We start from the raw sequence: 91,066 nt of genomic DNA, 5'->3' as shown, positions 1-91,066 counted from the left end.
CGCGGCCGAGCTTGGGAATGGTGCCCAGGGTCTCGCCGGTGGCCGGGTTGTCCACGCTGACGGTGGCGCCGCTGTCGGCGTCGATCCAGGCACCGTCGACATAGGCTTGCTGGCGAAACAGGGAAGCATCTTTGAGCTGCATTAGGGGCTCCTTGGCAAGGGACGAGCGGGCGGCACGGGGCCGCCGACGGCATCAGTAGGCAGCGCGGTAGATCTGCTCGATGTCGCTCACGCTGAGCTTGCGCGGGTTGTTGCGCATCAGGCGATCGATCTTGCTGGCCTCTTCGGCCATGGCCGGAATGGCCTCTTCCGGCACCGCGAAGTCGCGCATTCCCTTGGGGATCTCCACGGCGGCGCAAAGGGCGCGCATGGCCGCCACCGCCACCTCCGCAGCCTCCCGGTCGGACAGGCCGGTCACCGTCTCGCCCATGGCCTCGGCGATGTCGCGGAAGCGCTCCAGGCAAGCCAGCTTGTTCCAGGCCATTACGTGGGGCAGCAGCAGCGCATTGCTCACCCCATGGGCGATGTTGAAACGTCCGCCCAGGGGATAGGCCAGGGCATGCACGGCGGCGACCCCGGCATTGCCGAAGGCCATGCCGGCCATCAGGCTGGCGTTGGCCATGTCTTCACGAGCCTGCAGGTGGTCGGGATTGGCATAGGCCTTGGGCAGGGCCTGGCTGATCAGGCGGATCGCGCCGAGGGCCAGGGCATCGGTGATCGCCGAGGCGTTCAGCGACAGATAGGCCTCGATGGCATGCACCAGAGCGTCGACGCCACTGGCCGCCGTTACCCCGCGCGGGCAGGTCAGGGTCATCAGCGGACTGACCAGGGCCACATCGGGCAGCAGGAAATCCGAGGCTATGCCTTTCTTGAGGTGGGCCTGCTTGTCGGACAGCACCGCGACGTTGGTCACCTCGGAGCCGGTCCCGGCGGTGGTGGGAATGGCGATCAGCGGCGGACCCTTGCGCTTGACCTGATCGGTGCCGAACAGCGTTTCGAGCGGGCCGTCATGGTTGACGTAAGCGGCAACGCTCTTGGCGATGTCGATGGCGCTACCGCCGCCGACCCCGATCAGGCCGTCGTAGCCGCCCTCGCGATAGACCTGGGTGCAGTCCTCGGCGATGGCGATCTCCGGTTCGGGCTGGACCCGGTCGTAGACCCCGTAGCCACGGCCCTCCAGGCGCTGGATCACATGCTCGACCGTGCCCGAGCGCAACAGAACGGCATCGGTGACGATCAGCGGATGGTGGATGTTCAGGCGGCTCAATTCGAGCGGCAGACGGTCCAGTGCCTCGGTGCCGGTCAGCAACCGGCCGGCGATACGGAAGGCGGAAAGGGACATGGGATACCTGCTTGTTCTTGTGGGTGGTCTCCCGGTCATAGCCAAAGCCGTGCCACTACTGCGCAAGCCGCGCCAGCCCTGGCCAGGCGGGTGCCAGAGCGGATCGCCACCCGTAGTTGGCGAATCGTTTCCCAATCGCCACGACCGGCTTTGATCGGAAAGCTAATCGCGCTCCCAGCGCTTCATCTTCTGCACCACCGTCGCCTGGCTGATACCCAGGGCCTTGGCCGCCAGCCGAGTGGTCTTGAAGCGTTGCAGGGCCTGGCCGATGGCCTGGCGCTCGGTGCGTTCGAGCAGGCGGCGCAGGCTGAGTGGATTGGTGTCGTCCTGCAGCGGGGCCTGGCATTCGCTGGGTAGGTCGAGGCTGCCGATCTGCTCGCCCACGCAGAGGGCGACCAGCCGCTCCACCACGTTGATCAACTCGCGGATGTTGCCCGGCCAGGCGTACTGTTCGAGCAGCTCCAGGGCCTCCAGGCTCCAGTGCAATTGCCGGCCATGGCGCTGGTTGAAATGTGCCAGGTAATGCTCCAGCAGCGGACGGATCTCATCGCGCCGCTCGCGCAGGGGCGGAATGCAAAGCGGTACCACGTTGAGGCGGTAGAAGAGATCGGCGCGGAATTGGCCCGCCGCGACCATGCGCTGGAGATCCCGGTGCGTGGCGCTGATGATCCGCACATCGACCTCCTTGAGTTCGAGACCGCCCACCGGGATGAAGCGGCCTTCCTCCAGCACCTTGAGCAGCTTGACCTGCAAGGCCAGCGGCAGGTCGCCGATCTCGTCGAGGAACAGCGTGCCGTGGTTCGCCAGCTCCAGCAGGCCGCGCTTACCCTTGCTCGAAGCGCCGGTGAAGGCCCCCGGCGCATAGCCGAACAGCTCGGCCTCGACCAGGGGCTCCGGCAGGGCGCCGCAATTGAGCGACAGGAAGGGCTCGGCGGCGCGGCTGCTCTGGTTGTGGATGAACTGGGCCACCAGGGTCTTGCCCACCCCCGTCTCGCCCTGCAGCAATACCCGCACATCGCGCCCAGCGACCCGATAGGCCAGGTCGAACAGCTCATCGGTGGCCACGCCGGCGTTCAGCAGCGAGGAGGGTAGCTGGCGCGCATGGAGTTGCGCCGTGCTGTGGCGCAGCTGCTTGAGTTGCTGCAGTTCATCTCGCTCATGCTTCATGCGCAGCAACTCGGTCATGTCGCGCACGGTGCTGATGACATAGCGGATCTCGCCGCTGGCGGCAAAGATCGGCGAGGCACTGACCAGCAATTGCTTGCCGTTGACCAGGCGCTGCATCAGGGAGAAGGGCTGCCCCTCCGCGATCACCTTGAGCGAGGCCGAGCGCGAGATCACCCCCTCACGCACCAGATCCTGCATCCAGCGCCCGACCAGTTGGCTGCCGTCCAATCCGGTGAGGCGTTCGTAGGCCCGGTTGACCTTGAGGGTGCGACCCTCGTGGTCGGTGATGTAGACGCCATCATGCAGGGCGTCCAGCAGTTCGGCGAAGCCTGGATCGTTGAAATCCATACAGCGCTCCTCGTTTGGCCAAGGCCTGCCCAGCAGGGCGAAAGGCTCAGGCGCCGGCTTGCGGCAAGGCCTTGTTGCCTTCTTCCCGTACCCAGAACAGCGTCGCCCCGGCCACCGCGGCGGGCATGAACAAGGCGTTCAGGCCGGGTACCAGCAGCGCCAGGTAGGTCACCCCGCCAAAGCCCAGGCAGCGCAGGCGGCGGGTGCGCAGCCAGGCGAGCATGGCGCGGAAATCCAGCTTGTGGTTGTCGGCGGGGAAGTCGATGTACTGCACCGCCATCATCCAGACGCCGAACAGGATCCACAGCGGCGCGGCGACCAGGTTGAGGCCGGGGATGAAGGTCAGCACCAATAGGCCCAGGGCGCGCGGCAAGTAGTAGCCCAGCTTGCGCAGTTCGCGCTGCAGGGTGCGCGGCACCATGGTGACCAGTTCGGTGAGATTGAACGGCGGGAAGTCGTCCTGGCCGCGCACCATGACCTCGACCTTTTCCGCCAGAAAGCCGTTGAAGGGCGCCGCCACCAGGTTGGCCAGCATCGTGAAGGTAAAGAAGATGATCGCCAGCAGCAGGAGCACGAACAGCGGCCAGAGCAGCCATTCGACGAAGCTCGCCCAGGTCGGCAGGCTCGGCATCAGCTGCTCCAGCCAACCCTCGAAGCCGCGCACGGCAAAGGTGAGAATGGCGGCGTAGAGCAGCAGGTTGATGGTCAGCGGGATGACCACGAAGCGGCGCATGCCGGGGCGGGTCACCAGGCGCAGCCCTTCGGCGAAGTAGGCGGAGCCGGACAGCGGAGCGACAGCCATGAAGATTCCTGACAGGTGGCGGGAAGGCACAGCTTACCTCAGGGCTCTCTGGCCGAAGCGGTCGACATAGGCGCGCCCTATGGTCTGGATTTAGAATGGTCGCTTCTGTGGAGGGGCGGCACCCGGTACGCTGAGCCCCATCCCTGGACCCGGTGTCCGCCTATCGGCGCCGGTCGCGCCGTCGCCAGGAGCGACCGGCGCTTGCGGAACGGTTCCGCACGCACACCGGCCGGCATGCCCACAGGGCGCGCCGGCCACTCTACTCTTAGGTCTGCCGGAGACCCCGGCAGGGAGAATGTCATGTCTGAAGTCAGCAACTCGCGCCATTCGCGCCTCATCATCCTCGGATCCGGTCCGGCCGGTTACACGGCCGCGGTCTATGCCGCCCGTGCCAACCTCAAGCCGCTCTTGATCACCGGCATGCAGATGGGCGGCCAGCTGACCACCACCACCGAGGTCGACAACTGGCCGGGCGATCCCCACGACCTGACCGGTCCGGCGCTGATGGAGCGGATGCGCGAGCACGCCGAGCGCTTCGAGACCGAGATCGTCTTCGATCACATCAATGCTGTGGACTTTGGCGGCAAGCCCTACACCCTCAAGGGTGACAGCGCTACCTACACCTGCGACGCCCTGATCATCGCCACCGGCGCCAGCGCCCGCTACCTGGGCCTGGCCAGCGAAGAGGCCTTCATGGGCAAGGGCGTGTCCGCCTGCGCCACCTGCGACGGCTTCTTCTATCGCAACCGCGAGGTGGCGGTGGTCGGCGGCGGCAACACCGCGGTCGAGGAAGCCCTGTACCTCGCCAACATCGCCAGCAAGGTGACCCTGATCCACCGTCGCGAGACCTTCCGCGCCGAGAAGATCCTGCAGGACAAGCTGCGCGCCCGGGTCGCCGAAGGCAAGATGGCGCTCAAGCTCAACGCCAGCGTCGACGAGGTGCTGGGTGACAACATGGGCGTCACCGGCGTGCGCATCAAGAACAACGACGGCAGCAGCGAAGAGCTGCAGGTGGCCGGTCTGTTCGTCGCCATCGGCCATACCCCCAACACCGGGTTGTTCGAAGGCCAGCTGGAGACCCACGACGGCTACCTGGTGGTGAAGGGCGGTCGCGAGGCCAATGCCACCGCCACCAACGTGCCGGGTGTGTTCGCCGCCGGCGACGTGGCCGACCACACCTACCGCCAGGCCATCACCTCGGCCGGCGCCGGCTGCATGGCGGCGCTGGACGCCGAGCGCTACCTGGACGGCCTGGGCGATCTGCAGGTCCTCTAAGGCCTGATCGACGCCTGACAACGAAAAACCCCGGCACTGGCCGGGGTTTTTCGTTTTCGGAGGCTTCCAGCGTACGGCAAGAGCTGGCTTGGCTGCCTTGGCGACCCTTCTGGAAAGGCAAAGAGCCCCGGCCGATTGGTCGGGGCTCTTTTCTTGGTGGTTCCCTCACCCCGGCCCTCTCCCAGGGGGAGAGGGGGAAAGCAGGTGAAACCTTAGCGACCGTACACCGGCAGGCGGGCGCAGACGGCCTTGACCTTTTCACGGACGGCGTCGATCACCGCTTCGTCGCCCATGTTGCCGAGGATGTCGCAGATCCAGCCGGCCAGTTCGCGGCACTCGGCTTCCTGGAAGCCACGGGTGGTGACGGCCGGGGTACCGATGCGCAGGCCGGAGGTGACGAAGGGCGAGCGCGGATCGTTCGGCACCGAGTTCTTGTTCACGGTGATGAAGGCGCGACCCAGGGCGGCGTCCGCGTCCTTGCCGGTGATTTCCTGCTTGATCAGGCTGAGCAGGAACAGGTGGTTGTCGGTGCCGCCGGAAACGACGTCGAAGCCACGCTCGATGAACACGCCGGCCATGGCCTGGGCGTTCTTGATCACCTGCTGCTGGTAGGTCTTGAACTCGGGCTGCAGGGCTTCCTTGAAGCACACGGCCTTGCCGGCGATGACGTGCATCAGCGGGCCGCCCTGGGCACCGGGGAAGACCGCCGAGTTGAGCTTCTTCTCGATGGCTTCGTTGGCCTTGGCCAGGATCAGGCCGCCACGCGGACCGCGCAGGGTCTTGTGGGTGGTGCTGGTGACCACGTCGGCGAAGGGCACCGGATTCGGGTAGACACCCGCGGCGACCAAGCCGGCGAAATGGGCCATGTCGACGAACAGGTAGGCACCCACGGCATCGGCGATGGCGCGGAAGCGGGCGAAGTCCAGCACCTGGGAGTAGGCGGAGTAGCCGGCGACGATGACCTTGGGCTTGTGCTCCTGGGCCAGGCGCTCGACCTCGGCGTAGTCGATCAGGCCCTGCTCGTCGATGCCGTACTGGACGGCGTTGTACAGCTTGCCGGAAGAGGACACGGTGGCGCCGTGGGTCAGGTGGCCGCCGTGAGCCAGGCTCATGCCGAGGATGGTGTCACCGGCTTCGATCAGCGCCAGGTACACGGCCGAGTTGGCCTGGGAGCCGGAGTGCGGCTGGACATTGGCGTAGTCGGCGCCGAACAGCTGCTTGGCGCGGTCGATGGCCAGTTGCTCGACCACGTCGACGTATTCGCAGCCGCCATAGTAGCGCTTGTGGGGATAGCCTTCGGCGTACTTGTTGGTCAGCACGCTGCCCTGGGCTTCCATGACCGCCGGGCTGGTGTAGTTTTCCGAAGCGATCAGCTCGATGTGATCTTCCTGACGCTGGGCTTCCTGCTGCATGGCGGCATACAGGTCGGCGTCGAAGCGGGCGAGGGTGGTTTCACGGCTGAACATGGCGGCAGGGTCCCCTGAGGCATGGCGAAGAGCGAGCCCGATCGGGCTCGTGAGGGGTAGTATTCTACCCCATCGCGGGAACTCTGAGGTATGAGCGCCGGTCATGCGGTGGCGCCATCGGTCTCATGTCAGGACCGGAAACAGCCCCTGGTGCTCCAGCCGTTCGCGCAGCAGATCCGGCGGCAGCGGACGGTCGAAGAGGAAGCCCTGCACCTCGTCGCAGCCATGGGTGCGCAGGAATTCCAGTTGCGCCGGTTCCTCGACGCCCTCGGCGATCACCGAGAGATTGAGGCTGTGGGCCATGGCGATGATGGCCCGGGCGATCTGCGCATCCTGCTCGCCGTGGGGCAGGCCGTCGACGAAGCTGCGGTCGATCTTGAGGATGTCGATGGGGAACTGCTTGAGGTAGTTGAGCGAGGAATAGCCGGTGCCGAAGTCATCCACCGCGATGCACAGGCCCAGGCTCTTGAGTTCGCCGAGCAGTTGCAGGGCCTCGCCGACGTCGCGCATCAGGATGCTCTCGGTCAGTTCCAGCTCCAGGCAGGCCGGCGCCAGGCCGGTCTCGGCGAGGATCGCGGCGATGCGCTGGCCGAGCTGGCCGTCGCTGAACTGCCGCGCGGAGAGATTCACCGAGACCTTGGGAATGCGCACCCTGGCCGCGTGCCATTCGCGCATCTGCCGGCAGGCCTCGCGAATCACCCAGTCCCCGACCTGGACCACCAGGCCGATCTCTTCCAGCACCGGGATGAATTCCGCCGGCGAGACGTGGCCGCGCACCGGATGCTCCCAGCGCAACAGGGCCTCGACCCCGGTCAGGCGCCGGTTGTCGCAGCGGTACTGCGGCTGGTAGTGCAGGCGGAATTCGCCCTGCAGCAGGGCGTGCCGCAGATCGGCTTCCAGTTCCAGGCGTTCCAGGGCGCGGGCGTTCATCTCGGCCTGGTAGAACTGGAAGTTGTTCTTGCCCATCTCCTTGGCGTGGTACATGGCGGTGTCGGCGTTCTTCATCAGCTGGCTGAGCTCATGGCCGTCCTGCGGCGAGAGGGCGATGCCGATGCTGGCGGAGACGAAGAATTCGCGGCCTTCGAGCACGAATGCCTCGGACAGCTGGGTAAGGATCTGCTCGCCGACGCGGATCGCCTGGGCCAGGGCGACCTCGCGGGTTTCCAGGCCGGACAGCAGCAGGGTGAATTCGTCGCCGCCCATGCGCGCCACGCTGTCCTCGGTGCCGACGCAGGCGGTCAGGCGCATGGCCACCTCCTTGAGCAGACGGTCGCCGGCGGCGTGGCCGAGGCTGTCGTTGATCGGCTTGAAGCGGTCGAGGTCGAGGAACATCAGCACCACCCAGCTGCCGTTGTGGCGACTCTGCTGCAGGGCATTGTGCAGGCGGTCCTGGAACAGGGTGCGGTTGGGCAGCAGGGTCAGGGCGTCGTAGTAGGCCAGGCGATGGATGCGTCTTTCGCTGGCCTTGCGCTCGCTGATGTCGACGAAGAAGCAGACATAGCTCATCAGGTCGCCGTCGTCGTCGCGGATGGCGGTGATGCCGACCCAGGAGGGATAGGGCTCGTTGTCGTGCCGGCGCTGCCAGAGTTCGCCTTCCCAGCTCTCCTCGGTGCGCAGCTGCTGCATCACATGCTGCAGCTGGTTGGCTTCCTGCTTGTCGGCGCAGAGCATCATCGGTTGCTGGTCGAACACCTCTTCGGGGCTGAAGCCGGTGATGCGGGTGAAGGTCCGGTTGACCCGCACGATGTAGCCCGCCGGGTCGGTGACCAGAATGGCGCCGGCCGAGTGGTCGAACACCGTGGCCGCCATGCGCATGTCCTTGTCCGTGCGGCGTTGGGCGGAGATGTCGCGGCATATACCGAGCAGGCCGGCGAAGCGCTCGTGGTCGTCCCACAGCGGCTTGAGGCGCAGCTCGATCTGCAGGGTATGCCCCTGGGCGTGCAGACAGTCCAGCACCAGGGGCGCGAAGTGCTCGCGGCGCAACTCGGCCAGGGCGCGCGGATCGTCGAGGCTGCGCAGCAGCCGTTGCAGGGTGCGCCGGACCTCCTGTAGCTGGCGCGAATGTACCACCAGCTCGGCCAGGGGGCGCTGCTGCAACTCGGCGAGCGGATAGCCGAGCAACTCCTCGACCGAGGGGCTGAGGTAGTTGAGCACCAGCTGGGCATCGGTGGTGAAGATGACGTCGCTGATGCTTTCCGCCAGTTGCCGATAGCGATTCTCGCTGTCACGCAGCCGTTCGCTGGCCCGCACCATGTCGGTGACATCCAGGGCCAGGCCGACCACGCTCGCCGCGCTGCCGTCCGCCGCGCTGGTGAGGCGCTGTTCGCGTACATCGAACCAGCGCCAGCCGCCGTTGCGATGCTGCCAGCGCAGGAGGCTGTTGCTGGGCTGGTTGGACAGCGTCGGCCGCATGCTCAGCACCCGGGCATGTAGTTCGACATCGTCCGGGTGCAGGCGCGCCTGGCCGAGGCTGGCGAAGGCCTCCGGCGGATAGCCCAGCTTGAGCGCCAGGGAATGACTCTCGTAGGTCAGCTCGCCGCTGGCCACGTCGTAGGTGTAGAGGGTGTCGGGGATGGCGCTGATCAGGTTGGACCAGAAGCTGTCGCGCTCGAGCAGGCGCAATTCGCCGAGCTTGCGCTGGGTGATGTCGGTGAGGCTCAGCAGGGTGGCATCGAGGTGCTGGGGATCGCTCGGCAGGTGCATGCTTAGCCACAGGTGGCGGTCACCCTCGGCGGTGCTGATGCAGGTCTCGAGCTCCAGCACCTGCTGGCCGGAGAGCAGGCCGGCCAGCAGACGATAGCGCTTGCCGCCGAGCTGCACGCGGGAGTCGCCCACCAATCGCTCCCAGGCCTGGTCGAGGTGACTGATACCGAGCATTTCCAGGGCGCGCTGGTTGATCTCGGTGATGCGCACCTGGCGACCCAAGGTGTCCAGCACATCGGGCTGGCGGGCGAACAACTCCGCCAGCTGCTCGGGGCGCTCCAGCCCAAGGTCGCGCATCCGGGGCCAGATGGCGCTCAGATCGACCACGCAGATGCCGGTGTGCACCCCGTTGAAGATGCTTTCGTAGCGCTGCCGAGTGGTCTGGATGGTCTCCAGGTTGCGCTGCTGCTCGGTAACGTCGCGCAGCACCCAGACGTAGCCGTCCTGGGTCTGGGTGCGGTCGCGCAGGACGCGCGCGCTGGGCTGGCTGTCCGCCAGGGCATGGCAGCTGACCGCGAAGCGGCGGGGCTGGCCTTCCACCGTCAGGGCGACCAGGGCGCCGCTGTCCCGCTCGGCGGGCGTCAGGGCCACTACCTCGGGCAACAGACTGGCGAGGAAGAACTGCTGGGCGTCATCGGCGGCGATGCCCAGCAGGCGGGCGGCGGTAGCGTTGACATGGACCAGGCGACCGTCGGCCTGGGTCATGCATACAGCTTCCTCGATGCCGTTGAGGGCGATGCCGGCCAGGCGCAGGCCGCGTCGCGAGGCAAGGGTCAGGGCGCGCAGGCCGCGTTCTTCGCGCAGCAGCAGGTAGAGCAGGATGACCGCCACCAGGCCGGACAGGCTGAACAGCGCCAGGCGGCCGAAGGAGGCTCCCAGCAGGGTGGTGCCCATGTCTTCGGTGGGATGGCTGCCCACCACCTGCCAATCGCTGTAGGCCAGCGCCTGGCGTACTTCATCGCTGCTGTCCGCCGCCGGGATCGCCCCGCCGCGAAACAGCAGGGTGCCCTGGGCGCGATCTTCCAGGCGCCAGTCGAGGCCCGACGGCACCCGGGTGGGTCGCCATAGGGGTTCGAGCAGGGGGGCGCTGGTCAGCACCCACCAGCCGTCCTGCAATTGCGGATCGCCGGCCAGCAGCACATAGAGGGGGGCGGCAGTGGCCTGGGCGTGGTAGCCGTAGCGGAAGTCGGCCTGACCGGCGCGCTCAATCAGCTGCTGGATGAAGGCGGCGTCCGGCGAGTCACCCAGGCGTGCAGCGCGCAGGGTGGCGTTGGCCGGCAGCCAGCGCACCTGCTGCAGGCCGGGAAAGAAGTCCTTGAGGCTGAGCAGCAGATTGGGGGCCAGCGGCAGGGTGGGGTCCAGCGACCAGCGCAGGGTGGTGCGTACCGCCTGGGCCTTGAGCGCCAGGCCGAATTCGACGGTGTTGGCCAGTTGTCGGGTCAGACCATCCAGCTGTTCGCGCCGCAGGGCCTCGCGCTCGGCCACGCTGGCGAAGGCCTGCCAGAACATCAGGGCCAGCATGGCCACTAGCGAAAGGACGAGCAGGCCGCGGGTGAGGCGTCGCGAGGCGGGGGCGAGCGGCTCTTCCGGCAGCGTGGAGGGCGGGCTGTTCACGACGGACTGCGTTCCTGCAGAGGCGATGGCCATTCGGCTGCGCCCGATTCCGCGGGGCAGGGATGGCCTATGATAAAGCGGCAGACGATCTCTCCGCCGGTTTTTTCCAGGTGCTTACCGCGTGCGCTTTCGTCGCCCGGGGTTTCGACAGCGTTCGCTGCTGACGCCATACTGTGTCCCCTGTTTTTCATTCCGGTCCCAAGGTCCCACCATGGCTCAATACGTCTACACCATGCATCGGGTCGGCAAGGTCGTGCCGCCCAAGCGTGAAATCCTCAAGAACATCTCCCTGTCGTTCTTTCCCGGCGCCAAGATCGGCGTGCTCGGTCTGAACGGTGCGGGTAAATCGACGCTGCTGCGTATCATGGCCGGCGTCGATACCGAGATCGAAGGTGAAGCGCGTCCGATGCCCGGTATCAATGTGGGTTATCTGCCGCAGGAACCGAAACTTGATCCCGAGCAGACGGTTCGTGAAGTGGTCGAGGAAGCGGTCGGCCAGATCAAGCAGGCCCAGGCTCGCCTGGACGAGGTCTATGCCGCCTACGCCGAGCCGGATGCCGACTTCGACGCCCTGGCCGCCGAGCAGGCCAAGCTGGAAGCCATCCTCCAGGCCGCCGACGGCCACAATCTGGACCGCCAGCTGGAAGTCGCCGCCGATGCCCTGCGCCTGCCGGCCTGGGACGCCAAGGTCGGCGTGCTCTCCGGTGGCGAGAAGCGCCGCGTGGCGCTGTGCCGCCTGCTGCTGTCGGCCCCCGACATGCTGCTGTTGGACGAACCCACCAACCACCTGGACGCCGACTCGGTGGCCTGGCTGGAGCACTTCCTCCACGATTTCCCTGGCACTGTGGTGGCCATCACCCACGACCGCTACTTCCTCGACAACGTCGCCGGCTGGATCCTGGAACTGGACCGTGGCCAGGGCATCCCCTTCGAGGGCAACTACTCCGGCTGGCTGGAATCCAAGGCCGCGCGCCTGACCCAGGAAGCCAAGCAGGAAGCCGCCCACGCCAAGGCCATGAAGGCCGAACTGGAATGGGTGCGCTCCGGTGCCAAGGCCCGCCAGTCCAAGTCCAAGGCCCGTCTGCAGCGCTTCGAGGAAATGCAGTCCCAGGAATTCCAGAAGCGCAGCGAGACCAACGAGATCTACATCCCCGCCGGCCAGCGCCTGGGCGACAAGGTCATCGAGTTCAAGAACGTCAGCAAGGGCTACGGCGATCGCCTGCTGATCGACGACCTGAGCTTCGTGGTGCCCAAGGGCGCCATCGTCGGCGTCATCGGCGGCAACGGCGCGGGCAAGTCGACCCTGTTCCGCATGATCATGGGCAAGGAGCAGCCGGACTCGGGCAGCATCGAGATCGGCGATACCGTGCAACTGGCCAGCGTCGACCAGAGCCGCGAGAACCTGTCCGACACCAAGACCGTCTGGGAGCAGGTCTCCGACGGCTCCGACGTGATCAAGATCGGCAACTACGAGGTGCCCTCGCGCAGCTACGTGGGTCGCTTCAACTTCAAGGGCGCCGACCAGCAGAAGTTCGTCAAGGACCTCTCCGGCGGTGAGCGCGGTCGTCTGCACCTGGCGCTGACCCTCAAGCAAGGCGGCAACGTGCTGCTGCTGGACGAACCCTCCAACGACCTGGACGTGGAAACCCTGCGCGCCCTGGAAGACGCCCTGCTGGACTTCCCCGGCGCGGCCATCGTGATCTCCCACGATCGCTGGTTCCTCGACCGCATCGCCACCCACATCCTCTCCTACGAGGATGACTCCAACGTGGTCTTCTTCGAAGGCAACTACACCGAGTACGAAGCCGATCGCAAGAAGCGCCTGGGCGAGGCCGCGGCCCAGCCCAAGCGGGTCAAGTACAAGAAGCTGGCCTAAGCGCCAAGCGAAACGCCGGCCGGGAAACCTGCCGGCGTTTTCTTTTGTCTCACGCTATATACTTGATGCTATAACGCCCTGGCGGATCGGCTCCGCTGCCCCAAGGATCAGGCCGGGACACCCAGGATCACATGAGACGCCTTGAACACTGCCGTGGCGGCCACGCCCGGAGCCAGCTGCAGTTCCTGCACCGCGTCGCGGGTGACCATGGCCACCACGCGGCTGCCACCGGGCAGCGCGATGACGACCTCGGCATTGACCGCGCCATCGCTGACGCGCTCGACCGTGCCGGCCAGGCAATTGCGCGCCGACAGGCGCAGCCCGCTAGCGGCGCTCATCACCATCACCCAGGGTGCCTTGACCAGGGCCACGGCCGGCTTGCCCGGCGCCAGGTCCAGGCTCTTCACGCTGTCGAGGGTGACCACGGCCACCAGCTCGGTACCGCCGGTCAGGGCCAGGGTCACCTCTGCATTCACCGCGCCTTCGCGGACCTGGCTGACGATTCCCTGGAAAACATTGCGGGCACTGACCTTCATGGACTTTCGCTCCTTTGCGTGGGAGAAGAGGCAAGGGGCGCCACTCTAGGTCGGAGCGCGGTAGTCATACAACCCGAGCGCCGGGAGCATCCGGCATGAGCGCCTCGCCCTTCATTGCCCATCTGTCCCTGGAAAGCAGCATCGGCGCCGAGCTGACCCAGACCCGTATCCGCCTCTTGGAGGCCATCGCCGCCACCGGCTCCATCAGCCAGGCGGCCAAGCGGGTGCCGCTGTCCTACAAGGCGGCCTGGGATGCGGTGGACCAGATCAACAATCTCTCCGCCCAGCCCCTGGTCGCCCGCAGCACGGGCGGCAGCGGCGGCGGCGGCACCCGGCTGACCGACTATGGCCAGCGGGTGGTGGCCTTCTACCGAGCGCTGGAACAGCACTACCAGACCACCCTGGACCAGGTGGCAGCCGGACTGGACGAGGCCAGTCGCACCGAGGTGGCCGATTTCCGCCAGTTGCTGCTCAACCTCAACTGGCGCAGCAGCGCCCGCAACCAGTTTTCCGGCGTGGTCGAGACGCTCGAACAGGGCGATGTGGAAAGCGCCGTGGTGCTACGCCTGGACGATGCCACCACCCTTACCGCCCTGGTCACCCGCGAGAGCGCCGAGCAATTGCGCCTGGCGCCAGGCCGCGCCGTGGTGGCCCTGGTCAAGGCCTCGGCGGTGCTGATCGGCACCGATCCGGGGCTGCGCCTGTCGGCGCAGAATCTGTTGTGGGGAGAGGTCGAGCGCGTCCATGAGGGACCGATCAACCACGAGGTGGTGCTGGCGCTGCCGGCCGGCCGCCGCGTCACCGCCACCCTGACCGCCAATAGCAGTCGCCAGCTGGGACTCGTCCCGGGTCTGGCCGCCTGTGCCTGTTTCAGCGCCGCCAGCGTCCTGCTGATGAGCGCGTCCTGACCATCCCAAGGAGCCAGATCCGATGATCTCCAGCCGTTCCCGCCTGTTGCTTTCCCTGCTCACCGCGGGCCTGGCCACCCCGGCCCTGGCCGACGAGGTCCAGGTGGCCGTGGCCGCCAACTTCAGCGCGCCGCTCAAGGCCATCGGCGAGCGCTTCGCCCAGGACACCGGCCATCAGCTGGTGATTTCCAGCGGCGCCACCGGCCAGCTCTATGGCCAGATCAGGAATGGCGCGCCCTTCGCGGTCTTTCTTTCCGCCGACGACAGCACCCCGGCCAAGCTGGAAAGCGAGGGCGCGGCGGTCAAGGGCTCGCGCTTCACCTATGCCATCGGCACCCTGGCGCTCTGGTCGCCCAAGCCCGGCTATGTGGACGGCGACGGCGCGGTGCTCAAGCAGAACGCCTTCACCCACCTGGCCGTGGCCAATCCCAAGACCGCGCCCTATGGCCTGGCCGCCAGCCAGGTGTTGGCCAAACTGGGCCTGACCGAGGCGGTCGCGGCCAAGCGGGTGGAAGGCCAGAACATTACCCAGACCTACCAGTTCGTCGCCACCGGCAATGCCGAGCTGGGCTTCGTCGCCCTGTCGCAGATCTACGGGGACGGCAAGCTCAAGGAAGGCTCGGCCTGGATCGTGCCGGCCGACCTCTATGCGCCGATCCGCCAGGACGCCGTATTGCTGGACAAGGGTCAGGATCAGCCGGCGGCCAAGGCGCTGCTGGCCTATCTCAAGGGACCCCAGGCGGCCGCGGTGCTCAAGGCCTACGGCTACCGGCAGTGACGCCATGAGCCTGAGCGCGGCGGACTGGGCGGCGATCCGCCTGACTCTGGAATTGGCCAGCGTGACCACCTTGCTGCTCTTGGTGCTGGGTACGCCTCTCGCCTGGTGGCTGGCGCGCACCCGCTCCCGGCTCAAGGGGCCGGTCGGCGCCCTGGTGGCCCTGCCGCTGGTGCTGCCGCCCACGGTGATCGGCTTCTACCTGCTGCTGGCCATGGGGCCGGAGGGCTGGGTGGGGCAATTGACCGAGGCGCTGGGGCTGGGGCGGCTGCCCTTCACCTTCGCCGGGCTGGTGGTGGGTTCGCTGTGCTATTCGCTGCCCTTCGTGGTGCAGCCGCTGCAGAACGCCTTCGAAGCCATCGGTCCGCGCCCGCTGGAAGCGGCGGCTACCCTCAGGGCCGGCCCCCTGGATACCTTCTTCCACGTGGTGTTGCCGCTGGCGCGGCCGGGCTTCGTCACCGCCGCCATCCTCGGCTTCGCCCATACCGTAGGCGAATTCGGCGTGGTGCTGATGATCGGCGGCAACATTCCCGGGCGCACCCAGGTGGTCTCCACCCAGATCTTCAATCATGTGGAAGCCATGGAATATCCCCAGGCGCACCTACTGGCCGGCGGCATGCTGGCCTTCTCCTTCGTGATCCTGCTGCTGCTCTATGGGCGCCGTGGGCGGTCGGCCTGGACATGAGTCTCGTCGCGCGCTTCGAATTGCGGCATGCCGACTTCGTGCTGGACGTGGACCTCGCCCTGCCCGGCAGGGGCGTCACCGCGCTATTCGGTCCCTCGGGCTCGGGCAAGACCAGTTGCCTGAGGTGCGTTGCCGGACTCGAGCCCGCCGCCCGTGGCCGCCTGGTGGTGGCGGAAGAGACCTGGCAGGACAGCGACCGCGGCCTGTTCCTGCCGCCGCACCGACGCGCCCTGGGCTACGTCTTCCAGGACGCCAATCTGTTCGAGCACCTGGACGTGCGCCGCAACCTGCTGTTCGGCTGGAAGCGGGTGGCGCCCGCCGCGCGTCGACTGGAACTGGAGCAGGTGGTCGAGTTGCTGGGCATCGAAGGACTGCTCGCCCGGATGCCGGCGCGCCTGTCCGGCGGCGAACGCCAGCGGGTCGGCATCGCCCGCGCGCTGCTGACCAGTCCACGGCTGCTGCTGATGGACGAACCCCTGGCGGCGCTGGACGCCGAGCGCAAGGCAGAGATCCTGCCCTATCTGGAGCGCCTGACCGGGGAGCTGGCGCTGCCGATCCTCTATGTCAGCCATGCCCCGGACGAGGTGGCGCGGCTGGCCGATCACCTGGTGCTGCTGGAGCGGGGCCGGGTGCTGGCCAGTGGACCGACCACCGAGGTGCTGGCGCGCCTCGACCTGCCCATCGCCCTGGCCGACGACGCCGGGGTGGTGCTGGCAGGGCGGGTGCTCGGCCATGACTCGGACTACGGGCTGCTCAGCCTGGGCCTGGCCGGCGACCAGCGCGTGCTGCTGGCCCATGCCCCGCTGCCGCCCGGCCAGGCGTTGCGCATCAAGGTGCTGGCGCGGGATGTCAGCCTCAGCCTGGAACGCCAGCACAGCAGCATCCTCAATGTGCTGCCGGCCACCGTCGCCGAGATCGCCCCGACCCGTTCGCCGGCCCAGGTGCTCTTGCGCCTGGACTTGGGTGGCACGGCGCTGCTGGCGCGGATCACCCGCTATTCGCTGGAGCGGCTGGCGTTGCGGCCGGGCAGTCGGGTCTGGGCGCAGCTCAAGTCGGTGGCGGTGCTGGCGTAATACGCTACGCGCGCCTCAATAGCATTTACCTAAGGGCGATTTGCCCATGAACCATCTTGCTCAAGCTAGCCATCCTCTGAGCTGCACAGCAGCAGAACTGTCGACTAGGTAGCGCGATTTGTTGCACATTCCCGAGCACTGGTTTTATTCGAACTTCTCAATCGACAGGTAGCTGAATAATCGATTCAAGAGCACTTCTCATCCTAGAGTCGACCACCAAAGGTTCCTGCTCCAACCAAAGACCTTTGTCCACGAGATCATGCACCAGCTTTGGCGCATGACGGAGATCCAGCCCAGCAGGCCATGGCTTTTTCAACTTCCTAGGCTCCACGCACTCGGCCCAGAAGGATGGAACGAACCAGCACAGATCTGACCGAAGCTCTCGTAGTTTCAGGAAGATTCGCACGCCGTTTGGGTCGAGATCGCCAAAGTGAACGACAGGAACCTCGGGCTGCACCTGAGCGAGTAGATACACAACAGTGGCTATGTCCCAGCCGGGGACATGAGCCAAAAGCCATCCGTCCAGCATCGGCAGGTCACGCCAAGCGCCAGAGTTTTCCACCAGCAAGACCGCTCGCAAGGGACCTTCCAAAGTGAGGCCATCCAGGAAGGCCCGTTCCGGGATTGGTGCTTCACCAAGAAAACGGGCAAGCTTCCAAAGATCCAAGACACCCTGCTCGGTCTGTGCCACTAATCCACGCGGTGGTCGCAAGCGTAACAATCCGTCGTGGGTCGCTTCGGTGCCGGCAAGCGCAGCTTGTCGGCGCGGCGTGAGCACCGCTTTGGAGTGGGGCGCGGTTAGCGCGGCTGCAGTCCGGCGATTGAGACGTCCTGGCAGCGCCGGAAGCCGCCCTGCGCGGCGCGCATCTTCCAAGCGAGTCCAACCATCAGGCGTGGGGGAAAACCCGCCCGCTGTAAGTGCCGCCAGCGCTTCCTGCCAGTCCGGCCATACCCGCTCAAGCAGCGCAACGAGTTCAGTGCGGCGAGCCTCTACCAAGGCAATCTGATCACGCCGGCCGGTCGAGCGGATCCAGGATAGCTCTGCCAGAGTGTCATACGCTTTCACCTGTGAGGCGCGGCGCTTGAGCGTCCCCTGCACCAGCAACTCGAGCAGAGCGATGCGCTGCTGCGGCGTCTGCCACATTAGCCTACGCTCCTAGTGCGACGACCGAACACCAGAACTTCCTCGCGCCCCTCGGGCGTCACCTGGCGCACCAAGCGATAAGTCGTATTGCCTTCGGCACGTGCCACTTCGGGGGCCGCGATCATCAACTGCAGATCCAGTGTCTGGCACAAATCGAACAGGACACCGAGATTGTCCGGCGACAGACGGTTGGCTTCGTCCAGGAACAGGAAACGCAGCGAACCGTGAGCGCGCTTACCGCGCAGCAAGGTTGCATCGCGTTCCCACTCGGTGAGAACCACCATCATCAACGCAGCACCGACACCGATCGCCTCGCCGGTCGACAAACGTGTCGGGTTGGCGACTTCCCACTCGGTGCCGGACTTGCGACGGATCTCCACCTGCAGATGCACGTATTCCCGATAATCGAGCAGGCGCTGCCCTGCTGAGCGCCCACCGCCGTAGCGACGAAAGATTTCGTCGAGCGCCTCCTCGATCGGCATGTCCGCCTGGAACAGTAACTCCTGGGCCGCACCTTCACGCAGGGCGCGCAGGATCTGCTCCATACGCTCGACAGTCTGCATGCGCACACGGATGCCCTGAATGCTGCCGAAACTGACCTTTTCTAGATTCTTGGTCAAGCGAGTGACTTGGCCGCGCGCTTTGCGAATCTGTACGTCAATGCCGCGTGCTACATCTTCGCTAGCTCCACGCAGGTCGCTTTCCTGCCGGGCGAGACGCTCTTCGAGATCAGACAGTTGGTCGCGCAGCCGGATGAGCGCTTCTCGCGGGTCATCGACCTCGGCCACCTGTGCCGGCAGGCGGCGGCGCAGCCAGTCGCGCACAGCCAGCCAAAGCGTCAGGATGGCATCAGCGAAGGCGGTATCGGAGGTGTCGCGCAGCTGTTGCAGTTCGGTCAGCAAGATCTCCCCGCCGCGCGCACTACTCAGGCGCTCCAGTAGGACACCCCGGCGTATTTTGGCTTCCTGGACAAAATTAATGTGGCCACGGATGTCGGCAAACTTTTCAGGAGTTCTGGTCAGCAACTCACCTACCAGACTATCGCGCATCGCCCAGTCAAGTAGGTCGTCCCAGCGCTTACGTGCAGGCTCGGCCTCACGGCGTTCGATAGCGAGTTTGTCGTCGGCAAACTGCAGATCCTGTTGGGCGTTTTGTACGCCATGTTCCTGGTTGCCTTTGGCCGTCAGCAACACATCACGCCGCGTCCCATGGGTACGCAGTTCTTGTTCCAACCGCATCACCTCGGCACCAGCCGCCAACAGGGCATCCTCGGTGGGAGCGGATATGCCGAGGGAATTGAAATGTTCAGCGGCGGATTCATGTTCCTGTCTTGCATTGTCATACTGGCTTTGCGCTGCAAGAAAGCGCTTGCTCGCCTCGTCATACCGGGCTTCCGCCTGGGTGACCTTGTTTTCGCTATCTTGTAGTAGCGTTTCGGCTTCGCTCAGTTGCTCTTGCAGCGCCGGAACCAGTTCCTGCGAGTCTTCGAGCCGACCTGGAGCTTCCTCCCAAGCCAAGGCTTCGGCGTTTTCGCACAGATATTCGAGTGCTTCGATCCCGGCATCGAGTTGCTGGCGCCGCGTCTCCAAAGCATTGGCGTGAAGCGTCAGGTTTTCTATATCCGTGTCCGACAACGGAAGCTGGCGCAAGTCACCAAGCCCATTCTCCACACGAAGGACATCTGCCTGGTTGGCGGCGATCCAGCTCCTGGCCTCGTCTGCTTGCGATGCTTTTTCGCTGAGTACTTGCACGCGCTCGCCATGATCGGGAGGATCGAGAAGCATCGCCTCGGCCAGCAACAAACGCAGTCTGCCAATACGCGGCCGCAGTGCCTGTGCCGCCGTAGCATTGCGATCAGCCGTTTCGCGCTGCTCCTCGATCTGTTCATCGACCAAGGTGATCGCCTGCTGCACCTCAGCGATGGCGCCCGCAGGATCGCCCGCCAGCCAGACCTCCAGCCCGGCAAGTAGAGCATCGCCATCGGCCTGCAGTCGCTCCAGCGTGCGCCTTGCACTCCTCATCGTATGCAGTTCGAGGGCTTTCTCTTCGGCCTGGGCCTGCAGGTCAGCCGCCCTTTTCTCGCGCGCCCGCCGCCCTATGCGCGGCTTGGTGGGAATACGGGATAAGCGGAGAGCGATACCGTCTTGGATAACAAGATCGCCTTCGCTGGCATTCGTGGTACCAGAGGCTTCTGCCAAGCGGTAGAGGTCGGCATCACGCGATACCAGTAGTACATCAGCTAGTTCCTCTGGCCGGTCCACAGCCGTACGAGCTGCTGCTGTGAGATCGTCGACGACTAGTGCCTGCACCAAGGCCCCAAGCCGGGCTTCCAGCACCGCAGCCTCCTCTATCGCCACTTCTTCGTAACTACCAGCCAGTAGTTCAGCACCGAGCCTGTCCTTGAGCTGCAACAACGCCGGCGAAAACGGGCCTCCGGCCGCCAGTAAATCGCGCGCCTCGCGGATCAGCCGCTCCTGCGATTGCTGTGCCTGCTGTTCGGCCCGGCCGGCCTCGGCGTACTGTTTGCCTAAGCAAGCACGGGCTTCATCCAAGCTGCCCCGATCCTCTACTCGTGTACCGAGGTGTTCGGACAAGCGCATAGCGCATTCCGTTAGCTTCCGCCATTGCGGCTCTCGTGCCAGCAACTGTTGATATTGTTGCTGGAGCTCCTCGCGCCGACGCCGTAGCTCGGCAAGTTCGTCATTAGCCGTCCTTTGCGCCTGCTCGTGTACGGATCGTTCGGCTTCAGTATTGGTGAGCAAAGCGTTGACGACTTGCGTGGCGGGTGCCTCAGTCAAAACCACACCCAACTCGCTCGCCTGTGCGCGTACCCGAGCCTGCCGAATCTGCAACTGTTGTGCTTCGGCCAGTTCACGTTCAATGCTGTGAATCTGATCAGCAAGTACGCTCAGTTGCCGGTGAAGACGCAACGCTTCAGTAGCCGCATCGTACGCAGCGATGATTTCGACATCCTGCCCTGCGAGCCGCCGGACAGCCGCCATTAGCTGCGCATACCGCTCACGATGCTCCAGCGCATCGGACAGGCGTGTCCTGGCTTCGCGACGCTCCTGGTCGATGGAGTCGAGGGTGTTACGTGCCAATGCGAGGTGATCGACGAACTGCGCCGGGAGCAAGGGGGCAACCTGCAACGTCACCTCGGCTTCCCGCAGTCGTCGGGTTACTTGGCGATAGGCAGCGGCCCGGCGATGCAATTCCTCTATTCCCCGCTGTAGGTCGGCGAGCCCCTCAGCGGCACGTTTGTAATCCTCCTGGACACGCTTGAGTTCCTCGCGGCTGCGGATTCGCAACGTTTCAGCCTCGCTTCGCAGCCTGCCCGCTTCCTGTGCTTCGGGCTCGGTCTCCGCGAGACGGATAACACTCTGTTGCAGGGTGCACAATGCCGCCAAGGCATCCTTCAGCTTGGAGTGCCAATTGCGTGCGGATTCGAGCACTGGCTCCAGTTCGACCTTGCGAGCATCGAGCTCATCCAACTCGGTCAGAGTCGCGTCGAGTGCTTCACGCGCAATTTCCTGCGCATGGAAAGCCCGATCACGCGAGCTCTGAGCCTCGCTCACCCGGCGTGCCAGCTCGTCGGCACGTTCGCGAGTAGCGAGAAAGGCCGCGCCGAACATGGCCTGGCCGGCTTCGTAGATACTGCCGATTTCTTGCTCCAGACGGCGCGACTCTTGCACTTCTACCCGGGTCCGCCGACAGGCATCCAGGTTTGATCGCATCCTCTGCAAGGTATCAGCGAGGCCACTTTGCTCCCTGAGTAGGAACGAGCGTAGCTCCGAAGTGAGTACCCTTGATATGCCGCCGGTCATGCTGGTACGCAACATATCGTTAAACTTATTGCGGTCCTCGTCGGTACCAAGGCGCAGTGGCATGACTCCCTGGTCGAATAGCGCGGCGAAGTACTCCCGGGCGGAGGGATAAAATTGTAATCGCCCACCGAGCCGAGCCGCGTTGTCGCGCAACTCCTGCAACTCCGGCACAGACTCGACGCCTCCCTGTGCAACTAGCAGCAGATCTTGCAAGCGGATCGCAGGGTCGAGGCCCCAGACAATAAATGGTGTAGGCTCCACAGAGGGTTCACCTTTGCGTTCCAGATGCACCCCAGCCAGCAGCCTCTGTGCACCTGCAAGGGCAAAATCTACCACCACGTAGGAAGGGCGTCCGGGATCACCTAGACGTCCCCAAATACCCTTGTCGCCCCCAGTCGCTCCAGTCTCGCCGAGATTGGTGAAGCGCAGGCGGGACATATCGGGCAACAGAGCGACATAGGCGGCAATCATCACCGTGGTCTTGCCGGCACCGTTGCTGCCTTCCAGCGCAGTGACATGCCGATCGAGTAGATAACGCTCGTAGAAGACGCCTTTCCAATTGACTAGGGCTAAAGCATCGGCACGTGTTCGGCTCATGGCGACATCTCCTCCCCCTCTGCGTCGCCGCTATCGTCATCCATGTCGTTAGCATCACCCAGTAATACTTCTCCACGCGCAACCAGCCGCTCTAGGGCGTCGCTGGGGTCTGCGAGCCCCCGAACCGGCTCGGCAAAGCGCATGAGTGCCGGACGCAGGCGTAATCTGTCCGCATCAACCACATCGATGAAACCCAGCTCAGCTAACTTACGCAGCGCCTCGTCCGCTTTCCCTCGCACAGTTTCAGCGGCAATGCGTTCGTCATACTTGCGTCTACGCGGACTTAGCGTACGCACCAGCACATTGGTGCCCAGTAATCCGGACAGCCGCTGCAATAGCGCTTCACGTGTCGCCATGCCGCCATGCTGCAAAGTCGCGGGATCAAGATACATCAGCGCCAGCACCTGCCCGACAAGCATTTCGCCGACAGATAGCTGACGGCGCCCCAGCCGCTCACCGCTGGGCAGCAAATAGAAATAGCCATCGCTCTGCTGGATCAGCTCACAACCGAAACGCCGATAAAAAGGTTCGAGCAGCGCCTGTGCCTCCACCAGGTAATCATAGAGGCTGCCATCATCTCGACCGATATGGCGTCCACGTCGCAACGTCAGATCCACCTCGGGGAATCTCTCGTCGACAATCACCTCTTCCAGAGAATCGAATACGACATCGCTCACTCCACTTTCCTCCGGCCCTGGACAGTCCAATCCTCGACTTTGAGCTGTTCGCCCACTTCTAGCCATAGCCGCTCGCGGCTTGAGCGCAATCGGGCTAGTCTTGCAGCTGCGTCAGCGACCCGACCCGCAGCCACGTATTGGCTATCGTCGCTCAAGGTGGCGAGTACCTGCACCGTTAGCCCCGCCAAGGTATCTACGCCCTCGTCGAGCGCCCGACTCACCATCACTTCGATATCTGCCAGCGCATTTTCAGCTTCCACCCAGGCTGGTTCGGCCTCACGATCAGTCTTTGGCCTGGCCACCACCGGACGCTCGACACGTGCTTCAAGTGGACGTAGCAGGCAGATAGAGCCTGCATGCGCAGCTAGTAGATGGAAAGGCCTGTTTTCCCACTCCGCAATCTGATCGCGCAAGCGCTGGCTCAGTGCCCGATCAGGATCCAGTCTGACCACGTCGCGCAAGTAACGGTGTACATACTGGTAGTATTCGGACCATGCCTTTTGGCGTGCACCGCCCCAGGCTCCGATCCGGTCTACATGTTCGATGACCCGCTGTGCGGCTCCCTCGGCTTCGACATTTTCTGCTGAAACGGCCAGCGCCTGGATGTCCTGGAGCAACGCAACGAAATGGTGTGTGTCTCGCAGCAGGATTTCATTCAGCTCGCGCAATGTGTGGGTCGTTGCGTCGAGCAGGCTCTGGCATCGATCGATTGCGCTGAACCAGTCGTTCGATAGCAGGCTAGCGATTTCCGCCTGGATTTCCTCCTGCTGGGCATCAAGCCCCCGCTGCCGACGTTCGATACCCGCCACCATGTCACCGACCGTGATCCTCAGGGGGGCGACCACGCCCTGACGCCAATCCTCATCGTTCTGGGCCTTCCTGGCTGTCGCCAGGATGTCGGCGAGTTGAGCGCGCAAGGTGCCGGTCAATAAGCTGAGGCTTTCCCGAGTCAGGGCCTCATCCGCCAGAAAGTATTCGATTACCGCAGCGGCAAGCCGCGTCAGCGCATACTCGCCCGCCCGCACGATGCCGGCGCCATCAACTCTGGCCAGCATGCGCTGCTCTCGTAATCGTTGAATGGCATGGGTTGCGCGCTTGCGTGGATTTTCGGCGGCGGGTTCAACCACATCACAGACTTGTTCGAACAGATCGATCAGCATGTCCTCTTCGAACGACGCAAGTCCCGCCTTGTCTGCTCTTAGGTACAGGCCTGCGAGAAAGCAAACGTCCGCTGTTTTGAGGTCAAGATTGACCTGGTCTCGAACTAGCGAGGCAATAAGGCGATTGGGGTCAGCTGCCATCATATGTGCTAATCAGACCTCTTTCTGCGCATTAATATGTTTGCAAATACATCTTTTGCATTTGGCCAGTAGTTCGCTCTTATCAGTCTTTCAGGGATAGTCCAAATGGTGAGGTCCTGTCAATGAGATCATTGCCTGGCAGTGCTTCTAGGGTCATAAGACGAAATGGCTACATCTCAGATGAAGTTGCTTTACTCCAAGTAAGCGCTTAGTAGTCTACTCGCGCTCTTTGCACTGATGAGATAACTTATCAGGACTTGGTTGATGTATCGTTATACTTTAATCGCTCAACCAGAAAATCCACCAGCACCCTGACCGCCGCCGGTAGTTGGCGATCCGGTGGGTAGAGCAGCCAGGCGGTGCCCTGGTAGGGGCCGAGGTATTGCCAGTCGGGCAGCACCCGCCGCAGGCTGCCGTCGGCCAGACCGGCGTCGGCGGCGAAGGCCGGCAGGCAGGCGATGCCAAGGTCGGCGAGGGTGGCTTCCAGGCGCACGCCGCTGTGGTTGCAGGCCAGGCGACCGCGCACCGTCACGCTTTCCACCCGATCACCGCGGCGCAGTTGCCAACGCTGGTCGCCCGGGGTTTCGCCGAGGTAGAGGCAATCGTGCTCGGCCAGCGCCTGGGGCTGCTGCGGCATGCCGCGGCGCTCAAGATAGGCCGGGCTGGCGCAGAGCACGAAGTCCATCTCGCGCAATGGCCGGGCGACGAAGCCGGCGGGTGGCTGCTCGGTGATGCGCACCAGCAGATCCTGGTCGTCGGCGATGGGGTCCAGCGGACGGTCGTCCAGGCGCAGTTGCAGATCCACCTCGGGATAGCGCTGGAAGAAGTCCGGCAGCAGCGGCGCGATCAGCCGATAGCCGACCGCCTTGGGCACCGCCAGCCGCACCTGGCCGCGGGGCTCCTCGCGATGCTGCAGACCGCTGTCCAGCGCCGCGCCGGCGGCGGCCAGCAGCTGGCGGCAGTGGCCGAGCACCTCGCGGCCGGCCTCGCTCAGGCGCAGCTGACGGGTGGTGCGCTGCAACAGGCGCACGCCCAGCTCCCGCTCCAGCCGCGCCACCTGGCGACTGACCGCCGAAGGCGTGGCATCCAGCAGGCGGGCGGCGGCGGTAAAGCTGCCGGTCTCCACCACCTTGGCGAAGGCGACCAGGCAGGGCAGCAGGGGGAGGGCGCGCACGAGATCCATGCCAAATCCGCGGGAAGCAATGGGGCTGGAAAGACTGGCATTGCTTCCCTGGCGGAACAAGAGCTATGCGCGCGGACGAGCTTATCGCGCCTAACGCGGGACGGGCACACTGGCGGCCTGATCCAGGGAGAAGCCGTCATGTCGCCACGCCCCACCTTTGGTCTCGCCGAAGGCCTGCTGCTCGCCACCGCCCTGGTCTGGGGGACCAGCTACGCCGTGGTCAAGGACGCCGTGGTGCTCTATCCGGTGCTCGGCTACCTGGCGCTGCGCTTCTGTCTCACCGCGGCGCTGCTGCTGCCCACCCTGAGGGGCGAAGGCCGGCGGGCCTGGCGACCCGGAGTGCCGACCGGTCTGCTGCTATTGGCGATCTTTCTCGCCGAGACCTATGGCGTGGCCCTGACCAGCGCCAGCAACGCCGCCTTTCTCATCAGCCTGTGCGTGGCCCTGACGCCCTTCGCCGAATGGTGGCTACTCGGCCAGCGCCCTGAGCCCCGCGCCCTGGGCGCCGCGGCTCTGGCGGTGGCGGGCGCCGGGCTGCTGACCCATGGCGTGACCCTGAGCTTCAACCTGGGCGACGGCCTGATCCTGCTGGCGGCGCTGTTGCGCGCGGTCAATGTCTGTGTGGTGCGCCGGCGTCTGCAGCGGGCCAGTGCCCCGGTGCCGGCCCTGGCGCTGACCGCGGTGCAGACCGGGGTCGTCGGCCTGGCCTGTCTGCTGCTGTTCGCCCTCGGCCCGGGCCTGGCGCCGCTGCCCGTACAGCCAGGCTTCTGGCTGGCCACCGGCTACCTGGTGCTGTTCTGCACCCTGGGCGCCTTTCTTGCCCAGAACTTTGCCCTGGGCCGCACCAGTGCCACCCGCGTCGCCCTGCTGATGGGCGCCGAGCCGCTGTTCGGCGCGCTGTTCGCCAGCGTCTGGCTGGACGAACGCCTGGGCCTCTGGGGCTGGCTGGGCGGCCTGCTGATCGTCATCGCCTCGCTGTGGGGGACGTTGCCGCGGCGCGCGCCAGACCATTCGGCCCCGGCTATTCGAACACGATCCGCGGAAAGTAGAAGCTGACCACCCAGTTGGGCACGTCGACGATCTCGCTGATGCGCAGATCGCCGCAGACCGAGCAGAGCAGATAGGCCTGTTCCGCCGGCAGGTTGCGGGTCTGCCCGAGCCAGTCGATGGCGCCGCTGACGGCCATGCGCGCCGCGGCCAGCAGGTCCGGTCCGATCCCGGTGAAGACCTCGTAGCCGGCGCCGTCGAGGTGTCGGGTGACCGGCCCCGGGGTGCTGAAGCGCGGCATGGCCAGCGGTTGCCCCTTGATCAGCTCGAAGGTGGCGGTAACCGCCATGGCGCTCTCGATGGCGGTGCCGCAGACCTCGCCATCGCCCTGGGCGGCATGGGTGTCACCAATGGAAAACAGCGCTCCGGCGACCTCCACCGGCAGGTAGAGGCTGGTGCCGGCGGCCAGGTCGCGGATATCCAGATTGCCGCCCACCCGCCGCGGTGGCACCACCGAGTGCAGGCCTGGCGCGGCGGGGGCCACCCCCAGGGTGCCGGCGAAGGGCTTGAGCGGGACCCGCGCCAGCTCGCCGAAGGCCGCCGGCGTCTGACCGCTGCGGTCGTACTGCCAGAGTTGCAGCACCGGGTCGAGAAACTGGTCGGCGAGCAGGCCGAAGCCGGGGATGTTGGCGGTCCAGCCAAAGCCGCTGGGGGCGAAGCTGTCCAGCGTCACCTTGAGCACGTCGCCCGGTTCGGCACCATCGATCCACAGCGGACCGCAGACCGGATTGACCCGCTCGAAGGGCAGGGTGGCGATGTCGGCGGCGCTGGAGTGGCGGTGGAAGTGGCCGTCCGCCGCGTCGCGGCAGGCAAAGCTGACCGTCTCGCCCGGCGCAACTTCCAGCGCCGGGGGGAGGCTGTGATCCCAGCCGCAATGGCAGTGCTGGCTGTGCAGGGTCTTGATCATCTGAAGCCTCCACGACGGGTCTGTGCCTAATGGACGGCGTCGTTGGCCTTGAATTCCGTGGTCCGGCCGCTGAGCTTGAGGAACGCCAGCACGGCCAGGCCCAGCACCATCCAGCAGCTGCCGCCGACCTTGGCGTAGACGTCGGCGTTGAACAGCACATAGGCGAGGATGATGAAGCCGATCAGCGGGACCAGCGCATGGAGCAGTGGGCGACCGGCGCCGCGGTGATGCCAGGCCACTGCCACATGCAGGAGCAGGAAGGCAGTCAGCGCACCGAAGTTGCACATGGAGGCGAGCAGATTGATCTGGCCGACGAAGAACAGCCCCAGCACCAGGCTCAGGGCCGCCACCAGCAGGATGGCGCGCTGCGGCACCCGGGTCGCGGGATGGATCTGCCGCAGGAATTGCGGCAGCTGGCGATCACGCGCCATGGCGAACAGCAGGCGCGAGGTGGCAGCCTGGGCCACCAGGGCATTGGCGATGGCGGCACCGATGGCCACCGCCAGAGCGATCACCACCTGCAGCCAGGGGCCGGCGATCAGCCGACCGATCTCGTAGAAGGCGTTGTTGGAGGCGTCAGCGTCGGGATACTGGATCAGGTTGGGTTGCAGCAGCGCGGCCAGCCAGGTCTGCACCATGAACAGCGCCGCCACCAGGGTCAGGGCCAGCAGGGTGGCGCGGCCCACCACGCGGCTGCCGCCACGGGTTTCTTCGGAGAGGGTGGAGATGGCGTCGAAGCCGAGAAAGGACAGCACCGCCACCGACAGGGCGCTGAAGATCAGCGGCAGGGAGAATTCCTGGGGGTTGTACAGCGGCTTCAGGCTCCACTCGGCGCCATTCACGCCGCGGCTGATGGCCAGGGACGCCAGCACCACGAACACCAGCAGCACCGCCAACTGGCCGTAGAGGAACAGCCGGTTGGCGCGGGCGGTGGTCTCGATGCCGCGCAGGTTGACCAGGGTGTTGAGGCCGACGAAGAAAACGATCCACAGCGGCTGGGGAAGCGCCGGGATGACGTTGGCCATGGCGTTGGCGCCGATCACATAGAGCAGGGTGGGCACCAGCAGGTAGTCGAGCAGGATGGCCCAGCCGGCGAGAAAGCCCAGCGCCGGGTGCAGGCCGCGACCGACGTAGGCGTAGACCGAACCGGCCACCGGAAAGGCGCGCGACATCTGCTGGTAGCTGACCGCGGTGAACAGCATGGCGACGAAGCCGATCAGGTAGGTGAGGGGCACCATGCCATGGCTGGCATCGAACACTCCGCCAAAGATGGAAAAGGGCGCGATGGGCACCATGAACACCAGGCCGTAGATGAGCAGGTCCTTCAGCCCGAGCTGGCGCCTGAGTTCCTGGGTGTAGCCGAAGCGAGCGAGGTCGGCGGCGTCGCCGGACGGAGCGTGCTGAGTCATTGGGGGCATCCTCGAAGGGGCGGGGTAGGCTCGACTCTAGGCCAGCGGCCAGACAGGCCCCATCCGTAAAAGTGCTAGGTTTGCAGCGGCGCTCGGGCGACTGGCAGAGGCTTTGCTTTCTTTCCCTCATCGCGACCCCCAGGGAGTTCCAAGATGCATGCCGATCTGCTCACCGTCAGCGGCCGCCTCGCCGGCCTGGCCAGCCTCGATGCCTGCCTGGACGCCGTGCAGGACACCGCCGATGGCTTTGGCTGCAAGGCGCTGATCTACGACTACGCGCCGGTGCCCCTGAGCCACGACGGGGTGCTCATCACCCCCTCGGTGTTCAAGGTACGCAACGCCCCGGCGGACATGCAGGCCTTCTGGTGCGAGCGCGGCTACTACCAGATCGATCCGGTGCAGCAGTGCGCCAGCCGGCGCGCCACGCCCTTCGTCTGGTCGTTTCGCAGCGAAACCCGCAGCGCCCTGCGCGAGTACCTGGGTGACAGCCATAGGCCGGTCACCTGCTATGTGCGCGACAGCGGCCTCGCCACCGGGGTGACGGTGCCGCTGCACCTGCCCGGCGGCGCCTTCGCCACCCTCACCGGCATCCTCGATGCCGACGCCCAGGACGCCGAGGCTACCGGCGAAGCCTGCCTGGGCGCCTTCCTGGTATTGGCCCATGCCTTCCAGGCCCGCGCCGACGAACTGCTCGCCCCGGCCGAGCGCCGTTGTGGCCAGGTCCGCCTGACGCCGCGCGAGCGCGAATGCCTGCAGTATTCGGCCAAGGGCCTGACCGCCAAGCGCATCGCCGCAACCCTCAATCGATCCACCGCCACGGTCAACCTGCACCTCAACTCCGCGGCCCGCAAACTGGGGGCGCGCAACCGGGTCGAGGCGGTGGTGCGGGGGCTGCACTATCGGCTGGTGGAGCTCTGAGCGACTTGGCCGGATCCGTGGGCTGTTCGACCTTGTGACACCCGCGCTACGGCCCGACACTGGGGCCTCATCTGCCCAGGAGAGTCCCCATGAGCGCCGCCCGTCCTCCCGTCCCGCCCTTCACCCTCGAATCCGCCCGGCAAAAGGTCCGCGCCGCCGAAGACGGCTGGAACAGCCGCGATCCGGCCAAGGTGGCGCTGGCCTATACCGCCGACAGCCGCTGGCGCAATCGCAGCGATTTCCTCCAGGGCCGCGCCGCCATCGAGGCCTTTCTCACCCGCAAGTGGCAGCGCGAGCACGAGTACCGGCTGATCAAGGAACTCTGGGCCCATGACGGCGCGCGTATCGCCGTGCGCTTCGCCTACGAATGGCGGGACGAAGACGGCCAGTGGTACCGCGCCTACGGCAACGAGAACTGGCACTTCGACGACCAGGGCCTGATGGCCGAGCGTCACGCCAGCATCAACGACCTGCCGATCAGCGAGGCCGAACGGCTGTTTCGCTGGCCCCAGGGGCGGCGGCCGGACGATCATCCGGGGTTGAGCGAGCTGGGGTTGTAAGACTTGGATAGGGCGTAGCCTGGACTGGGGCGCTGCCTCGTCCACCGGGTGCGGCTTTAGGTCTCGGTGGAAAACGCGACGGATGACCCACTGCGAAGGCTGGCCATCCGCGACAGCAGGCCGGATCTAGTCGGGACGCTGCTCCGAATTGCGCCGCAACCGCCCCACCAGCCTGAGCACCAGCACGAAGAACACCGGCACGAAGACCAGCGCCAGGGTGGCGCTGAGCATGCCGCCGATCACCCCGGTGCCCACCGCCTGCTGGCTCGCCGAGCTGGCCCCGGTGGCCAGGGCCAGGGGCACCACGCCGAGGATGAAGGCCAGCGAGGTCATGACGATGGGTCGCAGGCGCAGCCGTGCGGCGCGGCAGGTGGCCTGGTACAGGTCCATGCCTTCGTCGTGCAGGCGCTTGGCGAATTCGATGAGCAGGATGGCGTTCTTCGCCGTGAGGCCGATCACCGTGATCAGGCCGACCTTGAAGAAGACGTCGTTGGGCATCCCCCTCAGGGTCACCGCCAGCACCGCGCCGAGCACGCCCAGGGGCACCACCAGCAACACCGCGGTGGGAATCGACCAGCTCTCGTAGAGCGCCGCCAGGCAGAGGAACACCACCAGCAGCGACAGCCCCAGCAGCAGGGGCGCCTGGCCGGCGGAGAGGCGTTCCTGCAGCGACAGCGCCGTCCACTCCAGGGCGAAGCCGCGCGGCAACTCGCCGGCCAGGCGTTCCAGTTCGGCCATGGCCTCGCCGGTGGTGTGACCGGGCAGCGGTTCGCCGGCCAGGCTGATGGCCGGGTAGCCGTTGTAGCGCGACAGCTGCGCCGGGCCCTGGGTCCAGTCGGCGCTGACGAAGGCGGACAGCGGCACCATGCGCCCACGCTCGTTGCGTACTTCCAGGCGCAGCAGGTCGTCCACCTGGCTGCGGGTGCCCAGGTCGGCCTGCACGATCACCTGCTGCATCCGCCCGCGATTGGGGAAGTCGTTGACGTAGCTGGAGCCGAGAGCTGTGCCCAGGGTCTCGCCGAGGGCGCTGAAGCCTACCCCCAGCGCGGCGGCCTGGCGGCGATCCACCACCAGCTGCACCTGGGCGCTGTCGGCCAGGGCGGTCTCCCGCACGTAGGCGATGATCGGATTGCCCGCCAGCCTGGCCTGCAGTTCATCGCGTGCCGCCTTGAGCGCCGCCTGGCCGCGATTGGACCTGTCCTGCAGGCGCACCTCGAAGCCGCTGGAGGTGCCCAGGCCTTCCACCGGCGGCGGTAGCACGGCGAAGCCCTGGGCCTCGCTTTCGCCCGCCAGGGCGGCGTTGGCGCGCTCGGCGATGGCCGCGGCGGAGTCGGCCGGGCCACGGGCGGACCAGTCCTTGAGGGTGGTGAAGGCGAGGGCGGCGTTCTGGCCGCTGCCGGAAAAGCTGAAGCCGAGCAGCACGAGGTCGTTGGCCACCCCGGGTTCGGCGGCGTAGTGGCGCTCCAGCCGCTCGAGCACCTTGAGGGTGCGCTCCTGGGTGGCGCCCGGTGGCAGCTGGATGTCGGTGATCAGATAGCCCTGGTCCTCGGTGGGCAGAAAGGCGCCGGGCAGGCGGCCATAGAGCGCCACCAGGGCCGTCAGCAGGACGGCGAACAGCAGAAGATTGGGCAGCAGCCGGCGGATGGCGCGGGCCACCCAGCCCTCGAAGCCGCCGGTCAGGCGCTCGAAGCCCCGGTTGAAGGCGCCAAAGAAGCCGCCGCGGGCATGGGTGCCCTGGGCAATCGGCTGGAGCAGGGTGGCGCACAGCGCCGGGGTCAGGCTCAGGGCGAGAAAGGCGGAAAGCAGGATGGCCACCGCCATGGACGCCGAGAATTGGCGATAGATGACGCCCACCGACCCGCTCATGAAGGCCATGGGCACGAAGACCGCGGTCAGCACCAGGGTGATGCCGACGATGGCGCCGGCGATCTCGCCCATGGCCTTGCGCGTGGCGGCGCGCGGATCGAGTCCCTCGCTGGCCATCAATCGCTCGACGTTCTCCACCACCACGATGGCGTCGTCCACCAGGATGCCGATGGCCAGCACCATGCCGAACAGGGTCAGCACATTGATCGAATAGCCCAGCGCCAGGAGCACGGCGCAGGTGCCCAGCAGCGCCACCGGCACCACCAGGGTCGGGATCAGGGTGTAGCGCAGATTCTGCAGGAACAGGTACATCACCGCGAACACCAGCGCCATGGCCTCCAGCAGGGTGTGGAGGACCTGGGTGATGGAGATCTCGACGAAGGGCGCCGTGTCGTAGGGGATGTCGTATTTCATCCCCGGCGGAAAGTACCGGGACAACTCGGTCAGCTTGGCGCGCACCGCCCGGGCGGTGGCCAGGGCATTGGCGGTGGGCGCCAGCTGCACCCCGACCGCCACCGAGGGCTTGCCGTCCAGGCGGGTGCCGAAATTGTAGCTCTGGCTGCCCACCTCGACCCGGGCGACATCGCCCAGGGTCACGCTGGAGCCATCGACCCCGGCGCGCAGCAGGATGCCGGCGAATTCCGCCGGGTCGCTCAACTGGCCCTTGATCAGCACTGGCGCGGTCAGCTCCTGGCCCGCGGGCGCGGGCAACTCGCCGAGACTGCCGGCCGCCACCTGAACGTTCTGCTCGGCAATGGCGCGGGTCACATCGGCCGGGGTCAGGCCGACCGCCACCAGGCGACTGGGGTCGAGCCAGACGCGCAGGGCGTGTTCGGCGCCGAACAGCTGGGCCTTGCCCACCCCGTCCAGGCGGCGCAGTTCGTTGACCACGTTGCGCGCCAGATAGTCGCTCAGGGCTGTGGTGTCGAGGCGCGCGTCGGTGGCGGTAAGGGTGACGAACAGCAGGTAGCCAGCGGAGGTTTCCTCGATCTGGATGCCCTGCTGGGTGACCGCCCGCGGCAGGCGCGGCTCCACCACCTTGAGGCGATTCTGGATGTCCACCTTGGCCAGCTCCGGATCGGTGCCGGGCTGGAAGGTCACGGTCAGGGTGGCGCTGCCCTGGCTGCTGCTGGACGAGAAGTAGAGCAGGTGATTGACGCCATTGAGTTCCTGCTCGACCAGGCTGACCACGCTCTCGTCCAGGGTCTGCGGCGAGGCGCCCGGGTAACTCAGGGTCAACTCGATCTGCGGCGGCGCCACGTTGGGATACTGGGCCACCGGCAACTGCGGCAGGGCCAGCAGGCCGGCGAGCAGGATGAACAACGCCACCACCCAGGCGAACACCGGGCGGTCGATGAAGAAATTGGCCATCAGCGCGCCTCCGCCGGAGCGGCCTGGGGTTCCTGAGGTTCCACCAGCAGGCCCGGCTGCGCCTGTTGCAGGCCCGAAAGCAGGACCCGCTCACCGGCGGCCAGGCCGGCCTCCACCACCCAGCGACCGTCCACCACCGGTCCCAGGCGCACCTCGCGCAGGGCGAGCCGGTCTTCGGCGTCCACCACCCAGACCTGGGCCTGGCCGCCGGCGCTGCGCTGCACCGCCCGTTGCGCCACGCTCAGACCCTGGTCGAGCCGTGCCTGCTCCAGGCGCACCCGCACGAAGCTGCCCGGCAGCAGCTCGCGCCGTGGATTGGGAAACTGGCTGCGCAGGGTGATCTGGCCGGTGCTGGCGTCCACCGCCAGATCGGCGAATAGCAGGCGGCCGCTCTCCGGGTAGGGGCTGCCGTCTTCCTGCAGCAGGGTGACCCGCGCCTGGTCCGGCGCCACCTGCTGCAGCCGGCCGTCGCTGAGGGCATCGCGCAGCGCCTTGAGCTGGCGGGTCGACTGGGTGACGTCGGCATGGATGGGGTCCAGCTGCTGGATGATCGCCAACGGCGTGGCATCGCCCTGGCCGACCAGGGCGCCTTCGCTGACCAGAGCCTTGCCGATGCGCCCGGCGATGGGCGCGGTGACCGTGGCATAGCCCAGATTCAGCCGCGCCCGCTTGAGCGCCGCCTGGGCGGCCGCCACCTCGGCCTGCGCCTGCAGACTGGCACCCTGGGCATCGTCCTGCGCCTGACGACTGATCGCCTCGCTCTCCACCAGTGCCGCATAGCGCTCCGCCAGGCGGCGGGCCTGGAAGGCGCTGGCCTCGGCCTTGCGCAGGGCGGCCGCGGCGCTGTCCACCTCGGCCTGCAGCGGCGCCGGATCGATACGGAACAGCACCGCGCCGGCCTTGACCTCGCTACCCTCGTGAAACACCCGCTGCAGCACGATGCCGGCGACCCGCGCCCGTACCTCGGCGGTCCGCGGCGCCACCAGGCGGCCACTGAGTTCGCTGGCGATGGCCAGGGGCGAGGGGTGCAGCGTCTCCACCTGCACCCTGGGCGCGGGCGGGGTGGCGGCTTCCAGGGCCGGACGGTCGCAGGCGGCGAGCAGCAGGCAGAGCAGCGCGAGGCTGCCGAGGGCAGGGCGGGGCAGGGACATCGGGGCTTCCTCCAGGAGAGCGCCATGGTAGGCGTCCCGCTCGGGCCTCCCTGTAAACGTCTGTAGGTCTCTTGTGAAAGAGTGTTAAGCCCCGCGCCCGCCTGCCCGGGGCTCGGCTATGCTCGGCACTTTCCGCCATGAAGGCCTGCCGTGATCCCCTTGCTCATCGTCGAAGACGACACCGCCCTGGCCGAGCTCATCGCCACCTACCTGGGCCGTCAGGGCTATGCCGTGACGGTGATCGGTCGCGGCGACGAAGCCCTGGCCGCGGTGCAGCGCCTGCGCCCGCACCTGGTGGTGCTCGACGTCATGCTGCCGGGGCTGGACGGCCTGCAGGTCTGCCGTCAGCTGCGCGCCGCCCAGCCAGGCCTGCCGATCCTGATGCTCACCGCCCTGGACGACAGCCACGACCAGGTGCTGGGCCTGGAGATCGGCGCCGACGACTACGTCAGCAAGCCCTGCGAACCGCGGGTGCTGCTGGCACGTATCCGCACCCTGCTGCGCCGCTGCCAGCTGGGTGAGGCGCCCGCCGATGACCGCCTGACGATCGGCCAGCTGCGGCTGCTGCCGGGTGAACGCCAGGTCTGGTGGCGCGACCAGCTGGTGGAGCTGTCGTCCACCGAATTCAACCTGCTGGCGATCCTCATGCGCCATGCCGGCGAGGTGCTCAGCCGCGACCAGTTGATCCAGCAACTGCGCGGCATCGAATTCAACGGCGTCGACCGCTCGGTGGACGTGGCCATCTCCAAGCTGCGCCGGCGCTTCGAAGAGCACCCCGGCGACGCCCGGCGGATCAAGACCGTCTGGGGCAAGGGCTATCTCCTTTCCCGGGCCGAGTGGGAATAGATGCTCAAGATCCTCGTCCGCCTCTACCTCATCCTGCTAGTGACCTATGGCGCCGCCAGCTACCTGGTGCCCGAGGCGCTGCTGCAGGTGTTCTACGAGCGCTACAGTCGCTACACCCTCGAACAACTGCACGGCCCGCTCAGCCTGGTGCAGCGCACCTTCAACCAGGCGCCGCCGGCGCGCTGGCCAGCCCTGCAGGATGAGTTGGCCGCGGAGCTGGCGCCCATCAGCCTGCGTCTGGTCCCGCTTGAGGATCCAGCCCTCACTCCGGAGGAGCGCGCCGATCTGGCCGCCGGCCAGCGGCGGGTACGCCTGGGCGACTATGGCGAACCCAGCGCGGCCCTGGTGCCGCTGCCGACGGATCAGGTGCTCTGGGTCGGCATCCCCGAGGCGCCCACCGACATCGCCCTGACCTACTGGGCCATGAACGCCCTGATCGGCGCGGCCCTGTTGGTCTGTCTCTATGTCTGGCTGCGACCGCACTGGCGCGACCTGGAGCGGCTGCGGCGTACCGCGGCGCGCCTGGGCAAGGGTCATCTGGGCGAGCGCACGGCCATCTCGCCGCGCTCGGACATCGGCGAGGTGGCGCGGGCCTTCGATGACATGGCCCAGGAGTTGGAGGCGCTGATCGTCCAGCAGCGCGACCTGCTCAACGCCGTCTCCCACGAATTGCGCACGCCGCTGTCACGCCTGGAATTCGGCCTGGCGCTGTTGCAGGCCGATCCGCTGCCCGCCGAGACCCACCGCCAGCTGGAACAACTGGTGCGCCACGTCCGCGAACTGGATGCCCTGGTCGACGAATTGCTGTCCTTCGCCCGCCTGCAGAGCAGCCAGCAGCCGCCCGAACGCCTGAGCCTGGAACTCGAAGCCTTTCTCGACAGCGTGCTGGCCGACTTCGCCGAAGAGCAGGAGCGGCGCGGCGTCGTGGTGCACCTGGATCTGACGCAGGCGCCCAGGCGGGTCGAACTGGCGCCACGCCTCACCGCGCGCGCCCTGCAGAATCTCGTCGGCAATGCCCTGCGTTATTGCCAGCGTGAGGTCTGGGTAGCGGTCCGAGGCGACGGCGAAGCCTTGCTGATCGCCGTCGAGGATGACGGCGAGGGCATTCCCGCGGCGGAGCGCGAGCGGGTCTTCGAACCCTTCTATCGCCTGGATCGCAGTCGCGACCGCGCCACCGGCGGTTTCGGCCTTGGCCTGGCCATCAGCCGGCGCGCGGTGGAAAACCAGGGCGGCCGGCTGGACCTGAGCGCCGGTGCCCAGGGCGGCGCTCGATTCGAGATCCGCCTGCCATTGCCGCCGCGCCCGGGGCTCGCCTGAGACCGGAACGGCCCCTACACTTGGCGCCCCCGCCCGTTTCGGAATCGTCATGGCAGAGCCCTTCGACCGCCACCAGCTGCAACCCCTGCTTGACCGTATCGCCGCCGCCGCGCCGCGCCATTTCGGCGAAGGCGAGGTGGCCGACTACATCCCGGCCCTGGCCGAGGTGGCGCCTGATCAGTTCGGCATCGCCGTCTGCGACGTCAACGGCCAGGTCTGGCGCGCCGGGGCGGCCGACACGGCCTTTTCCATCCAGTCCATCTCCAAGGTGCTCAACCTGGTGATCGCCATGCAGCGCCTGGACGAGGCGGACATCTGGACCCGCGTCGGCCGCGAGCCTTCCGGCCATGCCTTCAACTCCATGGCCCAGCTGGAGGAAGAGAAGGGCGTGCCGCGCAACCCCTTCATCAACGCCGGCGCCGTGCAGGTCTGCGAATTGCTGGTGTCACGCATCATGTCGATCCACTGGATGATGCGCGAACAGGCGCGGCGCCTGGCCGGCAATCCGGCGCTCAACTTCGACGACCGCGTGGCCCGCTCGGAGATGGACCACAAGGCGCGCAACGCCGCCCTGGCCTATCTGATGAAGGCCTATGGCAATCTGCACAGCGAGGTCGATGACGTCCTCGACGTCTATTTCCATGGCTGCGCCCTGGCCATGAGCTGCGTCGACGTGGCTCGCGCCTTCGCCTTCCTCGCCAACGGCGGCATCAATCCCCAGGACGGCCAGGTCGTGGTGACGCCCCAGCAGACCCGCCAGCTCAATGCGCTGCTGCTGACCTGTGGTCTCTACGATGCGGCGGGCGACTTCGCCTGGCGCGTCGGCCTGCCGGGCAAGAGCGGGGTAGGGGGCGGCATCGTCGCCATCGTCCCGGGGCAGATGAGCATCTGCGTCTGGTCGCCCCGGCTGGACAGCTACGGCAACTCGGTGGCCGGCCTGCGCGCCCTGGAGACCCTGGTGGAAGGGCTGGGCGTGGCGCCGCTGGGCTAAGAAGCTATTCACGATCTGCTGCGCGTCGGCCAAACGGCGTTGAAAAACCCTGGAAGGCCAGCCCCGCCGGAATGCTCATTTACGCCGAGTAAACTCGAGCGCGAGCCCGGTCCGCTTCCTCAGGTCTTTTCGCGGGGCCGCCTAGGCCTTGTTTGGCTCTAGCTCGCGAGATCGTGAACAGCTTCTAATAGGCCATGGACAGGCTGAGGGTTACCTGGGGCACCACGCCGTCGGTCTCGCCCTCCGGACCGCTCAAGTCGCGCAGGGCGCCGTCGCGATAGAGCGCCAGGGCTTCGGCGCGAGCGCTCCAGCGCGTCTCGCCCCAGCGAAAGGGCTGCTCCAGCGCCAGCCCGGTGCGGGCATAGAGCCGATCACCGGAGTCCGGTCCATAGAAGCCGTTCCAGCCCACCCCCAGGGCACTGGGGAAACTCAGGCGCAAGCCACTGGCCGAGAGGTCCAGTCCGGGTTCCAGGCTGCCCTGGGTGTAGAGACCGCTATCGCCCTGGGTGCGGGTGGTCACCGCCAGACCCGGGCGCCAGGCGCCCAGGCCCGACTCGGCCTGGTAGGCCAGGGTCAGGCTGGCCTCTTGCGTGGTGGCGGCGACGTCGTTGGGGCTACTCTTGACCGTGTAGACGAAGCCGACCCTCAGGCCCTCGGCCGGCGACACCACCAGGCCCAACAGGTTGTTGCTCTCGTACCAGCGCCGCGGGCTGACCTGTTCATCACTGGAGGGGCTGTGCAGGCCGTTGCTGCTGCTGAACACCAGCCAGGCATCGGCACTGCCGTCGCTTCCCTGGTGCAGATCCAGGGCGAAGCCCGCCTGCAGGTGCAGCGGGATGCGGTCGAGGCTGGCCGCGTCGTCATCGTAGTTGCCGCGGGAAAAGTCGCCGTTGCGCACGTCCATGCCCAATTGCGGATGGAAGCGCCCGGAGTTTTCGCTGACCTCCACGCTGCCCAGGGCGGCGTCTTCGCTTTCGATGGAGGGCACGCTACGCGGCGCGGCGGTGGCCGTCAGGGCCAGACCGCCTGCCAGCAGGCAGATGCAACGCAGGGGCGATGGGGATGGCATGGCGGGCGACTCCAGGGCGCGGGGCGCTCCGGGCACGGCGCCATTGCGTATCCGACCGGGCCGTCGCAGAGCGGGTTCCCGGCCCTAGAGCACCGGCGAAAACACCCGCGCCACCCGCATGGCCACCCGCCGCCAGCGGCGCAGGGCGGCGTTGTCCTCGGGGGTGAGTTCGCGGGAGCGACTGAAGTCCTGCTCCAGCATCTTGCGCACCTCCCAGGCGAAGGGGACGTCCATCACCATCACCATGACCTCGAAGTTGAGGCGGAAGGAGCGGTTGTCCAGGTTGGCGCTGCCCACCGCGGCCACGTCCTCGTCGATCAGCACCACCTTCTGGTGCAGGAAGCCCGGGCCGTAGCGGAACACCCGTACCCCGGCATGCACCGCTTCGAAGGCATAGAGATAGGAGGCGGCATAGACCACCTTGTGGTCCGGTCGCGAGGGCAGCAGGATGCGCACGTCGACCCCGCGCAGGGCGGCCAGGCGCAGAGCCGCCGAAACGGCTTCGTCGGGAATGAAGTAGGGCGTGGTGATCCAGACGCGGTGGCGCGCCGAGTGGATGGCCTCGACAAAGAACAGCGAGCAGGTCTCCTGATCGTCCGCCGGCCCGCTGGGCACCACCTGGCAGAGCACGCCGCCCTCTTCGTAGCGCTCCGGCAGCAGCAGGGTGGGCAGCTTTCTGGTCACCCAGTACCAGTCCTGGGCAAAGGTTTCCTGCAGGGTGGCCAGGGCCGGACCGCGCAATTCCAGGTGGGTGTCGCGCCAGGGCGCCAGGGGCGGCTTGAGGCCCATGTATTCGTCGCCGACGTTGAGCCCGCCGGTAAAGCCCACCTCGCCATCGACGATGACGATCTTGCGGTGGTTGCGGAAGTTGACCTGGAACCTGTTGATCAGCCCGCGCCTGTTGCTGAAGCCCTTCACCTCGCAACCGGCCTCGCGCAGCTTTTCCACATAGGCGCGCGGCAGGGCATGGCTGCCGATGGCATCGTACAGCAGAAAGACCTGGACCCCGGCGCGGGCGCGGTCCAGCAGGGTGTTCTGCAGGGCCAGGCCGAGGGCGTCGTCGTGGATGATGAAGAATTGCACCAGCACCACCTTCTGCGCCCCGCGGATGGCCGCGAGGATGGCGGCGAAGGTCTCCTCGCCGTTGATCAGCAGCCGCACCTGGTTGTTGGCCACGCAGGGGGTGCCGGTGAGGGCGGTCATGGCCTTGAGCTTGCGATTGGCCGCGCTGCACTGCTGGGCGGCCATGGCCTCGGCGATCCAGGGCCGCCAGTCCAGTTCGGCGGCCTGGCGCGCCATCTCCTCGTCGGCCTGGCGCCGCGCCTTCACGTAGCTGTCGAAGCGCCGCCGGCCGAATACCAGATAGGGAATCAGGCTGAGGAGGGGCATGAACACCAGCGCCATGGCCCAGGCCATGGCGCCCTGGGCGGTACGCACCGTGATGATGGCGTGGATCGCCGCGCTGATGCCGATCAGTTCGAGGACCAGGGCGATGTAGTGGAGATCGAGGGGCAGGGAAGGCACGCGGGCAGCTCTCGCTCCTGGGTGGATGTCAGAGGGGTTGGACCGCCCTGAGCACCACGAATTTCGGTGTGGCCGCGATCTGCTCGACGCGCCTGAACAGCCGCTTGAGCTTGACGTGATAACCCAGGTGGCGATTACCCACCAGCCAGAGTTCGCCCTGCGCGGTCAGTGCCGCCTGCGCCTGCTGGAACATGCGCCAGGCGAGGAAGTCGCCCACTACCTGCTGCTGGTGAAAGGGCGGGTTGCACAGGATCAGCTCCAGCGACCGCGGCGGCTGGTCGGCCAGGCCGTCGGCCGCGCGGATCGCTACCGGTCGCTCGCCGAAGGCCGCGCTCCAGTTCTCCCGCGCTGACTGCACCGCCATATAGGACTCGTCCACCAGGGTGAATTGCGCCTCCGGATTGGCCAGGGCGCAGGCCAGCGCCAGCACGCCGTTGCCGCAGCCGAGATCGGCCACCCGTGCGCTCCCCAGTCCCCGGGGCAGGTGCGGCAGGAAGGCACGGGTGCCGATGTCCAGGCCCTCGCGGCAGAAGACGTTGGCATGGTTGATCAGGGTCAGCGGCGGTGCATCCAGGCGATAGCGACTCGGGTAGGGCGAGGTCACCGCCGGCCGTGCCTCGGGCGTGGCGAACAGCAGCCGCGCCTTCTTTACCGCCAGCGAAGCCTGCACCGGTCCGATATGCCGCTCCAGCAGGTCGCCGGCGGCGCGGGGCAGGTGCTTGAGCATGCCGGCGGCGATCACCCGGGCGCCCGGCGCCAACTGGCCGTGCAGGCGGATCAGCTGCTCTTCCAGCAACGCCAGGGTCTTGGGCACCCGCACCAGCACCAGATCGAAGGGACCGCTGGTCGCCTCGCTGGCCGGGACGAAGGTCACCGCCTCGGCGGCGAGGCCGTTGCGCGCCAGGTTGGCCGCCAGCGCCAGGGCCGCCAGGTGCGAGTCGCCACTGGAGGTCACCCGGGCATGAGTGGCGAGACTGGCGGCCAGGGCGCCAAAGCCGTCGTTGAGCACCAGCACCCGGGCGGATGGCGCCAGGCCATCCTCGGCGACCTGCTGCAGCAGGTATTCGTCGGCAGCGTCGAAGGCCTGCAGGGGATCGTCGCGGCGCGGGGGCTGACGGTCGAGTTCGAGGGTGGCGAAGGGCGAGACGAGAGAAGGCATGGTTTCTGTCGGTGTTTATCGGCGGCTCAGTGCGGGACAATGGCGCAAAGAACCTGCTTACGATCTGCTGCGCGTCGGCCAAACGGCGTTGAAAATAGCCTGGGTCGCCAGCCCGGTCGGAATGCTCATTTACCACTCGTAAACGCGAGCGCGAGACCGGTCCGCTTCCTCAGCCATTTTCGCGGGGCCGCCTAGGCCTTGTTTGGCTCTAGCTCGCGAGATCGTAAACAGGCTCTAAGCAATCGGGAAAAAGAGGCCAGTATGACCGCCACCGAAGACAAGTTCACCCGCGAGACGATCACCGCCGTCTGGCCCTGGAGCGACAACCTCTTCAGCCTGAGGACCACCCGCGATCCGCGCTATCGCTTTCGCGCCGGCCAGTTCGCCCGGCTGGGCGTGCGCAAGGCCGATGGCGACATCGTCTGGCGGGCCTACTCCATGGTCTCGGCGCCCCACGACGACTTCCTCGAATTCTTTTCCATCGTGGTGCCGGGTGGCGCCTTCACCAGCGAACTGAGCCGCCTACGCGAGGGCGACGAACTGCTGGTGGAAAAGCAGCCCTATGGCTATCTCACCCTGGAGCGCTTCGGCGGCGGTCGCGATCTCTGGCTGCTGGCCACCGGCACCGGCCTCGCGCCCTTCCTGTCGATGCTGCAGGAGCCCGATACCTGGGAGCGCTTCGAGCGCATCGTGCTGGTCTACAGCGTGCGCGAAGCCCGCGATCTGGCCTATCAGGAGGTCATCCGCGGTTACGGCGAGGTGGAGCACCTCGAAGGTCTCACCGACCGCCTGGTCTATGTTCCCGTGGTTACCCGCGAGGATCACCCCGGCGCCCTGCGTGGCCGCATCACCACCCTGATCGAGAACGGCGAGCTGGAACGTGCCGCCGGCGTCGAACTCTCGCCCGAGCACTCGCGCATCCTCATCTGCGGCAATCCGGAGATGGTCGACGACACCCGCCAGCTGCTCAAGACCCGCGATCTACAGCTGGCCCTGAGTCGCCGACCCGGGCAGGTGGCGGTGGAAAACTACTGGTAACAGGGGCCACCACCGGCGTCTTTACGTTTTCTTCACAATTGGAAAAGGTTGGGCCTTTAGCTTTGGCCCCACCTTGCTCTAGGATCGGAATTTCCAAGGCTACTTTCCGAGTCCCGATGAGCAGTGACAGATCCGAGCCGCCCCCGGCCCCCAGGCCAGGTGCGGCTGACACCCCCTACCGTCTTTCTTCCTCCGCGGCCGTTCGGCCCTCTATCGCGGAGGCATCCCGCTAATGGAATGGATCGCCGATCCCACCGCCTGGTTGGGACTCCTCACCCTGATCGTCCTGGAAATCGTCCTGGGCATCGACAACCTGGTGTTCATCGCCATCCTCGCCGACAAGCTGCCGCCCGCGCAGCGTGACAAGGCACGGGTGATCGGCCTGTCGCTGGCGCTGATCATGCGTCTGGGCCTCTTGGCCAGCATCTCCTGGATGGTGACCCTCACCGAGCCGCTGTTCGAGGTCTTCGGCAAGGCCTTCTCCGGCCGTGACCTCATCATGCTGTTCGGCGGTATCTTCCTGCTGTTCAAGGCCACCACCGAGTTGCACGAACGCATCGAGGGCCACACCCACAAGACCGGTGGCAATCGCGCCTACGCGGCCTTCTGGCCGGTGGTCGCGCAGATCGTGGTGCTTGACGCCGTGTTCTCGCTGGACGCCGTCATCACCGCCGTGGGCATGGTCGAGCACCTGAGCGTGATGATGATCGCCGTGATCATCTCCATCGGTCTGATGCTGGTGGCGAGCAAGCCGTTGACCGCCTTCGTCAACGCCCACCCCACGGTGATCATGCTGTGCCTGGGCTTCCTGATGATGATCGGTCTGAGCCTGACCGCCGAAGGCCTGGGCTTCCACATTCCCAAGGGCTACCTCTATGCCGCCATCGGCTTCTCGATCCTCATCGAGCTGGCCAACCAGGTGGTGCGCTGGAAGCGCAAGCGCCAGTTGCACGAGCGGCTCGGCATGCGCGAGCGGACCTCCCAGGCCGTGCTGCGGCTGCTGGGCGGTCGCCTGCGCGAAGACGAGGTGGACGAGGACATCGCCGAGCTGATGGAAGGCGAGAAGGGCGAAGGCCCGGTCTTCGATCGCCGCGAGCGCCTGATGATCAGCGGCGTGCTGCAACTGGGCGAGCGCCCGGTGCGCACGGTGATGACCGCCCGCGCCGACGTCGACATCCTCGATGCCGACGCCGCCCCGGAACGGCTGCGCGAGCAATTGCTGGCCTCGGCCCACTCGCGCCTGCCGCTGGTGGTCAACGGCAACATCGACGAACCCCTGGGCTATGTGCACAAGAAGGAGCTGTTCGCCGACATCCTGCAAGGCCAGTCGCCGGATCTGCGTGCCCGGGTGCGCACCCCCATCCACCTGCCGGCCCAGGCCACGGTACTGGGCGCTCTGGAACAGCTGCGCGCCGCCTCGACCCACGTGGCCTTCGTGGTCAATGAATTCGGTGGTTTCGAAGGCCTGTTGACCCTGACCGACATCCTCGAGGCCATCGCCGGCGAATTGCCGGATGCCAGCGAGGAGAGCCTGCCGGAACTGGAAAAGGTGGAGAACGGCTATCGCGCCAGCGGCGGCCTGAACCTGCATCCCCTGGCCCAGCGCACCGGTTTCCAGATCGCCGAAAACGAGGACTACCAGACCCTCGGCGGCCTGGTGGTGGACCTGCTGGGACGCCTGCCGGTGGCCGGTGATCGCCTGGAATACCAGGGCTGGCAGCTGACCGTGGAATCGGTCAAGGATCGGCGGATCGGCTGGATCCGCCTGGAGCGACCCGCCTCCTAGCGAGGCGGGCGTTCTGTAAGCCTGTTCAAAGGCTGCGAGCTAGAGTCAAACAAGGCCTAGGCGGCCCCGCGAAAATGGCTGAGGAAGCGGACCGGTCTCGCGCTCGTGTTTACGAATGGTAAATGAGCATTCCGACCGGGCTGGCGACCCAGGCCATTTTCAACGCAGGTTGGGGCCGACGCGCAGCCGCCTTTGAAAGGCTTACAGCGGGTTGACCGGCGGTTCCTGCTTCACCACAGGGGCCGCGGTCGCCTGGCTGTTCTGTTCCTTCAGCAGGTCGCGGATCTCGGTCAGCAGTACCTGGTCCTTGGTCGGACCGGCCGGGGCGGCATCCTGGTGCAGGCGCAGGCGGTTGAGCACCTTGATCGCCATGAAGATGGCGAAGGCGATGATCACGAAGTCGAAGATGGTCTGCAGGAATTTGCCGTAGGACATGACCACGGCCGGCTGGTCACCCACGGCGGCCCGCAGGGTGATCGCCAGTTGCGAGAAATCCACGCCCCCCAGCAACAGACCCAGCGGCGGCGTGATGATGTCGGCCACGAAGGACGACACGATCTTGCCGAAAGCCGCGCCCAGGATGATGCCGACCGCCAGGTCGACCACGTTGCCTCTCATGGCGAATTTCTTGAACTCGGCAATGATGCTCATGCTGCACTCCTTTGGATGGTTTCGAAGAGACGATAGACGATTGTGCCCGCTTCGCTCGGATTTGGAACCTTGCTAAGGGTCTCCAGGTTCCCCGGAGGCGGCAAATCGGCGCGCGATCGGCAACTGGTCGCGGCTGTCGCACTTTGTCGAAGAGGCCGGGTCCACCCTTGTACGCCGAGGGCTGCAACCCTCGCGCATTCCACTTCTCGTCCCCAAGGAGCCCCTGATGGTTGCCAAACACGACCTGCACAAAGACTTTCCCGAGTACGCCGAGCAGCTGGACAGCCGTCCCCAGACCGATGCGGCCTTCGCCAAGCTGCTGGAAGACTACGCCAAGCTCGACCAACAGATCCTCGATCTGGAAGAAGTGGAAGAATCCAGTGGCGACGAAGAACTGGGTCGCCTGCGCCGCGAGCGTGTCCTGCTCAAGGACAAGATCGCTCAGCAGCTGAAATACCCGTCCTAGCCGTACCGGGCTCGACCGGCAGCGTCGAGCCCTACTTGGTGCGATTGGCAAGAGCCGCTGGCGTTGCCATCATGGCCTCCCAGGAGAGGAGCCGATGACCGACGAAGTGGCGATGTACCAGCAGTGGCACCTGTGGATCACCGAGGCGGCCGTGGAAGCCCAGCGCCGTCGCGTGCAGTTCGAATTTGCCGAATACAGCCGGTTGCTGGCCGACCTGCACCTGCTCGAACAGCAGCGCTGGCAACAGGCGTTGCCTGTCTGGTTGCGTGGCGAGGCGGAAATGGTCTCGACGCTCAAGCACTAGCGCCTGATCGGCGAAACTCTTCGGCAGAGCCTGATGACAGAGCGATGAACGACCAGCGGTGCCCGGCGGTCAATGGGTTACCCCAGGCTACTTTCGCGGGGTGAGCGAGGTTTATCCGGCCTACCTGGCCCTCTCAATGAGGATGTCCCTATGAAGCGTACCGCCCTGATCGCCCTGATGATGTTTGCCGCCGCCCCCGTATTCGCCAAGGATCTGTGCGCGGTCCAGCTGCAGAAGCTGGACGATGCCAGCAAGATGAAGACCAATATGATCGGCCCGGGCAGTTCCCAGGCCAAGCAGATCGCCGAATTCCGCAAGAACGCCATGGATGCCCAAAAAGCCGGTGATGAGAAGAAGTGCATCGCTCAGGCCAACCAGGCTCTGACCATGCTGCGTCAGCCGGGTGGCGAGGGCAACTAAGCCCCAGGCCCGCAGTTCGAGAAAAGGCGCGCTCCCTCGCGGAGTGCGCCTTTCACTGTCTATGCATCCAGTCGTGATATGCTGGGCGTCTTCCCTTCTCGACTGGAGAATTCCGCCATGGCCAAGGCCAAGCGTCTCTACGGCTGCACCGAATGCGGCGCCACCTTTCCCAAGTGGGCGGGCCAGTGCGGCGAGTGCGGCGCCTGGAACACCCTGGTGGAAACCGTCGTCGAGACCTCAGCCGTGCCCTCCGGTCGTGCCGGCTGGGCCGGACAGCAGGCGACCATCAAGACCTTGGCCGAGGTCAGCGTCGAGGAAACGCCACGTTTCACCACCGACTCCACCGAGCTCGACCGGGTCCTGGGTGGTGGTCTGGTGGACGGCTCCGTGGTGCTGATCGGCGGCGATCCCGGCATCGGCAAGTCCACCATCCTGCTGCAGACCCTCTGCCACCTGGCCGCGCGCATGCCGGCGCTCTATGTCACCGGTGAGGAATCCCAGCAGCAGGTGGCCATGCGCGCCCGCCGCCTGGGCCTGCCGGAAGACAAGCTCAAGGTCATGACCGAGACCTGCATCGAGTCCATCGTCGCCACCGCCCGCCAGGAAAAGCCGCGGGTCATGGTGATCGACTCCATTCAGACCATCTTCACCGAGCAGCTGCAGTCCGCGCCCGGCGGCGTGGCCCAGGTACGCGAGAGCGCGGCCTTGCTGGTGAGATTCGCCAAGCAGACCGGCACCGCCATCTTCCTGGTCGGCCACGTCACCAAGGAAGGCGCCCTGGCCGGACCGCGGGTGCTGGAGCACATGGTCGACACCGTGCTCTATTTCGAGGGCGAGTCCGACGGCCGCCTGCGCATGCTGCGAGCGGTGAAGAACCGCTTCGGCGCGGTCAACGAACTGGGCGTGTTCGGCATGACCGACAAGGGCCTCAAGGAGGTCTCCAACCCCTCGGCGATCTTTCTCAATCGCGCCCAGGAGGCGGTGGCCGGCAGCGTGGTGATGGCGACCTGGGAAGGCTCGCGGCCCATGCTGGTGGAGGTGCAGGCACTGGTGGACACCAGTCACCTGGCCAATCCGCGGCGGGTCACCGTGGGCCTGGACCAGAATCGCCTGGCCATGCTGCTGGCGGTGCTGCACCGCCATGGCAGCATTCCCACCTACGATCAGGACGTCTTCATCAACGTGGTCGGCGGGGTCAAGGTGCTGGAGACCGCGGTGGACCTGGCGCTGATGTCGGCGGTGATCTCCAGCCTGAGGGACCGCGCCCTGCCGCACGACCTGCTGGTGTTCGGCGAGATCGGCCTGTCCGGCGAGATCCGCCCGGTGCCCAGTGGTCAGGAACGGCTCAAGGAGGCGGCCAAGCACGGCTTCAAGCGGGCCATCGTGCCCAAGGGCAATGCTCCAAAGGACCCGCCACCCGGCTTGCAGGTGGTCGCGGTGACGCGTCTGGAGCAGGCGCTGGATGCCCTGTTCGAATAGCCCTGGGCGGCTTTTGTAATATTTTTTAAAACTCTCGGCGGGCCAGGGTGGTCTATCGGGCGCTTCCATGACCCTGGATACCCGCCATGCCTCGTCTGCTCCCGCTTTCCCTGTTCCTTGCCGGCCTTGCCACCAGTGCCCTGGTTCAGGCCGCCGATCCCAGCAGCTCCGCCCCGGCCAGCCTGGAGGTGGATCAGCTGGAGTGGCAGCACGCCGACGAAGGCAGCGTCTTCAACTGGGATCTGGAAGGCTGGGCTCTGGGCGGCGGCGCCAATCGCCTGGATTTCCGCAGCCAGGGCGAGCGCAGCAACGGCCACACCGAGCAGGCCGAGGTGCAGGCGCTCTGGGGGCACGTCCTGGCCAAGGGCTGGGGCAGCGTGGCCGGCATCCGCCAGGATTTCAAACCCGGCTCGCCGCAGACCTGGGCCGCCCTGGGCATCCAGGAACACGATCCCGAGGATCTCGACATCGAGATCACCGCCTTCTTCGGCGAAAACAGCCAGACCGCCCTACGCCTGGAAGCCGAATACGACTGGGCCCTGACTCAGCGGCTGATCCTCCAGCCCCATACCGAACTCAATTTCTACGGCCGCAACGACGAGTCCCGCGGCCAGGGCGCCGGTTTCGCCGAAAGCGAAGCCGGGCTGCGCCTGAGATACCAGGTGACCCCGGAGGTTGCGCCCTATGTCGGGGTGTCCTGGAACGCCACCCACGGCAACACCGCCGCCATGGCGCGGGAAGAGGGCGAAGACACCCACGATGCGCGGTTGGTGGTAGGTCTGCATCTGGAATTCTAGGCCCCGTTGGGCTTCGCTGCGCTCAACCCAACCTACAGGGCTACCGGTGCCGTAGGTTGGGTTGAGACGGCTCCACCGTCGAAGCCCAACAGCTAGGTCTGCACCTCGCGACGTTGGGCTTCGCTGCGCTTAACCCAACCTACAAGGCTACCGTTGCCCTAGGTTGGGTTGAGACGGCGTTATCGTCGAAGCCCAACAGCCAGGTCTGCACCTCGCGACGTTGGGCTTCGCTGCGCTCAACCCAACCTACAAGGCTACCGGTGCCGTAGGTTGGGTTGAGACGGCTCCACCGTCGAAGCCCAACAGCCAGGGCTGAATCTCGCAACGTTGGGCTTAGCTGCGCTCAACCCAACCTACAGGGCTACCAATGCCGTAGGTTGGGTTGAGACGGCTCCATCGTCGAAGCCCAACAACCCGGGCCGAACTCGCGCACCCCTGGGCTTCGCTACGCTCAACCCAACTCGCAAACACCTCGCTCAGGGCGTACCCAGCGCCGCTAGTTCGCGTTCCAGCAGGGTTTCGTCACCCAGGTTCAGTTCCACCAGGCGGCGCAGGTGGCTGATGGAATCCAGATCGATCTGGCGACAGGCGAAGGCCAGCTGCTCGGGGGTTTCCCGCACCAGCTCCACGTCCATGCTCACCTGGGCCTCATCGTTCAGCAGGATGCGCAGCTGATAGGCCGCGCTCGGCTGGGCCGACCACTCGGCAGGCCGCGCCAGCAGCACGCCCTTGAGGGAGATGTCGTCCACGGGCGCTGCCCACTGGCGCTCACCCTGGTGCAACTGCGCAGGGGCATCGAAGGTGAAGCGGGTAAAGCGGCGACGCTCGTTGGTGTCGTTCATGGAAAGGCTTCCTGAGGTTTCCTGATCACTGTAGACGACCGTGGCCGTCCCGTATCGACTGCGCCTGGAAGGGTAGCCGGCGGCGGCCAGTGGGGCCAGGACGAGAGGGCTCATTGGTCGCCAGGGGGCGAGCAGCGGCCCAATTCGTCAGACGTTGGACGTGCCTTCCGGGCGCCAGCCGTACGCGCGCGCATGGCGGACCAGATCGGCCGGCTTCTGGATGTCCAGCTTGCGGCGGATGCTCAGGCGGTGGGTCTCCACCGTGCGCACGCTGAGTCCCAGCTGCTGGGCCATGGTCTTGTTGTTGAGGCCCTGAGCCATCAGCAGCAGCACCTGGCGCTCCCGGGGGGTGAGGTCGCCGTCACTGGCACCCCCCTCGACCAGGCGGGCGGCGATGGCGCTGCTGTAGAAGCGTCCGCCGACCGCCAGGGCTTCCACCGCGGCGATGATCTCCTCGGACGGCGCGTCCTTGAGCACATAGCCGGCCGCGCCGACCCGCAGTGAGGTGCTTACGTATTCGCGATTGTCGTACATGCTCAGGATCAGCACCCGGGCGCGCGGGGCGCGTTCGGCGATCAGGGCGGTCAGCTCCAGGCCGTTGATGTCCTTGAGGCCGATGTCCACCAGCAGGATGTCCGGATCGAGCCGCGCCAGCAGGTCGAGGGCTTCCGCGCCACTGCCGGCCTCGCCGACCACGACGAAGCGCTCGATGGTGCCCAGCAGCGCCCGCACCCCGGCGCGGACCAGGGCATGGTCGTCGACCAGGAGGATACGGATGGGCGTCATGTCGGGCTTTCCTCGTCGGCCGGGAGGTCCGAGCGTAGCAGAACCACGTCCAGGGTCGTGCCGCCGGGTCCGGACTGGATGGCGCAGCGACCGCCGAACAGCTCCACCCGCTCGCGGATGTTGCGCAGGCCGATGCCACCGCTGAGGCGCTCCACCTGGCCGGTATCGAAGCCGCGTCCGTCGTCGTGCACGGTCAGGCAGATCCAGCGCCCGCGCCGCTGCAGGTCGATGACGACCTTGCGCGCCGCCGCGTGGCGCTCGATGTTGGTCAGGGCTTCCTGAACGATGCGGAACAGGGCGACGTCCATGTCGCCGCCGGCGGTGCTGTCGTCCAGGGTCTGCCGATAGTCCACGTCCAGGCCGCTGCGCTGGCGGAATTCCTCCACCAGCTGGCCGAGCGCCGCGGGCAGGCCGAGGGTATCCAGCAGCGAAGGGTGCAGGTCGTGGGAGATGCGGCGGATCTCGCCGATGGCGGCGGCCAGGCGCTGGGTGCCCTCACGCAGGGTCTCGCCGGCGCTGGACTTGCCCGCGCCGAGTTCGCGGCTGGCCAGTTCGAACTGGAACTTGATGGACACCAGCAACTGGCTGATGCCGTCGTGCAACTCGCGGGACAGTCGCGATCTTTCCTCTTCCTGGGAGGTGATGAGTCTCTGGGTCAGCTGCTTGAGCTTGCGATCGGCCAGGCGGTGCTCGCTGACGTTGAGCGTCAGGCCGCCGGCGAACACCAGCAGCACTGCCACCAGGGCCACCCCCGCGCTGGCCAGCAGGGTGGTGCGGATGCCGGCGGCCACGTCGTGGCGCACCTGGGCGAGGGCGGCGTCCACATCGTCCAGATAGAGGCCGGTGCCCAGTACCCAGCCCCAGCGCTGCAGCTGGGTCACGTAGGCGAGCTTTTCCGCCATCTGGCCGCTGGAGGGCTTCTGCCAGCCATAGCGCTGGAAGCCGTCGCCCTGGCTGGCACTGCGCAGCAGCGCCTGGATCACCAGCAGGCCGTTGCCGTCGGCGAGTTGCCAGAGATCCTGGCCGACCAGTTCGGGCTGGCGCGGATGCATGAGGTTGCGGCCATGCTGGTCGTAGACGAAGAAGTAGCCGTCGCTGCCGAAATTCAGGCTGGCCAGCAGCGCCAGTACCCTGGCCTTGGTTTCCTCGTCGTCGCGACCGCTGCCGTACAGCGGCTGGATGGCACTGACGCCCATCTCCACATAGTTGCGCAACTCGGTCTTCTTGCTGCCGAGGATGCTGTGTTCGAGCAGCCGTGCCTGCTGCTCGCCCAGGCGCTGGCTCTGTTCCAGGACCACCAGGCAGACCGCGGCCACCGCCAGCAGCAGCGGCAGGAGTCCGAGGGCGACCATCTTGTATTTGAGCTGCATCGGCACCTGTCCGGGCGGGCGGCTACGTAGAACTACGTAGCGGGCCTTGGGTAGTTCTGCGAATTTCGCTGTCGCGTCCAGCCGCCGATAGTAATATGGCTCCGCTGTGGGCTCTCACAATAACAAGTATCGCCGCGGCCACCGGTGCGCGGCAGGAGAACAAGCATGACCCGAATGGCCAGCCATCTTGCCTGGTTCGCCGTTGCCGTACTGGGCGCCTTCGCGCTGGGTACCGTGGCGCTGAGTCGAGGCGAAGCGATCAACGCCCTCTGGATCGTGGTCGCCGCCGTGGCGATCTACCTCGTTGCCTACCGTTACTACAGCCTGTTCATCGCCACCAAGGTGATGGGCCTGGACGCCAAGAGAGCTACGCCCGCCGTGCTCAACAACGACGGCCTGGACTACGTCCCCACCAACAAGCACATCCTCTTCGGTCACCACTTCGCCGCCATCGCCGGCGCCGGTCCGCTGGTAGGCCCGGTGCTCGCCGCCCAGATGGGCTATCTGCCCGGCACCCTCTGGCTGATCGCCGGGGTGGTCTTCGCCGGCGCGGTGCAGGACTTCATGATCCTGTTCCTCTCCACTCGCCGCAACGGCCGCTCCCTGGGCGACATGGTGCGCGAGGAAATGGGGCGCATCCCCGGTACCATCGCCCTGTTCGGCTGCTTCCTGATCATGATCATCATCCTCGCGGTGCTGGCGCTGATCGTGGTCAAGGCCCTGGCCGAGAGTCCCTGGGGCATGTTCACGGTGATCGCCACCCTGCCGATCGCCATGTTCATGGGCGTCTACATGAGATACATCCGCCCCGGGCGCATCGGCGAGATCTCGCTGATCGGCGTGGTGCTGCTGCTGGCCTCCATCTGGGTGGGTGGCCTGGTCGCCGCCGATCCGGTCTGGGGTCCGGCCTTCACCTTCACCGGCGTGCAGATCACCTGGATGTTGATCGGCTACGGCTTCGTCGCCGCCGTGCTGCCGGTCTGGCTGGTGCTGGCCCCGCGTGACTACCTGTCCACCTTCCTCAAGATCGGCACCATCATCGCCCTGGCCATCGGCATCCTGGTGACCATGCCGATGCTGAAGATGCCGGCCCTGACCCAGTTCGTCGACGGCACCGGTCCGGTGTGGAAGGGCACCCTGTTCCCCTTCCTGTTCATCACCATCGCCTGTGGCGCGGTGTCCGGCTTCCATGCCCTGATCAGCTCGGGCACCACGCCCAAGCTGATCGCCAAGGAAACCCATGCCCGCTACATCGGCTACGGCGCCATGCTGATGGAGTCCTTTGTCGCCATCATGGCCATGGTCGCCGCCTCGGTGATCGAGCCGGGTGTCTACTTCGCCATGAACAGCCCGGCCGCCGTGGTCGGCGCCGACGTGGTGTCGGTGGCCGCCAAGATCAGCACCTGGGGCTTCGTGGTGACGCCCGAGATGCTGCAGGCCACCGCCACCGAGATCGGCGAGCACACCATCCTGGCCCGTGCCGGTGGTGCGCCGACCCTGGCGGTGGGCATCGCCCAGATCATGCACAATGTGCTGCCGGGCGAGAACACCATGGCCTTCTGGTACCACTTCGCCATCCTGTTCGAGGCGCTGTTCATCCTGACCGCGGTGGACGCCGGCACCCGCGCCGGACGCTTCATGCTGCAGGACCTGCTGGGCAGCTTCGTACCGGCGCTGAAGCGCACCGACTCCTGGACCGCCAACGTCATCGGCACCGCCGGTTGCGTCGCCCTCTGGGGCTGGCTGCTGTACCAGGGCGTGGTCGATCCGCTGGGCGGCATCAACACCCTCTGGCCGCTGTTCGGCATCTCCAACCAGATGCTTGCCGGTATCGCCCTGATGCTGGGCTCGGTGGTGCTGATCAAGATGAAGCGTCAGCGCTATGTCTGGGTCACCCTGGTGCCGGCCGTCTGGCTGCTGATCTGTACCACCACCGCCAGCCTGATCAAGCTGTTCGATTCCAATCCGGCGGTCGGCTTCCTGGCCCTGGCCAAGAAGTACAGCACCGCCATGGCCCAGGGCCAGGTGATCGCCCCGGCCAAGAGCATGGAGCAGATGCAGCACATCGTCTTCAACGCCTACACCAACGCCACCCTCTCGGTGCTGTTCCTGGTGGTGGTGATGAGCATCCTGTTCTTTTCCATCAAGGTCGGTCGCGCCGCCCTGGCCAAGCCCGAGCGCAGCGATCGCGAGACCCCGTTCCAGCCGGCCACGGGCGTTTAAAGGAGAATCCCTATGTTCAATGACCTGGGTCGCATGGGTAAGTACCTGGGGCAGGCCGCCAAGATGCTGGTGGGCATGCCCGACTACGACACCTACGTCGAGCACATGCGCGGCAAGCATCCGGACCAGCCGGTGATGAGCTACGAAGCCTTCTTCCGTGAGCGCCAGGAGGCGCGTTACGGGGGTGGCAAGTCCGGCGCCATCCGCTGCTGCTGACCCAGGGTCTCCTCCAGGCCGGGCTCCACGCCCGGCCTCTTTCTGTCTGGAGTTGTCATGCACGAACCCATCCCCGTCACCGTCCTCACCGGCTTTCTCGGCGCCGGCAAGACCACCCTGCTTAGGCACATCCTGCAGGCCGAGCACGGCCTCAAGATCGCCGTGATCGAAAACGAATTCAGCGCCCTCGACGTCGATGGCGAATTGCTGGAAGACGCGGGCGCCGTACAACTGATGAAGGTCGCCAACGGCTGCGTTTGCTGCACTGGCAGCAAGGACCTGGCCTATGCCCTGACCGTGCTGCTGGAGCGGCTGGACAGTGGCGAGCTGGATTTCGAGCGCCTGGTGGTGGAATGCACCGGTCTCGCCGATCCCGGTCCGGTGGCCCAGACCTTCTTTACCGACGACCTCTTGCGCGAGCGCTATCTGCTCGACGGGGTGCTGACCCTGGTGGACGCCGTCCACGCCAGCGAGCAACTGAGCGATCCGCTGCTGCAGGCGCAGATCGGTTTCGCCGATCGCCTGCTGCTGACCAAGCTCGACCTGGCCGAGCCGGCCGCCGTCGAGGCGCTGGAGAATCGCCTGCAGCGCATCAACCGCCGTGCGCCCATCCGCCATGTCGATCACGGCCGCATCGAGCTGGCCGAATTGCTGGACATCCGCGGTTTCAACCTGCACGACGAAGACCTGGCGCCGCCCACGCTGTTTCGCCCGCTGCGCCCGGTGTCGGAAGCCGTCAGTCTCACCGAGCGCATCCAGTCCATCGCCATCCGCGAGTCGCGCCCCTACGATCAGGACAAGATCGGCAAGGTCATGGAGATGCTGCTCGACACCCTCGGCTGCGACCTGCTGCGCTACAAGGGGCTGCTCAACATCGCCGGCGAGGAGCGCCGCCTGCTGTTCCAGGGCGTGCAGCAGATCTATGCCGCCGACTGGGAGCGTGACTGGCTGGCCGACGAGGAACGCGAGAGTCGCGTGGTGCTGATCGGCATGGACCTGCCGGAAGAACGCATCCGCGCCGCCTTCGAGCGGGCGGTGGCGCGCGCCTGAGGCGGGCTGGATCGTTAGCAACAGAATCAGGACGGATAGCGCCGCGGGGCGCAGAATCCCAGGGCGCCTTCGATACGGGCTTCAGCGATCCGGGCGTCCGGCCATGCCTGAGCGCGGTGTCGGCGCCAGTGGGGTGGCGTAGCGCCACCGGACCAAATATCCCTTACCGAGGACGCTCTGCATGCTCCTGCTATGGCAAGCCCTGGCCACCGGTGGCCTGATCCTGCTGGGCGCCTTGCTGATCGATCACCTGTTGCCGTACCGGGAGACGCGCGCGCGCCGCTGGGCGCGGCGCATCGCCCTGGTCGTCATGGGCGGTCTGGCCGGCATCGCCGGGCGGCTGTTGGTGGGCTGGCCCTAGGCGTCGCCGTCCGCGGCAGGCGCCTTGGGCGCGGCGCGGCTGGCCAGCCGTTCCAGGGCCGCCTTGAGCTTGGGGTCGCGGATGCCGGCGGCCACGTCGCGCAGGCTGTCGGCACCCACCTGGCTGACCTGGCGCACCGGTCGGACCCGGGTGGCGACGCCGGGACTCGGCTGCATCTTGAATTGCAGGCGCATCAAGCCGGCGAATTCCGGCGCCTGCTGCAGCAGTCTGAGCAGGCGGCGCTGCTGATAGCGCAGCCGCGTCGCCCAGTGGGCATCGTTGACCACCAGCAGCAGGGTGCCCTCGCGCCAGCTGGCCACCCGGCAGTGGGGGCGGGCAGCGGGTTGCAGCTGTTCTTCCAGCAACTGTTGCAGCCGCCCCAGTCGCTCGGCTTCGCGAAACAGCGACTTGAGCGGTTTGGCCTGGCGCAGCAGGGCAGCGGGAGCGACGGCGGAGAGAGGGCGAAAGGCCATGCGCAGGACTCGCGATGGGCGAAGAGAAGACGCCGATGGTAACAGATCGCTCTGGCGTCCTGGCGGCTGGGGGCCCGTCGTTCTTTCCTCATCGGCATTTCCGAGTAGAATGCCCGATTACCATCGCGGGACACCGCGGGTCTAAGAGCCTGTTCATAATCTCGCGAGCTAGAGCCAAACAAGGCGAAAAGGCCTGAGGAAGCGGAGTTTACGAAAGGTAAATGAGCATTCCGAAGGTCTTTTCAACGCAGTTTGGCCGACGCGCAGCAGATTATGAACAGGCTCTAAAGTCCGTGCTTAGGCGTTAGGCCAGGCTCTGCAGAGGCCTTGCCGCCCGTTTCGCTCCCCTCATTCCAGCGGAAGAATTCCAGTCGATATGTTTGCGCCTTTGTTGAAGAAATTCTTTGGAAGCAAGAACGAACGAGATGTCAAACGCCTAGGCAAGGTCGTGGTGGCCACCAATGCGTTGGAATCCCAGATTGCCTCCTTGAGCGACGAGCAACTGCGCGCCAAGACCGAGGAATTCAAGCAGCGCGTGGCCAAGGGCGAGTCCCTCGATGCCCTGATGCCGGAAGCCTTCGCCGTGGTCCGCGAGGCCGGCAAGCGCGTCATGGGCATGCGCCACTTCGACGTCCAGCTGATCGGTGGCGCGGCGCTGCACGAAGGCAAGATCGCCGAGATGCGCACCGGTGAGGGCAAGACCCTGGTGGGTACCCTGCCGGTCTACCTCAATGCGCTGTCCGGCAAGGGCGTCCACGTGGTCACAGTGAACGACTACCTGGCCCGCCGCGACGCCAACTGGATGCGGCCGCTGTACGAATTCCTCGGCCTGTCGGTCGGCATCATCCTGCCGTTCCAGCCGCCGGAAGAGAAACGCGCCGCCTACGCCTCGGACATCACCTACGGCACCAACAACGAATTCGGCTTCGACTACCTGCGCGACAACATGGCCTTCAGCATGGCCGAGAAGTACCAGCGCGAGCTGAACTTCGCGGTGGTCGACGAGGTGGACTCCATCCTCATCGACGAAGCCCGGACCCCGCTGATCATCTCCGGCCAGGCCGAAGACAGCTCCGAGCTCTATCAGAAGATCAACCAGCTGATCCCGCGTCTGCAGCAGCACATCGAGGAAGAGGAAGGCAATCCGACCCAGGTCGGCCACTACACCATCGATGAAAAGACCCGCCAGGTGGAGATCACCGAGCTGGGTCACCAGTACATCGAGGAGATGCTCACCGAGGCCGGGCTGCTGGCCGAGGGCGAGAGCCTCTACTCCGCGCACAACCTGGGCCTGCTGACCCACGTGTTCGCCGGTCTGCGCGCCCACACCCTGTTCCATCGCAACGTCGAGTACATCGTCCAGCAGGACCAGGTGCTGCTGATCGACGAGCACACCGGCCGGACCATGCCGGGTCGCCGCCTCTCCGAAGGCCTGCACCAGGCCATCGAGGCCAAGGAAGGACTGCCGATCCAGCCCGAGAGCCAGACCCTGGCCTCGACCACCTTCCAGAACTACTTCCGCCTCTACAACAAGCTCGGTGGCATGACCGGCACCGCCGACACCGAGGCCTTCGAATTCCGCCAGATCTACAACCTCGACGTGCTGGTCATCCCGACCCACCGCGAGATCGCCCGTAAGGACTTCAACGACCTGGTCTACCTGACCCAGGCCGAGAAGTACCAGGCCATCATCGAGGACGTGAAGCAGTGCCAGGCCGATGGCCGCCCGGTGCTGGTGGGTACCGCCTCCATCGAGAGCTCCGAGTACGTCGACCAGCTGCTGACCCAGGCCGGCATCGAGCACAAGGTGCTCAACGCCAAGTACCACGAACGCGAAGCCGAGATCATCGCCCAGGCCGGGCGTCCGGGCGCCGTGACCATCGCCACCAACATGGCCGGTCGCGGTACCGACATCCTGCTCGGCGGCAACTGGGAAGTGGAAGTCGCGGCCCTGGAGAATCCCTCCGAGGAGCAGATCGCCGCGATCAAGGCCGCCTGGCAGGCGCGCCACAAGCAGGTCATCGACGCCGGCGGCCTGCACGTGATCGCCTCCGAGCGTCACGAATCCCGCCGCATCGACAACCAGCTGCGCGGCCGTGCCGGGCGCCAGGGCGACCCGGGTTCCAGCCGCTTCTACCTGTCGCTGGAAGACAGCCTGATGCGCATCTTCGCCTCCGACCGGGTCAAGAACTTCATGAAGGCCCTGGGCATGCAGGGCGGCGAGGCCATCGAGCACCGCATGGTCACCAACGCCATCGAAAAGGCGCAGCGCAAGGTCGAAGGCCGCAACTTCGACATCCGCAAGCAGCTGCTGGAATACGATGACGTGGCCAACGAGCAGCGCAAGGTGATCTATCACATGCGCGACACCCTGCTGGCCAACGAAGACGTCGGCGACACCATCAAGGGCTTCCGCGAGGAAACCCTGACCCAGGTGATCAACGAGCACATCCCGCCGCAATCGCTGCCCGAGCAGTGGGACATCCCCGGCCTGGAAGCCGAGCTCTACAGCGTCTTCGGCCTGCAGCTGCCTATTGGCCAGTGGCTGGACGAAGATGACAAGCTGTACGAGGACACCCTGCGGGTGAAGATCCTCGAGCAGCTCGAAGCCGCCTACATGGAAAAGGAGGACCTCGCCGGGCGCGAGGCCCTGCGCAACTTCGAGAAGCAGATGCTGCTGCGGGTGGTCGACGACCTCTGGAAGGACCACCTCACCACCATGGACCACCTGCGGCACGGTATCCATCTGCGCGGCTACGCCCAGAAGAACCCCAAGCAGGAATACAAGCGCGAGTCCTTTACCCTGTTCCAGGAGCTGCTGGACAGCATCAAGCGCGACACCATCCGCGTCCTGTCCCATGTCCAGGTGCGTCGCGAGGATCCGGCCGAGGAAGAGGAGCGCATGCGCCGCGAGGCCGAGGCCATGGCCGAGCGCATGCAGTTCCAGCACGCCGAGGCGCCGTCGCTGGTCGATCCCGAGGTGCTCGAGGACGAGCAGGGCGAAGACACCGTGGTGCCCTTGCAGCCCCAGCGCAATGACCAGAAGATCGGTCGCAACGAGCCGTGCCCCTGTGGTTCCGGCAAGAAGTACAAGCAGTGCCACGGCAAGCTCGATTGAAGGCCTGCCCAGGCAGTCGAGGCGACGGCAACCGGTCGGCATAGCCGCCGACAGGTTGTAAACTCCACTCGCTAGGCTGTCTGCGCCCCTTGCCCCGGCTGGGCGAGGCGGGCGCTGGAAGGCTGCTTTCCACGCCGCGACCGGTTTTCCGCTCGCGGCGTTTCCTTTTCTTTCACTGGAGTTTTCCCATGGCTGTCGGTCTCGGTCCGCTCTCCACGCTGCACCCGGTTCCCGGTTTCGAACTCGGTATCGCCTCTGCCGGCATCAAGCGCCCCGGGCGCAAGGATGTGGTGGTGATGCGCTGTGCCGAAGGCTCCAGCGTGGCCGGGGTCTTTACCCTGAACGCCTTCTGCGCGGCCCCGGTGATCATTGCCCGTCAGCGCTTCGCCGGCCCCGTGCGTTACCTGTTGACCAACACCGGCAATGCCAACGCCGGCACCGGACAGCCCGGCCTGGCCGCGGCCGAGCGCACCACCAAGACCCTGGCGACCCTGGCCAGCGTCGGCGAAGAGGCGGTACTGCCGTTCTCCACCGGCGTGATCGGCGAACCGCTGCCGGTGGAAAAGATCGAAGCCGCGCTGCCGGCCGCCCTGGCCGATCTGGCCGAGGACAACTGGGCCGCCGCCGCCACCGGCATCATGACCACCGATACCCTGCCCAAGGGCGCCAGCCGCCAGTTCCAGGTGGACGGCACCACCGTCACCGTGACCGGCATCAGCAAGGGCGCCGGCATGATCAAGCCGAACATGGCGACCATGCTCGGCTACGTGGCCACCGACGCCAAGGTCGCGCGCGGTCTCTTGCAGGATCTGCTGGCCGACGCCGCCAATCGCTCCTTCAACCGCATCACCATCGACGGCGACACCTCCACCAACGACTGCTGCATGCTGGTGGCCACCGGTCAGGCGGCCATGGCGGAGATCACCCAGCCCAACGGCGCGGCCTTCGAGCAGCTGCGCGAGGCGGTGTTCGCGGTGTTCGCCGAACTGGCCCAGGCCATCGTGCGTGACGGCGAGGGTGCCACCAAGTTCGTCACCGTGCAGGTCAATGGCGGTGGCAATGCCCAGGAATGCCTGGACGTCGGCTACGCCGTGGCCCATTCGCCGCTGATCAAGACCGCGCTGTTCGCCTCCGATCCCAACTGGGGACGCATCCTCGCCGCCGTCGGCCGGGCCGGCGTGCCCCAGCTGGACGTCAGCCTGATCGACGTCTTCCTGGGTGGCGTGCAGATCTGCCAGCAGGGCGGTCGCGCGGCCACCTATACGGAAGAGCAGGGCGCGCGGGTCATGGCCCAGGCCGAGATCGAGATCCGCATCGAGCTGGGTCGCGGCAGCCACAGCGAGACCATCTGGACCACCGACCTCTCCCACGACTATGTGAAGATCAACGCCGAGTACCGTACCTGACGGCTACCCGACGCCTTGGCGTCCGCTCCGGCGGGCGCCTGCGGCGGTCCTCGCGGGCCGCATCGTTTCGAGGAATCCCCGCATGTCCCAGCTGCAACTCGTGATCGGCAACAAGAATTTCTCCTCCTGGTCGTTGCGGGCCTGGCTGGCCATGGAGCTCAGCGGCGCCGCCTTTGAAGAGGTGTCGATCCCGCTCTATGCGCCCAACAGCCGCGCCTTGCTCAAGGCCCAGTCGCCCACCGGCAAGGTGCCGGTGCTCAAGCTGGCCGAGGGCACCATCTGGGATTCCCTGGCCATCGTCGAATACCTCGCCGAGGCCTATCCCGACGCCGGGCTGTGGCCCGCCGAGACCCTGGCCCGCGCCCATGCCCGGGCGCTGTGCGCCGAGATGCACAGCGGCTTCCTGGCCCTGCGCCGCGAACTGCCCATGGATCTGCGTCGTCGCCAGCGGTTGAAGTCGACCACCGCCGAGGCGGTGGAAGACATCCAGCGCATCCAGCGCCTGTGGCGCGAATGCCGCGAACGCTATGGCCAGCAGGGTCCCTATCTGTTCGGCACCCCGACCATCGCCGATGCCTTCTATGCCCCGGTAGCCAGTCGCTTCCGCAGCTACGGGGTGGAACTGTCGGCCGAGGCGGCCGCCTATGTCGAAACCATCTACGCCTGGCCGGCCTTCCAGCGCTGGCTGGCGGAGGCCGAAACCGAGGAGCAGAGCGCATGACTCGTCTGCATGTCGTCGCCGCGGTGATCCGCGACCCCCAGGGCCGGATCCTCATCGCCCAGCGCCCGGCGCACAAGCACCAGGGCGGCCTCTGGGAATTCCCGGGAGGCAAGGTCGAGGCCGGGGAGGCCCCGGCCGTGGCCCTCGCCCGCGAACTGGCCGAGGAACTGGGTATCCAGGTCACAGGGGCGCGGCCGCTGCTGCAGGTGCGCCACGACTATCCCGACCAGGCGGTGCTGCTGGATGTCTGGCAGGTGGACGCCTTCACCGGTGACGCCCATGGCGCCGAAGGCCAGCCCTTGGCCTGGGTCGCGCCTCGCGAACTGGCCGACTACGACTTCCCCGCGGCCAACCGGCCCATCGTCCAGGCGGCGCGGCTGCCCGAGCGCTACCTCATCACCCCCGGCGAGCTGACCACCGCGGAATTGCTCAACGGCCTGCACCGGGCGCTGGACAGCGGCATCCGCCTGGTCCAGCTGCGCACGCCGGACAACTTCGATCCCCAGTACCGCGACCTGGCCGGCGACGTCCAGGGCCTCTGTACCGGCCGCGCCCAGTTGATGCTCAAGGGGCCGCTGGAATGGCTGGGGGATTTTCCCGCGGCTGGCTGGCACCTGACCGCCGAGCAGCTGCGCCGCTATGCGCCCAATGGCCGACCCTTCCCGGCGCAACGCCTGCTGGCGGCCTCCTGCCATGACGCCGAGGAGCTGGCCCTGGCTCAGCAGATGGGGGTGGACTTCGTCACCCTGTCGCCGGTGATGCCCACCGCGAGCCATCCCGGCGCTCCGACCCTGGGCTGGGTCAAGGCCCAGCAACTGCTGACCGACTGCAACCTGCCGGCCTATCTGTTGGGCGGACTGGGCGAGGACGACCTCACCAGCGCCTGGCAGGCCGGCGCCCAGGGCGTGGCGGCGATCCGGGCGTTTTGGCCTGGGGGCGTTTGAGACAAATGGTGTAATCCAATCGCGGCCATGCCGGTGCGCCGTAGCGACCGCTCCTACAGGCGCACCGAACACCTGTAGGAGCGGCCGCATCGGCGGACCGCCATGGCCGCGATATCGGCACAAAAAAAGCCCGCCAATCGGCGGGCTTTTTCATCGGCGGGAAAATTACAGCCGCGGATAGTCGATGTAGCCCACCGGGCCCTTGCTGTAGAAGGTGTCCGGGTGCGGCTCGTTCAGCGCGGCGTCCTGTTCCAGGCGTTGCGGCAGGTCCGGGTTGGCGATGAAGGGCACGCCAAAGGCCACGGCATCGGCCTTGCCTTCGTCCAGCCAGGTATTGGCCTTGGCCTTGTCGAATTTCTCGTTGGCGATGTAGACGCCGCCAAAGGCCGCCTTGAGGTCCGGGCCGAGGCTGTCGCTGCCGGCCGCTTCGCGGATGCAGATGAAGGCGACCTGGCGCTGGCCGAGCTCCCGGGCGACATGGCCAAAGGTGGCGGTGGGATCGTTGTCGCCCATGGTGTGCATATCGCCACGGGTGGACAGGTGCACGCCGACGCGATCGGCGCCCCAGACGTCGATGCAGGCATCGGTCACTTCCAGCAGCAGCCGGGCGCGATTCTCGATGGAGCCGCCGTAGTTGTCGGTGCGCTGGTTGGTGTCGCTCTGCAGGAACTGGTCGAGCAGATAGCCATTGGCCCCGTGGACCTCGACGCCATCGAAGCCGGCGCGCTTGGCGTTCTCGGCGCCATGGCGATAGGCGGCGACGATGCCGGGGATCTCGGCGGTTTCCAGCGCCCGCGGGGTGACATAGTCACGCTTGGGACGCAGCAGGCTGACGTGGCCCTGGGCAGCGATGGCACTCGGCGCCACCGGCAGTTCGCCGTCGAGGTAGCTGGGGTCGGAGATGCGGCCCACGTGCCAGAGTTGCAGCACGATGCGGCCACCGGCCTTGTGCACGGCGGTGGTGACGCGCTGCCAGCCGGCCACCTGCTCGTCGGACCAGATGCCGGGGGTGTCGGGATAGCCCACGCCCATGGGGTCCACCGAAGTGGCCTCGGTGATGATCAGGCCGGCGGATGCGCGTTGCACGTAGTACTCGACCATCAGGTCGCCCGGGACCCGGCCCGGTTCGGCGCGGCAGCGGGTGAGGGGCGCCATGATGACGCGGTTGGGCAGTTCCAGGGCGCCGATCTTGATCGGGTCGAACAGCTGAGTCATGGCTAGCTCTCTTGATTAGCTGGCGGTCGCCAGGCCGCTCTTGCGGGCCTGGCTGGCGGTCAGCAGGGTGGCGATAAGGGCCAGCAGGGCGAGCCCGCTGGCGGCGAGGGGTACCGCGGTAAGACCCAGGCCGTGGTCGATCACCAGGCCGCCGACCCAGGCGCCAAGGGCGTTGCCCACGTTGAAGGCGCCGATGTTGAGGGTCGAGACCAGATTCGGCGCGTCCTTGCCGAAGGTGACCACGTTGATCTGCAGGGCCGGCACGGCGGCGAAGGCGGCCGCGGCCCAGAGGAAGAGGGTGATCTCGGCGGGCAGGAAGGCCTGGCCGGTCCAGCGCAGGGCGGCGGAGGTCAGCGCCAGGGCGACGAAGATGCCCACCAGGCTGGTGGCCAGGCGCCAGTCGGCCAGGCGACCGCCGATGAAGTTGCCCAGGGTCAGGCCCAGGCCGATCAGCAGCAGGGTACCGGTGACGCCCCGTGGCGAGACGCCGGTGACTTCCTGCAGCAGCGGCGCCACATAGGTGAAGAGGGCGAACATGGAGGCGGCGAAGAACACCGTCATCGACAGCGCCAGCCAGAAGCCCAGGCCGCGCAGGGCGAGCAATTCCCGGCGCAGGTCGGCGCGCGGCTGGTTGCGGTCGGCCGGCAGCACCCGCCAGAGACCGATCAGGGCGACCACGCCGATCGCCACCACCGCCCAGAAGGTCGAGCGCCAGCCGGCGGCCTGGCCGAGGGCGGTACCCAGGGGCACGCCCAGCACATTGGCCAGGGTCAGACCGGTGAACATCAGGGCCACCGCCGAGGCGCGGCGATTCTCCGGGACCAGGCTCGCCGCCACGACCGCGCCGATACCGAAGAAGGCGCCATGGCAGAGGGCAGTAACCACCCGCGCCAGCATCAGCATGTTGTAGCCACTGGCCACGGCGCAGAGCAGGTTGCCGACGATGAAGATGCCCATCAGGGCGAGGAGGGCACGCTTGCGCGGCCAGTGGGCCGTGGCCAGCGCCATGAAGGGCGCGCCGACGGCCACGCCCAGGGCATAGCCGGTGACCAGCCAGCCGGCGCTGGGAATGGACACGCCGAGATCGGCGGCGACGTTGGGCAGCAGCCCCATGATGACGAATTCGGTGGTGCCGATGGCGAAAGCGCTCAGCGCCAGCACGATGAGAGAAGCGGGCATCAGGATTCCTTGCAGACTAGAGTTCGCGGGCGAGACGTTGCAGAAAGGCCTGGATGGCGGCCTCGTCGCGTTGGTAGAACACCCATTGGCCGATGCGCCGCGTGGTGACCAGGCCAGCCCGGGTCAACACCGCCAGGTGCGCCGAGACCGTGGACTGCGAGAGTCCGGCCCGGGCTTCGATCTGTCCGGCGCAGACGCCCGTATCCAGATCGTGTTCCTGGTACGGGAAATACTGCCGGGGATCGCGCAGCCAGCCGAGGATTTGGCGGCGCAGGGGATTGGCCAGGGCTTTGAGGATCTCGTCCATCACGGTCGCATCGTCATATTGGGTTGTAACGAACCTTAGATCGCGAAAAATCGATATGCAAGCTATCTATCTTCGATTCTGCCTATCGCGGACTTAGAGGCTCACTATCGCGATAAGTGTCCGCGAGCGCCGCCTCGTTCAGTTGCGATTCAGATCACGCGGCTAGAATTGCCGGGTGCGGCCCCATTCGCCGCAATGGATTTCCAAGGAGCAAAGACATGGCGCTGCCCACCCGTATCCTTCTCGCCAGCCTGGCCCTGGCCACCCTGGCCGGATGCGCATCCCCCAATCCCTACGAAAACCAGGGTCAGGCCAGCGGTGGCACCTCCAAGACCGCCAAGTATGGCGGCCTGGGTGCCCTGGCCGGTGCCGTCGCCGGTGCGGCCATCGATCACAACCACCGCGGCAAGGGTGCGCTGATCGGCGCCGCCGCCGTGGGTGCGGCCGCCGCCGGTTACGGCTATTACGCCGATCGCCAGGAAGCCGAGTTGCGTCGGCAGATGGAAAACACCGGCGTCGAGGTGCAGCGCCAGGGCGATGACATTAAGCTGATCATGCCTGGCAACATCACCTTCGCCACCGATTCGGCCGATATCGCCAACAGCTTCTACAAGCCGCTGAACGACCTGGCCAATTCCTTCAAGCAATTCGATCAGAACAGCATCGAGATCGTCGGCTACACCGACAGCACCGGCAGCCGTGCCCACAACATCGAACTGTCCCAGCGCCGCGCCCAGAACGTCGCCGGCTACCTGACCGCCCAGGGCGTGCCCGCGGCGCGACTGAGCACCCGGGGCGCCGGTCCCGATGCCCCCATCGCCAGCAACGCCACCGCCGATGGCCGCGCGCAGAATCGCCGCGTCGAGGTCAATCTACGCCCCCTGCCCGGAGCCACCGGCACCCCCACCCAGTAGCGACCGCTCGTCGCCTGTGACCGGCAGTTTCCGCGCCTTCGTGTAGCCAAGCGGAAACTGCTTTTTCATTTTGCGCTCTGATAGACGTCGCGAAGGGTCCCGCCTGCCAATCGGCAGGGGGCAGACCCCTGTCCGGCTGCTACGCTAGTAGGGTTGAGAGCGACGCGTCGCATAACGGTCACGACGGGAAGAGGTAGCCAGCCGCGCATGGCTGCTGCACGGCGGCAGAGGCCGCGGGGAGAAGAGGCTTGATGGAGTGCCCGTTGCCGCAGACAGAGCAAGGTCCGGTGTTGCTGGTGGTCGACGACCGCCTGGAGAACCTGCTCGCCATGCAGGCGGTACTGGAGGTCGGAAACTGGCGGGTGATCACGGCCGCTTCGGGTGAGCGTGCCCTGCAATACCTGCTGGACGAAACCGTGGATCTGGTGCTGCTCGACGTCCAGATGCCGATCATGGACGGCTTCGAGGTGGCGCGCATCATGCGCAGCAACCTGCGCACCCGCTTCACCCCGATCATCTTCGTCTCCGCCGAAGCCCACTCCTACGAATCGGTCCTGCGGGGCTATGCCACCGGCGCGGTCGACTACCTGCTCAAGCCGGTCGATCCCAATATCCTCAGGCACAAGGTGCGCTCGCTGCTCGATCACGAGCGCAATCGCCGCGAATTGCTGCAGGCCACCCAGCAGCTGGAACTGGCCAAGTCCTTCAGCGATTCGCTGCTCGACAATGCCGCCGAAGGCATCCTCACCGTCAATGAACAGGGCCGGGTGACCTTCGCCAACGCCGCCATCGCCCGCATGCTGAGATGCAGCGTCAGCGACCTGGTGCACGCCAATTTCCTCGACTTCCTCGAAGGCGGCAGCGGTCTCGACGACTGGCAGACCTCGCCCTTCATGGAGCACTACGACCGCCGCGAGACCTATCGCCTGCACGATGCCCGCCTGCGCACCAATCGTGGCGACAGCCTGCCGGTGGCGCTGTCCTGCGCGCCGCTGCCGCGCATGCAGCGGGCCATGGTCATCATCGCCCTAGACATGTCGCGCATGCGCGAGCTGCAGGACCAGCTGGAATCCCAGGCCGTCACCGATGCCCTGACCGGTCTGCTCAATCGCCGTGGCTTCAACCAGACGCTGGAAGCGGCGCTGGCGCGCAGCGGCCGCAACGGCAAGCGCATGGCGGTGCTCTACATCGATCTCGACGGCTTCAAGCGCATCAACGATTCCCTCGGTCACGAGGCCGGGGATCGGGTGCTGTGCATCGTCGCCGAGCAGCTCAAGAGCTGCATGCGACCCTACGACATCCTGGCGCGCATGGGCGGTGACGAATTCACCGCGCTGCTCGACTCCCTGGAGCATCCCGAGGATGCCGCCCGCGTGGCCGAGAAGCTGCTGGAGCTGCTGGCCACGGTGCATCGCATCGACGGCATGGAAGTCAGCCTCGGCGCCAGCATCGGCATCGCCAGCTATCCCGACTGCGGCCATACCGTGGACGGCCTGCTGAGATCCGCCGACATCGCCATGTACGAGGCCAAGCGCGGCGGGCGCCAGCAATACCGCTTCTTCTCGCCGGACATGAACGGCCGCGCCCGTTCCCGGCTGATGCTCGAAGAGAGCGTGCGCAACGCCATCGACAACAAGGACTTCGTGCTTGCCTACCAACCGCAGGTCTATCTGCGCGACGGCCGCCTGCGCGGCTTCGAGGCGCTGCTGCGCTGGGAGCACACGGTGGCCGGCAAGGTTTCGCCGAGCGTCTTCATCCCGCTGCTGGAAGAGACCCGGCTGATTAACCGCATCGGCGACTGGATCTTCCGCGAAGGCGCGACCAAGCTGCAGTCCCTGCAGGAGATCTATGGCGACGAATTGCTGCTGAGCATCAACCTCAGTCCGGTGCAGTTCGGCATGCCGCAACTGGCGGAAAGCCTGCGCCAGATCATCGAGACCCATGGGCTGCGACCCGAGCAGCTGGAAATCGAGGTGACCGAGTCGGCGCTGATGCACGACATCGACTACACCCGCGCACAGCTGTCGCAACTGCGCGCCCTCGGCGTGCGCATCGCGGTGGACGACTTCGGCACCGGCTATTCCTCGCTGGCCTATCTGCGCCATTTCGAACTCGACACCCTCAAGATCGACCAGCTGTTCATCGCCAACATGCTGGATTCCTCCCGCGACGCCGCCATCGTCAGCACCATCCTCGAACTGGGCCGCAACCTGGATCTGGAGGTCATCGCCGAAGGGGTGGAGACCCTGGAACAGCGCGACTGGCTGATCGAGCACGGCTGCGAGATCATGCAGGGCTTTCTGGTCTCCCGGCCGCTGAGCGCCGAGGTGACCGGTCGCTTTCCCCAGCAGGTGGACTGGACCGCTCGGCGCCCCGAGCCCACGCTCTAGGCGAGCTGACGGCCTGCTTCAGGGGCAGGCCCCTCCGTCCATCGGCACAGGCCGCCGATCGGGCGCCGCGCCAGAGCCGGTGGTGCTCCCCTGGCCAGCGCCTGGCCAGCCAAACCACGCCTGCCACTGAACGAACCCCCGTCCGCGCCTTCTTATGCAATGGCCACAGGCACGGAGTAGGAAGCATGCGGGGCGCCGTCTTTCCATGGCGGGAAAACAACAGGTTCGAATTGCTGGTGGACGGCGGTCGGTTCTTTCCGGCCATGCTCGAATCCATCGCGGGCGCCAGTCGCCGGATCGATGTCGAACTCTATCTGGTGGAAGCTGGCAGTTGCTCCGAGCAGTTGCTCGTGGCCCTGACCGAGGCGGCCCGGCGCGGCGTCGCGGTGCGTTGCCTGTTCGATGGCTTCGGCACCCTGCGCATGGATGCCGGCTTGCGCCGCCAGCTGGAAGAGGCGGGCGCCGAGCTGCGCATCTTCAATCCCGTGCGCTTCGGCCACGGGCTGCATAACCTGCACCGCGACCATCGCAAGATCTTCATCATCGACGGCGAAGAGGCCTTCGTCGGTGGCAGCGGCGCGACCGATGACTTCTGGGATCCGGCCAAGAGCGACTGCAACTGGCACGAGGTGATGGTACGCATCCAGGGGCCGCTGGTGGAGGACTGGCTGGCGCTGTTCGAGCGCCAATGGGAAGCGGTGGGTCGCCGCCGCGCCTGGAAGCCACGTCCGCGGCGGGGTCGTGAGCGGCCGCCACCGCCACCCGCCGCCCAGGAAGGGCAGGGCCGGGTCGCCTACGCCGATGCCCGCCAGCACCGCGACATCCTGCAGGCGCTGATCCGCGCCTTGGTGGGCGGCCGCGAGCGCATCTGGTTCGCCACCCCCTATTTTCTGCCGACCTGGCGCGTGCGCTGGGCCTTGCGGCGGGCCGCGCGTCGCGGCGCCGACGTGCGGCTGCTGCTTACCGGTCGGCACACCGACAATCCGCCGGTGCGTTTCGCTGGGCAGCGCTACTACCGCAGCCTGTTGCGCGCCGGTGTGCGCATCTACGAATACCAGCCGAGATTCATCCACGCCAAGATGGTCCTGGTGGACAACTGGGTCAGCGTCGGCTCCTGCAATTTCGATCACTGGAATCTGAGGTTCAACCTGGAGGCCAATGTCGAGGCGGTGGATCGCGGCCTGAGTCAGGCGGTGGCGGCCAGCTTCGTCAAGGATTTCGCCCAGAGTCGCGAGATCACCCAGGAATTCTGGCGCAGTCGGCCCTGGTGGCGGCGCGCGCGCGAGTGGCTCTGGGGTTCGCTGGATCGCCTGGTGATCGGTGTACTGGGGCGCGGTTAGCAGCCCCGGGTGTCAGGTGCGGGTAACATAACCGATCCGGCGCTGTAGGCCGGACCCATCGTCCCGCGGACGAGGCCAGACGAGTAACGCCTTAGTGCAGACTTTAGATAAACACCGCTTCATCGGTCTGGAGTGGCTCAGGTTCCTGATGGGTTTCTATGTGGTCGTCTACCACACCATCCATTTCTATCCCGAGCGCAAGACCATCCCCTTGCTGGACGAGATCACCAGCATGGGCTTCTTCGCCACCAGTACCTTCTTCGTGCTCTCCGGCTTTCTGCTCGCCCACGTCTATTGCGGCCGCGGCAGCCTGCGCGAGCCGGCGCGCAGCTTCTGGGTCAAGCGTTTCGCCAACCTCTATCCGATCCACATCTTCGCCCTGCTGCTGGCGATGGCGGTGGTGACCTGGATCGGCAGTCTGGGGATTCCACCGGGCGCCGCCACGGCAAGCATCCGCTTCGTCGTGTTCGACACCAACGAGCCCCTGGCGCGGACCAATCCCGAGTTGTTCCAGCACTTCATGAGCAACGCGGAGCTGGCCTTCAACGCCGTGCTGCAACTGTTCATGCTGCAGGCCTGGAATCCCTACTACCTGACCTTCAACGCGCCGCTCTGGTCGATCTCGGCGCTGTTCTTCTTCTACCTGACCTTTCCCAAGCTGGCCCCGCGGCTGATGACCAGCGAGCGTCCCTGGCAGCTGTTGCTGCTGGTCTGGGTGCTCTATCTGATCCCGCCGCTGCTGGTGATCCTGCACCAGAACTACGGCATGCCCTTTACCGGCCTGCTGCAGCGAGTGCCGCTGTTCCGGCTGCCGGAATTTCTCGCCGGCATCCTGCTCTACGCCATCTTCTGCCGCCAGCACGCGCGGGGCTGGATACCCTCGGAGCGGCAGCGGTTGCTGCTGGCGAGCTACCTGATCCTGAGTTTCGCCCTGGGCACGGCGCTGTTCACCCACGGGCCCAAGTTCTGGTACTTCCTGTTCCACAACGGTCTGTTCCTGCCGTCGCAGCTGATCCTGGTCTATCTGGCCGCGCTGGCGCAGGAGCCGGCCAGCGAACGCATCCGCCACTGGTCGCCACGCCTAGGCGGCGCGTCGCTGTCAATGTTCGCCCTGCACGTGCCCCTGTCGGGGATCTACATGACCCTGGAACAGCTGATCGGCGGCAATCTCAAGGCCTGCCTGAGTGGCGATCGCGAGGTCTGCATCGCCGCCGCCGGGGCCTATACCAATTCCATCGAGTGGTACTGGCTGTTCCTGCTGGCAGTGGTGGTGCTTTGCGTGCTGTTCCAGGAGCGGCTGGTGGTGCCGACCCGCAAGCGCATCCTCGCGGTGCTGCTGCCGCGGCTGGCGCCGCCGCAGCAGCCACCCCAGGCTAGCGGCGGAAGCCTGCGGCCATGACGAAGAAACGGGCGTTCAGGGCCGCCAGCGGCTCGCGCAGCTGCTCTAGCTGATCGGCCGCACCGAATACCTCGAAGCGCTCGAGGGTGGCGATGGCCTGGGCCTGCTCCAGCAGATCGCCGACGTTGTCCAGGTGCGCCAGCAGCGCCTGGGCATCGCGATAGCCTTCGCGGCAACGTGCCGTGGTGCCGTCATAGCAGAAGCCGTAGTAGAGGCAGCCGGGTTCGTTGCGGGTGCGCTCCAGCATGGCCTCGCCCAGGCGCTTGAAGGCTTCGAGCTGATCGGGCTGGACGGCGAAGACGGGGGCCAGGCTGCAGACGGAATCGCTGGGAAGAGTGGGCATGGGGGCTCCGGGGTCGGGGATGGTCTCCATGCGACCCCTGCCGCTCGGCAAGGCTCCCGCCGGCTGACGGACGTGCGCCCAAAGAAAAAGCCCAGCACGGGGCTGGGCTTTTCCGTCGCGACGGGCGCTTAGATCTCGACGGCTAGGCTGTCGGCGATCTTCTTCTGCCACACCTGCGGACCGGTGATGTGCACCGACTCGCCACGGGTGTCCACGGCCACGGTCACCGGCATGTCCTTGACCTCGAACTCATAGATGGCTTCCATCCCCAGTTCCGGGAAGGCCAGCACCTGAGCGCCCTTGATGGCCTGGGCCACCAAGTAGGCGGCGCCGCCGACGGCCATCAGGTAGACGGCCTTGTGGTCCTTGATCGCCTCGATGGCGATGGGGCCGCGCTCGGACTTGCCGATCATGCCCAGCAGACCGGTCTGGTCGAGGATCTGGCGGGTGAACTTGTCCATGCGAGTCGCCGTGGTGGGACCGGCCGGGCCGACCACCTCGTCGCCCACCGGATCGACCGGGCCGACGTAGTAGATGAAGCGGCCCTTGAGGTCCACCGGCAGCGGCTCGCCCTTGTTGAGCATGTCGACCATGCGCTTGTGGGCGGCATCGCGACCGGTGAGCATCTTGCCGTTGAGCAGCACGGTCTCGCCCGGCTGCCAGCTCTGCACCTCTTCCGGGGTCAGGGTGTCCAGGTTGACCCGCCGGGCACTCGGACCGGCTTCCCAGACGATTTTTGGATAGGCGTCCAGCGGCGGGGCTTCCAGGCTGGCGGGGCCGGAGCCGTCGAGCACGAAGTGGGCGTGACGGGTGGCGGCGCAGTTGGGGATCATGCACACCGGCAGGGAGGCGGCGTGGGTCGGGTAGTCCTTGATCTTGACGTCCAGTACCGTGGTCAGGCCGCCCAGGCCCTGGGCACCGATGCCCAGTTGGTTGACCTTGTCGAAGATCTCCAGGCGCAGCTCTTCCAGGCGATTCTGCGGACCGCGGGCCTTCAGCTCATGGATGTCGATCTCGTCCATCAGCGATTCCTTGGCCAGCACCGCGGCCTTCTCGGCGGTCCCGCCGATGCCGATGCCCAGCATGCCCGGCGGGCACCAGCCGGCGCCCATGGTCGGCACGGTCTTGAGCACCCAGTCGACGATGGAGTCGGACGGGTTGAGCATGGCCATCTTCGACTTGTTCTCGGAGCCGCCGCCCTTGGCCGCGACGTCGATCTCCACGGTGTTGCCGGGGACGATCTGGTAGTGGATCACCGCCGGGGTGTTGTCCTTGGTGTTCTTGCGGGCACCGGCCGGGTCGGCCAGGATCGAGGCGCGCAGGACGTTTTCCGGCAGGTTGTAGGCGCGACGCACGCCTTCGTTGATCATCTCGTCCAGGCTCAGGGTGGCGCCGTCCCAGCGCACGTCCATGCCGACCTTGGCGAAGACGGTGACGATGCCGGTGTCCTGGCAGATCGGCCGGTGGCCGGTGGCGCACATCCGCGAGTTGATCAGGATCTGGGCGATGGAATCGCGCGCGGCGGCGGATTCTTCGCGCAGATAGGCCTCGTGCATGGCCTGGATGAAATCGACGGGGTGGTAATAGGAGATGAACTGCAGGGCGTCGGCAACGCTCTGGATCAGGTCATCCTGCTTGATCACGGTCATGTACGCGCTCCTCTTGGCGGTTTCTTGCGTCTCGGCCACAGCGGTGGCGAGACGGGCGCGCAATTCGGGTCGCACGGACCGGGCCGCGAAGGAGCCCGATCGGAGGGGTGGCCTGACACACTGAGAGAGGCCCACCCGGCCAGGGCGGCCGACCCGAGAGCGGCGCGGCAGTATAGCCTTTAAGCGCCCGGACGGCACGCCACCTGGGTCGACGGTGGGCGATCAGCGCCTAGCGGCGATCCAGCGCCGCCGGATTGACCAGGTCGGTCGGATGCTCACCGGTGAGGGCTGCGATCAGGTTGTTCACTGCGCGTTCGGCCATGGCGTAGCGGGTCTCATGGGTGGCCGAGCCAATGTGCGGCAAGGTGACCACGTTGGGCAGTTCGAACAGCGGCGAGGCCTCCAGCGGCTCGCGGGTATAGACGTCCAGACCGGCGCCGCGGATCTGGCCCTGGCGCAGCGCCTCGATCAGCGCCGGCTCGTCGATGACCGGGCCGCGCGCCAGGTTGATCAGGATGGCGCTGGACTTCATCAGCCCCAGTTCACGGGCGCCGATGAGGCCTTCGGTGGCGGCCGACAGGGGCACCACCAGGCAAACGAAGTCGGCCTCCTTGAGCAAGTCGTCCAGCTCGCGGCGCTGGGCACCCATCTGCTCTTCCAGCTCGGGCTTGGCGCTGTTGGCGGTATAGAGGATCGGCATGTCGAAGCCGAAGTGGCCACGCTTGGCGATGGCCGCGCCGATGCGACCGGCGCCGACGATGCCCAGCGTACGGCCATGGATGTCGGTGCCGAAGTGTTCTTCGCCGATACCCTTGCGCCAGTGTCCGGCCTTGACGAAGGCGTCCAGCTCCGGCACCCGCCGGGCGGCGCTGACCAGCAGGGTGAAGCCGAGGTCGGCGGTGGTATCGGTGAGCACGTCCGGGGTATTGGTGAGCAGGATGCCGCGTTCGGTGAGGTAGTCCACGTCATAGCTGTCGTAGCCGACCGAGACGCTGGCGATGGCTTCCAGGGTCGTGGCCATTTCCAGCTCCTTCTCGCCCAGCTTGCGACTGGCGCCGATCAGGCTCTGGGCCTTGGCTGCGGAAGCGGCGAGCAGGTCGATGTTGGCACTGGCGGGAATCACCTCGACGGAGAAATGTTCGCGCAAACGTTCCACCAGCGTTTCGGGCAGGCGGTTGAAGACCACTACGTGCTTCTTGCTCATCGATACCTCGGCGTGCGGAAAAGGATTAGGCCAGACCGGCCGCGGCGAAGCGCGGCCGCTCGGGATGTTGCCTGAGCAGCGGCTCGAGTCCCTCGCGGGTTGGCTCCTGGTTGAAGTCCAGACCGAGGGCCTCGCGGTGGATGCCGGTGGCCGCCAGCCAGAGACAGTCGATGCCCGCCGCCACCGCGCCGGGTACATCGGTCACCAGCGAGTCGCCCACGAACAGCAGGCGCTTGGCGCCACGCTCGGCCAGGGCGCCTGCCGCGCAATGGAAGGCATAGGGATCGGGCTTGCCATACCAGGTGACCGCCCCTCCCAGGGCGGCGAAGCGATCGGCCAGCTTGCCGGCTGCATAGAAGGGTAGACCCCCGGATACCACGTTGCGATCCGGATTGGCGCAGAGAAAAGGCTTGTCCAGCGCCGTGGCCAGGGGCGCGAAGCGCGCCTCCAGTTCGTCTTCCGGAAAGCTGCCGACGCCCAGGATGATGGCTGCCTGCGCGATGTCCTCGACGAAGCGCGCGCGGATTTCCGCGGGCCAGCCGACCTGGCCGGTGCCAGGACCGGAGAGGTAGATTCCGCCCTCGCTGAAGGTCGGGTCCTGCTGAAAGGCATCGATGGCCAGCTGACCCGAGGTGGTGATGCCGGCGAAGAGCTCGCGCGGCACGCCCAGCTTGCCCAGTTCTTCGACCATGCCGTCCGCATCGCGCGAGGCATTGCTGAGGAACCACACCGGCTTGCCTTCGGCGGCGCGGCGCTCCAGCCAGGCGCGAGCGCCGGGAAAGGTTTCGTAGCCGTCGATCAGCACGCCCCAGAGGTCGAGGATGAAGCCGTCGTAGGCGGCCAGGGCCTCGTCCAGTTGATCGAGGCGGAGCAGGGTGGGAGCGGTCATGCGGCGGATCCGATGGCGAAAGGGGAAACGACAAGCCTAACCGGTTTTGCCGAGCGGCTGCCGAAAACGCAGACACCGGCCGGAGCCGGTGTCTGTTCATTGCCGTACAGCGAGGCTTAGCGGGTCGACGCCTTGCCTGCCTTGGCGACTTCCAGGGCCTGGGTGTCGACGCGGCCGTAGATGTCTTCGAAGCGGACGATGTCGTCCTCGCCCAGGTAGCCACCGGACTGCACTTCGATCAGCTCCAGCGGTACCTTGCCGGGGTTGGCCAGGCGGTGCACGGAGGTCATCGGGAGGTAGGTGGACTGGTTTTCGGTCAGCAGGAAGACCTTGTCGTCACAGGTGACCTCAGCGGTACCCGAGACCACGATCCAGTGCTCGGCACGGTGGTGGTGCATCTGCAGCGACAGCTGGGCGCCCGGCTTGACGGTGATGCGCTTGACCTGGAAACGCTGGCCCATGTCGATGGAGTCGTAGGAACCCCAGGGACGGAAGACTTCCTGGTGGGCCTTGACCTCGTTGCGGTTCTGCTTCTCGAGGGTGTTGACCAGCTTCTTGACGTCCTGGACCTTGTCCTTGTGGGCGATCATGACGGCGTCCTTGGTTTCCACCACGACCACGTCGTCCAGACCGACCAGGGTCACCAGCTTGCCGTTGCCGTGCACCAGGCAGTTGCGGCTGTCATGCAGGACGACGTCGCCCTTGATGACATTGCCGTTGTTGTCCTTGGCATGCACGTCCCACAGCGCGGACCAGGAACCGACGTCGTTCCAGCCGGCGGTCATGGGCACCACGCAGGCGCGGGTGGTCTTTTCCATCACGGCGTAGTCGATGGAATTGTCCGGGCAGACGGCGAAGGTGGCGGCATCGATGCTGATGTTGATGCCGTCGATGCTGCTGCGCTCCAGCGCCAGCAGGCAGGTGTCATAGATGTCGGTGTCGTGCTTCTTCAGCTCTTCCAGGAAACGGCTGGCGCGGAACAGGAAGATGCCGCTGTTCCAGCAGTAGTCGCCGGAGGCCACGTATTCGGTGGCGGTGACGGCATCGGGCTTCTCGACGAAGCGCTCGACGCGGGAAACGCCCTGGGGCAGACCGTCGTTGGAACCGGTCTTGATGTAGCCGTAGCCGGTCTCGGGCGCGGTGGCCGGGATACCGAACAGCACCATCTCGCCACGTTCGGCGGCGGCGGCGGCCTGTTGCAGGGCGGCCTTGAATTCGGCTTCGTCCTCGATCACGTGATCGGCGGGCAGCACCAGCATCAGGTCGTCCTTGCCGTCAGCGACCAGCTGCATGGCGGCGATGGCCACGGCCGGCGCGGTATTGCGACCGAAGGGCTCCATGATCAGCGCCTGCGGCTTGCACTCGACGGCCTTGAGCTGCTCTTCCACCAGGTAACGGTGTTCGGCGTTGCAGACGATGATGGGGCAATCGATGCTGCCCTCGCAGCCCAGGCGATTGATGGTCTCCTGGAACATGGTCTGTTCGCTGGTCAGTGCCAGGAACTGCTTGGGGTAGAGCTTGCGCGAGAGGGGCCAGAGTCGCGAGCCGCTACCACCGGACAGGATGACGGGAATCATGGGCGTTACTCCTTCAGCGTCTGCTGATTTGTGGCCGCTGTCCCTGAGGTCGGGACGAAGCGTCCATGCTTCGAAAGATCAACCGGCCGACAGGTCGACCGGTACAAATTGAACGTGCGGACTGATTGCCTTTGGCCAGCATGACCCGGGGCAAGGACCAGACAAAGACAGAATCAAACGAAAGTGGTTCTCAGCGAATTTTCCTTTTTCCGGAAAGGCAGCGGTTTTGAGATGTCCGGCAACTTTTCGCGCCTGAAACGTCTCCGCTACGGGGCTGAAACCTTTTTTATTGGAGGGAGATGACAGTCTTTCACGGATGGCAGGCGTCGAATGTGACCCCCTAGCCAGTTCGATGGCCCGATGTGCGGGCAATTGTGCCATCCGTCGATTCACTCGGCTAATCCGGCGCTGCATCGCGCAGGAACACCAGCGTATCGGCCGAGGAGCGCTCGCTCGAATAGCGATAACCCTGGTCGTCGAAGTCGCGCAGGTCGTCCACCGCGGTGACGCGCTGCTTGATCACGTGACGCGCCATCAGGCCGCGGGCCTTCTTGGCGTAAAAGCTGATGATCTTGTAGTCGCCATTCTTGAGATCGCGAAACTCCACGTCCACGACCCGGGCCTGCAGGCGCGCGCGGCGTACCGCGCTGAAATACTCGTTCGAGGCCAGATTCAGCAGGACATCGTCACCCTGGGCCGCAAGATCCGCCTTGAGCCAGTCGCTGATCCGCTCGCCCCAAAAGGCGTAGAGGTCCTTGCCCCGGGCATTGGCGAAGCGGGTGCCCATCTCCAGGCGATAGGGTTGCATCAGGTCCAGCGGCCGCAACAGGCCATAGAGTCCGGAAAGCATGCGCAGGTGGCGCTGGGCGAAGTCGAAATCCTCTTCCTGGAAGTCTTCGGCGGCCAGGCCGGTGTAGACGTCGCCCTTGAAGGCCAGCAGCGCCTGCTTGGCATTCTCCGGCGTGAAGTCCGGGGTCCAGCTGCCGAAGCGGGCGACATTGAGGGTGGCGATCTTGTCGGACACCCCCATGAGCGCGGCGACCTCCGCCGGCGCGAGCTGCCGGAGTCCGTCGATCAGCTCACGGGAGTGCTGCAGGTATTGCGGCAGGGTATGGCGGGACGTGCTCGGCGGCGTGCTGTAGTCCAGCGTCTTGGCGGGTGAAATCACCATCAGCATCGGCTTGGCTCCTCTTGGCGAGGCGCCATTCTAGAAGCCTCCGCCGCTGGGCTCCAGTGGCCCTTGCCGATGGGATCGATAGGTATTGACCACGCTCCCGGGGCGAGGTTGCCAGGCCAGGCGGCGGGAAATACCGGTCCGCGAAAAAAACCGGGTACCGCCAAAAAAAGCCTTTGTGCCTCAGGCCTTTTGCGTTATTACCGAAGTGTCCGTCGCATCTCTCGGGTCCCGTGCCCTCATGTTGGCCGGTCCGTGAACCCGTTGCTGGAGCGACGGCACCTTTCGCAGCGGAGCGTCGTCTGGCGCTCCGTCGACAGGCTTGCGAGTCAAGCGTTTCTACGAGGTGACCGAGTATGGATGATCACGGACGTTCCCGCCCCACCCAGCCCACCCTCTATGTGCTCGACACCAACGTACTGATCCACGACCCCAACGCGCTGCTCAATTTCGAGGAGCACCACGTCGCCATTCCCATGACGGTCCTGGAGGAACTCGACAAGCTCAAGACCGGCAAGCACAACGTCGCCGCCGAATGCCGGCAGGCGATCCGCCTGATCGACAGCGTCCTCGCCGAATCCTCGCCCGAGGACGTCGAGCGGGGCGTACCCATCCCCCGCGGCAAGGGCGAGGCCAAGGGGCGGCTGTCCATCCTCATGGGGCGTCGCGCCGGGCCCATGGCCTGTCTGCCCGACGACATCAACGACAACCGCATCATCAACCAGCTCGTCGAATTGCGTACCCAGCATCCCCAGGAGCGGGTCGTGCTGGTGACCAAGGACATCAACATGCGCCTCAAGGCGCGGGGCTGCGGCATTGCCGCCGAGGACTACCAGACCGACCAGTTGCTCGACGACGTCTCCCTGCTGTCCCAGGGTTACCACAATCTGCCAGGGTCCTTCTGGGACAACGTGAGCAAGGTGGAGAGCCGGCAGGAGCTGGGCCGGGTCTGGCACCGGGTACAGCTGTCGGCCGAGATGCCGCCCTTCAACGTCAACGACTTCGTGCTCGACGAGCAGGGCTTCGTTGGCTGGGTCAAGGCGGTGCGCGATGGCGAGGTCATCCTGCTCGACATGCACCAGGAACCGCTGATGCACCAGGAAGCCTGGGGTCTTAAGCCACGCGACATCTATCAGGCGCTGGCGCTGTTCGCCCTGCTGGAGCCGGATATCCATCTGGTCAACCTGACCGGCGCGGCGGGTTCCGGCAAGACCATCCTGGCGCTGGCCGCGGCGATCGAACAGACCATGGTCACCAAGAGATACCGGCGGATCATCGCCACCCGCAGCGTCCAGGGTCTGGACGAGGACATCGGCTTCCTGCCTGGGACCGAAGCCGAGAAGATGGAGCCCTGGCTGGGCGCCATCACCGACAACCTCGAAGCCCTGCACATGGATGACCACAACCCCCACGGCAGCGTGGACTACATCCTCAGCAAGGTACCGCTGCAGTTCAAGTCGCTGAACTACATCCGCGGCCGCAGTTTCCAGCAGAGTCTGATCCTCATCGACGAATGCCAGAACCTCACCCCGCACCAGATGAAGACCATCATCACCCGTGCCGGCAGCGGCTCCAAGGTGATCTGCCTGGGTAACCTGGCGCAGATCGACACCCCCTACCTCTCGGCCACCAGCTCGGGCCTCACCTATCTCTCCGAGCGCTTCAAGGGCTTCAACCACGGGGTGCACATCACCCTGCAGGGCGTGCCCCGTTCCGTCCTCGCCGAATACGCCGAGGCCCATCTGTAAGTAATAGGGCTTGTCTGAAAAGTAGCCGAGCGAAGGTCAGGCAAGGCAAAAATCCGTGAGGAAGCGGAGTTTACGAATGGTAAATGAGCATTCCGAGCGAATTTCTAACGCAGCATGACCGAGCGCAGGCACTTTTTCGACACAGCCCGCGATCCCCGTCCGGCCACGGGCGGGGATCAAATCCCTAGCCGCGGGTCTACAATGGCAGGTCTTTTCCAGGAGTCATGCCGTGCTGACCCATCTCGATTCCCAAGGCCGTGCCAACATGGTCGATGTCACCGACAAGCAGGTGACCTTCCGTGAGGCCACCGCCGAAGCCCGGGTGCGCATGCGTCCGGAAACCCTCGATCTGATCCAGAGCGGCGGCCACCCCAAGGGCGATGTCTTCGCCGTGGCCCGTATCGCCGGCATCCAGGCGGCCAAGAAGACCGCCGACCTCATCCCGCTTTGCCATCCGCTGATGCTGACCGGCGTCAAGGTCCAGCTGGCTGCCGAGGCGCCCGATGCGGTGCGGATCACCGCCACCTGCAAGCTGTCCGGCCAGACCGGGGTGGAAATGGAAGCCCTGACCGCCGCCAGCGTCGCGGCCCTGACCCTTTACGACATGTGCAAGGCGGTCGATCGGGGCATGACCATCGAGGCGGTGCGACTGCTGGAAAAGAGTGGCGGCAAGAGCGGTCACTTCCGCGCCGAGGAGCAACCGGCATGATCCGCGTGCAATTCTTCGCCCGCTATCGCGAAATGCTGGGCCGCGCCGAGGACAGCCTGGTCTGGACGCCTGAGCTGGCCACCGTTGGCGATCTGCGCGAGCACCTGGTCCAGCGCGGCGGAAGCTGGGCCGAGACCTTGGGTGAGCAGGGGCTGATGTGTGCGCGCAACGAAGAACTCTGTGGCCTGGCCGAGCCACTGCGCGATGGCGACGAGGTCGCCTTCTTTCCCACCGTGACCGGAGGTTAGCCATGGCCATTCGTGTGCAGGCCGCGCCCTTCAATCCCGGCCAGGAGCTCAATGCCCTGCATGCCGCCAACACCGGTATCGGTGCCGTGGTGGGTTTCGTGGGGTACGTGCGGGATTTCAATGACGGGCGCGACGTCGGCGGCCTGTTCCTCGAACACTTTCCCAGCATGACCGAAAAGGCCCTGGCGCGCATCGTCGAAGAGGCGAAGCAGCGCTGGCCGCTGCTCGGGGTCGATATCCTGCATCGCGTCGGTCGCCTGGAACCGGGCGAGCCCATCGTCTTCGTCGGCACCGCCAGCGCCCATCGCCAGGCCGCCTTCGACGCCTGCAATTTCGTGATGGACTATCTCAAGACCCGCGCACCCTTCTGGAAGAAGGAAGATACGGCTGAAGGCCCGCGCTGGGTGGAAGGCCGCGCCAGCGATCAGGATGCCGCGGGGCGTTGGGCGAAAGAATGATGGGGTAGGGTGGAAAACCGCGTTAGCGTTTTCCACCTGCTGCCTCAAGGCTGGCGGTGGATGAGGCTACGCCGTCATCCACCCTACGACTACGACCTATATCTGGCCGTGATCAAGCAGCACTCTATTAACGCTGCCGCGGCACCGACTTGAGTAACTCGGCCGGAGGCATTTCGCAGGAGATCTTGCGACCCAGCAAGGTCTCGATAGGTGGCAGGGCGAAGGCGTCGTCCTCGCCGGCGAAGCTGATCGAGGTGCCGCTGGCGCCAGCCCGACCGGTACGGCCGATGCGGTGCACGTAGTCGTCCGGATCTTCCGGCAGGGTGAAGTTGATCACGTGGCTGATGCCGTCGACGTGAATGCCGCGACCGGCCACGTCGGTGGCCACCAGCACGCGGATCTTGCCGGCGCGGAAGCCTTCCAGGGTCTTGATGCGCTTGTGCTGGGGCACGTCGCCGGACATCTGGGCGGCGCTGATGCCGTCCTTGGTCAGGCGTTCCTCGATGCGGCGCACCTCGTCACGCCGGTTGGCGAACACCATCACCCGCTCCCAGTTGTTCTGGGCCACCAGGTTGTAGAGCAGCTTGTATTTGTCGCTGGAAGAGACCGCATAGACGTGCTGCTCGACGGTGTCGCTGGCCACGTTTTCCGGCTCGATTTCGACGATGGCCGGATCGGTGGTCCACTGCCGCGCCAGGTTCATCACGTCGTCGGTGAAGGTGGCGGAGAACAGCAGGGTCTGGCGTTCGCTCTTGGGCGGCGTCTGGCGGATGATCTGGCGAACCTGGGGAATGAAGCCCATGTCCAGCATGCGATCGGCCTCGTCCAGCACCATCACCTCGACCATGTCCAGGTGCACCTCGCCGCGCTGGTTGAAGTCCAGCAGGCGGCCCGGGGTGGCGACCAGGATGTCGCAATAGCGCGCTTCGAGCTGCTTGAGCTGCTTGTCGAAGTCCATGCCGCCGACAAAGCTCATGACGTTGAGACCGGTGTACTTGGCCAGGTCCAGGGCGTCGTTGGCGATCTGCACCACCAGTTCACGGGTCGGCGCGATGATCAGTGCCCGCGGTTCGCCCATGTACCTTTCCTTGGGCGGTGGGGTGGTCAGCAACTGGGTGATCGTCGAGATCAGGAAGGCAGCGGTCTTGCCGGTACCGGTCTGGGCGCGACCGATGGCGTCCTTGCCCTTGAGGGTGAAGCCCAGCACCTGCGCCTGGATCGGCGTGCAGTAGGGAAAGCCGAGGTCATGGATGCCGTGCATCAGCCGCGGATCCAGCTTGAAGTCATGGAAGCGGGTCTTGCCTTCCTGCGGCTCGACCACGAAGTCTTCCAGTTTCCAGGTGTCGACCGGCTTGGGCTTGCGCGGGCTGCGTTCGCGACGCGGCTTGGCGGCTCTTTCCGCCTGGGCGCGCGGCTCCTGTTTTTCGGCCTGGACGCGCGGCTCCTGGCTACGGGATTCGCCTGGGTTGCGCGGTTTGCGCGGCGCACGCTCGGCCTGGGGCTCGGGCGCCAGGGGTGCAGGAGAGGAGGGGGCTGCAGGAGCGACGCTGGGGGTAGCTTGGGGCGCAGGGGAGGGAGTCGGCTGAGCGACCTCCTGATCCTTGCCCAGAAATTTTTTGAGTGCCTTGAGCACGGAGGGTCTCGATCATCGAAAGCGGAATGAGACCGCAGTGTAAAGCAACCTACGTGCCCGGCAACAACTACCTGCCGAACGCAAGCGCAATCCGCTCAGCCGCTGATCCGATTGCGCCCGGCATCCTTGGCCTGGTAGAGCGACTTGTCCGCACGCCCTACCAGTTCGTCCAGGGAGTCGGCCTTGCGCATCTGGGCCAGGCCGATGGATACGGTCACCCCCGGCAGCTTGCCGCAGGGCGAATAGAAGTCCTTGATCTCCGCCAGGCTCTGGCGCAGGCGCTCGGCGATGGCGATGGCTTCGTCGCGGTCGATTTCCGGCAGCAGGATGACGAACTCCTCGCCGCCATAGCGCGCCATGCTGTCCTTGGGTCTCAACTGGTCGCGCAGGGTGTTGGCCACCAGGCACAGGGCATAGTCGCCCGCCAGGTGACCATGGGTGTCGTTGTAGCGCTTGAAGTGATCCACATCCAGCATCAGCAGGCTCAAGGGCTGCCGATTGAAGGCGCAACGGGTGCTCTCGCGCTCGAACAGCTGTTCGAGCCGCCGACGATTGAAGAGGCCGGTCAGGGTGTCGACGTTGGCATTGCGTTCGGTATCGACGATGAGCTGGTTGCCACGGCGCATCCGCTCGCAGAGGATGCCGAGCAGGTTGTGCATGGCCTTGGAAGAGCGCTCGATCAGCTCCAGCACCAGATCGCGGTGCAGGCAGAGCACCTGGGTGTCGGCTTCGGCAATGACGTGGGCGCTGGGCCGCTCGCTGTCCATGAAGCTGATCTCGCCCGAGCATTCGCCCGGACCCAGCAGATAGATGGGCGGATTTTCCGGCGAACCCAGGTGGACCCGCAGGCGGCCTTCCAGGATGAGATACATGTACTGGTTGAGCATGGCGGGCGAGAGCAGGCACTCGCCGGCGACCAGGCTGCGCGTGGCCGAGCGGGCGATCAGGGCTTCCAGCAGATAGGTCTCCACGCCCTTGAACAGGCGCAGGTCCTTCAGGGAATCGACCGGGACTTCGGCCAACCAGACCGACAAGGGGGCAGCCATCAAAGGATCACCCCTGGGACTGAAAGGAAAACTCGGGCCATAGCTGCTCCATGCACATCACGACCTTCAGGCACCCACACTGGACCGGATGGGTACCTCAAAGTTCGTTCGCTTTGCCCTTTCCAAGCCTCCCTTCGCGTCCAGATTCTGCAAATTGTCGACCGGTTTCCAAAAACGAAGCGGCCCGGCCATTCGCCCTTTATTTTCCGCCGAGACGTGCCAGCAGCCAGCCCTGGATGTCCTGGATCTCCGCGGGGATGACCTCGTGGCGCATGGGGTAGCTGTGCCAGAGCGCTTCCACGCCCGCGGCCACCAGCGCCTCGTAGGCGGCTCGCCCGAGGGCCAGAGGTACCACGTCGTCCTGCTCGCCGTGCAGGCACAGCACCGGGGTGGCCCCACCCCGATTGACCTGGGCGTCCTCGAAGCTGGGCGCATAGGTCGACAGCGCCATGACGCCGCCCAGGGTCGGGCAGGCGGTGTTGTAGGCGGTGTGCAGGACCACGGCGCCGCCCTGGGAAAAGCCGGCCAGCACGATGCGTTCGGCCGCAATGCCCTGGGCCTGCTGAGCGTCGATCAGCGCCCGGACCGTGGCGGCCGAGGCGTCCAGCTGGGCGCGGTCGATGGCCCGGGCCGGATTCATGGCCAGGATGTCGTACCAGGACGGCATGGCCCAGCCGCCATTGATGGTGACCGCCTGGGTGGGCGCCTGGGGCAGGACGAATCGGGTCGACGTCAGGCTGCGCTGCAACAATTCGGCAACGGGTTCGAAGTCATGCTGGGTTGCACCCAGGCCATGCAACCAAATGACGCAGCTATCGGCGGTTCCGCTGGGCGATTCCAGCACAAGAGGCGAGTTTTCCAAGGCTTTGCTCCAGTTTGGTGCCACTAAAAATGGGTGTGGTAACAGATGGTGCACAAAATGCGTGTCGCATTTTCGTAATTCTGTTGTCCGGCTTTTTGCTCGAAGTCACGCGATTGCCGGGTTTGAGCGAAGTGAGCAGCTGTCGCATTCACTGGTCCGCAAATTGCCTCATCTAGGCTGCGACCAGGTAGTGCACTAACAGGTAACACTGACTCACTGCTTCGTCACGCCTTCCAGTGCGTCTCCTCCATCCCTTGATCGAGGACGCCCAGGGATCGGGTGGGCGGGTTCCACGGCAATCAGGCGAGAGACATCGTGCTGCCGTGCGACTGGAAACGTAATTCATAAACAAAGTGGAGCTTATCGATGAAGATGGTGAAGTCTACCCTGGCAATTCTGACCACCGCCGCTGCTCTGGGCCTGTCCGGCATGGCTCACGCGGGCGCTACCCTGGATGCGGTGAAGAACAAAGGTTTCGTGCAATGCGGCGTCAGCGATGGCCTGCCGGGCTTCTCCTACACCGACTCCAAGGGTGACTACAAGGGCATCGACGTCGACGTCTGCCGCGCCGTGGCCGCTGCGGTCTTCGGTGACTCCACCAAGGTTCGCTTCACCCCCCTGACCGCCAAGGAGCGTTTTACCGCGCTGCAATCCGGCGAGATCGACGTGCTGTCGCGCAACACCACCTGGACCAGCTCCCGCGATGGCGGCATGGGTCTGATCTTCGCCGGCGTCACCTACTACGACGGTCAGGGCTTCCTGGTGAACAAGAAGCTGGGCGTGAAGAGCGCCAAGGAACTGGACGGCGCCACCGTGTGCATCCAGGCCGGTACCACCACCGAACTCAACCTGGCCGACTACTTCCGCTCCAACGGCATGAAGTTCACCCCCATCACCTACAGCACCTCGGACGAGAGCGCCAAGTCCATGGAAGCCGGTCGTTGCGACGTGCTGACCTCCGACCAGTCCCAGCTCTATGCCCAGCGCAACAAGCTGGCCAGCCCGGACGACTACGTCGTGCTGCCCGAGGTGATCTCCAAGGAGCCCCTGGCGCCGGCCGTCCGTCGTGGCGACGAAGACTGGCTGACCGTGGTCAAGTGGTCGCTGTTCGCCATGGTCAACGCCGAGGAACTGGGTCTGACCTCCGCCAACGTGGAAGCCCAGGCCAAGGACTCCAAGAATCCTGATGTGCGTCGTCTGCTGGGTACCGACGGCGAATTCGGCAAGGATCTGAAGCTGCCGAAGGATTGGGCGGTGAAAATCGTCAAGCAGGTCGGTAACTACGGCGAAGTCTTCGAGCGCAACGTCGGCATGGGTAGCGATCTGAAGATCAAGCGCGGCCTCAACGCCCTGTGGAATGCAGGCGGTCTGCAGTACGCCCCGCCGGTCCGTTGATCTCGGCGCCTTAGTCGCCGAACACCTTCCGGATGTGCAGATTCTCGCCCTGCAGCGCTGCTCGCGCTGTGGGGCGAGAATTTAATGAGGCTTCTAGTAGATGCAAAACGTTAGCAAACCGTCCGCGCCGGTCCGAGGGTCGCTGCTCACCGACCCGCAGGTACGCTCCTGGCTGTTCCAGATCGTGGCCGTGGTCGCCGTGGTGTCCTTTGGCTGGTTCCTGTTCAACAACACCCAGACCAACCTCGCCAACCGGGGTATCACCTCGGGCTTCGGCTTCCTCAATAACTCTGCCGGTTTCGGCATTCCCCAGCACCTGATTCCCTACAGCGAAGGCGATACCTACGGGCGCGTCTTCCTGGTCGGGCTGCTCAACACCCTGCTGGTTTCGGTGATCGGCATCGTCCTGGCGACCATCATCGGCTTCACCGTGGGTGTGGCGCGCCTGTCGAACAACTGGCTGCTGCGCAAGGTCGCCACGGTCTACATCGAGACCTTCCGCAACATTCCGCCGCTGCTGCTGATCTTCTTCGTCTACTTCGCCGTGCTGGCGCCCCTGCCGGGCCCGCGACAGAGCCTGAGCCTGGGCGGCGCGCTGTTCGTCAACAACCGCGGCCTGTACATGCCGGCGCCGATCACCGACGCCGGCTTCCTGCCCGGCCTGATCGCGCTGCTCATCGCCATCGTCGCCAGCGTGGTGGTGGTGCGCTGGGCGCGCAAGCGTCGGCATGCCACGGGGCAGCGCTTTCCGGTGCTCTGGACGGTGCTGGCGCTGCTGATCGGGATGCCGCTGCTGGCGGCCCTGGTCTTTGGCAAGCCGCTGCACTGGGAGCTGCCGGAACTGCAGGGCTTCAACCTGCGCGGTGGCTGGGTGATCATCCCCGAGCTGGTATCCCTGGCGGTGGCCCTGTCGGTCTATACCGCGGCCTTCATCGGAGAAACCGTGCGCGGCGGCATCCAGGCGGTCAGCCATGGCCAGACCGAGGCGGCCAGTTCCCTGGGCCTGCGTCCGGGGTTGACCCTGCGGCTGGTGATCATTCCTCAGGCCCTGCGGGTGATCATTCCCCCGCTGACCAACCAGTATCTGAACCTGATGAAGAACTCCTCGCTGGGCGCCGCGGTGGGCTATCCGGAGATGGTGGCGCTGTTCGCCGGCACCACCCTGAACCAGACCGGCCAGGCCATCGAGACCATGGCCATCACCATGAGCGTCTACCTGGCCATCAGCATCAGCATCAGTCTCCTGATGAACTGGTACAACAAGCGCATCGCGCTGATCGAGCGTTAAGGAGCGCGTATGAGTAACCAGACCCATACCTTCAAACCGGACCTGCCGCCGCCGCCCTCCAGCGTCGGTGCCCTGGCCTGGATCCGTGGCAACCTGTTTTCCAGTATCGGCAATACCCTGCTGACGCTGTTCGGTCTCTATATCGTCTGGCTGATCGTGCCGCCAGTGGTGAACTGGGCCTTCATCAATGCCACCTGGAGCGGCAGCACCCGAGCCGATTGCGTGCCGGGCGGCGCCTGCTGGGTGTTCATCAAGGAGCGCTTCGGCCAGTTCATGTACGGCTTCTACCCCGGCGATCAGCGCTGGCGCGTGGACCTGACCGTGGTGATCGCCGTGGTCGGGGCGATTCCGCTGTTCCTCGACAGCTTCAAGCACAAGGCCCGCTACGGTCTGGCCCTGCTGGTGATCTATCCGCTGGTGGCCTTCTGGCTGCTGTATGGCGGCTTCGGTCTGCGCGTGGTGCCCACCAGCGAGTGGGGCGGCCTGATGCTGACCGTGGTGATCGCCGCGGTGGGCATCGTCGGCGCCTTGCCGCTGGGCATCCTGCTGGCCCTGGGGCGGCGCTCCAAGCTGCCGGCGATCAAGGTCATCTGCGTGACCATGATCGAATTCTGGCGCGGCATTCCGCTGATCACCGTGCTGTTCCTGTCCTCAGTGATGCTGCCGCTGTTCCTGCCCGATGGCATGAACCTGGACAAGCTGCTGCGCGCCATCGTCATGGTCATCATCTTCGAGGCGGCCTATATCGCCGAGGTGGTGCGGGGTGGCATGCAGGCCATTCCCAAGGGGCAGTACGAAGCCGCCGCCGCCATGGGCCTGGGCTACTGGCGGACCACCGGCCTGGTGATCCTGCCGCAGGCGCTCAAGCTGGTGATCCCGGGCATCGTCAACACCTTCATCGCGCTGTTCAAGGATTCGAGCCTGGTGGTCATCATCGGCCTGTTCGACCTGCTCAACAGCATCAAGCGCGCCACCTCCGACCCGGCCTGGCCTGGTCTGTCCACCGAAGGCTATGTGTTCGCCGCCCTGGTCTTCTGGATTTTCTGTTTCGCCATGTCCAGCTACTCCGCCCGTCTGGAGCGCAAGCTGAACACCGGCCACAAGCGTTAGGAGTCAACAGATGAACGTAAGCAACAAGCAGCCGGTCGACAGCAGCAAGGTCATGATCCAGCTCAAGGACGTGAACAAGTGGTACGGCCAGTTCCACGTGCTCAAGGACATCAACCTGACCGTCACCCAGGGCGAGCGCATCGTGCTGTGCGGGCCGTCCGGTTCGGGCAAGTCCACCACCATCCGCTGCATCAACCGGCTGGAAGAGCACCAGAAGGGTCAGATCATCGTCGACGGCACCGAGCTGACCAACGATCTCAAGCAGATCGAGACCATTCGCAGCGAAGTCGGCATGGTGTTCCAGCACTTCAACCTCTTCCCGCACCTGACCGTGCTACAGAACTGCACCCTGGCACCCATGTGGGTGCGCAAGTTGCCGAAGAAGCAGGCCGAAGAGATCGCCATGCACTACCTGCAGCGGGTGCGCATTCCCGAGCAGGCCAACAAGTTTCCGGGCCAGCTGTCCGGTGGTCAGCAGCAGCGCGTGGCCATCGCCCGGGCGCTATGCATGCAGCCGCGCATCATGCTGTTCGATGAGCCGACCTCGGCGCTCGACCCGGAGATGGTGAAGGAGGTGCTGGACACCATGATCGGTCTGGCCCAGGACGGCATGACCATGCTCTGCGTGACCCACGAGATGGGCTTTGCCCGCACCGTGGCCAACCGGGTGATCTTCATGGACAAGGGCGAAATCGTCGAACAGGCCGCTCCGGACCAGTTCTTCGACAACCCGCAGAACGAGCGTACCCGCCTGTTCCTCGGGCAGATCCTGCACTAAGCGCGGCCGGGGCGGAGACCTGTCCGCCCCGGTCGTCCTGCGAACCCAGTCACGGGCGTTCGGCGGGAAGGCGGGCAAAGGGCCGCAAGGCGCGGTATCCTCGACGTTTGGCGCCCGGTTTCCGGGGTCGGCGGTCAAGGTCCGCCTTGCCGTTCACCGGCTTCATTGTCGATTTCGTAGCGTATCGCCAGAACAGGCGGTGCGCTGGGCAGTCGAAGCCGTCATCATAGAGAGACGCCCGTGAACTCCATTTCCCATCCGCTCATGCTGACAAAAGCCAAGGCCTGGGGCGCCCATGCGGTGACCTCCAGTGGTGTGATCCTCGCGCTTCTGGCGCTGCTCGCTCTGGTCGACGGTCAACCCAAGGGTTGCCTGATGTGGCTGGGCATCGCCCTGCTCGTCGACGGTCTCGACGGCACCCTGGCGCGCAAATTCGAAGTCAAGCGGGTACTGCCCCATTTCGACGGCTCGGCGCTGGACCTGGTGGTCGACTACCTGACCTACGTGTTCATTCCGGCCATCTTCATCTATCGCTTCGTGCCCTTGCCGCCGCATTTCGAACTGGTGGCGGTGGGCATCATCCTATTGTCGTCGCTGTTCTGTTTCTGCAATGTGAACATGAAGAGCGCCGACAACTATTTCGTCGGCTTTCCCGCGGCCTGGAACGTGGTGGCGCTGTATTTCTACGTGCTGGACCTGGCGCCCTGGTTCAGCATGGCGGTAGTGCTGGTGCTGGCCGCCCTGACCCTGACCCGGGTCAAGTTCCTGCATCCCTTCCGCGTGCGCCAGCTGATGGCGGTGAACATCACCGTGACTTCCATCTGGCTGCTCAGCAGCGCCATGATGGTGTTCGTGCATCCCGACAAGCCGCTGTGGCTGATGGTGCTCTGGTTCGCCAGCGGCATCTATTTCGTCGGCGTGTGCGTCTGGCGTACCGCCCGGGAGTGGTTCGCCTGAGGGTGAGCGACGCCTCCCTGCCACCCGCGCGCACCTGGTATGTCTACCTGGTGCGCGCCGAGAATCAGGCGCTCTATTGCGGCATCAGCGATGATCCCGAGCGCCGTTTCGCCCAGCACCGCAGTGGCCGCGGTGCCCGCTTCTTCGCCTCCAGTCCGGCCCAGGCGCTGGTCTATGTGGAAGCCTGTGGCGACAAGTCGACCGCCCTGCGTCGCGAAATCCAGATCAAGAAGCTGCCCAAAAAAGCCAAGGAATCCCTGGTGCTGGCCCGAGCCGGCCTGGCCTCCGCGGCCCCTTCAGGAGAGCTGTCATGTCCGAGCTGATTCTGCATCACTACTGGCAATCGCCCTTCGCCGAGAAGGCGCGCCTGCTGCTGGGCTTCAAGGGCCTGGCCTGGCGCTCGGTGATCATCCCGCGGATGCTGCCCAAGCCCGAGCTGGTGGCGCTCACCGGTGGCTATCGCAAGACGCCGGTGCTTCAGGTCGGCGCCGATGTCTATTGCGACACAGCGCTGATCGCCCGCCGCCTGGAGGCGGAAAAGGCCGTGCCGGCGCTGTTTCCGGAAGGCCAGGAAGCGGTGGTGGCCGCCTTTGCCAGCTGGGCGGACTCGGTGCTGTTCCAGCATGCCGTGGCGCTGATGTTCCAGCCGGAGATCATGGGCCCGCGGCTGGCCAGCCTGCCGCCGGAGCAGGCCCAGGCGTTCCTGGACGATCGCAAGGCGCTGTTCAGCGGTGGCAGCCTGAGCCGGCTAAGTCCCGAGCAGGCCCGACAACAGTTGCCGACCCTGCTGACCCGCCTGGAGACCCAGCTCCAGCGCAGCGCCGGCGACTTCCTGTTCGGTGCGCCCTCGGTGGCCGACATCGCCCTGGCGCACAACTTCTGGTTTCTCAAGAGCACGCCGCAACTGGCGCCCCTGGTCGACGAGCGCCCCGAGATCGCCGCCTGGTTCGCCCGGGTGCTGGGGTTCGGTCACGGTACCCATGAGGAACTCGGCGCCGCCGAGGCGCTGGAGATCGCCAGGGCGGCGGAGCCGCTGGCCTTGCCGCGCGACCAGGCCCTCGCCGTGGAAGGCTTCGCCTGGGGCGACCGGGTGAGTGTGGCAGCAACCGACTATGGGGTGGATCCGGTGGTGGGTGAACTGGTGCATGCCGATAGCGAAACCCTGGTGATCCGCCGTCACGACGAGCACCTGGGGGCGATCCAGGTGCATTTCCCGCGCCTGAATTTCCGCGTCAGCGCAGCGGGCTAGGTGTGTAAACCCAGTACGTTATTCAGTGGCAACGGAGCGCGACTGATTGGCGGTTGGTAGTTGAGGCTGGAATGTGGCCTGTGCCAGTTGTAGTGATGCAGCCACGCGGGTAAGTGCTGGGCG

Annotated in this window: 79 protein-coding genes; 42 read left to right on the top strand and 37 right to left on the bottom strand. The window is 65.9% G+C overall.

The window, feature by feature from the left end:
- From CFE50_RS20010 to cysZ, 4 genes are all read right to left on the bottom strand, one after another.
- The coding region (locus CFE50_RS20010) for a hypothetical protein (RefSeq protein WP_286736749.1) at positions 1-142 on the bottom strand (142 nt) is incomplete at its 3' end.
- A gap of 51 nt (positions 143-193) precedes the next feature.
- A complete protein-coding gene (locus CFE50_RS20005; protein ID WP_286737031.1) occupies positions 194-1,342 on the bottom strand; it encodes an iron-containing alcohol dehydrogenase in 1,149 nt (382 codons plus the stop codon).
- Positions 1,343-1,504: 162 nt separating this feature from the next.
- Complete coding sequence (locus CFE50_RS20000; protein WP_140220573.1) at positions 1,505-2,857, bottom strand: sigma-54 interaction domain-containing protein; 1,353 nt, start codon at positions 2,855-2,857, stop codon at positions 1,505-1,507.
- A 46-nt stretch (positions 2,858-2,903) separates the two neighbouring features.
- Positions 2,904-3,659: a sulfate transporter CysZ gene (gene cysZ, locus CFE50_RS19995; protein WP_286737028.1), complete on the bottom strand. Its 756-nt coding sequence runs from the start codon at positions 3,657-3,659 to the stop codon at positions 2,904-2,906.
- Between the two features lie 300 nt (positions 3,660-3,959).
- Between cysZ and trxB the strand changes: the two genes are divergently transcribed.
- Complete coding sequence (gene trxB / locus CFE50_RS19990) at positions 3,960-4,934, top strand: thioredoxin-disulfide reductase (protein ID WP_027598439.1); 975 nt, start codon at positions 3,960-3,962, stop codon at positions 4,932-4,934.
- Between the two features lie 212 nt (positions 4,935-5,146).
- Here the strand turns inward: trxB and glyA are convergent, their stop codons facing one another.
- Positions 5,147-6,400 (bottom strand): serine hydroxymethyltransferase, encoded by a 1,254-nt coding sequence (glyA, locus tag CFE50_RS19985; RefSeq protein WP_286737027.1) that lies wholly within the window; start codon positions 6,398-6,400, stop codon positions 5,147-5,149.
- A gap of 123 nt (positions 6,401-6,523) precedes the next feature.
- Positions 6,524-10,717 (bottom strand): sensor domain-containing protein, encoded by a 4,194-nt coding sequence (locus CFE50_RS19980; RefSeq protein ID WP_286737024.1) that lies wholly within the window; start codon positions 10,715-10,717, stop codon positions 6,524-6,526.
- 211 nt (positions 10,718-10,928) lie between these two features.
- Between CFE50_RS19980 and ettA the strand changes: the two genes are divergently transcribed.
- A complete protein-coding gene (gene ettA, locus CFE50_RS19975) occupies positions 10,929-12,593 on the top strand; it encodes an energy-dependent translational throttle protein EttA (protein WP_007162716.1) in 1,665 nt (554 codons plus the stop codon).
- 107 nt (positions 12,594-12,700) lie between these two features.
- Here ettA and CFE50_RS19970 read toward each other — a convergent pair whose 3' ends face one another.
- Entirely contained in the window at positions 12,701-13,129 is a 429-nt protein-coding gene (locus tag CFE50_RS19970; RefSeq protein WP_241807602.1) for a TOBE domain-containing protein, read from the bottom strand.
- A 95-nt stretch (positions 13,130-13,224) separates the two neighbouring features.
- Between CFE50_RS19970 and CFE50_RS19965 the strand changes: the two genes are divergently transcribed.
- From CFE50_RS19965 to modC, 4 genes are read left to right on the top strand one after another with little or no spacing between them, the layout of a single operon-like run.
- Positions 13,225-14,037, top strand: coding sequence for a TOBE domain-containing protein (locus CFE50_RS19965; protein ID WP_286737021.1), 813 nt, complete (start codon positions 13,225-13,227; stop codon positions 14,035-14,037).
- A gap of 22 nt (positions 14,038-14,059) precedes the next feature.
- Positions 14,060-14,815: a molybdate ABC transporter substrate-binding protein gene (gene modA / locus CFE50_RS19960; RefSeq protein WP_286737020.1), complete on the top strand. Its 756-nt coding sequence runs from the start codon at positions 14,060-14,062 to the stop codon at positions 14,813-14,815.
- Between the two features lie 4 nt (positions 14,816-14,819).
- On the top strand, positions 14,820-15,497 hold the full coding sequence (modB, locus tag CFE50_RS19955) for a molybdate ABC transporter permease subunit (RefSeq protein WP_042136720.1): 678 nt from the start codon (positions 14,820-14,822) through the stop codon (positions 15,495-15,497).
- Positions 15,494-16,570, top strand: a complete 1,077-nt coding sequence (modC, locus tag CFE50_RS19950) for a molybdenum ABC transporter ATP-binding protein (protein WP_286737017.1) — start codon at positions 15,494-15,496, stop codon at positions 16,568-16,570. Before modB ends, modC begins: the two co-directional genes overlap by 4 nt.
- Positions 16,571-16,727: 157 nt before the next feature.
- On the opposite strand, the gene CFE50_RS19945 is transcribed toward modC, so the two are convergent.
- The 5 genes from CFE50_RS19945 to CFE50_RS19925 all read right to left on the bottom strand — a co-directional run bounded on the left by CFE50_RS19945 (position 16,728) and on the right by CFE50_RS19925 (position 25,296).
- Positions 16,728-17,714 carry a Wadjet anti-phage system protein JetD domain-containing protein gene (locus CFE50_RS19945; protein WP_286737015.1) on the bottom strand — a complete coding sequence of 329 codons (987 nt, stop codon included), beginning with the start codon at positions 17,712-17,714 and terminating at the stop codon, positions 16,728-16,730.
- Positions 17,714-22,135 (bottom strand): chromosome partition protein MukB, encoded by a 4,422-nt coding sequence (gene mukB, locus CFE50_RS19940; RefSeq protein ID WP_286737013.1) that lies wholly within the window; start codon positions 22,133-22,135, stop codon positions 17,714-17,716. The genes CFE50_RS19945 and mukB overlap by 1 nt, the downstream gene beginning before the upstream one ends.
- On the bottom strand, positions 22,132-22,812 hold the full coding sequence (locus tag CFE50_RS19935; RefSeq protein WP_286737011.1) for a chromosome partition protein MukE: 681 nt from the start codon (positions 22,810-22,812) through the stop codon (positions 22,132-22,134). The genes mukB and CFE50_RS19935 overlap by 4 nt, the downstream gene beginning before the upstream one ends.
- Positions 22,809-24,113 (bottom strand): condensin subunit MukF, encoded by a 1,305-nt coding sequence (locus CFE50_RS19930; RefSeq protein ID WP_286737009.1) that lies wholly within the window; start codon positions 24,111-24,113, stop codon positions 22,809-22,811. The genes CFE50_RS19935 and CFE50_RS19930 overlap by 4 nt, the downstream gene beginning before the upstream one ends.
- 250 nt (positions 24,114-24,363) lie before the next feature.
- Positions 24,364-25,296 carry a LysR family transcriptional regulator gene (locus CFE50_RS19925; protein WP_286737007.1) on the bottom strand — a complete coding sequence of 311 codons (933 nt, stop codon included), beginning with the start codon at positions 25,294-25,296 and terminating at the stop codon, positions 24,364-24,366.
- 138 nt (positions 25,297-25,434) lie between these two features.
- Here CFE50_RS19925 and CFE50_RS19920 point away from each other — a divergent pair, with 138 nt between their 5' ends.
- Positions 25,435-26,352, top strand: a complete 918-nt coding sequence (locus CFE50_RS19920) for a DMT family transporter (RefSeq protein ID WP_241807597.1) — start codon at positions 25,435-25,437, stop codon at positions 26,350-26,352.
- Here CFE50_RS19920 and CFE50_RS19915 read toward each other — a convergent pair.
- Both CFE50_RS19915 and CFE50_RS19910 read right to left on the bottom strand, forming a co-directional pair.
- The gene (locus CFE50_RS19915) at positions 26,318-27,250 is read right to left on the bottom strand and encodes an acetamidase/formamidase family protein (RefSeq protein WP_286737004.1); all 933 of its coding nucleotides are present in this window, start codon (positions 27,248-27,250) and stop codon (positions 26,318-26,320) included. The two genes, CFE50_RS19920 and CFE50_RS19915, sit on opposite strands and share 35 nt — an antisense overlap.
- Positions 27,251-27,276: 26 nt before the next feature.
- Positions 27,277-28,659: an APC family permease gene (locus tag CFE50_RS19910; RefSeq protein WP_241807595.1), complete on the bottom strand. Its 1,383-nt coding sequence runs from the start codon at positions 28,657-28,659 to the stop codon at positions 27,277-27,279.
- A 153-nt stretch (positions 28,660-28,812) separates the two neighbouring features.
- Between CFE50_RS19910 and CFE50_RS19905 the strand changes: the two genes are divergently transcribed.
- Entirely contained in the window at positions 28,813-29,577 is a 765-nt protein-coding gene (locus CFE50_RS19905; RefSeq protein WP_241807594.1) for a LuxR family transcriptional regulator, read from the top strand.
- An 89-nt stretch (positions 29,578-29,666) separates the two neighbouring features.
- Positions 29,667-30,137, top strand: coding sequence for a nuclear transport factor 2 family protein (locus CFE50_RS19900; RefSeq protein ID WP_241807593.1), 471 nt, complete (start codon positions 29,667-29,669; stop codon positions 30,135-30,137).
- Positions 30,138-30,263: 126 nt separating this feature from the next.
- Here CFE50_RS19900 and CFE50_RS19895 read toward each other — a convergent pair whose 3' ends face one another.
- Together CFE50_RS19895 and CFE50_RS19890 are read right to left on the bottom strand one after the other, a co-directional pair.
- Positions 30,264-33,374, bottom strand: a complete 3,111-nt coding sequence (locus CFE50_RS19895) for a multidrug efflux RND transporter permease subunit (RefSeq protein ID WP_286737001.1) — start codon at positions 33,372-33,374, stop codon at positions 30,264-30,266.
- Positions 33,374-34,525: an efflux RND transporter periplasmic adaptor subunit gene (locus CFE50_RS19890; protein WP_286736997.1), complete on the bottom strand. Its 1,152-nt coding sequence runs from the start codon at positions 34,523-34,525 to the stop codon at positions 33,374-33,376. The genes CFE50_RS19895 and CFE50_RS19890 overlap by 1 nt, the downstream gene beginning before the upstream one ends.
- Positions 34,526-34,675: 150 nt before the next feature.
- Here CFE50_RS19890 and CFE50_RS19885 point away from each other — a divergent pair, with 150 nt between their 5' ends.
- From CFE50_RS19885 to glsB, 3 genes are all read left to right on the top strand, one after another.
- Positions 34,676-35,371, top strand: coding sequence for a response regulator (locus CFE50_RS19885; protein ID WP_007162700.1), 696 nt, complete (start codon positions 34,676-34,678; stop codon positions 35,369-35,371).
- On the top strand, positions 35,372-36,688 hold the full coding sequence (locus CFE50_RS19880; RefSeq protein WP_286736995.1) for an ATP-binding protein: 1,317 nt from the start codon (positions 35,372-35,374) through the stop codon (positions 36,686-36,688).
- Between the two features lie 76 nt (positions 36,689-36,764).
- Positions 36,765-37,679 (top strand): glutaminase B, encoded by a 915-nt coding sequence (gene glsB, locus CFE50_RS19875; protein WP_502694720.1) that lies wholly within the window; start codon positions 36,765-36,767, stop codon positions 37,677-37,679.
- A 184-nt stretch (positions 37,680-37,863) separates the two neighbouring features.
- On the opposite strand, the gene CFE50_RS19870 is transcribed toward glsB, so the two are convergent.
- From CFE50_RS19870 to CFE50_RS19860, 3 genes are all read right to left on the bottom strand, one after another.
- A complete protein-coding gene (locus CFE50_RS19870; protein WP_286736989.1) occupies positions 37,864-38,748 on the bottom strand; it encodes a hypothetical protein in 885 nt (294 codons plus the stop codon).
- Between the two features lie 84 nt (positions 38,749-38,832).
- Positions 38,833-40,272, bottom strand: coding sequence for a cardiolipin synthase (gene cls / locus CFE50_RS19865; protein WP_241807587.1), 1,440 nt, complete (start codon positions 40,270-40,272; stop codon positions 38,833-38,835).
- Between the two features lie 28 nt (positions 40,273-40,300).
- Positions 40,301-41,431, bottom strand: a complete 1,131-nt coding sequence (locus CFE50_RS19860; protein WP_241807586.1) for a methyltransferase — start codon at positions 41,429-41,431, stop codon at positions 40,301-40,303.
- 261 nt (positions 41,432-41,692) lie between these two features.
- Between CFE50_RS19860 and CFE50_RS19855 the strand changes: the two genes are divergently transcribed.
- Together CFE50_RS19855 and CFE50_RS19850 are read left to right on the top strand one after the other, a co-directional pair.
- Positions 41,693-42,469, top strand: a complete 777-nt coding sequence (locus CFE50_RS19855; RefSeq protein WP_027598461.1) for a ferredoxin--NADP reductase — start codon at positions 41,693-41,695, stop codon at positions 42,467-42,469.
- 232 nt (positions 42,470-42,701) lie between these two features.
- Positions 42,702-44,255, top strand: coding sequence for a TerC family protein (locus tag CFE50_RS19850; protein WP_027598462.1), 1,554 nt, complete (start codon positions 42,702-42,704; stop codon positions 44,253-44,255).
- 201 nt (positions 44,256-44,456) lie between these two features.
- On the opposite strand, the gene mscL is transcribed toward CFE50_RS19850, so the two are convergent.
- Entirely contained in the window at positions 44,457-44,906 is a 450-nt protein-coding gene (gene mscL, locus CFE50_RS19845) for a large-conductance mechanosensitive channel protein MscL (RefSeq protein WP_241807583.1), read from the bottom strand.
- Between the two features lie 226 nt (positions 44,907-45,132).
- Between mscL and CFE50_RS19840 the strand changes: the two genes are divergently transcribed.
- The 5 genes from CFE50_RS19840 to CFE50_RS19820 all read left to right on the top strand — a co-directional run bounded on the left by CFE50_RS19840 (position 45,133) and on the right by CFE50_RS19820 (position 48,372).
- Positions 45,133-45,372, top strand: a complete 240-nt coding sequence (locus CFE50_RS19840; RefSeq protein WP_007162691.1) for an HP1242/YdcH family protein — start codon at positions 45,133-45,135, stop codon at positions 45,370-45,372.
- Positions 45,373-45,466: 94 nt separating this feature from the next.
- Positions 45,467-45,676, top strand: coding sequence for a hypothetical protein (locus tag CFE50_RS19835; RefSeq protein ID WP_241807582.1), 210 nt, complete (start codon positions 45,467-45,469; stop codon positions 45,674-45,676).
- A gap of 150 nt (positions 45,677-45,826) precedes the next feature.
- Positions 45,827-46,096, top strand: a complete 270-nt coding sequence (locus CFE50_RS19830) for a PA2433 domain-containing protein (RefSeq protein ID WP_058792899.1) — start codon at positions 45,827-45,829, stop codon at positions 46,094-46,096.
- Positions 46,097-46,213: 117 nt separating this feature from the next.
- Entirely contained in the window at positions 46,214-47,575 is a 1,362-nt protein-coding gene (gene radA / locus CFE50_RS19825) for a DNA repair protein RadA (RefSeq protein ID WP_286736979.1), read from the top strand.
- Positions 47,576-47,661: 86 nt separating this feature from the next.
- A complete protein-coding gene (locus CFE50_RS19820; protein WP_286736977.1) occupies positions 47,662-48,372 on the top strand; it encodes a copper resistance protein B in 711 nt (236 codons plus the stop codon).
- Between the two features lie 476 nt (positions 48,373-48,848).
- On the opposite strand, the gene CFE50_RS19815 is transcribed toward CFE50_RS19820, so the two are convergent.
- From CFE50_RS19815 to CFE50_RS19805, 3 genes are all read right to left on the bottom strand, one after another.
- Positions 48,849-49,214 (bottom strand): PilZ domain-containing protein, encoded by a 366-nt coding sequence (locus CFE50_RS19815; RefSeq protein WP_058792897.1) that lies wholly within the window; start codon positions 49,212-49,214, stop codon positions 48,849-48,851.
- A 147-nt stretch (positions 49,215-49,361) separates the two neighbouring features.
- Positions 49,362-50,000, bottom strand: a complete 639-nt coding sequence (locus tag CFE50_RS19810) for a response regulator (RefSeq protein WP_286736973.1) — start codon at positions 49,998-50,000, stop codon at positions 49,362-49,364.
- Positions 49,997-51,370 (bottom strand): cache domain-containing protein, encoded by a 1,374-nt coding sequence (locus CFE50_RS19805; RefSeq protein ID WP_286736971.1) that lies wholly within the window; start codon positions 51,368-51,370, stop codon positions 49,997-49,999. Before CFE50_RS19805 ends, CFE50_RS19810 begins: the two co-directional genes overlap by 4 nt.
- A 165-nt stretch (positions 51,371-51,535) precedes the next feature.
- On the opposite strand from CFE50_RS19805, the gene CFE50_RS19800 reads away from it, so the two are divergent.
- From CFE50_RS19800 to CFE50_RS19785, 4 genes are all read left to right on the top strand, one after another.
- On the top strand, positions 51,536-53,593 hold the full coding sequence (locus CFE50_RS19800; RefSeq protein WP_039976389.1) for a carbon starvation CstA family protein: 2,058 nt from the start codon (positions 51,536-51,538) through the stop codon (positions 53,591-53,593).
- 12 nt (positions 53,594-53,605) lie between these two features.
- Positions 53,606-53,809: a YbdD/YjiX family protein gene (locus CFE50_RS19795; RefSeq protein WP_007162682.1), complete on the top strand. Its 204-nt coding sequence runs from the start codon at positions 53,606-53,608 to the stop codon at positions 53,807-53,809.
- 57 nt (positions 53,810-53,866) lie between these two features.
- The gene (gene yjiA / locus CFE50_RS19790) at positions 53,867-54,859 is read left to right on the top strand and encodes a GTPase (protein ID WP_007162681.1); all 993 of its coding nucleotides are present in this window, start codon (positions 53,867-53,869) and stop codon (positions 54,857-54,859) included.
- Positions 54,860-55,040: 181 nt separating this feature from the next.
- Positions 55,041-55,220 carry a hypothetical protein gene (locus CFE50_RS19785; protein WP_241807575.1) on the top strand — a complete coding sequence of 60 codons (180 nt, stop codon included), beginning with the start codon at positions 55,041-55,043 and terminating at the stop codon, positions 55,218-55,220.
- On the opposite strand, the gene CFE50_RS19780 is transcribed toward CFE50_RS19785, so the two are convergent.
- Entirely contained in the window at positions 55,217-55,693 is a 477-nt protein-coding gene (locus CFE50_RS19780) for a DciA family protein (RefSeq protein WP_027602978.1), read from the bottom strand. The two genes, CFE50_RS19785 and CFE50_RS19780, sit on opposite strands and share 4 nt — an antisense overlap.
- Positions 55,694-56,069: 376 nt before the next feature.
- On the opposite strand from CFE50_RS19780, the gene secA reads away from it, so the two are divergent.
- The 4 genes from secA to CFE50_RS19760 all read left to right on the top strand — a co-directional run bounded on the left by secA (position 56,070) and on the right by CFE50_RS19760 (position 61,882).
- Positions 56,070-58,811: a preprotein translocase subunit SecA gene (gene secA, locus CFE50_RS19775; protein ID WP_286736964.1), complete on the top strand. Its 2,742-nt coding sequence runs from the start codon at positions 56,070-56,072 to the stop codon at positions 58,809-58,811.
- A gap of 188 nt (positions 58,812-58,999) precedes the next feature.
- A complete protein-coding gene (gene argJ, locus CFE50_RS19770; RefSeq protein WP_027598472.1) occupies positions 59,000-60,217 on the top strand; it encodes a bifunctional glutamate N-acetyltransferase/amino-acid acetyltransferase ArgJ in 1,218 nt (405 codons plus the stop codon).
- Positions 60,218-60,299: 82 nt separating this feature from the next.
- Entirely contained in the window at positions 60,300-60,938 is a 639-nt protein-coding gene (locus CFE50_RS19765; protein ID WP_027598473.1) for a glutathione S-transferase family protein, read from the top strand.
- Positions 60,935-61,882, top strand: coding sequence for a Nudix family hydrolase (locus tag CFE50_RS19760; protein WP_286736959.1), 948 nt, complete (start codon positions 60,935-60,937; stop codon positions 61,880-61,882). Before CFE50_RS19765 ends, CFE50_RS19760 begins: the two co-directional genes overlap by 4 nt.
- A 165-nt stretch (positions 61,883-62,047) precedes the next feature.
- Here CFE50_RS19760 and CFE50_RS19755 read toward each other — a convergent pair whose 3' ends face one another.
- The 3 genes from CFE50_RS19755 to CFE50_RS19745 are packed head-to-tail and all read right to left on the bottom strand — an operon-like array spanning position 62,048 to position 64,583.
- Entirely contained in the window at positions 62,048-63,097 is a 1,050-nt protein-coding gene (locus CFE50_RS19755) for an alkene reductase (RefSeq protein ID WP_286736957.1), read from the bottom strand.
- Between the two features lie 15 nt (positions 63,098-63,112).
- Positions 63,113-64,276 (bottom strand): MFS transporter, encoded by a 1,164-nt coding sequence (locus tag CFE50_RS19750; RefSeq protein WP_144962030.1) that lies wholly within the window; start codon positions 64,274-64,276, stop codon positions 63,113-63,115.
- A gap of 16 nt (positions 64,277-64,292) precedes the next feature.
- Positions 64,293-64,583, bottom strand: coding sequence for an ArsR/SmtB family transcription factor (locus CFE50_RS19745; protein WP_286737035.1), 291 nt, complete (start codon positions 64,581-64,583; stop codon positions 64,293-64,295).
- A 218-nt stretch (positions 64,584-64,801) separates the two neighbouring features.
- Here CFE50_RS19745 and CFE50_RS19740 point away from each other — a divergent pair, with 218 nt between their 5' ends.
- From CFE50_RS19740 to CFE50_RS19725, 4 genes are all read left to right on the top strand, one after another.
- Positions 64,802-65,497: a YiaD family glycine zipper/OmpA-like lipoprotein gene (locus CFE50_RS19740; protein WP_286736952.1), complete on the top strand. Its 696-nt coding sequence runs from the start codon at positions 64,802-64,804 to the stop codon at positions 65,495-65,497.
- Between the two features lie 251 nt (positions 65,498-65,748).
- Positions 65,749-67,887, top strand: coding sequence for a putative bifunctional diguanylate cyclase/phosphodiesterase (locus CFE50_RS19735; protein WP_169853363.1), 2,139 nt, complete (start codon positions 65,749-65,751; stop codon positions 67,885-67,887).
- A gap of 185 nt (positions 67,888-68,072) precedes the next feature.
- The gene (locus CFE50_RS19730) at positions 68,073-69,227 is read left to right on the top strand and encodes a phospholipase D-like domain-containing protein (protein WP_286736948.1); all 1,155 of its coding nucleotides are present in this window, start codon (positions 68,073-68,075) and stop codon (positions 69,225-69,227) included.
- 94 nt (positions 69,228-69,321) lie between these two features.
- On the top strand, positions 69,322-70,626 hold the full coding sequence (locus tag CFE50_RS19725) for an acyltransferase family protein (RefSeq protein WP_286736945.1): 1,305 nt from the start codon (positions 69,322-69,324) through the stop codon (positions 70,624-70,626).
- Here CFE50_RS19725 and CFE50_RS19720 read toward each other — a convergent pair.
- The 6 genes from CFE50_RS19720 to yaaA all read right to left on the bottom strand — a co-directional run bounded on the left by CFE50_RS19720 (position 70,601) and on the right by yaaA (position 77,465).
- Positions 70,601-70,969: a putative quinol monooxygenase gene (locus CFE50_RS19720; protein WP_027598480.1), complete on the bottom strand. Its 369-nt coding sequence runs from the start codon at positions 70,967-70,969 to the stop codon at positions 70,601-70,603. The two genes, CFE50_RS19725 and CFE50_RS19720, sit on opposite strands and share 26 nt — an antisense overlap.
- A gap of 128 nt (positions 70,970-71,097) precedes the next feature.
- Positions 71,098-72,618, bottom strand: a complete 1,521-nt coding sequence (locus tag CFE50_RS19715) for a fumarate hydratase (protein ID WP_286736940.1) — start codon at positions 72,616-72,618, stop codon at positions 71,098-71,100.
- A gap of 229 nt (positions 72,619-72,847) precedes the next feature.
- On the bottom strand, positions 72,848-73,822 hold the full coding sequence (locus CFE50_RS19710; protein ID WP_286736937.1) for a 2-hydroxyacid dehydrogenase: 975 nt from the start codon (positions 73,820-73,822) through the stop codon (positions 72,848-72,850).
- Between the two features lie 25 nt (positions 73,823-73,847).
- A complete protein-coding gene (locus CFE50_RS19705; RefSeq protein WP_144947432.1) occupies positions 73,848-74,711 on the bottom strand; it encodes a TIGR01459 family HAD-type hydrolase in 864 nt (287 codons plus the stop codon).
- A gap of 116 nt (positions 74,712-74,827) precedes the next feature.
- On the bottom strand, positions 74,828-76,288 hold the full coding sequence (locus CFE50_RS19700) for a mannose-1-phosphate guanylyltransferase/mannose-6-phosphate isomerase (RefSeq protein WP_007161874.1): 1,461 nt from the start codon (positions 76,286-76,288) through the stop codon (positions 74,828-74,830).
- Positions 76,289-76,685: 397 nt separating this feature from the next.
- Positions 76,686-77,465, bottom strand: coding sequence for a peroxide stress protein YaaA (yaaA, locus tag CFE50_RS19695; RefSeq protein WP_286736934.1), 780 nt, complete (start codon positions 77,463-77,465; stop codon positions 76,686-76,688).
- Positions 77,466-77,818: 353 nt separating this feature from the next.
- On the opposite strand from yaaA, the gene CFE50_RS19690 reads away from it, so the two are divergent.
- The 4 genes from CFE50_RS19690 to moaE all read left to right on the top strand — a co-directional run bounded on the left by CFE50_RS19690 (position 77,819) and on the right by moaE (position 80,625).
- Positions 77,819-79,210, top strand: a complete 1,392-nt coding sequence (locus CFE50_RS19690) for a PhoH family protein (protein WP_144947426.1) — start codon at positions 77,819-77,821, stop codon at positions 79,208-79,210.
- 229 nt (positions 79,211-79,439) lie between these two features.
- Entirely contained in the window at positions 79,440-79,919 is a 480-nt protein-coding gene (gene moaC / locus CFE50_RS19685; RefSeq protein ID WP_278443438.1) for a cyclic pyranopterin monophosphate synthase MoaC, read from the top strand.
- Positions 79,916-80,167 carry a MoaD/ThiS family protein gene (locus CFE50_RS19680; protein WP_241807567.1) on the top strand — a complete coding sequence of 84 codons (252 nt, stop codon included), beginning with the start codon at positions 79,916-79,918 and terminating at the stop codon, positions 80,165-80,167. The genes moaC and CFE50_RS19680 overlap by 4 nt, the downstream gene beginning before the upstream one ends.
- Positions 80,168-80,169: 2 nt before the next feature.
- Positions 80,170-80,625 carry a molybdopterin synthase catalytic subunit MoaE gene (gene moaE / locus CFE50_RS19675; protein WP_241807566.1) on the top strand — a complete coding sequence of 152 codons (456 nt, stop codon included), beginning with the start codon at positions 80,170-80,172 and terminating at the stop codon, positions 80,623-80,625.
- Positions 80,626-80,752: 127 nt separating this feature from the next.
- Here moaE and rhlB read toward each other — a convergent pair whose 3' ends face one another.
- The 3 genes from rhlB to CFE50_RS19660 all read right to left on the bottom strand — a co-directional run bounded on the left by rhlB (position 80,753) and on the right by CFE50_RS19660 (position 84,148).
- Positions 80,753-82,258 (bottom strand): ATP-dependent RNA helicase RhlB, encoded by a 1,506-nt coding sequence (rhlB, locus tag CFE50_RS19670; RefSeq protein WP_286736928.1) that lies wholly within the window; start codon positions 82,256-82,258, stop codon positions 80,753-80,755.
- Positions 82,259-82,353: 95 nt separating this feature from the next.
- Positions 82,354-83,304, bottom strand: a complete 951-nt coding sequence (locus CFE50_RS19665) for a GGDEF domain-containing protein (RefSeq protein ID WP_007161881.1) — start codon at positions 83,302-83,304, stop codon at positions 82,354-82,356.
- Between the two features lie 199 nt (positions 83,305-83,503).
- Positions 83,504-84,148 carry an alpha/beta hydrolase gene (locus CFE50_RS19660; RefSeq protein ID WP_145154513.1) on the bottom strand — a complete coding sequence of 215 codons (645 nt, stop codon included), beginning with the start codon at positions 84,146-84,148 and terminating at the stop codon, positions 83,504-83,506.
- Positions 84,149-84,532: 384 nt separating this feature from the next.
- Between CFE50_RS19660 and CFE50_RS19655 the strand changes: the two genes are divergently transcribed.
- The 7 genes from CFE50_RS19655 to CFE50_RS19625 all read left to right on the top strand — a co-directional run bounded on the left by CFE50_RS19655 (position 84,533) and on the right by CFE50_RS19625 (position 90,943).
- Complete coding sequence (locus CFE50_RS19655) at positions 84,533-85,561, top strand: amino acid ABC transporter substrate-binding protein (protein WP_286736924.1); 1,029 nt, start codon at positions 84,533-84,535, stop codon at positions 85,559-85,561.
- A gap of 100 nt (positions 85,562-85,661) precedes the next feature.
- Positions 85,662-86,849 (top strand): amino acid ABC transporter permease, encoded by a 1,188-nt coding sequence (locus tag CFE50_RS19650; protein WP_286736920.1) that lies wholly within the window; start codon positions 85,662-85,664, stop codon positions 86,847-86,849.
- 9 nt (positions 86,850-86,858) lie between these two features.
- Positions 86,859-87,959 (top strand): amino acid ABC transporter permease, encoded by a 1,101-nt coding sequence (locus CFE50_RS19645; protein WP_007161885.1) that lies wholly within the window; start codon positions 86,859-86,861, stop codon positions 87,957-87,959.
- A gap of 10 nt (positions 87,960-87,969) precedes the next feature.
- A complete protein-coding gene (locus CFE50_RS19640; protein ID WP_039976153.1) occupies positions 87,970-88,737 on the top strand; it encodes an amino acid ABC transporter ATP-binding protein in 768 nt (255 codons plus the stop codon).
- A gap of 264 nt (positions 88,738-89,001) precedes the next feature.
- Entirely contained in the window at positions 89,002-89,694 is a 693-nt protein-coding gene (pcsA, locus tag CFE50_RS19635; protein WP_085982652.1) for a phosphatidylcholine synthase, read from the top strand.
- 2 nt (positions 89,695-89,696) lie between these two features.
- On the top strand, positions 89,697-90,017 hold the full coding sequence (locus CFE50_RS19630; protein ID WP_286736913.1) for a GIY-YIG nuclease family protein: 321 nt from the start codon (positions 89,697-89,699) through the stop codon (positions 90,015-90,017).
- Positions 90,005-90,943, top strand: coding sequence for a glutathione S-transferase family protein (locus tag CFE50_RS19625; RefSeq protein ID WP_241807559.1), 939 nt, complete (start codon positions 90,005-90,007; stop codon positions 90,941-90,943). The genes CFE50_RS19630 and CFE50_RS19625 overlap by 13 nt, the downstream gene beginning before the upstream one ends.
- On the opposite strand, the gene CFE50_RS19620 is transcribed toward CFE50_RS19625, so the two are convergent.
- Positions 90,940-91,066: integrase core domain-containing protein (locus CFE50_RS19620; RefSeq protein ID WP_286737032.1), on the bottom strand; the 127-nt coding region annotated here is incomplete at its 5' end. The two genes, CFE50_RS19625 and CFE50_RS19620, sit on opposite strands and share 4 nt — an antisense overlap.

The sequence above is a fragment of the Pseudomonas sp. PGPPP4 genome, from assembly GCF_002256045.1.
GTDB classification, from domain to species: domain Bacteria; phylum Pseudomonadota; class Gammaproteobacteria; order Pseudomonadales; family Pseudomonadaceae; genus Chryseomonas; species Chryseomonas oryzihabitans.
Note: the sequence above shows the minus strand (reverse complement) of the source record. Positions and strands in the feature narration are given on the sequence as shown.

Bases quoted from the DNA above. Each gene is read 5' to 3' on its own strand.
- CFE50_RS20005 (WP_286737031.1), bottom strand. From the start codon at position 1,342: ATGTCCCTTTCCGCCTTCCGTATCGCCGGCCGGTTGCTGACCGGCACC.
- CFE50_RS20000 (WP_140220573.1), bottom strand. From the start codon at position 2,857: ATGGATTTCAACGATCCAGGCTTCGCCGAACTGCTGGACGCCCTGCAT.
- cysZ (WP_286737028.1), bottom strand. From the start codon at position 3,659: ATGGCTGTCGCTCCGCTGTCCGGCTCCGCCTACTTCGCCGAAGGGCTG.
- trxB (WP_027598439.1), top strand. From the start codon at position 3,960: ATGTCTGAAGTCAGCAACTCGCGCCATTCGCGCCTCATCATCCTCGGA.
- glyA (WP_286737027.1), bottom strand. From the start codon at position 6,400: ATGTTCAGCCGTGAAACCACCCTCGCCCGCTTCGACGCCGACCTGTAT.
- ettA (WP_007162716.1), top strand. From the start codon at position 10,929: ATGGCTCAATACGTCTACACCATGCATCGGGTCGGCAAGGTCGTGCCG.
- CFE50_RS19970 (WP_241807602.1), bottom strand. From the start codon at position 13,129: ATGAAGGTCAGTGCCCGCAATGTTTTCCAGGGAATCGTCAGCCAGGTC.
- CFE50_RS19965 (WP_286737021.1), top strand. From the start codon at position 13,225: ATGAGCGCCTCGCCCTTCATTGCCCATCTGTCCCTGGAAAGCAGCATC.
- modA (WP_286737020.1), top strand. From the start codon at position 14,060: ATGATCTCCAGCCGTTCCCGCCTGTTGCTTTCCCTGCTCACCGCGGGC.
- modB (WP_042136720.1), top strand. From the start codon at position 14,820: ATGAGCCTGAGCGCGGCGGACTGGGCGGCGATCCGCCTGACTCTGGAA.
- modC (WP_286737017.1), top strand. From the start codon at position 15,494: ATGAGTCTCGTCGCGCGCTTCGAATTGCGGCATGCCGACTTCGTGCTG.
- CFE50_RS19945 (WP_286737015.1), bottom strand. From the start codon at position 17,714: ATGTGGCAGACGCCGCAGCAGCGCATCGCTCTGCTCGAGTTGCTGGTG.
- mukB (WP_286737013.1), bottom strand. From the start codon at position 22,135: ATGAGCCGAACACGTGCCGATGCTTTAGCCCTAGTCAATTGGAAAGGC.
- CFE50_RS19930 (WP_286737009.1), bottom strand. From the start codon at position 24,113: ATGGCAGCTGACCCCAATCGCCTTATTGCCTCGCTAGTTCGAGACCAG.
- CFE50_RS19925 (WP_286737007.1), bottom strand. From the start codon at position 25,296: ATGGATCTCGTGCGCGCCCTCCCCCTGCTGCCCTGCCTGGTCGCCTTC.
- CFE50_RS19920 (WP_241807597.1), top strand. From the start codon at position 25,435: ATGTCGCCACGCCCCACCTTTGGTCTCGCCGAAGGCCTGCTGCTCGCC.
- CFE50_RS19915 (WP_286737004.1), bottom strand. From the start codon at position 27,250: ATGATCAAGACCCTGCACAGCCAGCACTGCCATTGCGGCTGGGATCAC.
- CFE50_RS19910 (WP_241807595.1), bottom strand. From the start codon at position 28,659: ATGACTCAGCACGCTCCGTCCGGCGACGCCGCCGACCTCGCTCGCTTC.
- CFE50_RS19905 (WP_241807594.1), top strand. From the start codon at position 28,813: ATGCATGCCGATCTGCTCACCGTCAGCGGCCGCCTCGCCGGCCTGGCC.
- CFE50_RS19900 (WP_241807593.1), top strand. From the start codon at position 29,667: ATGAGCGCCGCCCGTCCTCCCGTCCCGCCCTTCACCCTCGAATCCGCC.
- CFE50_RS19895 (WP_286737001.1), bottom strand. From the start codon at position 33,374: ATGGCCAATTTCTTCATCGACCGCCCGGTGTTCGCCTGGGTGGTGGCG.
- CFE50_RS19890 (WP_286736997.1), bottom strand. From the start codon at position 34,525: ATGTCCCTGCCCCGCCCTGCCCTCGGCAGCCTCGCGCTGCTCTGCCTG.
- CFE50_RS19880 (WP_286736995.1), top strand. From the start codon at position 35,372: ATGCTCAAGATCCTCGTCCGCCTCTACCTCATCCTGCTAGTGACCTAT.
- CFE50_RS19870 (WP_286736989.1), bottom strand. From the start codon at position 38,748: ATGCCATCCCCATCGCCCCTGCGTTGCATCTGCCTGCTGGCAGGCGGT.
- CFE50_RS19860 (WP_241807586.1), bottom strand. From the start codon at position 41,431: ATGCCTTCTCTCGTCTCGCCCTTCGCCACCCTCGAACTCGACCGTCAG.
- CFE50_RS19855 (WP_027598461.1), top strand. From the start codon at position 41,693: ATGACCGCCACCGAAGACAAGTTCACCCGCGAGACGATCACCGCCGTC.
- CFE50_RS19850 (WP_027598462.1), top strand. From the start codon at position 42,702: ATGGAATGGATCGCCGATCCCACCGCCTGGTTGGGACTCCTCACCCTG.
- mscL (WP_241807583.1), bottom strand. From the start codon at position 44,906: ATGAGCATCATTGCCGAGTTCAAGAAATTCGCCATGAGAGGCAACGTG.
- CFE50_RS19840 (WP_007162691.1), top strand. From the start codon at position 45,133: ATGGTTGCCAAACACGACCTGCACAAAGACTTTCCCGAGTACGCCGAG.
- CFE50_RS19835 (WP_241807582.1), top strand. From the start codon at position 45,467: ATGACCGACGAAGTGGCGATGTACCAGCAGTGGCACCTGTGGATCACC.
- CFE50_RS19830 (WP_058792899.1), top strand. From the start codon at position 45,827: ATGAAGCGTACCGCCCTGATCGCCCTGATGATGTTTGCCGCCGCCCCC.
- radA (WP_286736979.1), top strand. From the start codon at position 46,214: ATGGCCAAGGCCAAGCGTCTCTACGGCTGCACCGAATGCGGCGCCACC.
- CFE50_RS19820 (WP_286736977.1), top strand. From the start codon at position 47,662: ATGCCTCGTCTGCTCCCGCTTTCCCTGTTCCTTGCCGGCCTTGCCACC.
- CFE50_RS19815 (WP_058792897.1), bottom strand. From the start codon at position 49,214: ATGAACGACACCAACGAGCGTCGCCGCTTTACCCGCTTCACCTTCGAT.
- CFE50_RS19810 (WP_286736973.1), bottom strand. From the start codon at position 50,000: ATGACGCCCATCCGTATCCTCCTGGTCGACGACCATGCCCTGGTCCGC.
- CFE50_RS19805 (WP_286736971.1), bottom strand. From the start codon at position 51,370: ATGCAGCTCAAATACAAGATGGTCGCCCTCGGACTCCTGCCGCTGCTG.
- CFE50_RS19800 (WP_039976389.1), top strand. From the start codon at position 51,536: ATGACCCGAATGGCCAGCCATCTTGCCTGGTTCGCCGTTGCCGTACTG.
- CFE50_RS19795 (WP_007162682.1), top strand. From the start codon at position 53,606: ATGTTCAATGACCTGGGTCGCATGGGTAAGTACCTGGGGCAGGCCGCC.
- yjiA (WP_007162681.1), top strand. From the start codon at position 53,867: ATGCACGAACCCATCCCCGTCACCGTCCTCACCGGCTTTCTCGGCGCC.
- CFE50_RS19785 (WP_241807575.1), top strand. From the start codon at position 55,041: ATGCTCCTGCTATGGCAAGCCCTGGCCACCGGTGGCCTGATCCTGCTG.
- CFE50_RS19780 (WP_027602978.1), bottom strand. From the start codon at position 55,693: ATGGCCTTTCGCCCTCTCTCCGCCGTCGCTCCCGCTGCCCTGCTGCGC.
- secA (WP_286736964.1), top strand. From the start codon at position 56,070: ATGTTTGCGCCTTTGTTGAAGAAATTCTTTGGAAGCAAGAACGAACGA.
- argJ (WP_027598472.1), top strand. From the start codon at position 59,000: ATGGCTGTCGGTCTCGGTCCGCTCTCCACGCTGCACCCGGTTCCCGGT.
- CFE50_RS19765 (WP_027598473.1), top strand. From the start codon at position 60,300: ATGTCCCAGCTGCAACTCGTGATCGGCAACAAGAATTTCTCCTCCTGG.
- CFE50_RS19760 (WP_286736959.1), top strand. From the start codon at position 60,935: ATGACTCGTCTGCATGTCGTCGCCGCGGTGATCCGCGACCCCCAGGGC.
- CFE50_RS19755 (WP_286736957.1), bottom strand. From the start codon at position 63,097: ATGACTCAGCTGTTCGACCCGATCAAGATCGGCGCCCTGGAACTGCCC.
- CFE50_RS19750 (WP_144962030.1), bottom strand. From the start codon at position 64,276: ATGCCCGCTTCTCTCATCGTGCTGGCGCTGAGCGCTTTCGCCATCGGC.
- CFE50_RS19745 (WP_286737035.1), bottom strand. From the start codon at position 64,583: ATGGACGAGATCCTCAAAGCCCTGGCCAATCCCCTGCGCCGCCAAATC.
- CFE50_RS19740 (WP_286736952.1), top strand. From the start codon at position 64,802: ATGGCGCTGCCCACCCGTATCCTTCTCGCCAGCCTGGCCCTGGCCACC.
- CFE50_RS19735 (WP_169853363.1), top strand. From the start codon at position 65,749: ATGGAGTGCCCGTTGCCGCAGACAGAGCAAGGTCCGGTGTTGCTGGTG.
- CFE50_RS19730 (WP_286736948.1), top strand. From the start codon at position 68,073: ATGCGGGGCGCCGTCTTTCCATGGCGGGAAAACAACAGGTTCGAATTG.
- CFE50_RS19720 (WP_027598480.1), bottom strand. From the start codon at position 70,969: ATGCCCACTCTTCCCAGCGATTCCGTCTGCAGCCTGGCCCCCGTCTTC.
- CFE50_RS19715 (WP_286736940.1), bottom strand. From the start codon at position 72,618: ATGACCGTGATCAAGCAGGATGACCTGATCCAGAGCGTTGCCGACGCC.
- CFE50_RS19710 (WP_286736937.1), bottom strand. From the start codon at position 73,822: ATGAGCAAGAAGCACGTAGTGGTCTTCAACCGCCTGCCCGAAACGCTG.
- CFE50_RS19705 (WP_144947432.1), bottom strand. From the start codon at position 74,711: ATGACCGCTCCCACCCTGCTCCGCCTCGATCAACTGGACGAGGCCCTG.
- CFE50_RS19700 (WP_007161874.1), bottom strand. From the start codon at position 76,288: ATGATTCCCGTCATCCTGTCCGGTGGTAGCGGCTCGCGACTCTGGCCC.
- yaaA (WP_286736934.1), bottom strand. From the start codon at position 77,465: ATGCTGATGGTGATTTCACCCGCCAAGACGCTGGACTACAGCACGCCG.
- CFE50_RS19690 (WP_144947426.1), top strand. From the start codon at position 77,819: ATGGATGATCACGGACGTTCCCGCCCCACCCAGCCCACCCTCTATGTG.
- CFE50_RS19680 (WP_241807567.1), top strand. From the start codon at position 79,916: ATGATCCGCGTGCAATTCTTCGCCCGCTATCGCGAAATGCTGGGCCGC.
- moaE (WP_241807566.1), top strand. From the start codon at position 80,170: ATGGCCATTCGTGTGCAGGCCGCGCCCTTCAATCCCGGCCAGGAGCTC.
- CFE50_RS19665 (WP_007161881.1), bottom strand. From the start codon at position 83,304: ATGGCTGCCCCCTTGTCGGTCTGGTTGGCCGAAGTCCCGGTCGATTCC.
- CFE50_RS19655 (WP_286736924.1), top strand. From the start codon at position 84,533: ATGAAGATGGTGAAGTCTACCCTGGCAATTCTGACCACCGCCGCTGCT.
- CFE50_RS19650 (WP_286736920.1), top strand. From the start codon at position 85,662: ATGCAAAACGTTAGCAAACCGTCCGCGCCGGTCCGAGGGTCGCTGCTC.
- CFE50_RS19645 (WP_007161885.1), top strand. From the start codon at position 86,859: ATGAGTAACCAGACCCATACCTTCAAACCGGACCTGCCGCCGCCGCCC.
- CFE50_RS19640 (WP_039976153.1), top strand. From the start codon at position 87,970: ATGAACGTAAGCAACAAGCAGCCGGTCGACAGCAGCAAGGTCATGATC.
- pcsA (WP_085982652.1), top strand. From the start codon at position 89,002: ATGCTGACAAAAGCCAAGGCCTGGGGCGCCCATGCGGTGACCTCCAGT.
- CFE50_RS19625 (WP_241807559.1), top strand. From the start codon at position 90,005: ATGTCCGAGCTGATTCTGCATCACTACTGGCAATCGCCCTTCGCCGAG.